Source organism: Acinetobacter sp. C32I, from assembly GCF_023702715.1.
GTDB lineage: Bacteria > Pseudomonadota > Gammaproteobacteria > Pseudomonadales > Moraxellaceae > Acinetobacter.
The window spans coordinates 1614804-1730146 of sequence record NZ_CP098480.1 but is presented as its reverse complement, the minus strand read 5'-3'; the positions used below and the strand labels follow the sequence as shown (position 1 = coordinate 1730146).

Below are 115343 nucleotides of genomic sequence, written 5' to 3'. Positions count from 1 at the left end.
GCTGAATGGCTGAATGGCTGAATGGCTGAATGGCTGAATGGCTGAATGGCTGAATGGCTGAATGGCTGAATGGCTGAATGGCTGAATGGCTGAATGGCTGAATGGCTGAATGGCTGAATGGCTGAATGGCTGAATGGCTGAATGGCTGAATGCGGTGTTAGCTTGGGATAAATGATCGCAATAAAATTGCTTTTATTCCCCAAAAGAGGAATGGTTTTCTCATAGCCTTATCCGTTAGTATCAATAGACTGATCGTGCTAGGTTGTGTTTTCACGGTAATAATAAGCATAACGTGTTGTTCTATTTACACTCCGCCATTCTCCGATATAGAGAGTGGCTTTTTTTATATGGACAAAAGGGCGGGCAATAAAAAAGAGCTGTCGAAACAGCTCTTTTAGAATTAAAGGATTAAATTAAGCTTGTTGAATACCTGCAACAACCCAATCTTGTTGTGAGCCAGCAGGCTTCACAAAATGCCAGATTTCAGCAAATGGTTGAGGCAAGCTATTTAAGTCTTCACTTACCGTACCAGTAAAACGTACGCTCACGATGTATTGACCATTTTCAGTAGAACTTTCCACAACCATTGCATTGAGATTGCTAAATTCAGCAACGTCTTGGTCTTGGTTCGACATAATGTCGCTGTACATCGAGCTATACAGCTCAGGTGTTAAGTAACGGCGAATTTCTTCGACATTACTTGCACTGTTCACTGACTGAATATGGTTAAAGCGTTGACGTGCAATACGCAAGAATGCAGCAGGTTCAGTGCCATCTGGTAATTGATTGCCACTGCTCATTGATGCGCCACCAAATGGTGCTTGCGCTGGTGTACCACCGCCGACAGACTGACCAAAGATATTGGTGTTATCACCTGTTTGGCGAGCAGTCGGTTGAGGTGGCGTCTGACGACCAAAGTTATTTTGACCGCCATTGTTTGGAGCGTATGGGTTATTGGCTGCTAATTTTTTTTTTGCGCCTAATTTGCGGAAAACAAAGAAGGCGATCGCAGCAGCAAGAAGTACCCAAAGCCAGCTAGGGATGCCACCTTTTTCTTCCTGTTGTTGCGCTTGTGGAGTTGCTTGTTGCTCAGTTGCAGTTGGGTTCTGTTGCTTATCATCTGCCAATGCATTCGCTGCAACAGCACCAACAGCAGCACCTGCGACACCCGCAGCAACCATCGTACCAACACCTGGACCAGATTTCTGTGGTGCAGTTTGTTGTTGAGGTGCTGGAGTTGCTTGGCGTGATGGTTGGTAAGATTGGCTAGATGAACTAGATCTGCTCATGCCGTGGCTTTTACCGCCACCTGCACGTTTTGCTTCCGCAAGCGGTGCAGCAACCAAAGTTGCCATTAAAAGAGCTGCCATCAAGCCACGCTGGTGTACTTGCATCGAAAATTCCTATTTAAATCCAATTTGTAAATGTATTTATGCATGTATTTCGATGCAATTTCAATAACAAAAGTATGTTTTTTTATGTCAAGCCATTAGCCCAACTCATCACTTAACTGCATGGCCTCGGTAAGGGCTTCATGTAAACGTGCTACTGCAATGATTTGTACGCCATCAATTGATTTCTGTGGTGCATTGCCTCGAGGCAAGATCACATACTTAAAGCCATGTTTTGCTGCTTCTTTCAGGCGTTCCTGACCATTTGGTACAGGACGAATTTCACCTGAAAGACCGACTTCACCAAAGACCGCCAATTGCTGTGGTAAGGCTTTGCCTCTTAAACTGGAAGCACAGGCCAGTAGTACCGCTAAGTCAGAGCCCGTCTCGGTAATTTTTAAACCACCGACCACATTGACATAGACATCTTGTCCTGAGGTTTGTACGCCACCATGCCTGTGCATCACTGCCAGTAGCATATTTAAACGGTTTTGTTCCAAGCCGAGAGCAACTCGACGAGGTTGTCCATGCGCATCATCAACCAGTGCTTGTACTTCGACCAAGAGGGGGCGTGTCCCTTCACGGCTAATCATTACGATAGAACCCGGAATAGCTTCATCATAACGACTTAGAAAAATCGCCGATGGATTGGCAACCTCACGCAAACCTTTATCGGTCATGCCAAACACACCGAGTTCATTGACTGCACCAAAACGGTTCTTTACCGCACGAATCATGCGATAACGTGAATCTGATTGACCTTCAAAATACAGTACACAATCGACCATATGTTCTAAAACACGAGGACCAGCAAGTGAACCTTCTTTGGTCACATGACCGACAATGAATAAAGCAGTACCGCTATTCTTGGCGAAACGGGTTAGCAAAGCTGCGGATTCACGGATCTGTGAAACACCCCCAGGGGCAGATTGTAATGTTTCGGTATAGAGGGTTTGAATCGAGTCGAGGATGGCTACTACAGGGCGTTCTTGCGCCAACACTTCACAAATACGTTCGACACAAGTTTCCGCCATCACCTTGAGTGAGTCCGTTGGTAAATCCAAACGCTGGGCACGTAAAGCCACTTGCGAAAGTGATTCTTCACCTGTGACATAAAGGGCTGTACTTTTTTTACTGGCCATATGGGTGGCGGTTTGCAACAGGATGGTGGATTTACCAATCCCTGGATCACCACCGATCAGCACCACCGAACCAATGACTAGACCGCCACCGAGCACGCGATCAAATTCGCTAATTCCTGTTGGAACACGGGTTTCATTGGATACGGTGACTTGATTGAGCGTAGTAATACTGGCTGCTTGCCCCGCATAGCCGCCTATTTTAGCTTGGCCGCGATGAGTTACTGCTGGCTCAATTCGAACCTCAAGCAGGCTGTTCCATTCGCCACATTCGGTACATTGACCTGTCCATTTAGGATGATCTGCACCACATTGTTCACATCGGTAAACGGTTTTAATTTTTGCCATAAGATAAAATTGAAAAGTTTCTTAAAATTAGATAAAAAAGAATCAGGACGAAAATTTCTAACAATGCTGATCGTTCTTTAAGGAATAACAAAACGAGACGGCATGATTTCGTCGTAGATTGGTTAAAGGGAACTGCTCAGAAAAATAACATGATATACAACTTTTACAAGTTATAGACAGTGTGTTTTTAGCAATCGCTTTTTTTGTTCAATTCACTTTTTCCATGGATGGTGTTGGTGTGTTCGCTTATTTATTGTCATGAGAATTTGATCGAATGGCATAGATATTGCTCATGCTCAGACGAATGGAAATTTAGCAGTGGCTATTTTTTCAAAATATATAATAAAGGTTGATGTCTATGAGTGCAGCAGAAATTGTAAATTGGGTAAATGGAATTATCTGGAGCCCAGCGCTGATCTATTTATGCCTTGGTGCTGGTTTATTTTTTTCTATTTTAACTCGGTTTGTGCAGGTTCGCCAAATTAAGGAAATGGCAAAGCTGTTAATTAATGGTTCATCCTCCGCGCAAGGAATTTCCTCATTCCAAGCACTGTCAGTCTCCTTATCTGGACGTGTCGGGGTGGGTAATATTGCGGGGGTGGCGGCAGCAATTGGGTTCGGTGGTCCAGGTGCTGTGTTTTGGATGTGGTTAGTGGCATTTTTGGGTGCAAGTACTGCATATGTCGAATCTACCCTTGGTCAAATTTACAAGGTTGAATATCAAGGTGAATATCGTGGTGGGCCTGCATTTTATTTTGATCGTGGTTTAGGTCAGCGTTGGTTAGGAATTCTCTTTGCAATTGCTGCGATTGTTTCTTGTGGTTTGTTCCTGCCTGGTATTCAAGCCAATGCGGTAGGTAATGCATTTACCCAAATTACAGGTCAGGGTGCCATCGTATTTGGCAATGTCGGTACTTATAAATTATTGGCCTTAATCGTGATTGTTTCTTTATTGGCAATCATTATTTTTGGTGGAATTAAGCGTATTGCCCGTTTCGCAGAGCTGGTTGTTCCATTTATGGCCTTGGGTTATATCTTGATGGCCGTGATTATTGTGGCGATGAATATCCAAGAATTACCTGGCGTGATCAAACTCATCTTTGAAGATGCATTTTCGCCAATGGCAGGAATTGGAGCTGCCATTGGTTGGGGGGTAAAACGTGGTGTTTACTCCAATGAGGCAGGACAAGGTACTGGACCGCATGCTGCTGCAGCTGCAGAAGTCCAACACCCAGCGCAACAAGGTTTTGTGCAAGCCTTCTCCATTTATGTTGATACGCTATTTGTATGTTCTGCAACAGCCTTTATGATTTTGATTACCGGCATGTATAACGTACAGGGTACCTTGGAAGCTGGGCAGTTTATCGTGCAGAATGTTGCACCAACAACTGAAATTGGCTCACCTGCATTTACGCAAATGGCAGTTAGCACCGTGTTTGGTGGTTTTGGTCAGATATTTGTCGCTTTGGCAGTATTCTTCTTTGCCTTTACTACGATTGTGGCCTATTACTATATTGCTGAAACAAACATCACTTATCTGAGCTATATCACCAAAACGCCATCTCTTTTATTTATCACCAAATGCTTCATTATGATTTCTGTGGCGTATGGCGTACTCAGCGCAACAGGTTATATTTGGGGGATCGGTGATATTGGGGTCGGCCTGATGGCATGGATTAATATCATCGGTATTATCGTGACTTATTTTGTATGGAAACCGACCATTAAAGCCCTTCGAGATTATGAAGAGCAGCAAAAGGCGGGTGTTAAGGAGTTTACATTTGATCCAATTAAATTGGGTATTCGTAATGCAACATTCTGGGAAGAACGTTTGAAGAAGAAACAGCAACAATCATCTAATGATTGAATTATAAATTAATATTTTCGGGATCAAGAAGTGAGGAGGAGTATTCCTCACTTCTTTTTTATGGGTTCAACGATCTTCTGTATTTGTGCTGTCCTCACAAGTTCATTGTATTGTTTTAGGCTTGTGCGTATGATCGAATTCGATTGTATTTCACTTGAAAAAAATACAGGTAAAACATTGCTTAGCTAAACCAAGCCAATTCATGAATAACGAGAAAAGATACTGAAAATGGTACGAATCGTTGTTAGGCGTTGTTTCAGCTAATGAACTAAAACACTGGAGAGTTTTTGTAAAATGTCGAATCAAAATCTGAGTGAGGCTGCTGAACAAAGCGGACTTCACCGTAGTCTATCTAATCGACATCTACAGTTGATTGCGATTGGCGGTGCCATTGGAACAGGGTTGTTCATGGGATCTGGTAAAACCATTAGTTTAGCTGGACCATCAATTCTATTTATTTACATGACCATTGGTTTGATGGTGTTCTTCGTAATGCGTGCATTAGGGGAGCTATTACTATCCAATCTTAACTACAAATCTTTTATCGATTTATCGACTGATTTAATCGGCCCGTGGGCAGGTTATTTTGTCGGCTGGACCTACTGGCTCTGTTGGGTCACCATTGGTATCGCAGATTTATCGGCCATTATTTACTATCTGGAATTCTTTAATGGTGGTGAGTCATTTACACCATTAGGTGGTTTACTGATCAGTACGGTGGCGATCCTGTTTGTACTGGGCTTGAACTTGGTCACCGTAAAACTATTCGGTGAAATGGAGTTCTGGTTTGCGATGGTGAAGATCACCGCGATTATTGTCTTGATTGCTGTTGGTTTATGGATGATCTTTACTGGATTTACCAATGCTTCTGGTACGGTTGCAAGTGTTTCCAACCTTTGGACACATGGTGGCATGTTCCCGAAAGGTCTTGATGGCTTCTTGGCAGGCTTCCAGATTGCGATTTTCGCCTTTGTCGGGGTAGAGTTGGTTGGGACCACGGCTGCTGAAACACAAGATCCGAAGCGCAACTTACCGAAAGCGATTAACTCGATTCCAATCCGTATCATTATTTTCTATGTATTGGCATTGTTCGTGGTGATGTGTGTAACACCGTGGGATCAGATCAATCCTAAAGTCAGCCCATTCGTTAACATCTTCTCACAAGCTGGTATTGCTTCTGCGGCAATTATCATGAACTTGGTGGTGTTATCGTCAGTGATGTCATCCATGAATAGTGGTGTATTCTCAACCAGCCGTATGTTATTTGGCTTATCAACAGATGAGCAAGCACCGAAGTTGTTTGGTAAATTATCGAAGTCTGCAGTTCCTGCAAAAGCTTTGATTTTCTCATCAATCTGTATCTTTATTGGCGCATTCGTTCAGTTTGTTTATAAATTACAAACGGGCACCAATGATGAAGTGACTGCATTTACTTTAGCAACAACGCTCTCTACGATTCTGTTCATCTGTGTATGGATGATTATTATGTGGAGTTATATCAACTACCGCAAAAATCGTCCTGAACTACATGCGCAATCAACATTTAAATTACCTGGCGGTGTGTTTACTTGTTGGGTGGTGATTATTTTCTTCCTTGCAACGATTTACTTCCTTGCCTTGGATGAAACCACGTTGGAATCACTCAAAGTCAGCCCGATCTGGTTTGTTATCTTGGCAATTGGTTATTTCTTCTATAAGAAAAAGTAATTCTTTAGCCGATTTAACACCAAACGCCGACCTCAAAGTCGGCGTTTTTTTATGGTTATTGTTTGATTCATTCAAGTTTAGACTTTAGCCGATCTAATGATCACGCTATACTGCTCCGAATTGTAAAAGTTAGGTGCACAGATGCTTAAAGTCATTTGTTCTATCAGTGTGTTGCTGAGCAGCGTTATTTTAACTGCATGTGGTCAGTCAGGTGCATTGCAATTACCGTCTGATCAAAATCAGGATAAGCGCGCAAAATATCTGCTTTATAAAAATGAAGCAGCTCAGGCTAAGGCTTCATCTGACGCAAAAGCAGATCAAGCAGAGGTAGAACGCCAAGCAACATCGTCAACGACTCAATCACAAACCATCTCACCTTAAGTTTGTAAATAAGGACATCTTCATGAGTTTCACTCGCATTAATGGAGTATTGCACGCTGAGCAATGTTCACTGGATCTGCTCGCACAGCAATATGGCACGCCTTTATATGTTTATTCAAAAGCAACTTTTGAAAAGCATTATTTGGATATGCACCGTGCTTTTGATTTTATTGATCATCAAATCTGTTTTGCGGTGAAGTCAAACTCAAATTTGGCTGTTCTGAGTGTATTGGCAAAGGTGGGTGCAGGTTTTGATATCGTAACCGGTGGGGAACTGGCTCGTGTACTTGCAGCAGGCGGTGAACCTTCGAAAATCGTATTTTCTGGTTTAGGTAAATCTGAAGCCGATATCGAAAAAGCCTTAAATGTTGGGATTGCTTGTTTTAATGTTGAATCACATGCCGAGCTAGATCGCATTCAAAAAGTCGCAGCAAAACTTGGGAAAAAAGCACCGATTTCGTTACGTGTAAATCCAGATGTAGATGCCAAAACCCATCCTTATATCTCTACGGGTTTGAAAGAAAACAAGTTTGGTATTCCAAGTGATACGGTTGATGAAACTTATCAATATGCAGCATCGTTACCGAATCTTGAGATTGTCGGGATTGATTGTCATATCGGTTCACAATTGACTGAAACTAAACCTTTTGTCGATGCACTTGATCGTGTCATTGTCATGATTGAGCAGTTGAAAAGCTTGGGCATCAACCTCAAACATATTGATATCGGTGGTGGTTTGGGTGTGCGTTATAAAGATGAAACCCCGCCAAGCGTTGAAGAATATGCCAATTCGATGCGTCCAGCTTTAGAAAAGTTGGGACTCAAAGTATATATGGAACCAGGGCGTAGTATTTCTGCCAATGCAGGTGCATTAGTCACCAAGGTAGATTTACTCAAACCAACCAATCATCGCAACTTTGCCATTATTGATGCCGCGATGAATGACCTTATTCGTCCTGCTCTATATGAAGCATGGATGGATATTCAGTCGGTCAATCCAAATCCTGGTGTTGAAGTGAAAACTTGGGACTTGGTCGGTGCCATCTGTGAAACTGGCGATTTCTTGGGGAAAGAGCGCGATTTAGCCCTTCAGGAAAATGATGTGTTGGCGGTATTGGGTGCAGGTGCTTATGGTTTTGTAATGAGCTCTAACTATAATAGCCGTGGTCGTGCTGCCGAAGTTATGGTCAGTGGTGATCAAGCCTATTTAATTCGTGAGCGTGAAACCATAGAATCACTCTGGGAAAAAGAGCATTTGTTGCCTGAGGAGTAAATTAAGATGTATTTAGAATTTACCAAAATGCATGGGTTGGGCAATGATTTTATGGTCGTTGACCTTGTGACCCAGCGTGCTTATTTAGATACAGTGACGATTCAGCGTTTAGCCGATCGTCATTTTGGCGTGGGTTTTGATCAACTATTGATTGTTGAACCACCTGATTTGCCAGATGTCGATTTTAAATATCGAATCTTTAATGCCGATGGTTCTGAAGTCGAGCAGTGTGGTAATGGGGTACGTTGTTTTGCGCGCTTTGTACATGAGCGTCAATTGACAACTAAAACCAAAATCCGTGTGCAAACCAAAGCAGGGATTGTTGAGCCTGAGTTGGGTGCCAATGGTTGGGTGCGTGTCAACATGGGACCACCGAAATTTCTTCCAGAAGAAATTCCGTTTGTGACCCAAGAGCATGAAGATATTGAAGGTTTATACGCACTGGAACTTGCAGATAATCAGAGCATTAATATTGATGTTGTGAATATGGGTAATCCGCATGCTGTCACGATTGTTCCTGATGTATTAACTGCTGATGTTGAGCGTATTGGTCCACAAGTGGAATCACATGCGCGTTTTCCTGCACGTGTGAATGCTGGATTTATGCAAATTCTGGATGAAAAGCATATTCGTTTACGTGTGTTTGAGCGTGGAGTAGGTGAGACTTTGGCCTGTGGTACAGGAGCTTGTGCAGCAGCAGTCAGTGGTATGCGCCGTGGCCTACTTGCCAATGAGGTTGAAGTTCAGCTTGCAGGTGGTAAGTTACATATCGCTTGGCGTGAAGGAGATGTAGTTTGGATGACCGGTCCAACCACACATGTTTATGATGCCCGTTTGGATCTTAGATATTTTCAAGGCTAAATTAGGCTGATTGTAGGTAAAAAGTCTGACATTAGGCTTTTTACCTTTTATTCTTACAATAATAAAATGAGAGAAAATGAAAAATAAGATTCGTGGTGCTATTTATGGTTTATTAATCGGTGATGCGGTTGGTGTGCCTTATGAGTTTAATCTACCTGAACAGCTACCACATATTGTTGATATTGATATGATTCCGCCTAAAGATTTTAGTCGAACCTATCCTGATATTCCAATTGGCACATGGTCAGATGATGGTGCACAAGCTTTGTGTTTATTGGCATCTTTACTTCATTGTCAAAAGTTAGACCCTGTTGATTTAATGAATCGCATCGCGAATTGGTATCAGTTTGGATATATGGCTCCTGATTATCATGTATTTGATGTAGGCGTGCAGACGGCCACAGCCATTCGGCAATATTTACAAGGCACGCCAATTATGCAAGTCGCCATTGATGATGAACATGCTAACGGCAATGGAGCATTGATGAGGGTTCTACCATTAGCGTTGTGGCATCAAGGGACAGATGAGGCATTAATTTTAGCTGCCTATTTACAATCTCATATTACCCATGCGCATCTACGCTCAAAAGTATGTTGTGCTTTATATTGTTTATGGGCGAGATATATTTTAAAAGGAATGACAATTAATACAGCGTGGTCACATGCTGTGACTATCTTAAGAGAATATTGTGGAAATCGACCTGATGAATTGGAGCAATTAGAATTTTTTATCCGCCCTGATGATTTAGAGAAAGGAACGGGAAGTGGTTATGTTGTGGATTGCCTCAAATCAGCTTATTTAGCCTTACAAGAGTCAAGCTACCAAGCTGTGATAAAAAAAGCAATTTCTTTGGGGCGTGATACGGATACAACAGCATGTGTGGCTGGTGGATTGGCAGGACTTGCTTTTGGGTATGAGGATATTCCTCCTGCATGGTTACAGCAGTTAAGAGCGAAGGAAATGGTTGAGCCTTTGCTTACACAATTGATAGATGACTGATGAGATGAACTTAGTCTTTCTTGCGGGCGCATCAGGCAATACACAATTTTGGAATCCTTTGATTGCACAGCTTCCTCCTCATTATACCAAGCAAGTGATTGCTTATCCCGGTTTTCATGGGGTGGCAACAGATTCTGATATTCACAGTTTTGATGATCTGAGTCATTATGTGCTTGCACAGATTCAACAACCTTCTATTCTGATTGCCCAATCCATGGGTGGGATTTTTGCTATCGCTGCGACGTTACAAAAAACAGATTTGGTGAAAGGTTTAGTCTTGATTGCAACTTCGGGTGGAATTAATTTAAACCGATTTCAAGTTCAAGATTGGCGGCAGTTTTATCAGCAAGAATATATTGAATATCCTGACTGGTTCGTAACAACGAAAGTCGACTATGAGCAAAATTTACCAGATATCGATGTGAACACTTTATTGATTTGGGGCAATCAAGATCCGATTAGTCCGATTGAGGTTGGACAATATTTAAATCAGATTTTGCAAAAATCCAAACTCTATATTGTTGACGGCGGTGATCATCAGTTGGCAGAACAATGCGCTGATGAAGTCGGCATACAGATAAACGATTATTTAAAAAATTTAGAGTGTGATTGAAATTGCTATTGAGCGTGCTGATCACAGCACGCTTTTTTATTGTTTATCGTTTGCTGAATGCGAGTTTGAGTGCAAATAAGATGAAAATACTGCCTGTGATGCGATCCATATAGCGAATAAATTTAGGTTGTTTTAAATAAGCAGAAATGAACTGCATTGCAGCGATCAGAAAAATTGACCAGATCAACCCGATGAGCACATGAATCATCACCAGTCCCATGGTCCACACAACTGGAGAAGAAGACTGAGGAATAAACTGAGGCAAGAAAGAAATATAAAAAATACCGACTTTGGGGTTGAGTAAATTGCCCCAAAAACCTTTGATAAACCAGTTTTGAGTCGTTGTAGAATCATTTAACCCCGCAAGTTGGCTACGAGGTTTTAGAATAAGATTAAGTCCTAACCACGTGAGATAAATTGCCCCCATCCATTTCAATGCATTGAAAGCCAAATCAGATGCCATCAATAATGCACCTAAACCACAGGCCACAATCATTCCCCATACAATACAGCCAAGATTAATCCCTAAAGCTGCTTGGAATGCTTTGGCTTTACCTTCCAAGGTCGCAGTGCGAATAATCAGTGTGGTATCTAGACCGGGAGTAATGGTCAAGAGGGTGATTGCGATGAGGTAGGGAATAAGCATTGTTGTCATCATGGTAGCGCCACTCAAAACTTGAAATTTATTGTATTACACAGGCATCAATTCTTCGATATCGCTTTAGCGATAAAGCGCAGTAAAGTTTGTTAGACTGTAGCTGTTGGTATAGGCATAACACTGGAGAGCAACTTGGAAAGCCCTGAAAAACTGCTATCCATGTGGTTAAAAGAACGGATGATTCAAAATCAATCTGAACATACCATCTCGGCTTATCAACGTGATTTAACCGATTTCTTTAAGTTCTGCGAATATAAACAACTGCAACTCCAAGATGTTGAAGCATCTGATTTAAGGGAATATCTGGCAGCCCGTGTCGAACGAGACCAATTAAGCTCCAGTAGTTTACAACGTCATTTAACGTCGATTCGCCAATTTATGAAATGGGCAGAACAAGGTCAATATCTGGAGCAAAATCCATCCGAGGATTTTAAATTAAAGCGTCAACCACGACCTTTACCAGGCATGATTGATATTGAAACGGTACATCAAATTTTAGATCAAGCAGCGCCAGAAAAGCCGATTGAACAACAATTATGGTTACGTGATAAAGCTATGCTCGAACTGCTTTATTCCAGTGGTTTACGTTTGGCTGAATTACAAGGACTGAGTGTTAAAGATGTAGACTTTAACCGACAGCTTTTACGTATTACGGGTAAGGGCAATAAAACCCGTATTGTTCCTTTTGGCTTGAAGGCCAAAGACAGTTTGGTTGAATGGTTGAAAATCTATCGAATTTGGCAAGGTGGCTTTAGTGCGGATTCATCGGTTTTTATTTCACAACGTGGTAATGCCTTAACGCCGCGGCAAATTGAAAATCGAGTCAAACTGCAAGCACAGCGCGCAGGTGTCAATGTCGATTTACATCCACATTTATTGCGGCATTGTTTTGCCAGTCATATGCTATCTGCCAGTGGCGATTTGCGTTCTGTGCAGGAGATGTTGGGGCACAGTAATTTGTCGACCACTCAAATTTATACCCATGTTGACTTTGAACAACTGGCAAAAGTGTATGATCAAACCCACCCAAGAGCGCAAAAAAGCTAAATCTTGATATATTATGTTGCAAAATTGAACATTTAATCATCGATGACTTTTCCACTTTATTTATGAGATTTGTTGAATTGATGTTCTTACTTAATTGACGCATTTTTTTGAAAGTGAAAAGACATGTAAATTTATCAGAAACGATCCGTTACAGATCATCCCTATTTAAATAAAGTACCTGTTTTAGATCATTGAATTTTATAAAATATTAAAAAAATCAAAGTTTAATATTCATCAAGTTTATAAACTAAATTTGTTGCATCAATAACTATTTTCAATATGTGAACTGAGCGTTTCATCTTTTTTATGGCTGTAGCGGAAATTGTGACTTGACCGAAATGCCAAATACATTGCAAGATAGGGCACCTAAAAAGTTTCAATCGAAGAGTTAGAATGCTCTTCATTACATTTACTTGCTTAGAACAGCCGAGGATTACATGAAGGCTCTTGTCGCTGTAAAACGTGTGGTTGATGCCAACGTTAAAGTTCGTGTTAAGCCGGACAATAGTGGGGTTGACCTTACCAACGTTAAGATGTCAATCAACCCATTCTGTGAAATCGCAGTGGAAGAAGCGGTTCGCTTAAAAGAAAAAGGAACAGTTTCTGAAATCGTTGTTGTTTCAGTGGGTTCTAAAGACGCTCAAGAACAAATTCGTTCTGCAATGGCTTTAGGTGCTGACCGCGGTATTTTAGTTGAAACTGCTGATGAAGTTGGCGCTCTAGAGGTTGCTAAAATCTTGAAAGGCGTTGTTGATGCTGAAAAACCAGAACTTATTCTTCTTGGTAAACAAGCAATTGATGACGACTCTAACCAAGTAGGTCAAATGCTTGGTGCTTTACTTGGTGCTGGTCAAGGTACTTTCGCATCTGAAGTTAAAGTTGACGGCGGTAAAGTTCAGGTTACTCGTGAAGTTGACGGCGGTTTGCAAACTGTTGAGCTTGCACTTCCAGCAATCATCACCACTGACTTACGTTTGAATGAGCCACGTTATGCTGCTCTTCCAAACATCATGAAAGCGCGTAAAAAACCGCTTGATACGAAGTCACCTGCTGATTATGGCGTTGCAACAGGCACTAAGCTTAAAACAATTAAAGTTGAAGCTCCTGCTGAACGTAAAGCTGGCGTACAAGTGAAGTCTGTAGACGAGCTTGTTGAAAAATTGAAAAACGAAGCGAAAGTGATCTAATACAGAAGGATAAAATCATGAGTATTTTAGTTATCGCTGATCACAACAACCAGACACTTAACGGTGCAACTTTAAACGTTGTTGCGGCAGCTCAAAAAATCGGTGGTGATATTACTGTATTAGTTGCTGGTTCTGGCGCTCAAGCAGTTGCTGACGCTGCTGCTAAAGTTGCTGGTGTGAGCAAAGTATTACTTGCTGACAATGCTGCTTATGCAAACCAATTGGCTGAAAACGTTGCTGGCTTAGTTGCTGACATCGCGAAAGGCGGTTACAAATACGTATTAGCTGCATCTACAACGACGGGTAAGAACATTCTTCCACGCGTTGCTGCGCTTCTTGACGTAAGCATGATTTCAGACATCATCGCTGTTGAATCTGCAAACACGTTCAAACGCCCAATCTATGCGGGTAACGCGATTGCAACTGTTCAATCTGACGAAGCAATCATCGTTGGTACAGTTCGTGGTACAGCATTTGATGCAGTTGCTGCTGAAGGTGGTTCTGCTGCGGTTGAAGCTGTTGCTGAGGCGAAAGACGCTGGTATTTCTACCTTTGTAAACGAAGAAATCGTGAAACTTGATCGTCCAGAGTTAACAGCTGCACGTATCGTTGTTTCTGGTGGTCGTGGTGTAGGTTCTGGTGAGAACTATCACAAAGTACTTGATCCATTAGCTGACAAGCTAGGTGCTGCTCAAGGTGCTTCACGTGCTGCGGTCGATGCTGGTTTCGTACCAAACGATTTCCAAGTGGGTCAAACGGGTAAAATCGTTGCGCCAGATCTTTATATGGCGATCGGTATCTCTGGTGCGATTCAGCACTTGGCAGGTATGAAAGATTCTAAAGTTATTGTTGCAATCAACAAAGACGAAGAAGCGCCAATCAACAGTGTTGCTGACTACTGGTTAGTGGGCGATTTGAACACTGTAGTACCTGAATTGGTATCTAAACTTTAATTCGCTCTGAATAAAAGTTGAAGAACGCTCCGAAAGGGGCGTTTTTTTATGCAAAATAAAAGTTGAATGATAACAAGAATAGAAAATTTTGCTTTTTATCAATATTAATTATTAACTTGTTTTATAAAGTGTACTTATTGGTACACTTTTGTTAAAATTGTTATTTATCCATTTTCTTGGATAGGTTGTCTCCCGATGAAATTTGATATGCGCTTTAATGCTGGGGCGTTTAGCTTGCTCAGTATGCTATTTGTTATCTGGTTCTTAGCCTTAGCTAAAGGGAGCTGGTTAACGATGTGGAATGTACATTTAATCGAAGATATTCAAGCACTGATACTGTTAGCAGGGGTACCTTTCACTTGGTTGTATATGAAGCCAAAAACGCTTACAGATCAAAAAAAATGGTTTTGGATGTGGGCGATAGCTTGGTGGTTCATGTTTTTTGGTCGAAGTATTAGTTGGGGGCGAGATTTTTTTCCTGAAGTTCCTCATATTTATTATCGGGTTATTTCTATTTTTGTAATTGCACCCGTCATATTGATGCTGTTCTCTTCAAAGTTGCGTGCTGAAATCCAATACATACTGTGGCATGTTAAGTTCCCGTTTTGGTATTTGTTGATTGCAATTACATCATTGTTTTTTGCTGATTGTGTTGAGCATCATCGCTTTATTTATACATGGCTATTCAGTGATATGTTAAATCAAGATATCGTAGAAGAGCTTTATGAGTCGCCTTTTATTATTGCTTTGTTTTGTATGGCTTTTTATTTTATGCAACATGATAAGATTCGTGAATTTGATCAACAATCGTTGCAAATAGAGAATAAAATATCTTAATAAATGTAGGCTTTGGCATTTAAGCAAGCATAAGCTTGAATAAATGCTGAGCCTTTTAGATTTCATTTAAATACGTTGTTTTGATTAATATTTTGCTGATCTTTTGTACAAAAAATATAACAATCAATTTTTCTTAATTGGGTCTGTATTTGATAATTTTAAGTTGTTAATTTATATAATTTTTTTATTGTAAAAAAATGCTATTTTTAGATGCTTAAACTCACAGTTGATTTGTGCTTTGTGCTATAATTTTTCGCTGTATTTTTTATTTTTAGTTCAAGCCTTTGAGCTAAATTTTTGCAAGATTGAAGACATAAAAACAGGTACAACTCTCTACCTGTAAACAAGGAGTATGCATGAGCGTATCGGAAATCAGACCGATTGCCATTGAGGACGAACTCAAGCATTCATATCTAGATTACGCGATGAGCGTAATTGTATCTCGTGCATTGCCAGATGTTAGAGACGGTCTAAAACCTGTTCATCGTCGCGTATTATATGCGATGCACGAATTGGGCAATGATTATAACAAAGCGTACAAAAAGTCTGCTCGTGTTGTCGGGGATGTGATCGGTAAATATCACCCTCATGGTGACAGTGCAGTATACGAAACAATTGTTCGTATGGCGCAGGACTTCAGCTTGCGTTACATGTTGGTTGATGGTCAGGGTAACTTCGGTTCGGTCGATGGGGATAGCGCAGCAGCAATGCGTTATACCGAAGTTCGTATGCAAAAACTTACCCATGAAATTTTGGCCGATCTAGAAAAAGATACGGTTGATTGGGAAGATAACTACGACGGTTCTGAGCGTATTCCTCAGGTGATGCCAACGCGTATTCCAAATCTACTGATTAATGGTACGACGGGTATTGCGGTGGGTATGGCGACCAATATGGCGCCACACAACATGACGGAAGTAGTGAACGCGTGTTTGGCTTATGCCAACAATCCGAATATCTCTGTAGAAGGTTTGATGGAGCACATTACTGGCCCAGATTTCCCTACAGGCGGTATTATTTACGGTAAATCGGGCATTGTAGATGCTTACCGTACTGGTAAAGGCCGTTTGCATATTCGTGGTAAGTATCACTTCGAAGAAGACCAAAAAACAGGTCGTACCACGATTGTCTTTACTGAAATTCCTTATCAAGTCAACAAGGCAAAAACCATTGAGCGTATTGCCGAGTTGGTTAAAGAAAAGAAACTTGAAGGTATTTCTGAGCTTCGTGACGAATCTGATAAAGACGGTATGCGTATTGCCATCGACTTGAAGCGTGGTGAAAACGCTGAAGTTGCGGTGAATAATTTATTCTTGCATACCCAATTACAAAATTCGTTCAGCATCAACATGGTCTGCCTCGACAATGGTCAGCCAAAGTTGATGAACCTGAAAGATATTATTGCGGCATTCATCCGTCACCGCCAAGAAGTGGTGACACGCCGTACCATGTACGAATTGCGTAAAGCACGTGAGCGTGGTCATATCTTGGAAGGTTTAACCGTTGCCTTAGCCAATATTGATGCCATTATTGAAACCATCAAATCTTCTGCCAATCCAGCTGAAGCGCGTGAGCGTTTACAAGCAGGTGAGTGGGCTGGCGGTGGTGTTGTTGCCTTATTGGAAAAAGCAGGTGCAATTTCTGTTCGTCCAGATGAGATCGAAGGTGAAGACCCAACACGTCCATTTGGCTTGTCTGGTGAGATCTATCGTTTGTCACCAACTCAGGTTGGCGCGATCTTAGAATTACGTTTACACCGTTTAACAGGTCTAGAACAAGACAAGTTACACGCAGAATATACTGAAATCTTAGGTCAAATTGCTGAATTAACTGCAATTCTGAATGACTTCAATTTGTTGATGAATGTGATTCGTGAAGAACTTGCGTTGATTTTGCAACAATATGGTGATGGTCGCCGTACTGAGATTGTCGAGTCTGGTGTTGATTTCTGTCGTGAGGATTTGATTCCTGAAGAGCAAGTTGTATTGACTGTGTCTCAAACAGGTTATGCAAAAACTCAGCCACTGTCAGATTATCAAGCGCAACGTCGTGGTGGTCGTGGTAAGTCTGCAACTGCAATGAAAGATGACGACATCATCCAGCATTTAATTGTGGCATCAAACCATGCAACGGTACTGTGCTTTACCAATGTGGGTAAAGTCTACCGCTTACGCGTATTCGAAGTACCTCAGGCTTCACGTGGTGCCAAAGGTCGTCCAATTATTAATTTGCTTCCATTAGATGCGAATGAAACTGTGACTGCGATCTTGCCATTGACTGAATTCCCTGAAAATCACTATGTGTTTATGGCAACTGCATCAGGTACCGTCAAACGTGTTGAACTGGAACAATTCAGTAATGTTCGTTCAAATGGTTTACGTGCGATTGAGCTGAATGAAGAAGATACCTTGATCGGTGTTGCGATTACCGATGGTAATCAGCAGATCATGCTGTTCTCGAATGAAGGTAAGGCAATTCGTTTTGCTGAAACTGATGTTCGTGCTATGGGTCGTACTGCCAAAGGTGTTCGTGGTATGCGCGTAAGTTTTGCAAGCAATACCATCGGAACAGAAGATACTGACATTGAAAATGATGACAGCGATGATAATGATGATTCATCAGATTCGAATGTTGTTAGCCGTATTGTCTCCTTGGTTGTTGTACCTGAAACGGGTGAAGTGCTGTGTGCATGCGCGAACGGTTATGGTAAGCGTACACCTGTCGATGACTTCCCAACCAAGAAACGTGGTGGTAAGGGTGTAATTGCCATTAAGACCAGTGAACGTAATGGTGAGCTTGTCGGTGCGGTATCAATTGATGAAGCTAAAGAACTGATGTTGATTTCTGATGGCGGCACATTGGTACGTACGCGTGCTGCGGAAGTTGCAACTACAGGTCGTAATGCACAAGGTGTTCGTTTGATCCGCTTGAGTGATGCTGAAACCTTAGTTGGTGTAGTATCTATTGAAGCAGTAGAGGATGACGAAGAGTTAGATGCGATTGATGATGTAGAAGTAGAGAATACTGAAGCTGAAGTAATCACTTCTGAAGAAGTGGCTGCTGAGCCGAAAGATGATACACCTGAAGCTTAATTGGTTTAGGTAATAAAAAAGGAAGCTAATCAGCTTCCTTTTTTATTGGTTTTATCATGACCAGACGATAATAAGAAATCGCCAATAATATTGCAGCGACTGTCGCAAGATAAATCAGTTTTGGCACAACAATAGATGTTGGCACACCCATCTGATTGAGTTGTACAAAGAGTTGTACCCCATGGGTTGAAGGCAGTGTCCATGCAAAGTATTGCATCCAATGTGGCATGGCTTCATGTGGCCATGCGGTACCAGTCAGCAAAAACAAGGGTACGGAAGTCACAACAATTAAATGACCAACCCGTTCTGGCATATCGACTAGTGAACCGACCAACATCCCTAATCCAATCACGCAGCTGACATAGATCGGCACGGCAAGTAGCATGCCCCAGAAATTACCACCATGTGGATATTCATATAACCAGAAGGTAAAGCCAAATAAATACAGGCAGCCTAAACAACCTGTGGTAAAGATGGCTGCAAAAGTGGCCCAGAACTCGATGGGTTTTGCCACCCAGCCTTGTTCACGGTAACTGGCAATCAGCATCGCCAGACCCAGCAGAATAGTCTGATGAATAATCAAACTGGCCACAGCAGGGAAGATATAACTGCCATAACCCGACATGGTATTAAACAAAGGAATCTGATGGATCGAAATTTCTGGTTCAAACGCAGAGGCACTGCCAAACTTCTCGAGATGCTCTTTCAGGGTATATTCGATCGAGCCAGCTAAACCGACTCCGACTTCTTTGGTTCGGATGAAATAGGCTGTACTCAAATACAAGCCAATACCGCCCATTTCACCGTGTTTTAAGCTATTGGTCAGGTTTTCAGGAAGTAGCAAAATACCTTCAGCTTGCTGGTTTTTCACCATGCGCTGGGCTTCGAGAAAGTTATCTGTCACCGTCATGATTTTGATATGTGGGCTGTTAGACGCTTGGCTAATGATTTTTGAGGTCAAAATGCTCTGTTCTTCATCCACAATCACAATCGGAATATCTTCTGCAGATTGTGCTTTATAGGCTGTTGGATAGAAAAAACTATAGAGCAAGATCGCGGCAATCAGGGTGGTAAACACCGAGCTATTGGCAAAAATATTTTTAAAGGTCTGTAGGTAATAGCCGAAAAATGATTTCATGAGCATAGCTCCTGAGTATTTTTCCTTAACAGACGCACGCTCAGTGCAAAGAATAGCCCTGCAAAGATCAGTAATATCCCAAATGGAACCAGTGAAACATATAGATCACTGCCAATAATCCATTGCTCGGTTTGTAGTTTGGCATAAGGTGTGTAGGGAATAATCATCGACCAAAATTGAGTAAATGCGGGTGCATTATTCAGTGGTAGTGTAATTCCAGAAAAGCTTGGTGATGAGCCACCATAAAGCGCGATAAAACCAAAGGTCTTGGGTAAATTCTGGGTGGCTAAAACCACAGTACTGCTGATCACGGCATAGGCAAAATACAGCAAAAACTGTGCAACAAGAATCAGTGTAAGTGAACCTGCGATAAAGTAACCACGAATATGTGCCAGCCAGAACATCCAGCACCAAGTCCAAGCGCAAAAAATAAAGACATAGAGCAGGACTTTACCAAATAGGCTAGAGATAATTTGTTTTGAGTTCACCCATTCACCGACAGTCTTGCGTTTAAACTCCTGACCGATGGCAAAAGCCACACAGCAACACAGCAATAAATGTAAGACTGCTGGCACCATAAAAGGTTCCAGAAACAACTCATAACTCATGCTTGGATTATACAGGGTTGAGATTTTGATATGCGGTGTGGGCATGTCTAAATAGGGAATGCTATTGGCTAAATAACTTTGACCCATATAATCTGCCATACCATTCAAGGTGCTAATCAACATGGCAGAGGAAATGGTATTCCCGATACTAAAAAAAGACTGGTTATAGGCAATACTGATCTGCGCATCTTGGGCTTTGACTAGACGTTGCTCAGCCTCCTCAGGGATCATCACGAATCCCCAAGCTTCGGTTTTATTGATGAGTCGTTCGGCTTCATCTTGGCTGGCGGTAATCGTTTTAACCTTCAAGGTGTGGTTAATACTGAGCGCGTGAATCACTTTACGACTCATTTCACTTTGATCTTGATCAATCACCACAATGGGTAAATGTTCTGCTTTACCCGCGGAAAACATGCTGCCAAATAACAGAATCACCAACAAAGGGGCAATGACCGCCATAAACAAATCAACTTTATGGCGTTTTAAATAGCGCAATTCCCGCAGCATCACTGCAAACATCGCTTATTTTGCCTCTTCAATTTTAAACAACACGCTCATACCGACTTTTAAATCTGGAATACTTTGCTCAGGGATTAAATGAAACTTAAAACTGCGAATATCATAACCGCCTGTTTGGCGTGTGGTTTTGATGGTCGCAAAGTCACCTTCTGCATCGATATTTTTGACTTTAAAAGTGGCTTTTTTGTTGAGGGCGGGTATAAAGCCTTCTAAAGTTTTGGTTTTATAGACTGAGCTATACATGTCTTCGCGGACATTTAAGCTGACCCACAAATCATGATCTTCGATAATGCTGACCACAGGAACAGCTGTCGCAACAAGCTCAGTCGGTTTGCCATAAGTCTTAGACACAGTTCCATCTGTTGGTGAATACAGTTTGGTTTCTTCAGTTAGAGCATTGGCTTCTTTTACTGCCGCCTGTGCCATCGCAACTTGCGCATCGGCAGTTGATTTTTGCTGTTCAGTACTGCCACGTTTGGCACGTGCATATTGTTGATAAGTTGCCTCGGCTGTTTCACGTGCAGAGGTTTGTGCTGCAAGCATTTCGTCACGGCGTTGACGAGAAATTACACCTTGTTGAAATAAGGTTTCACCACGTTTGTAAGTGGTTGCTGCTAACTCCGCTTGAGTTTTCATTGCTTGCCAATTGGCATATAGCGTCTCGATATTCTCTTGTTGTGCACCACGATACACGGTTGAATGGAAGGCAGTTGCACTCTGTAAAGCGGCTTGTGCCTGTTCCTTTTTCGCCTCTAATTCTGGGCTGACAAAACGAACTAAGGCCTGACCTTTTTTAACAGCTTGGCCTTCAGACACATAAAACTCTTCAATACGACTCGGGACTTTAGTGCTGATATGTACCGTTTCCGACTCAACCCGACCTTGCAATTCAATCGCTTGCGGCTGATAGGCTTTCCATAAACCAAATGCAATCAGACCTAACAGCAGAATTAAAATAATTAAGCCGATGATTTTCGCCTTGCCTTTTTTCGGTGGCTCGGTGGGCGGTTGCTGTGTATTTGAGTTTGAGCTCTCAGGTCTTGGCTGTTCTACCTTTTCTGTAGAGGTCACTTGTAGTTGAGATGGTTCAGACGCTTGAGTCTCAGTCTTATTTTCCACTTGATCTGTATCGCGTTCTGAATTGGATGATGATTGATTCTGGCTCATAAATTTCTCCAATTAACGGATATAGTCTGTACGTGGTTGATTAACATAAAGCTTGAACTCATCAATCGAACCATAACTTTGTAATAAAGTGGCTAAAGATAAGATGTATTTATATGAGTTGATCGCCATCTCACTTCTTAACGCGCTGAAGGCATTTTGTGCATCGATGACTTGAGTCGCCGTGCCCATACCTTCTTTAAATGAAAGCTGTTGGATGCGTAAGTTTTCTTGTGCGGCTTTGGTGTTTTGGGTTAATAGTTGATGGCTGGTCTGAGACGCATTTAATTCGCTATAAGATTTGTACAGCACGTTTTCGACTTCTTGCTTGGTGCGTTCGGTCATCAATTCTGCTGCATATTTTTTCAGTTCGGCAGCACGGATATTTTTATTATTATCAATGCCCGAGAATAGATTGTATTTGGCCATCACACCGACAATCCAATTCTCTTTATTGTCCAACCCATATTCACCAAAGGCAAACAGGCTTGGTTTTTTCGCAGACTGCTGTACTTTGATATTTTCATTGGCAAGCTGAGTATCCATTTGCAGCTTTTTAATCAAACTGGAGTTTTGATCGTAATTTGCCAGCAGTTTATCCAAAGAGTGATTTTGGCTGGTATTGACAAATAGGGGAGTGCTGAGATTTAAAGCTTCTTTAGTCTGTAATAAATTTTTTAGACTAAACTGACTTGCTTGCAGATTCGACTGGGCATTTTGATAGCTGCGTTCTGCATTATTGCGCGCTACCTCAAATTGCATGCGTTGCCCTTTATTAATAAAACCTTGTTTCTCTAATTTAAGTGCATTGTTATAGTGTTCTTGCATGGCATTTAAATTAAACAGGCTGGCATTGAGTAACTGTTGTTGTAATTGCACATTAAAATAGGATTGAATCATCTCAAAACGTTGAGAATCTTGTTGTTGTTTTTCGCTGATATTTGAACGTTGTGCTTGAATGGTGGCTATTTGCTTGGCACTGTTAATTTTACCGCCAGTATAGAGTGGCATTACCATCGAGATGGAGGTGCGGACATCATGGTCTTTGACTGTCACATCTAAGTTATTAGGGACCTGATTTAAGCCTTCATTGACCGTCTGATCGAAACCTTGGCTGACTTGATCAATCACTTCTGGCGGAAGCGTATCACCCCATTGTGAGAGTTTGTCGTCAAATCCGCGAGTAAGTGAATTTTCGAGTCGACGTTTACTTGATTCTAAGGGCACGCTGGTTTCGCTATGAAATGAATAGGCGCGAGCATTTAAATCAATACGGGGTAAACCGAGGTGTTTGACAGCTTCCATTTCAAGTTGGGAGGCCTGTTGTAAGGCCTGTTGGGCTTGTGTCGAATAGGCATTTTCCACAACATATTGTTCAGCTTGGCTATAACTCAATGTTTGTGCAAATAGGGCCGTAGGCAATAGGGCACAGCTGATTAAGCTTATACTGATGCTTAAAATTTTAGGAAAGCGCTGGACCTTAAAACTCGGTCGATCATGTCGTTTCAACATTTGGTTATGTCGCAATTTAATAATATCCTGAGTAAGTCTAAATTCTTTTTATAAAATTGAAATAATATGTTTTTAATTAAATAGTTATATCGACACTTTTGGTGTAGTGAAATTGTAAAAAGTAGAGTTTTTAATCTAAATAAATCTCCGAAAAAAACATGAAAATGTGCTGTTTAAAACGACTGTTGAGACTTGGCCTAAAATATCATTTATGAACCCAACAGGATTGAAAAATTAATATTATTTTCTCGGTTAAATTGAAATATTTAGGTGATAAGCTGCTGCAAGCTTCGCCAATCTATGGTTAAATTCCCATTCCAATTTGTTCCACTTTAACAAGGGAAAAACTCATGCGTGCTTATAATTTCTGCGCTGGTCCTGCTGCATTACCTACTGCCGTTTTAGAAAAAGCTCAACAAGAATTGTTGAATTGGCAGGGCAAAGGTCTGTCGATCATGGAAATGAGTCATCGTAGCAATGACTATGTTGCTGTGGCAGAGAAGGCTGAAGCTGATTTACGTAAGCTCATGAACATTCCTGAAAATTATAAAGTCTTGTTTTTACAAGGCGGTGCATCGCTGCAGTTTTCAGCGATCCCACTGAATTTATTGGGTAAAAACAACAAGGCTGATTACATCCATACAGGCATCTGGTCTGAGAAAGCACTTAAAGAAGCCAAGCGTTATGGCGATATTAATATCGTTGAAGCGGGGACTTTAATTGATGGTAAACATGCAATTACTGAACAAAGTACTTGGAACCTTTCAAACGATGCTGCTTATGTACATTATGCGGATAATGAGACCATTGGTGGTTTACAATTCGCGGCTATCCCAGATGTGAATGCACCGTTGGTTTGTGATTATTCATCTAGCATTTTGTCTGCACCGTTAGATGTTAGCAAATTTGGTTTGATCTATGCGGGTGCGCAAAAGAATATTGGCCCAGCCGGTTTAACTATTGTCATTATTCGTGACGATTTACTTGATCAAGCAAAACCTGAAATTCCAAGCATCTTAAAATATGCAGATCAAGCTAAAAATGGTTCAATGGTGAATACACCTGCAACCTACGCATGGTATTTATCTGGTCTTGTGTTTGAATGGTTGCTTGAGCAGGGTGGGGTAGATGCAATCTATAAAGTGAACCAAGAGAAAGCCAAACTCCTGTATGGTTATATTGATTCTAGTGACTTCTATAACAACCCAATTGCCATTGCAAATCGCTCAATGATGAACGTACCATTTACTTTGGCGGATGAAGCACTGGAAAAGACCTTCTTAAAAGAAGCAGAGCAAAATCATTTGTTAAACCTAGCTGGTCACCGCTCAGTGGGTGGTATGCGTGCAAGTATTTACAATGCAGTCCCATTGGCAGGTGTGCAAGCGCTTGTAGACTTTATGGATGAGTTTGCGAAGCGTCATGGTTAAATAGGGTCTGTTGATATTTCACAGATGCTTGTGACGGAGGATATTTTTAGGCGGTACAAGGCATGTTTTGCGAAATTTAGTCATTCTAAATAAGTAAGACATAACGCAGTAGCGACAAAAAATATCCCTGTCCCGAAGGGTTATGACTAAAACTGCCTCGCCGCGTTGTGAAACTTGACAAGGTGTAGTTATTGCCTACGTTTCACGCCTTGCTTGAGTGGTTTTAGCCTATAACGCAATGCATGGCTGAAATGTTAAAAGACCCTAATATAACGTATAGCTAAAATAAAAGCCCTCAACATTGAGGGCTTTTATATGTGAATAGGGTAGTGGTCAAAAAGTTAAAAAAAGCCAATTCGATGAAACATGAGTGCTGCTAAAAACATACCAAGTAAAAAAAAGCAAAAAGCACCAACATCAAGTTTAAGACCTTGATCACTCGAATGAATCAGACTGGTGGTCGTTTGTTCTGGTATAATTTTCATTAGAACGCCTAAAAATGCCATTTATGTGATTTTTTGTCACTTAACTGCAGTTTTAGCATAAATATTGGCCTGAATCCATAGGTTGCCACGAATATATTGGCCAATGTTAAAGTTTTTATACAATTCATTTTTGGTGGCAATACGAATTAAGATTGCAGGTAAATCATCTTCTAATACCAGCGTCACGTCATAAAGGGTATATTCATCCTGCATAAACTGCATTGATGTTTTACCAACGATATTACCTTGGAACCAAGCTTCATCTTCTTGACCAAGTGTTTCACCGAATAAATAAGCCACCATTTTAGAAAAGTCGACAGTGACAGGTTCTTGATCTTCTGGCGTTTTTGGTTGCCAGTCATTAATGAGTTCCTGTAAGTTTTCTGGCGCAATACCATTATGTTCTGCCAAAATTGCATTTAATGCACGGTGATGTTTAATTGAAGCAGGGTCATCAACAATGATTTTCTCATCGTCAGATACGGTTTCTAATTCATATGCCCAAGCATTAAATTGGACTTGATAGGTTTGATTTTTGTCATATTGACAGCTATTTACGCTGAATAAATTATCAAAGGCATAAATAATGGTATTTTTATTTAAGTTTAAACGTAATACCGCTTGAGTCGAAGAATTGCAGCTAATAATTCGTTCGATTTGTGCATCATATTTATAGGGACTTTCAAAACTCGGAAATGCTGTTTTTAATGCACGGGGCTTTTGATCTTCAACCGCAATAATCTGATTGATCGAAACAGCTTGACCACTTGGGCCTTGAATCAGCCAAAATGATTGATCCATCTCATGTTCATCTTGGCATAGTCCCATTGGCATTACCGGTGCATCAAGTGCCAATCCTAACCATTTGGGAACATCTGTTTCGGGTGTATCGGTCAATAAGTTCCAATGCTCGACATGATTACCGAAATTTTGATCTTGAATTTTAATGGTTTCTGGACTGTTTTGATTTTTCATAAAGCGTAATGCTAAAAAGATTGAACTTACTCTATTAAATCGAGGGTAACTGTCATATTTCAAGTCTGAATCTGTAATTCAGTACAAATTAATTTGTTTTTTAGTCTGAAATATCAATATGCTGTTCCAGTATAAGCGCAAGAGCAAAACAGTCGGCTCATCCACATGATCTTCACTGTACTTTTACTGTAATCTGTTACACTATATTTTTTCTTTCATGAGCTTTCGCTAACGTGCTGCCATTTAAATTGTGGGTAGATGCTGATGCTTTACCTAAAATTTTACGTGAAGTGATTTTACGTGCATCTGATCGCTATCAACTCGAAGTGATTTTTGTTGCCAATCAAAATGTTGGTATCACCCCATCGCTACGAATTAAATCCATTCAGGTGATGAGTGGGGCAGATCAGGCTGATCAAGAAATTGTTGATCGAATGCAAGAGAATGACATTGTCATTACGCAAGATATTCCGCTTGCAGCGCAAGTGATTGAGAAAGGCGGTATTGCGATTCATCCACGAGGTGAAATCTATACCACAGCCAATGTGAAAGCACGGCTGCATTTACGCGATTTTATGGATACTTTACGCGGTGCAGGTGTACAAACGGGCGGCCCACCGCCAATTTCAGAACGAGACAAGCGAGAGTTTTCTAGTTCACTGGATCAGACCATTTTAAAACAAAAACGTAAAACAGCACTTTGAGTGGATTATGCCATCACGTCTTAATTTAATGCTGACCTATGGATTGCTGGTTTTTATCTGGGCAACAACGCCTTTGGCGATTGTTTGGAGTGTGTCAGACCTGCATCCAATGTGGGCATTGGTGATCCGCTTTTTTATTGCCTTACCCTTGGCTGTCACCTTTGTTTTGCTTTTAAAGGTTGAGTTTCCGACGCATAAAACAGCTTGGTTGAGTTATAGTGCCGGGGCATTAAGTTTGATTGGTTCACAGATATTTACCTATGCCGCAACAGCATATTTAAGTTCAGGTTTGATTGCCTTGATGTTTGGTTTAGCACCGATTATGGCTGGATTGATTGGGCGTTTTGGTTTTCAACAGAAACTGGCGGGATTGCAGTGGCTGGGCATGGCAACGTCAATCGTGGGCTTAGCCATGATTTGCTTAAGTGGCAGTCAGCAGCATGTACAACCGATTGGCATTATTTTGATGCTAATCAGTGTTTTTTCTTATTCCTTATCCATTTTTTTAGTGAAAAAGATTAATGCCGACTTACCTGTTATGGCACAGGCGACGGGTTCAATTCTAGTCTCAACACTATTGGCGGTGATGTTATTACCATGGATTTGGCCATTTGCACCGACACATATTCCATCGGCTAAATCATTATTAGCGCTGACTTATACCGTGATCATGGCATCGCTGATTGCGATGTTCTGTTACTTTAAATTGGTACAGAATCTGAAAGCAACCACCTTGTCACTGACCACGGTGATGACCCCGATGCTGGCAATTCTGATCGGTGCTTACCTGAACCATGAGCAATTGACTGCTCAGGTCTTTATAGGGGCGAGCATTATTTTATTCGGTTTACTTCTCTATTTCTTTAAAGACCTACGCGCCTATCGCCGTTTAAAAATATAACTGATCTTTGTTATTTAACTGGCTTCTGCGGGTTGTGTTTGTCGAATACTGGCCGCCAATTTAGCCCGATCTTGCGGATTTAAAGTAATGAAATAAGCGCCAATACGGAATTTACCTTGCTCTTCTGCGGTGCTATGTGCCACTTGTGCTGTTGCCGCGATATGGAAAAAGTTTTCTGGATGACTCAGGGTAATATGGATATAGGTGCCTTCATGAATCTCTTGAGAACTAAAGAAACTTAAGCCATTCTCGGAAAAGTTGACTTGCTCAGGTACAGGCAACAGGGATTGCACGATATTGTCATAAAAAGAGCCTGTGATCAGATTCAATTTTTGGTTAAAAAGGGATAAGATGCGAGCAATTTGTTGATCTTTTTCATTTAATTGTTCTAATTCGTAGCGAAACGCGTGATCAAATTGATCTAATTCTGCAAGTAGTAGAAAATAGCGTGGCAATACGAAATGAGAATCATACGGGTCATTCAGCGCAACATCATCTGGAATGATTTGATAGTTGATTCTCAACACGGCATCAATACGAGACATCACTCGACGTTCAGTGTTGTCGTCAACAAGATGATGTTGTGAATTTTCCATAATAAATCACCTCGGACTAGATGGTATGTTTAAGCCAATTTCGCTGTATATAGGGTTGAGATACACTCGTGCTCAGCGGAGTAATCATTTTATTTCTTTTGTCGCTTTAGTTTCCATGATCGGCTTGACGCTTGGTGTCGCTGTCCTCATTACAGTACTATCTGTCATGAATGGTTTCGATCGCGAATTAAAAAATCGTGTCCTTGGAATGGTTCCACAAGCCACTGTTTCTTCTACTCAAATTCTAACAGATTGGCCTGAGCTTGTAAAAAAAGTTGAGAACCACCCGCATGTCACTGGTGTTGCGCCTTTTACTCAATTGCAAGGCATGTTGACTGGGCAAGGTCAAGTTGCAGGCATTATGGTGACGGGGATTGATCCTGAATATGAAAAGAAGGTTTCAATTATCCAGAATCATATGGTCTCAGGTGATTTAAATGCATTGAAAAAAGGCGAGTTTGGGATTGTCCTCGGCAAGGATATGACCGATGCGCTGGGTCTTGGCTTAAATGACAATGTGACTTTAGTGTTGCCTGAAGCGACACCGTCACCTGCAGGTGTGGTGCCACGTTTTAAACGTTTTAAAATCGTGGGGATCTTTAGTGTCGGTGCAGAAGTCGATTCAACGGTCGGTTATATCGCCTTGAACGATGCTTCTACCTTATTGCGTTTACCAGATGGTGCACAAGGTGTGCGTCTAAAAGTGGACGATGTTTTTGCTGCTCCGGAAGTGGTGAACCAGATTGTTAAACAATTACCTAATAATTTTTATGCAACAAGCTGGAAGGAAACGCATGGGAGCTTATTCAGCGCAGTAAAAATGGAAAAGAATCTGGTCGGTTTGCTGTTATTTCTGATTATTGTCGTGGCAGCATTTAATATCGTATCGTCATTGGTGATGGTGGTCACCGATAAAAAGGCGGATATCGCAATTCTGCGTACTTTAGGCGCCTCTCCAAGATTTATCACATCTGTTTTTATTGTACAGGGTACCATCATCGGTGTTGTGGGTACTGTGATCGGGGTGATTTTAGGTAGCAGTTTTGCATTAACCATCAGTGATTTGGTGAGCTGGTTAAATCATACCTTTGGACTGAATTTATTTAGTGGTTATGTGATTGGCTATTTGCCTTCCTATTTACGCTGGCAAGATGTACTGATTGTTGTGACAGCATCTTTATCTATCAGTTTTTTAGCAACAATTTACCCCGCTATTCGTGCAGCGAAAACGCAACCAGCTGAGGCATTACGTTATGAGTAAGATCGTTCTAGAATCAAAAAATATCTTTAAGCATTTCGATGATGGCAAAAGTAAAGTTGAAGTGATCAAAGGCTTATCTCTTCAAGTCAATGCGGGCGAGTTCGTTTCTATTGTAGGGTCAAGTGGTTCGGGTAAAAGTACCTTATTGCATGTATTAGGTGGCTTGGAGCAACCTTCACAAGGTCAGGTATTTCTACAAGGCCAACGCTTTGATAATTTAGGCGAGGCGGAACGTGGTTACAAGCGTAATCAATACCTTGGTTTTGTTTATCAGTTCCATCATTTACTCCCTGAGTTTTCAGCCTTAGAAAATGTGGCGATGCCGTTAATGTTACGCAGAGAAAGCAACTTTAAGGATGTGAAAAAGCAAGCTGAATATTTACTGGATCGTGTAGGTCTATCCCATCGTATGGATCATAAACCAGGCGAGTTATCGGGGGGTGAACGGCAACGTGTGGCTTTGGCCCGTGCGTTGGTAACCAAACCAGCTGTGGTGTTGGCAGATGAACCGACTGGAAATCTAGATCGAAAAACCGCGCTCAGTATTTTTGAATTGCTCACCGATTTGAAAAAAGAGCTCAACATGGCAATGTTGATCGTGACCCATGATGAGCAATTGGCACAGTCAGCAGATTCAATTTTGCATATGCAAGATGGTATATGGGTGGGTGAGCATGTTTAAACCCATTTCATTTTATATTGGGCTGAAATACACACAAGCGAGAAAAAAAAGCCGTCTGGTGTCATTTATTTCATTGATGACCATGATTGGTCTAACCTTGGGTGTGGCGGTACTGATTACAGTTTTATCTGTCATCAATGGTTTTGACCGAGAATTGAAAAACCGTATTTTAGGTATCGTGCCGCAAGCGACCATTGCTTCCAGTCAAATTATGACCAATTGGGAGGGGTTGGCGAAAGATATCTCTAAACAACCCCATGTGCTTGCGGTTGCACCCTATACCCAATTACAAGGGATGTTAACGGCGCATGGCCAAGTAACTGGGATTATGATCTCAGGGATTGAGCCAGAATATGAAAAACAAGTCTCTATTGTTCATGATTATATGAAAGCAGGCAGTCTAGATGCGCTGAAAAAAGGGAAATATGGAATCGTATTGGGGCAAGATTTAGCAGATAGTTTGGGACTTAAACTTAACGATCCTGTGACCCTGGTTTTACCAGAAGCGACCAGTTCATCGGCAGGGGTAGTGCCGCGATTTAAACGTTTCGAAGTGGTTGGAATATTTAAAATCGGGACTCAAGTCGATTCGATGGTGGGATATATCGCACTCAATGATGCATCAACTTTATTACGCTTACCTGATGGTGCGCAGGGCATACGTTTAAAGCTGGATGATATTTTTGCCGCACCAGAAATTTCTGAGAGTATTATCAAAAAATTACCAAGTAATTTTTATGCTTCTAATTGGACATATACCCAAGGTAATTTATTTAGCGCCATTCAAATGGCAAAAAATATGGTGGGATTATTGCTTTTACTGATTATTATCGTGGCGACTTTTAATATCATTTCATCTTTGATGATGTTGGTCACCGATAAAAAGTCAGATATCGCAATATTACGTACTTTAGGGGCGTCCCCCTTATTGATTACCCAAATTTTTATGGTGCAGGGTACAATTATTGGTGTGATTGGAACAGGTCTAGGGACTGTTTTAGGTATTATTTTATCTTTAAGCATTGGTAATATCGTATCTTGGATCAATGCCACCTTTGGTTTGAATCTACTCGATGCGTATTTTGTGCATTATCTGCCTTCCTATTTACGCTGGCAAGATGTCTTGCTTGTTGTGAGTGTCACACTCCTGTTAAGCCTACTCGCAACAATTTACCCGGCATTACGCGCAGCAAGAGTTCAGCCTGCAGAAGCTTTACGTTATGAATAGCGCATAAATATTGAATTAGACCTCTTGTTAAAGCCCTGAAAAAGGGCTTTAATTTTGTCTTTATAAAAACTAAATTTAATTTTAAGAAATGTTGAAAACTGTTTTAATCAGCTGGATTGCTGGTATTGCCCTGATGGGACATGATTTTAGCTTTGCCGCACAAACTTGGTGGATTTGGCTAACATTAGCAACCGTGATATTCGGCATTGGTTTATATACAAGAAAGTTATATTCTCAATCTGTTGCCTATAGGTTGTTACTCTTAGCCAGCGTCAGCTGGGCCTTGTTTTGTAGCAGCTTTTATTATGCCGATGCAGCTTTGCAGCAACGGCTTAAATTCAAAGAAATTGAAGTGCAGCCTTTTGAAGCGATTGTGTATATCAAAAAAATCAACGAGCTAAGTGAAGATGGGCAGAAACAAATCGCAGCAGTACTCAATCGGCACACGCAACCCGTTGATTGGTTACTTTATATAAAACAACAAAATAATCAAATTGTTCAGCAGCAAGAGTTGCAATTAGGTCATTATTATCGTTTATCTGGGAAGATTAAACCTGCACATAGTTATGCTGTCGCAGGTGCATTTGATCAGGAAAAATGGTTTTTACAACAAAATATCATGTCTGCTTATCAGGTCAAAGACATCCAGCCTTTAAGTCAAGATCAGATCTATCGTTTGGGTTACCACCAGCATCTTAAGCAACAACAAACCCTACAAGAAAAATTTCTGCTCAATGTTGAAATGCTGCGCTTGTCATTCCGTGAAATGTTGCAAGCGAGTACGCTACAGCACAAAGGGTTGTTATTGGCTTTGATGACTGGTGATGAAAGCTTGTTATCAAATCGTTTAAAGCAACAATTCCAACAATTGGGTATTTCACATTTATTGGCAATCTCTGGTCCACATGTTTTGGTTTTTGCGCTGATGTTGACTTGGGTATTGAAGTGCATGCTACAGCGTTATGCGCCAAAACTATATTTATGGCAACCACGACAGGTTTTAATGCTGTTGCCTTTTGGATTAAGTGTATTGTTGTATGTGGCTTTTGTCGGTTTTGAAATTCCTGCATTGAGAACATTATTAACGGTACTGCTTGCAAGTGTTTTTCTATGGTTTCGACAGTCGATTCAGCCATTCGCATTATTGATTTATAGTGCAAGCTTATTGCTGATCTTTGATCCATTCAGTATTTTGTCTGCCGCATTTTGGCTGTCCTATGGGGCGTGCTTTATTCTGCTACGCATCTATCAAACCATTAGGGATATACCTCAAGAACAAGTCATCACAAGCACTCAAAAACTACTTCTAGCGATGAAGCTTCTGATTGAGTCACAATGGAAAATCTTTATTGCATTACTGCCTTTGGTACTTATTTTCTTTCAGCAGATTTCATGGGTTGCGCCGATCAGTAATCTGATTGCCATCCCATTGCTTAGTGGCGTAGTTGTGCCTTTAGGGATTATCGCAGCATGTATTTGGTTGTTGATTCCTGCACTTGGACAACTGTTATTTCAGTTGAGTGATGGATTACTGGCTATTTTGTTATGGCTGCTCAATGGCCTGCAACATATTTCCCCTCAGTTATATGGCGTCAGTTATACACCGTTGATGATGCTGGGTTTTATGATTGGTATCATCATTCTATTTCTGCCAAGAGGCACTGTCCCCAAGGTCTGGTCGTTGGTGTGCTTTTTACCGATTTTTCTTGGGATAAAAGTCCAATCAACGGCATTCACTATTCTTGATGTCGGACAGGGACAGGCCGTATTTTTACAGCATCCAGAACTGAGCTTAATGATTGATACGGGTGGGTCATATGATGAAACTAAGTTTAGCTTGGGGGAGCGCGTCATCATTCCTTTTTTAAGGCAGCAAGGGATACAGGCATTGGATCATGTGATTTTGTCTCATCTGGATCAAGATCATAGTGGCGCATTTGCAGCAATCCAAAATGCTTTTGCAATTACTCAAGTACAGTCCAATCAACATAATGAAAAAATGCCATTTAAAAATAATTTCTCATTGTGCCAACAAGGTCAAACTTGGTCATATTCAAATCTAAAAATAAAGATTCTATCACCCGATCAGGAAGGTTTGGCTGTTGCAACACATCAGCAAAATGAACAGTCTTGTGTGGTATATCTGCAATTCTTAAATGCTCAACCGTATCAAAATTTTCTGATTATGGGAGATGCAGGTTGGGAAACTGAATATAAACTATTGCAGCAATATCCTGATTTAAAAGTAGATGTTCTAGTTTTAGGGCATCATGGCAGTAAACATAGCTCTGCCTATGATTTTTTAGCGACATTAACCCCTAAATTAACGATTACCTCTGCGGGTTTTGATAATCGATATGGCCATCCCAGTCAGGAGCTACAAAGCCGCTTGCATGCTTTGAGAATCCCATTATTGAATACTGCTCAGACAGGCAGTTTAAGTTTTGTATTTAATAATGGTGTTTCTGAATTAAAGCAACAAAGACAGCAATGGAAGTGGCTACAACGAGAATAGCCTAAGTAATTTCTCTTTATTGTGTTTGTTGACGCACTTCAGCCACTTTTAGCAACGCTTCATTTTCATCAATATCGTAGATTTTCTTTAAAGCGGGATTGGCGCGAAAACGTTTGTAGCTCCAGTGATAATGTTCTGGGTAACGTCGAATCAGTTGTTCTAAAGTTTGATGAATAATTAAAGTGCCATCTTCGGCATTACCTTCATAGATTTGAGGATTGATCGGTTCGACATACATATCAAAGCCATCTTGATCATTTCTTTTTGTATAGATGAGGAGGGCCTTTGCCTTGGTTTTTTGAATCAGTTTGGCACTGAGGCTACTGGAGGCAAGCGGAATACCAAAATAGTTGATCATGTCCCCACCGTGATCAGGGGTGTGGTCAGGTAAAATCGCTGTAGTTCCACCTTGTTTCAAGGCCTTAAAAATCTGTCGAACCCCACTTTCATCTGTAGGAACTAAATGGGCTTGTTCGCGACTACGTGCATCACGGACAAACTGGTCAGCATCTGGATTTTTAACTGGTTTATACAGGATTGTCATTTGAGTGTATTTTGATAACCATGAGTTCATGACTTCCCATGTACCAAAATGAGGGATGACTAAAACTAAGCCTTTCTTTTCTGCTACAGCTTCATGGAAATAATGTTCGCCCTGAATGCGATGGATGCTCTTGATATTTTTTTCATTTGTTGAGCCCCAAATACTTAAAAACTCGAAATAAGAAGTCAGTTCGTTTCGTATTGCTCGTTTGGTCAGTTGTTGTCTTTGTTGCTGTTCCATTTCTGGAAAAGCAATTTGTATATTCAAGCTGATAATCTTTGAAAGCTTAGATAGCGGGAATGTATTAACTAAGGCTGCAACCAAGCGTGCAAAGAACTGCCCTAATCGGAGTGGCTGACGACTAACAAGCTTGATAAGACGATAATTTGAACTGTTTGATTTGGGCTGAGTCATGTATTCAAAGTTAGAAAAATTACAAAGGGAAGTATAAAGCAAAAAATAATTATAAGTTAAAACAAGTTATTTAAACAGTTTTGCGTAAATCCGCGTATATAATAAACTCACTTTTTAAAATATATTGGATTGGAATCTTATGTCCGATTGGCCACCAAAACCACAAAATGAATCTACAAATAGTAATAATGTGACAGGCAAAGAATGGCAAATTTTAGAAAAAGCTGTTCTTGCTTCTGTGGAAGAGCAACGCCGTAGCCGCCGTTGGAGCATCTTTTTTAAATGTTTAGGTTTTGCCTATTTGCTGATTGTACTGTTGGCAATGACCAAGAGCTGTACCTCGTCATCAGATAAAGCAACCACCAGTATTAGTAGTAATCACTTGGCTGTTGTTGATATTGTGGGAACCATCGATTCATCTGCAGGTCAGTCTACAGTGAATAGTGAAGATACCAACAAAGCTTTAAAACGTGCATTTGAAGCCAGCGGTAGTAAAGCGGTTGCGTTGAATATCAATTCACCAGGCGGTTCACCAGTACAGTCGGATGAAATCTGGCAAGAAATTCGTTACCTGAAAAAACAGCACCCAGATAAAAAAGTCTATGCTGTCATTGGGGATATGGGTGCATCGGGTGCATATTATATTGCCTCAGCAGCAGATGAAATCATTGTCAATCCATCTAGCTTAGTGGGTTCGATCGGTGTGATTATGCCGAATTATGGCTTAAGTGGCTTGGCGCAGAAGTTAGGCATTGAAGACCGTACTCTGACTGCGGGTAGTAATAAAGATATTTTAAGTATGACCAAGCCACTTGATCCAGCACAGAAACAACATGTGCAGTCGGTGCTTGATAATGTGCATACTCACTTTATCAATGCGGTGAAAGAAGGCCGTGGTAAACGTTTGAAGTCAAATGACCCTGCTATTTTCTCTGGATTGTTCTGGACAGGTGAACAGGCTGTTGCTTTAGGTGTTGCTGACCGTAGTGGTAGTTTGACGACATTGATGCGTGATCTGAAGATTGAGCAAAAAGTGGATTATACCGTTCAACGTAATCCGTTAGAATCAATTCTAGGACGTATGGGGGCGCAGCTTGGTGCAGGTATTAGTAGTTCGCTTGCTGCACAGCTAGAAACTCAGCAGAACGCGAAAATACAATAATAGATAGGCTTTGATCAAAGCACTATGTTGATTTTAAGGAGGCTGTGTATATCACAGCCTTTTTTATGCTAAAAATAACTGGACAGTTATCCTTTTAATTTGCAATACATATGTAGAGCAGGATAATTGACCAATCAGTGAAAATAAAAGACAAGCTTATGAAACCTTTGATTCATTTTGCCCATGCCAATGGTGTTCCATCTAAAGTTTATCAAAAGCTGTTTGATCAATTAAAAGATCAATACGACATTATCTATGTTGCAGAAATTGGAAATGACAAGCGCTATCCAATTACCCATGGTTGGATGCACTTAGTCGATCAGATTATTGATAGCATTGTGCAGCAAGCACAAGGGCGTAAAGTGATTGGCTTGGGGCATTCATTGGGTTCAGTTTTGACACTGATGGCTGCTTATCGCCGTCCTGAACTATTTTCACAAGTCATCATGCTTGATCCACCACTCATTATTGGTAAGGCTTCTTTTGTTTTTCATCTTGCTAAAATCTTTAAACCTAAATTAGTGGATAAAATCACCCCAGCTGGTTTGTCTGTGCGTCGTCGTGATCATTGGGAGTCGCGTGAGCAAGCTGCTGAGCTGCTAGGTTCGAGAGGTTTTTATCAGCACTTTGATCCAGATTGCTTTCAAGCTTATATCGACTATGCCCTGACAGATGACCCACAAAATGGTGGTGTCACACTGACCATTGCGAAAGAGGATGAAGTGGCAATGTTTAGGACTACGCCATCCATGTGGTGGTTACCGATGCCAAAACCTCCTGTACCTGTACATTTGGTTGTGGGGCAAGACAGTATTTTCTTAAAAGAAAAATTCCCGCAAGTGGCGAAAAAGAAATTGGGTATTCCTTTTTCTGTAATGGATGGCGGACATATGTTCCCATTAGAGCATCCGATGGAAACAGTAGAGAAAATTAAAAGTTTAGTGGTTTAAATCAATAAAAAACGCATCCTAGGATGCGTTTTATTTTTTAGAATTGTGCAAACTGAATCGGCCGTTCTAAAGGTTTTTGATTGAAATAGGCTTGACCGTTTTGCCAGGTCAGTTGACCTGTACAGAACCATTGTGCAACTTGAGGATAGATAAAGTGTTCAAGTTCATGCACACGTTGCGCCAAGCTTGTTACCGAATCCTGCAAACCAACTTGAATTGCCGATTGCGCAATACTTTGTCCAGCATCAAGTTCTGCTGTGACAAAATGAACGGTACAGCCATGCAAGCGATCCCCGGTATTTAATACACGTTGATGTGTATTCACACCTTTGTAGAAAGGCAGCAGAGAAGGGTGGATATTTAACATTTTGCCTTGCCATTTGCTAACAAAACGTGGTGTTAAAATCCGCATGAAACCAGCAAGGATCACGAGGTCAACTTGCCATGCCAACAATTGCTGATGCATGGCGTCATCGAAGCTTTCGCGATTTGGATAATCTTTATGTGAAATAACAGCGGTCGCAATATTGGCATCTTTGGCACGTTGCAATGCATAAGCATCTGCTTTGTTGGATAAGACACCAATGATTTGCCCTGAAAGATTTGCATCGATCAGGGCCTGTAAGTTGCTACCGTTGCCAGAGACAAGGACAGCAATTCTCATTATGCAAAGATCACGCGAATTTTTTCGTCTGCGCCTTCAACTGATTCAGCATTTTCTTGGATATAACCAATTTTCCATGCTTTTTCGCCTTGAGTATTTAATAGATCAATCGCTTTGTCTGCTTCATTTGCATCAACTGCAATCACCATACCTACGCCACAGTTAAAGGTGCGGTACATTTCAAAGCGTTCTACGTTGCCTTCACGTTGTAACAACTGGAATAATTCAGACCATTCCCAGCTTGATTCATCAATGACAGCTTGAGCACCATTTGGAAGTACACGTGGTAAGTTACCCGGTAAGCCACCGCCAGTGATATGTGCCATAGCATGAACATCAACTTGTTTGCAAAGTTCAAGTACTGGTTTTACATAGATGCGTGTTGGTTCCATTGCCACGTCGGCAAGTGGACGACCATCGACGATTTGAGTTAAGTCTACATTCTTAACATCTAAAATTTTACGCAATAATGAGTAACCATTTGAGTGTGCACCACTAGATGCTACACCAAGAAGTACGTCACCAGACTTCACTTTAGTTCCATCGATAATTTTACTGTGTTCTACAACACCAACAGCAAAACCAGCAAGATCGTAATCTTCACCTTCATACATGCCAGGCATTTCAGCAGTTTCACCACCGACCAATGCACAACCAGCAAGTTCACAACCTTTACCAATCCCTGTTACGACATCTGCTGCAACATCAACATTCAAATGACCAGTTGCATAGTAGTCGAGGAAGAATAATGGCTCAGCACCACAAACAAGTAAGTCGTTTACACACATTGCAACGAGATCTTGACCAATCGTGTCATGACGGTTGAGGTTCAGTGCTAAACGTAATTTAGTTCCTACGCCGTCTGTTCCTGATACCAATACAGGTTCTTCATAACCTTTTGGAATTTTGCATAGGGCACCAAAGCCACCAAGACCGCCCATTACTTCAGGACGAGTGGTGCGTTTAGCGACAGATTTGATACGATCGACCAATGCGTCTCCCGCTTCAATGTCGACGCCAGCATCTTTATAGCTTAAACCAGTATTTGGGGTAGAAGTTGAGTTGCTCATAGTGAAGTCTCCGCAGTGGCGGCAGATTATAACCTGAATATACGAAACTCTTATGTTATTTATGCTCGAAAATGCTATCTTTAATTAAAATTTTTTTCCATTTATAACGATTACATGAAAAAAGGCTAGATTTTATGCAAGATCAGGTACTACGTCGTATCTTTATCCTCGCTGGGCTCGCATTATTTCTCTGGGTACTCTATTTATTAAAGCCCATAGTGATTCCTTTTGTCGGTGCTTTTTTCATTGCCTACTTATTTAGCCCACTGGTTGATGTTCTTGTAAAAATTAAGCTGCCGCGTTGGCTTGCAATCAGTATCGTGTTTATTGGGATCGGCGTGACTTTGACCATGGTTTTATGGTTCCTAGTACCACTGATTTGGAAACAATTGATGTATGCGCGGGATAGTATTCCTGCGGGAATTCATTGGATTAATGCAACCTTCTTACCGTGGGTATCACATACTTTTAATGTGGTGCCGATGGAAATCGATACTGAACAAATTACCAAAGCGTTCATGGATTATATTCAGACCAACTACAGTGCTGACAGTATTCAAACCATGGCTTTAAGAGTTGCCCAATCTGGATTGAACTTTATTCAGTTGGGTGGTGTGGTGATTTTAATTCCAATTATCTCTTTCTACTTTTTACTTGATTGGGAGAGAATGCTACAAAGCTTTAGACGTTTAATTCCACGTCCTTATGAAGCGTCAACGTTAACCATCGTTCGTGAATGTCATAGTGTATTAGGTGCTTTTGTAAAAGGTCAATTCCTCGTTATGCTTTTATTAGGCATTGTTTATGCTGTTGGCTTACAACTGATTGGTCTTGAGGTTGGCTTGATTATTGGAATGATTGCCGGTTTAGCCAGTATTATTCCTTATTTAGGCTTTGGTGTCGGCATTATCGCTGCTGTTATTGCAACCCTGTTTCAATTTGGCTTAGATTGGACACAGCTGCTTCTGGTTGGTGTTGTGTTTATGATTGGCCAGATGGTCGAAGGCTATATTCTTCAACCCTTCTTATTGGGTGATAAAATTGGTTTATCTCCTGTAGCTGTTGTTTTCGCAGTACTCGCTGGCGCACAATTAGGTGGTTTCCTTGGAATGCTGATCGCTTTACCTGTGGCTGCTGTGATTGTTGTGCTATTGAAACATGCACGGGATAATTATGAAAAAAGTCGCTTATATGGCTTGCCAACTGAAGTTGTGTTGGCAGAAGGGGAAACTCAACACATAAATGTTGAAACTGGCCATGTAGAGCTTGATATTCAAATTAAAAACTCTCAAGATACAGAGACTTCAAACTCGAATGACTTAAAGTAATTGAGGAACACATTAAATCTATGCGTCAACTACAACTGGATATAGAACCTCAACTCGATGCCCGAATCAGTGATTTTTCGGGGCCGGGATGGGGACCTGTGGTTGATGCAGTTCGGCAGTTACATGCAGGTTTAGTCAATCGTTTTTATGTTTATGGGGGAGCTGGCACAGGTAAAAGTCATTTGCTCTCAGCGATCTGTGATTCATATCTTGAGTTGGGTCGTCCAGCAATTAAAGTCTCATTATTAGAATTATTAGATGCGCCGATTGAAGCGATTACTTCCTTAGAGTTTTATGATTTAGTCGCGTTGGATGATATTGATGCAATTAGTGGTGTCCCGCACTGGCAAAAAGCCGTTTTTCATTTAATCAATAATCATGAAGGTCAATTGGTTTTTTCCTCTCGTGTTGCACCCATTGAATTAAAGTTAGAATTGCCAGATTTACAATCTAGACTGACTCAAGCCGTCAGTGTCAAAGTGCCGAATGGCAGTTCCTATATCGATCGACAAGCCTTATTACAATCGGTGATGACGCGTCGAGGTATCCATTTTGATCAACAGATTGTTGATTATTTATTAATGAATGGACCGCATCAGGCATCCATTTTATTACAGACACTGGCTCAACTTGAAAAAATGCTGAAAGGCGAAAAAACCAAACTCTCAAATACAACGCTTAAGCAAATTTACGCTTTAATTGATGAATATCGTCAATAGCATAAAATTTCTTGAGTAATTTCGAGAGCTATGACAAAGTACGCACAAAGGAATGTGGTTGCAAACACTAAGTTTGTAATACGAAGAAAAATGAAAAAATAGAAGGAGATTGGTATGCTCAAACGGACGCTTGCCTGCGCTTTATTTGCGATTACTGGACATGCATATTCTGCGGATATTCAAGTCACAACATTAGTTGATGAAGATAAAGATGATGGCGTTTGTTCATTACGAGAAGCCGTCGAGTTTTTAAATAAGAGAAGTCAAAAAGAATTTGAAAATGGTTACCACGGGTGCGGTAATAAAGATGCAACCAGTAATATTGTTTTGCAGCGTGACCAAACCTATCAAATCAATTCAGCATTAAACATCGAAGCGGCAGCTACAATTCGGACTGCAGCTAGTGATGGCTTTAATGATAATAAAAAAGGTTTAAACAATGCGACCATTAAGATGGTGGGTTCTGATCGTATTTTTGTGATTGATGATAATAACGTTGAAAGTGCACTACTTGCAGTCAGTTTAGTTGAGTTGAATTTGCAGGGTGCATCAAATAAAGTGAATGACGGTGGTTTAATTCTCAATCGTGAAAGCTTATCGATTCAATACTCAAGATTGACTGGTGGTTTAGCAAATCGAGGTGGTGCAATTTATAATGCTGGTGTCTCATCAGATGCGAAAAACACAGCAGGGTATGTCTATATTAACAATAGTATTATACAAAATAATAAGGCGGATCAGGGGGCAGTCATTTATAGCGAAATGCCAATGTACCTGATTGCACAATCGGTAATACGGGATAATGAAGGTATGGCAGGTGCCAATGGTGCTTTGCTTTATGTTCAAACTGGTTTTAATAATGACACTATTAGTGGGGCATTGGTGACTGGAATTTCAGGTATCCGCAGTAGCACTATTTTTCATAACAAAGGGGGCTATGTTGCGAATATTCGTGAAGGGATGGTTCTGAATAATAATACAATCATTAAAAATGCTGCTGGGCTATATCTACAGTCTTTAAATTTCAAAGTAACCACAGAAGAAGATGTCAATGGAGAGAAAAAAGAAACGGTCAAAGAATATCCTAGTTCTTATGTCTCTAATAGTATTTTGGTTTCGAATGGAAATACCAACTGTGCAAACACATCAGATGATACGACCATTGTTCAAAGCAATTTAACCACATCAGATTGTGATCGTAATGCAGAAAAACGTTTACCAAACTTTATGTGGAATCAGAATGATCCTGAACAAGCTTTGATTGCTGGTGGTACAAATGATGAAGGGATTTGTGCAGCGCCACCAGCGAAGGGGTTGCTGTGCCCTTACTCTATTCCGAAAGATCAAATGCTTGGTTTCTTTAAACCACGTTTATTGACCTCTTATAAGCTGTTGTCAGATTCACTCATTGTCAATAAAGGGCGTATTTATAGTGATGGTACAACTTTCAGTACAGCGAATTGTGAAGCTACAGATCAACGCGGGAAAAGCCGTACAGGTTTTAATGAATTATGTGATTTGGGCGCGGTTGAATTAATTGTTAATCGTGGTGAAATTCCAATTGTTGGTCAAGATATTTTGTACGGGCAAGTGGCTAAGTTTAGTATAGCGGATAGCTTGTTAGATGGTGAATTACTGGATCCTGCAACATGTGAAGCACAACTTGGTAAGCGTTCAGATGGTCAGCCTTGGAAAGTAGGTTGTTTAGAGGTTGTACAAACACAAACTCCATCTAAAGGCAAAACCAGCATTGATCAGGATGGCAATGTGACTTATGTACCTGATAGTGATTGGCATGGTGCTGATAAGTTTAATTTACGGGTAATGACAACTACGACTCGTTTTAATGATGTATCAAACTATTTTATTGATATTCCAGCAACAATTGTACAAGATCCACCGAATACCTTTAAAAGTAAAACAGTGAGTACGGGTAGCTTTGGAATGGGTGCGATCTTGATGTTACTTGGATTGGTAGGATTGCGCCGCTTTAAATCATAATCAGGGATGAGATGAGATGAGACATTATAAAAAAACAATTTTAGCAACCATGGTTATGGCGACAATGCCGTTGTTAGCGGCAACTAGTAGTACGCCAATTAAAGTCACTACGTTTGTAGATGAAGATGGTGAAAATCCTTCTGCTTGTTCATTACGTGAAGCCTTAAAAACAGCTGAAACACGCGTTGCTTATGGTGGCTGTGAAGTAACCGATACCTTATCGAGTACGCAGAAAGTTATTCAGCTTGAAAAAGGGGTATATACACTTAAAAGAGAGTTAACACCGAATGTCAACGTTGCAATTTGGGGAGCTACACCAGCTGATTGGCAGGAAAAAAATGTTCTATTAAATGATGTTGTAAATCAATATCCTGCACAGATTCCTTTGCAAACAACGATTAAAGCTGAGAATTCACGGATTTTTAATACAACATTAGGGACGAAAGCTCTTAGTCTCAGTAATGTAATTTTGACAGGTGGGCGAACGGCAGATCGGGGGGGAGCGATTTATGCAGGCGCTGATGTTGTCTTGCAAAGTAGTCAAATTTTAGACTCTCAGGCAAAAGAGGGTGGTGCGGTTTTTTTGGCTGGACCATCGACAACATTAACTTTAACGAAAAGCTTGATTCAGGGAAATCAGGCTGATAAAGGTAGTGTTTTGTCTATGAGCTGTTTTAATGATGTGACATATGCAAAACGTACCCTCAATTTAACCTCAAACAGTTTTATCGCAAATGGTTCTGGAAATTCAAATAGTATGATTGAGTTTTGCGGGGAATCAACTGCGACATTAACAACTAATACGATTGCAAAAAATATTGTCAATTCCTCATCTGGTAATTTAATTAAATTTACAGGTGATACTAAGCCAGGAACTGAAGAAAATAATAACTCCAGTATTTTAAGTAATGCAAGTAGTATAACTTTAACTAGTAATACTATTGTTGAGAACCAAGCTTTTACAACTCTGCTATATGATAAAATTGGTGGAAAAATATTAACCTATAATGTTCTTGCTTATAATGGTGGAACGAATAGTTATGCTTGTCGATATTTGTTTGGTGATGTTTCAAGTCAAGAAAATGTTGGTTTTGCTATTGCCTATAATGCACTTGCATTAAAAGAAGGAGGTTCTACATCTCCAGTTAATAATGTCTGTGATGTTCCTAAAGATTCGCTTAAAAATAATACAACCAATCTTAATGTAAGTAATATTAATATTGGAACATTGTTAAGTCCGTTACAAAAAGCTTCTGCTTATACCGCATTTCTACCAATCTATTACCCAAAGAAAAATGTGACTGAAATAGAAGTTAAGGTGGATGATAAGACCACTACAAAAATAGTTGGTTTATTAGATGTTGATGGAATAGGTTGTAGCACAACAGACCAACGTGGTTTGGCTCGTATTGTAGATGGGACTTTGTATTATAATCCTGAGGCAAGCAATCGTTGTGATATTGGTTCAATTGAATTAATGCGCTTTACAGCGGGTGATTTACAAGATTTGACTAATGCCTCTATTAGTAGTGCAATGTCAACTTATCAAACTCAATATGACTTCTTTGATAATTTAGTCAAAAATCCAAATAATCCTGATTTTTTAACTTACTATAAATCTCGTTTGGATCAATATCAAAACCTATTGCAATATACCAAAGCTAATTTGAAATATCGTGCAATTTATATTGATTTAAGTAACTATCAATTACCATTACCTCAAGATACTGAGCAAGCTGATGGTAGTTATAAATTAGAATTTTTTAATCCTGATTTATATAATGTCACGACAGAAGCTCTTGGCAAAGGTCAAATTAATGATACTGTTACAGATATTGATGCAAGTGACAAAGAAAATTTAGTATGTTCTTGGAATAAAGACCTTCAGCAAATTATTTTTTATCGTAAGGATGATAGTATTACCCAGGCTGGAGACAAGATTTTCTGTAAATATACGATCACCTCAAAGTCTAATCCAAGTATAAGTTCATCTGGTTTAATTCGTGCAGCTTTCGTAAATATTGCACCTGTTGCAACTGACACATCTTTAACTTTTAAATATCAGGAAAAGCAAAAGCTAAGCCTGAATTTATTAAATTTTGCCAATGATCATGGTGATACAGGAGAAGGTGGAACTGGCCCAGAAAAAAATCCAAATAAATCTCAATTTTGGAAGAATGCAGAAGGTATTGAGTTACCAATTCGTTTAACGAATGTCCCGACGAAAGATTTGAGTATTACAGCGGATCGTCAAGGCGCTTGTCCTGCACCAGATGAAAAAGAGACTTGTTATGGTGGAAATATTTATGTTCAGGAAGTAAATGCGTTTAACCCATTTAACTTTTCATTTAACTACCAAGTCTATGATGCTGACGGCGTATCATCGAATTCAGCTACAGTGCGAACCATTAGTACAGCAACTACAACTGATGATACCCGCTCTGCGAGCAGCGGTGGTGGTAGTTTCGGTTTCTATTCTATATTTGGGTTATTCGGATTGTTAGCTTATCGTCGCTTTAAAAAATAAGCAGACCCAACACAAAAATAGCGCCTTTAGGGCGCTATTTTTTATTCTAATAAACTAAAAATTAATGTTCAGCATATTTAGTAAGGTATTCTTCTCTAATATTGACACGTTCTTCGGTGCTGGCATTTTGCATACGCTTGCGTAAGGTGTTGCGTTCTTGCATGCTCATTTTTTGCCAAAGGTCACGCATTTTCTGTTTTTCTTCTTCAGGTAACTGGGTGAACCATTCCATCCGCTGTTGTAGTTGTGAACTCTGATTGGTCGGAATTTCCTTCAAGGTCTGGTAACGTTTGATTAAAACGCGTTGTTCTTCAGGTGATAAATCATCCCAGGCTTCTTCAGTTGCTGGTTTATTCGGTTTAGAGAATACCCAAAAGCGTTCTGAACCTGCAAAACTGGTTTGTAATAAGCCGAGTGTACACACAACAAGTGCTAATTTTTTAGCTGCCATGTGGAACTTTATCCTCACCTAAGACCAATAACATTTCCATATCTTCAACCATTTGCGGTGAAAGTTTTGGATTTACCACAACCTGATTTTGAGGTTGGTCCGCCAATTGCAGCGAGCTAGGCAGAACCACAATCCCCATGAGGGCAGCAGCAAACGCAAAACCAGTCATTTTCCAAACACTGTAATAAGAGGTTGGTTTCTTTTGGACAGTATCAAGAACATGATTCATCACCATCATTTTATTGTTGTGCTGTTCTTTCGCAAGTTGGTCGAGTCTGGATGTCACATGTTTAGTGAACTCATCTTTTTTCATCTGATGATCCTCCCGTATGCGGGTTTAAATGCTCTAAAGCAATCCGGAGTCCCTGAATTGCACGGTGGTAATGTGTTTTCACACTGCCTTCACTGCAATCCATAATCTGTGCTGTGGTCATGGTGTCGAAACCTTCCCATGCTCTTAGCATAAATGCTTGTTGTTGACGTACGGGTAATTGATTAATTGCAGACTGAATTTCCTCCATCGTGACTTCTTGATCAAGAAACTCAAACGGGTTAGGGGTTGATTCATCCACAACATCAATAATTTCTTCGTCATCATCTAAACTAATTTTTTTAAATAATGAGAAAGGGCTTGCACGACGAGCTTCTTTGCGTCGCCAGTCTTGGAGTTTGTTATTTAATATGGTATAGAACAGGGGATACCATTCTTCAGTACTTTTATCTGCATATGATTTGTGCAATGAAATGAAAGCTTCTTGCACTAAATCCATTGCAATGCCTTGTTGTCCCTGTGTTGCACTTTCCATCATAACCAAGGCACGACCTGTAACGTCTTGCATAAAAAAACGCAGACGTTGTTCAACAGTACTGCGATCAGTACTGTTTTCGGTTCGAGCCTGTTTCGGTGCTAAATCCATAGAGATGGAAAATCCTGTCATGGACCCACCATTAATTCCAATTCATTAATCATATAACGTTGAAAATGGTGGGCGCGTTGACAACTTAAGCAATTATTTTTAGTAGTGTAATTGATTTTCTCAGTAAAAAAATCGTATTTAAAATAATTTAACGTTTTTACTGACGTTGGCGAACCATTTCAAAGAAGCACACTGAACCTGCAATCGCAACATTGAGTGACTCTTGTCCACCAGGTTGAGGGATTGCCACTGCCTGGGCATGCTCAAGTGCATAGTCACTTGCACCTTGACCTTCATTGCCTAAAATCCAGACGCAGGCTTGAGTTAAATCTTGGCTATATAAACTGGTTGAGCGATGTGAACTGGTCACAAAAACTGGAATTTGAAATTTTGGAAGAATATCCGTGAGCTGGAAGTTTTCAAAACATTGAAGACTAAAATGAGCGCCCATACCTGCTCGAAGCACACGTGGAGACCAAAGTGCAGCTGAACCTTGTGTACAAATCACCTGTTTGATGTTTGCAGCGGCAGCAGAGCGAAGCAATGTACCAACATTTCCAGGATCTTGAACATTTTCGAGAATTAAAGTATCGGCTTTAAAATCAATGGTGGCAGCGGTTTTGGGTAGATCAACAATCGCGAGACAAGGCAGGGTTGTACCTAAAGTGCTTAAATCCTTATACAGGACTTCACTAATAACGAAGATGTGTCCTTGATGGAGTTCAATCACTTCTTGTAAATCTGGATGTTCTAGGGCTTGTTCGGTGGTAAATAAAGAAAAGATTTTTTTCTGCTGTTGCAACCAAGCCAAGCACAGATGTGTACCTTCTAGAACGGTTTGCTGATGTTTTTTTCGAGCACTGTTGAGCTCGATCAGACCACGCAAATGTTTGATTTTTGCATTGTCTTTAGATTCTAGGAAAATAACCGCCATAAGATAAACATCCCAAAGGGCATCATAACTTTATAATGCCCTGATTATAAAAGTAATTAGTGGTAGCTTGTTACGCGTTCCACTTCGTTTTTAGAACCAATAATGACAGGAACACGTTGGTGTAGTTCTGTCGGTTGGATGTCCATAATACGCGCACGACCTGTTGTAGAAGCACCGCCAGCTTGTTCGATCAACATACTCATTGGGTTCGCTTCATACATCAAACGTAAACGGCCTGCTTTTTTCGGATCTTTTAAATCATAAGGATAAAGGAAAATACCGCCACGGCATAAGATACGGTGAATATCACCCACCATACATGCAACCCAACGCATATTGAAATCTTTTTCACGAATGGATGTTTTACCCGCTAAAAGTTCATCAATATAACGTTTTACAGGGTTTTCCCAGTGACGTTGATTCGATGAGTTAATTGCAAACTCTTGTGTATCTGCAGCAACTTGCACTTGCTCAGTGGTTAACAAAAAGCTTTGTGTCGTTGGGTCAAAAGTAAAGAACACCACACCTGCACCTACAGTCAGTGCTAACATGGTTGATGGACCGTAAAGTACATAACCCGCAGCAACTTGTTCTGTACCCGCTTGCATAAAGTCTGCAGACTGAGTCACGGCATTCTTTGCTGGAAGAATAGAGAAAATCGTACCTACACACATATTAATGTCGATGTTACTTGAACCATCAAGTGGATCGAACAAAACCAGATATTTACCATTTTCTTGGGCAGGGGTGAAGTCGTCTAGTTCTTCTGAAGCTAAACCGCCGACTTGAGGATGAGCTTTTAATGCATCAATCAGGTAATCATTTGAAATAACATCGAGTTTCTTTTGTGTTTCGCCTTGAACATTTTCATTGCCTGCACTACCTAAAATACCTGCTAAAGCACCTTTTTGTAATGCTTGATCAATGGTTTGGCATGTAGCAGCAATGGTTTCGATTACTTGGGCCAACTCTGGAGTCAAATTCCCATTTTGTTGTTCTAGGTATTGGGTCAAAGTAAGGTTTGACATATTGAATAGCTCCGATTTAGCCGTGTCAAAAATTGATAAAAAGAATGTGGGTATTCTAGATGAGATCGTGCAAAAATAAAAATTATCTTACTTTATTTATGTTGCTTTTATGATTACAAGCACGTTATTACATGCTATGTTGCATAGATACTAAACAGGATGTTTGGAGGTTAACGATGACAACCAAGAATTTTGAGGCCACACCCACGCCGAGTGAACCGATTAGCTTAGATACGATTTCCAAAGAAAATGTGCAGGATGCATGGAAACAGTATGAGGCCAAGCCAGAATACAAAGAGTTTAACAAGCATGATTTGATTGAGTCGATGCAAAACAAGTCCGGCCCTCAATCTTCGTCTTGATGAATGAAATAAAAATGCTCACATGAAGTGAGCATTTTTATTTAAAGTGCAACCACGATTATTTTAATAGTGGTGGAACAGCTTCGTAGTTGATTTCTACGCGGCGGTTTTCTTTCCATGCAGCTTCATCATGACCTGCATTCACTGGTGATTCTTTACCGTAGCTGACTGCTTCAAGTTGTTGTGGGTTTACACCATTGGTAATTAAAAAGCTTTCAACTGCTTTTGCACGGCGTTCACCAAGTGCCATATTGTATTCACGTGTGCCACGCTCATCGGTGTGACCTGTAAGGGCAACACGAGAGTTAGCATTGGCAACTAAGAATTGAGCATGTGCTTGAAGGGTTTGGTAGTCTTCATTTGATAAATCACTGCTGTCATAGTTGAAGTGAACAACGCGTTTTGCCAAGAATGCTTTGTTTGCAGCAGTAACGCCTTTTGAAGAGGCACCCGCCAAGTTTTGTGCATTTAATGCCGCATCTTCACTTAAACCATCTGTGCTGACTGTGGTTGAGCCATTTGGATTCGTGCCAGTAGTAATTTCAGCAGCAGGCTTACGGCTTGCACAACCTGTAAATACAAGCGTTGCAGCAATCAGTGGAAGCGTTAGATATTTAATGTTCATATGATTCTCCAATCGATTAAACTTATTTTGGTGCCCAAGCGGGTTCACGAACTTCGCCTTGTTCGCTTGGTAAATTCATGCGGAAACGGCCGTCAGTAGACATGACTGATAATAAACCGCGGCTACCTTCACGCGTTGCATAAACCACCATCTGTCCATTTGGTGAGAAGCTTGGTGATTCGTCTAAACTGGTCGGTGTGAGAATATTGGTGATACCTGTATTGATATCTTGGATTGCAACTTTGTAGTTACTGCCACTTGGGCGGTGAACTAAAGCAATCTTTTTACCATCAGCACTTAAAGTACCACGTGCATTGAACGCACCTTTGAAGGTCAAACGTTTTACAGAGCTATCATCAAAGCTATAGCGATAGATCTGTGGTGAGCCACCACGATCAGAAGTAAAGATAAATGATTTACCATCTGGTGAGTAACGTGCTTCAGTATCAATCGCAGAGTCATTGGTCATGCGTTGTACTTGGCGGGTACTTAAATCCATTTGATAAACTTCAGGGTTGCCATGCATTGATGCCGTGAACAACATTGACTTACCGTCTGGAGAGAAGCTTGGTGCGCCATTCAATCCACGGAAGCTGGCTAAAACTTCACGTTGGCCTGTGGCTAGATCTTGTAGGTAAATTGCAGGACGTTTGGTCTCAAAAGATACATATGCAATTTTCTTGGCATCTGGTGTCCAAGCAGGGGAAAGAATAGGATCTCGTGAAGTCAGTACAGTTTTAGGTTGTTCACCATCTGTATCGGCAATTTGTAAAGTATAGCGTTGAGCTGGTGTGGCCTGATTACGCAATACATAAGCAATACGACCGCTAAAGTCACCTGCAATACCTGTCAACGCTTGATAGATGGTATCACTGATCATATGACCCGCTTGGCGAATACGTGAGCTAGGTACAGTCAGGACTTCATTCAGTAAATATTGCTGTTTTTGTACATCATAAAGCTGGTAATGAATTTCAAAAGTATTGGCATCCACCGCTTTCATTTGCCCAACGACAACATACGGCACACCGGCATTCTGCCAATCACCCGCTTGAACCTGATTAAGGCTTGCAGTGGCTGGTAAGTTTTGAGATGCGCTGGTAAAACGACCTGAACGATTTAAATCACGCTCGACAATCGGATAGATTGCGCTGTCATTAGCAAACGGTACGATTGCAATTTTTGGCGCTTGTTCAGGTGCTTTGGCAATTTCAAGCTGTAATTGCGCAAAAGTTGCTGTTGGAACAACTGCGCTAATTGCTGCGAAAACTGCTAAGGAGAGTAGGTGTTTACGAGTCTTATCCATAGTTACAATTACTTGCATTCGTATTTTTGTGGCTGTTGATTATTTAACATAGTTACAGGCTTTGTGCTATTAAAAGCCTGTAACGTTAACTATTCATTACTATTTTGCAGTAAAACTTGAAGTAAAGCTTCTTGCTTCACGGCGAGCAACTGGATCATCAGGCATTGGGTATGGTGCAGCAGCTCGAATTGCGGCTTCTACACTGGCTTTAACGTCTGGATCACTTGCTGTTACAACAACTGATAAGACTGAGCCGCTATCGCTTAATGTCACGCGTGCACTGGCACGTTGACCTGAAGAACCTGCTGGCATATTCCACGCACGATAGATTTTCTGTTCAAAATCTCGTTTTGCAGTTGATGCAACACGTTTCGCATCGGCCTTTTTCTGAGCTGCTTCTTGCTCAGCTTTTTTGGCAGCAGCAGCTTTGGCATCTGCCTCAGCATCTGCTTTACGTTTCGCGTCTGCCTCAGCTTTAGCCTTGGCATCAGCTTCGGCTTTACGTTTAGCATCTGAATCAGCTTTTGCTTTGGCATCAGCATTTGCTTTGCGTTTCGCGTCTGCCTCAGCTTTAGCCTTGGCATCAGCTTCGGCCTTACGCTTCGCATCTGCATCAGCTTTTGTTTTGGCATCAGCATTTGCTTTGCGTTTCGCGTCTGCCTCAGCTTTAGCCTTGGCATCAGCTTCGGCTTTACGCTTCGCATCTGCGTTGGCTTTTGCTTTCGCGTCTGCCTCAGCTTTACGTTTTGCATCTGCTTCAGCACGTGCCTTGGCATCAGCTTCGGCTTTACGCTTCGCATCTGCGTTGGCTTTTGCTCTCGCGTCTGCCTCAGCTTTACGTTTTGCATCGGCTTCAGTACGCGCTTTGGCATCAGCCTCAGCTTTGCGTTTTGCATCCTGTTGTGCTTGAAGTTTTGCGTTTTCGGCAGCTTTTTGCTGTCTTAATTTCGCATCTTGTTCCGCTTTTTGGCGCGCTTTGGCTTCAGCCTCGGCTTTGGCATTTTGTTCAGCTCTACGCTTCGCATCTGCTTCAGTCCTCGCTTTTGCCTCTGCTTGGCGTTTTGCTTCAGCGTCCGCACGTTGTTTCTGTGCTTGAGCGTCTGCAAGTTTACGTTGTTCTTCAACTTGCTGTGCACGAACAGCTTCATCTGCTTTGCGTTTTTGCTCAGCAAGTTTGGCTTGCTGTGCCTGTTCAGCTTTTTGCTTTTCAGCCGCAAGTTGTTGTGCAGTTGGTGGTGGAGGTGTTACAGGAATATTTTCAGGAAGTGTTGTATCCACGACAGGGCTTTGCACTTCTTCTGCCTGATGTTCAGCAGAGACTTGTTGTTCGGGTTGTTGTAATGACTGTGGTAAATCTTCTGGCTTCACCAAAATAGTGGTCAGTTTTTTAGGTTCTTCAGGGGGTTTACTCAAGCCTAAAAACAACAAGCCAACAATTGCGATTGCATGAACACCGAGGGTAAAACCCAGCGCAATCGCATTTTGTTTAAAAGGTGGCTCTTGAAATTTTTTCATAGCTTATTTTAACGGCTCTGTCAGTAAACCAACTTGAGTAAGACCAGCTTCTTGCAGACTTGCCATCAGTGAGACGACTTCACCATAAGGACGCGATTTATCACCATTCACCAATACGGTCAGTTGTTTATTATCTTGCTCGGCTTGGGTCTGAGCTTCACTTAATACAGCTTCAAGCTGCACTAGAGAAAGAGGATCACTGCCTTTGTGTTCTTGATATTGCAAAAAGATATTGCCATCTTTACCGATTGTGACCATCGCAGGCATATCTTTCGATTCAATCGGATGATTATTGGCTTGTGGTAAATCTACTTTAATACCGCTGGTAATCATGGGTGCAGTCACCATGAAAATGACCAATAACACCAACATGACATCAATATAGGGAACCACATTCATATCGCTTTTGAGCGGTTTTTTAATCCGCTCAAAACGTCCAGATCGTTGAATCGCCATTATGCATCTTCCTGTGTCGTTCCAATCGCTTGACGCTGTAAAAGGGCAACCATTTCTTCTGCAAATAAAGCACGATCTGAATAGATTGATTCACCTTTAGCGGTAAAGTGGTTAAATGCAAGTACCGCAGGAATTGCTGCAAATAAACCAATCGCAGTTGCAATGAGGGCTTCTGCAATACCTGGAGCAACTGTTGCCAAAGTCACTTGGTCAACGGCAGCAAGGCCGATAAAGGCATTCATAATCCCCCATACCGTACCAAATAAGCCGATATAAGGTGCAACTGAGCCAATACTGGCAAGTGCACCCAAGCCGACTTCTAAACCACCTTGGTCACGGCTTAAACCAACACGCAGGATACGTTCAGTTCCTTCGATGGTTTGATTGGTATCTGCTTTACGTTTTTGCAACTTAAAGAACTCACCTAGGCCTTGGTAGAAAACATCTTCTAGACCACGACGTTTAGAGTTCAGTTGCGCATTATTATAAAGTGTATTTAATTCGGCACCTGACCAGAACATTTTTTGAAAATGCTCATCCTCTTGTCCTGCTTTCTTAAAGCCCATATATAATTTGGCAATCAAATACCAACTATAAATTGATGAGAGCAGAAGGATTAGCATGACCAGTTGTACAACAGGACTTGCTTGTAAAATTAGGTCAGAAATATGCAGGGAAGATTCTAAGTTAGTTGCCATAAGATGCGGTGCCGAAAGTTTATTTTAGTCCTGTGCTAATTCTTTTTGAATCAGATCACGAATTTCATCAGGAAGTCTACGTGGCATTAACTCTTTGTTTAAACATGCCAACACAACCTCACCTGAAGCCAGCAAGATTTCACCACGATAAATATTTTGTTGCAACACAAAAGATGCGGCTTTACACGAAATAACACGTGCTGTAACGGTAATTAAATCATCCATTAATATTGGGCGTACATATTTAACCTGAATCTGGTGTACTACGAAGTTGTAATCTTTTTGGTGCCAGTAATGATCTACACCTGCTGCACGTAACCATTCAGTACGAGCACGCTCCATAAAACGGATATGATTGGCATGGTAAACGATACCGCCTGCATCTGTATCTTCGATATAAACGCGAATGTTGAACTCAAAATGATTTGCCATTTCTATTACCTATTTTTGCAGACTGTCAGCAATCAGGAATGATATTGCCTCAATGGAGCTAAGGAAATAGTAATAAATAACATATTGTTGATCTAGATAAAAAAGAGGCCCTATCTAAGGGCCTCTTTTTTTTAATAGTTGAGTTCTTCCCAAGCGACGACTTTAGGAAAGCCAGTAACGGTAGTCCCATTAGCATAGGCACGCATTAACGCTTTATAGTCAGCGGTTTTGGTGATATTAATTGAATTTTTATTGTTATTGGTGTCTTCAATAAAAATCTCGGCAAAGCTTGGATAAAAAGCCAAAGCATCTTCGACACTTCCAAATTTTATTTGATTGTCAAAATTTACAGAGAATTCTTTATTATTGTTTATCCCAACTAGGCGTCCTTTGGTAATTGATGCAGTTGACCAAGGTTCAAAGCTATAGTTTGTGAGTTTATAGACTTCTGTATATTTTTTATCAGCCCATGTGAATTCCATTTGAGCAATGTCATATTTGAAGGGACGAGTATCAGCATAATAAGATAGACTACTTTTGCTTCCATTAAAGGTTGTTATTTCATTATCAACTTCTACTTTAAATTGGTTCAGTGTCGTATCGATTTTAAAGTTATTCTGAGACCAGTATCCTTGTGTGCTAACACTTCCAGATAGAATCATTGGTCCTTCAGAAGTAGGCTGAAGAATGCCATCTTTTGTGTACTGTAGATCACATTTATTCAGTGTAACCATTTGGCTATTTCTGCTAAAGCTTCCTTCTTTATTTCGGCAGAAGGCTTTGTAGCCCATTTTTTCTCCACCTTGTATTAAATAAAAAACGGATTCAGCAAGTGTAATGGTATCAATGAGCTGATTTTCATTGATACTTGATAAATTGATAATCGGTGCATAAATCAATTCAAGATTTTCTGGCTTGCTATAATCTAATTTTTCTTTGCCTTGAAATGAATTGCCATTATTTGCATTATCACCTCCACCCCCGCAGGCTGTTAAAAATAAGCTACTCAAAAATACGGAAGTTAAAGTTTTATTTTTCATTGTTACCCTAAACATAATGAGACGATTAAAATCAGGTATATCCTATTCGAATCATCTCATTATAAGAAGCGTTAAGTTGAAAATATTTTTATGATTCAGGTGGCGTCATACCAAATTGTAAATACGCCATATTGGTTGCAATACGCCCGCGGGCAGTACGCATCACATAACCTTGCTGGATTAAATAGGGTTCAATCACATCTTCAAGTGTTCCACTATCTTCTGCCATTGCCGCAGCCAAAGCTTCCACACCTGTTGGTCGCCCTTCAAAACGTTCCAGTAACATACTGAGATAACGACGGTCGAGCGTATCTAAACCTGCTTTATCGACATTAAGCATGTCCAAAGCCCGTTGTGCCATGTCTTGAGTCACTTCACCTGTGCCTTTGACTTGTGCATAATCACGCACACGACGTAATAAACGGTTGGCAATACGTGGGGTGCCGCGGGCACGACGGGCAATCTCTGTTGAGCCTTCTTTGGTAATCGGGACATCCATTAAGTTAGCTGAACGCGTCACGATATGGGTCAGGTCTTCAACTGAATAGAACTCTAAACGCTGTACAATCCCAAAACGGTCACGTAACGGAGAGGTGAGCAAACCTGCACGTGTTGTGGCAGCGACTAAAGTGAAGGCGGGTAGATCAAGCTTGATTGAGCGAGCAGCAGGGCCTTCACCAATCATAATATCGAGTTGATAATCTTCCATGGCGGGATAGAGAATTTCTTCGATTACGGGTGAAAGACGGTGAATCTCGTCAATAAACAGCACATCACCTTCTTCCAAATTGGTCAGCATGGCCGCGAGGTCACCTGCACGTTCCAATACAGGGCCAGAAGTTGATTTTAAATTACCGCCCATTTCTCTTGCGATAATATTGGCCAATGTGGTTTTCCCTAAACCTGGAGGGCCAAAGATCAAGGTATGATCTAGGGCTTCACCACGACCACGCGCTGCACCAATGAAGATTTCCATTTGTTCACGAACCACAGGCTGACCAATATAGTCAGCCAATGAGGTTGGACGAATGGCACGATCAAAATGATCTTCAGGTTTTTCTGTTCCGCTAATAAGACGATCTTGCATATATCTATTACTTCATCATGGATTTAAGCGCAGCACGGATAATGTCAGCAGATTCAGTATAGTCTGCTTTAACTGCTGCCACAGCTTTTTGTGCTTCTGCTGGTTTATAACCTAAGGATTGCAAAGCAGCCTCAGCTTCGGCAACTGGTGAATTTGTCATAAATTGAATTTGAGCAGCAGCTGCATTTGTCGTACTGCCGGTTGAATGCGCTAACGCTTTGAAACGATCGCGTAATTCAATCATTAATCGTTCAGCAGTTTTTTTGCCCACACCCGGAACTTTAATCAGCGTATTAATATCATCATGTTCAATGGTATGGATGAGCAGTTCAACACTTAATGTCGATAGAATGCCCAAAGCCATTTTAGGGCCAACGCCATTCACTTTGAGTAGTGTACGGAAAATGGTTTTTTCTTGTGCATCGCTAAAGCCATACAATTGCTGAGCATCTTCACGAACAACCAAATGTGTCCATAAAGTGACTTTCTGTCCTTTTTGTAATTGGCAAAATGTCGAAAGTGGGGTGTCAATTTCATAGCCAACGCCATTTACGTTGAGTAATACGGTTGGGGCTTCTAGGGCAAACACTTCGCCAATTAAACATCCGATCATTGAGTCTTTCACTTATTTGTTAATGGTTGAATAGTAGATGCCATTTGTTCTAAACGCAAAATGGCTTTTAGAATTTCTTTACGATTTCGCGCGGATTTTATCCAAGAAGGTAAGCGGCTTAAGTAAGCTTTATTCTTATTGGTATAGGTTCTCTGTCTTAGCTCTGCAGAGATGTAAGCTTTCAAATCGTTTAACTGTTCTGTGTTATACACGAAAATAAGACCATGCCTTGTTTCTGTGGAGAGATATAGACGATAGCCAAAGAAGGGGTCTTTATTGATTTCAAACCCTGATTTTCTCGGAATTTTATAGGTGAGTAACGGATAAGGGGAAGTATACACTTGCTCTGTTTGGCAGAAAGTACAATTCAGTTTTATAAAAGGCGGAAGAACACTCGGCTGAGCATAAGATTGAGAAAAGAGATATTTTCCACGTTTACAAGAGCAGGTTTGATTAATTTCTACGTTGATCTCGTCAAAATAGCCTAAGTTGTTTTGTTGCTGCTGGTCTTGATCAAAAGTTTTACAACAGGATAAATAGCTAAAAACAATGCTTTTTTTCGGCTGATTAGGTAATTCTTGCTGAAAGACCTGAGCGTTGCTCTGACAAAATGGGCATACCACTAAAACAGGAGCATGTGTAAAACTATCCCAGGTCTTACCTTCATCAATAAATCGCTTCATTAAAAAAAGCCTATTTTATTGCCTTGCAGCTCTTGCGCCAAGCTATAAGCCTGATGATCTGAGAACTTACTAATAATATCGAGAACTTGCATAATATTATTATAGTGGTTGTTTTGCAGATTTACCCCTGAATGTTGCAAAATTGACATCAACCGCTGTTCTTTAAAGCTTAATGTTTTATGCGGTATGGTTAAAGGAATAAAAGCATCTAAGATGGTTTGCAAACTTTGATGGGCAATAATTTCTAAACCAGATTTTTGAGGATGCTCAAAAATACGGTCTCTGGCGAGATTTTTTGCCGTTTGAATGCCTGCTTCAATATCAGGTGAGCAATATTGTAATAGGCTGCCTTTAAGCTGACCGGTTAAAATCTCATAATGATGTTTGGCAAAAGCCGTGGTCACCTCATCGACTAAGCGCTTCATCACACGACCGCGTAAAGCTGCAATTTTTTGCTGCCAAGTGGTATGTGGTAAATGGAGTTCTTCTGGATAACCATAATCGGCAATCAGATTCAGAAAAATCGGTTCAACTTCGGCATAGTTGAGCATATTGAGAATGATGCCATCTTCTAAGTCAATTAGCGCATAACAAATATCATCGGCAGCTTCTAATAAATAGGTCAGTGGATGACGGCAATAGTGATAGTCACCAAGCTGAATGAGTCCGAGTTGTTCTGCCAGTTGTTTTAAAATTTCTTTTTCAGATTGATAACAACCAAACTTCGCCCGTTGATGCGATGGCATATCGCCTTGTTCTTCGATGGTTTTGGATAACCATGGATATTTTAAATAAGCACCGAGTGTTGCACAGGTAAGACGCATGCCACCATCATCGGGATGATAGTCAATACGGCTGAGTAGACGTAGTCCTTGCGCATTGCCTTCAAATTGACGAACATCGGCTGCTTCTTCTGGCGTGAGTTTAGTGAGGAAGTCTCGATGAGAAGCATCATCAAACCATTCTCGAATCGCATATTCACCTGCATGACCAAAAGGGGGATTACCAATATCATGCGCCAGACAGGCTGCTTGGATAATCGCACCGACATCTGCCGGGGAAATCCACATCGGTAATTCATCTTTGATTTTTTCTGCGGCTAACATGCCGAGTGAACGCCCAATACAAGACACTTCTAGCGAGTGCGTGAGGCGGGTATGGATACCATCATGTTGTGTAAGTGGATGAACCTGTGTTTTTCTATTCAGTTGGCGAAAGCTTTGCGAAAATATAATTCTGTCATAATCTTTGTGGAATGGGCTTCGAGCCAATTCAGTACTGCTTTTTTTACTACCTAAACGAATTGCAGATAGCAATTCTACCCAACGCATTTGTTCCATTCATCATTATTCACTATGAGTTCAGGATCATCATGCCAAAAAAAAGATTAAAGCACTAGGGTAGAGCGACACAAGTTGTCTTAGATAAGTGTGTCGTCGTTTATAGTTTTGTATTCAATGATAATTTAAGATCATTAATTTGAATATTAGGGGGAATAATGAAGAAGATGGCTCTTATGCTGGGTTTATTGCTTTCGGCGTGTCATCAAGCTAAGCCGCCTGAATCACTGGATATACAACACCAGCAGGCAGCATCTGATCAAATTAAGCAAAAGGTGGTAGATCGGTCAAATAAGACAAATGTTATTTTATCCGTATTCGCTTATCAAGAAACAGCAGATCAGCACTTGGATCAACAATGCATTTGGACCGATGATGCAAATGCAATGGCTAAGCGTTACTGGAGTATTCAACCCAATATCGAATTGAATGGGTATTCTCGTTTTACCAAAGACGATATTACTTTATCTGCTGTGCTATTGAGAAAACCTATTCAACATTGTTCAGCGTTTTATAAGACGGCACAAACCACGTTTGCTTATGCAGTTAATAATGAAAGAGATTGGGTAAATAGCATCCCGATTACATCAGATCAACTGATTCAAAATGCAGATGGAACAGTTTCTATTGATTTAGATCGTAATGGTCAAGCTGAGCAAACTTATGTCTGTTTAAACAGTGAAAGTATGGATGTGTTCTTTAAAGAAGCGATTCTGGATAAAAGTTTTATTCATGCACATGTGCAGCTTTCATATAGTATTGATGGTGGTGTAGATGACTCTATGGCTTGTACGGATCAATTCTTTTCTAAGCTCGGTATTTCAGTAAAAGAAGATCCACAAACAGGGAATATGGTTTATACCGCACGCTAAATGAATTGTTACGAATAAAGTAAAATGGATAAAGCTACAAGAAATTAAGCCATTTGCAGTAGAAAACTCTGATTTTTAAGATGGATATAGCTAGCTGAAATGAGCCTTTCACAGTAGAATATGCGCTCTTTCATAAGTCACATTGTGGTAGGTTCGTTAGACCCACCCGTGGAGCCAAAGTCAACATGTTTATCGTGGCCGGTGCATCAGCACATTCTTCTTTCAAGAAAGCTCAACTCTTAAACCGATTAACGTCAATGAGTTCTGTTCAATCTTTTGACAGCCAGTGGGTTTATTTGTTTGATCAAGCGCTCAACGAGCAGCAACATCAATCGGCATTACAACTTTTAAACGATGGTCAATCTTTCGAACTTCGCCAAGCTGCAAGTGATGAAATCCAGATTTTAGTGACACCGCGTGTGGGGACAATTTCTCCGTGGTCATCTAAAGCAACCGATATTTTTCAAAACTGTAATACACCTATTCACCGTTTAGAGCGTGGTCTGTTATTTACACTGAAAGGTGTGAAAGAGATTTCGAACGAAGTGAAATTGGCATTACATGATCGTATGACAGAGAGTGTTTTTGCTCAGATTGATGATGCAAAAGCTTTATTCTCAGAAACAGCACCGAAGCCATTGAACTCAATTGATATCTTGGGTCAAGGAAAGGAAGCGTTAGTTAAAGCCAACAATGAGTTTGGCTTTGCTTTATCTGAGCAAGAAATTGATTACTTAACCGAAGCATTTACCAAGCTGGGTCGTAATCCAAACGACATCGAATTGATGATGTTTGCACAAGCAAACTCTGAACACTGTCGTCATAAAATCTTTGGTTCTGAATGGACAATTGATGGTGAAAAACAACCATTATCATTGTTCCAAATGATTAAAAATACCTATAAAGAATCTCCAACAGATGTGTTATCAGCATATAAAGATAACGCGTCTGTGATTGTGGGTTATGACACCATGCGTTTTTATCCGAAAGCAGATGAAAATGGTCACTTCGTTTATAAATATAAGAGCCAAGCCGCTCATATTTTAATGAAGGTTGAAACACACAACCATCCAACTGCAATTGCTCCATTTGCAGGTGCTGCCACAGGTTCGGGCGGTGAAATCCGTGATGAAGGTGCAACAGGTCGTGGTGGTAAACCAAAAGCAGGTTTAACTGGCTTTACGGTTTCGAACCTAAATATTCCTGGTTTTGAACAGCCTTGGGAAGATAACTACGGTAAACCTTCACGTATGGCATCGCCATTACAAATCATGATTGAAGGTCCATTGGGTGGTGCTGCGTTTAACAACGAATTTGGTCGCCCAGCATTAAATGGTTATTTCCGTACTTTCGAACAGAATGTCAATGGTGAAGTGAAAGGCTTCCATAAGCCAATCATGATCGCTGGTGGTTACGGTAATATTCGTCCTGACCATGTTGAAAAAGATGCGATTCAACCGGGTGACTTGCTCATTGTATTAGGTGGCCCTGCAATGTTGATCGGTCTTGGCGGTGGCGCAGCGTCTTCTGTAGACAGCGGTACCATGGGCGAGAGCTTGGACTTTGCTTCTGTTCAACGTGAAAACCCAGAAATGGAACGCCGTTGCCAAGAAGTCATTGATACCTGCTGGCGCTTAGAAGATTTTAACCCAATCGTGTCTGTACATGATGTGGGTGCGGGTGGTGTATCTAATGCTATGCCAGAACTTGTGAATGATCACGAGTTGGGTGCAGTGCTTAACCTGCGTAAAATTCCATCATTAGAGCCAGGTATGAGCCCGATGGAGATCTGGTCAAATGAAGCGCAAGAACGTTATGTACTTGCAATTCGCCCAGAGTCTTTAGAACAGTTTGAAGAAATTTGTGCACGTGAGCGTTGTCCGTTTGCGGTATTGGGTGAGGCGACTGAAGCGCGTCACTTAACGGTTGAAGATCCGTTGTTTGAGAACAAGCCTGTTGATATTCCAATGCAGGTGATCTTAGGCGGCACACCGCGTATGCAACGTTCGTATGAAACGATTGAGCGTACGGGTAACGACTTTGATGCTACGAAAGTTGATTTAAAAGATGCGATTTTCCGTGTATTGAAAAATCCAACAGTTGCGTCTAAATCATTCTTGATCACCATCGGTGACCGTTCGATTACCGGTATGGTTGCACGTGATCAGATGGTGGGTCGCTGGCAGGTTCCTGTTGCAGATGCAGCAGTAACCACTACCAGTTTGCAAGGCTTCACAGGTGAAGCAATGGCAATGGGTGAACGTCCACCAGTAGCTTTATTGAATCCTGCTGCATCTGCGCGTCTAGCGGTTGCAGAGGCAATCACCAATATTGCTTGTGCCAACATCGAACAAATCAGTGATATCAAACTTTCTGCAAACTGGATGGCAGCGGCAGGTCAAAAAGGTGAAGACCAAGCCTTGTTTGAAGGTGTAAAAGCGATTGGTATGGAAATGTGTCCTGCATTAGGCATCGCAATTCCAGTTGGTAAAGATTCACTTTCAATGCGTACCACTTGGAATGATGGTGAAGATAAAGCAGTGACTTCGCCAATGACCGGTGTGATCACAGCATTCGCACCAGTTCTAGATGTTCGTAAAACATTGACACCTGAATTGAAAAACTTAGCCGATTCAGTACTGCTACGTATTGACCTATCTAAAGGCCAGTTCCGCCTAGGTGGTTCGATCCTTGCGCAGGTGTATAAAGCCATTGGTTCAGTGACACCTGATGTCGATAGTTTTGATGACTTCAAAGCATTCTTTGCCTTGATTCAAGATTGGAACAATCGTGGTGTGATTAAGGCTTACCATGATATCGGTGATGGCGGTTTATTGGCGACTGTTGCTGAAATGATGTTTGCTTCACGCTTGGGTGTTGCTTTAGAAAATCAAAGCACTGAAAGCTTATTTGCTGAAGAAATTGGTGCTGTAGTACAAATCGCAGCGGCGGATTGGGCTCAGTTAGAAGTTGAAGTTGCAGCATCAAGCCTGAAAGATGCAATTACAGTTGTGGGTCGTGTCAATACAACCGATCAATTGGCTGTGAATGGTTTGACTTTAGAACGTGCTGAATTACAACAAGCATGGGCTGAAGTATCACATCAGATTCAACGTTTACGTGACAACGTTGAAACTGCTGATCAAGAGTTTGCTTTAATCGCAGATACAAACCACAAAGGTTTAATTGCACAAGCAACCTATGATTTAAATGAGCCAGTCGAAGCGCCGTTTATCAATACACGTCGTCCAAACATGGCGATCTTGCGCGAGCAGGGTGTTAACGGTCATGTTGAAATGGCAGCTGCTTTTGACAAAGTTGGCTTCAATACCATCGACGTACATATGAGTGACTTACTTGCAGGTCGTGTCAGCTTGAGCGACTTCGAAGGTTTAGTGGCGTGTGGTGGTTTCTCATACGGTGACGTGATGGGTGCTGGTGGTGGCTGGGCGAAATCAGTATTGTTTAATGCAAAATTACGTGACCAGTTTGAACAGTTCTTCCATCGTCAAAATACATTCAGCTTAGGCGTATGTAATGGCTGTCAAATGATGTCTCAACTTGCACCATTGATTCCAGGTGCAGAGCATTGGGGCCGTTTCCACCGCAATACTTCAGAAGTATTTGAAGCGCGTGCCGTGAACGTTCGTGTAGAAAAATCAGTTTCTGTCTTACTTGAAGATATGCAAGGTTCGATTTTACCAATCGCTGTTGCGCATGGTGAAGGTCGTCTGGTTGCAACTGAACAGCAAATTGCTGCTTTAAATGCTGAGAACCAAGTGATCTTGCGTTATGTAGATAGTTTGGGTAATCCAACTCAACACTATCCATTGAACCCGAATGGTTCACCGGAAGCGATTACAGGTTTAACCTCTAAAGATGGCCGTGCAACCGTGATGATGCCGCATCCAGAGCGTAACTTCCGTGCCTTACAGCATTCTTGGAAGCCAGAAGATTGGGCTGAAGATGGTGCTTGGTTACGTATGTTCCGTAATGCACGTAAATTTATTGGTTAATTAAACCCATGCAATAAGCCACCGTCAGGTGGCTTATTTAATTCAGTATAAAATAATCATCGATGGACAAGAAAAATGAAATCAAAAATCCATTTCCACGAATTTGCACTGCTGATGGCATTACTGATGTCCATCGTCTCATTTTCAATTGATGCTGTTTTACCTGCACTCGGTGAAATTGGTCGTGTTTTTAATTTGCAAAATAATAATCAGGCACAATGGGTCATCATCAGTATTTTCTCAGGCATGACCATTGGACAATTGATTGCAGGACCATTGTCCGATGCGATTGGACGGAAACGGATTTTATTCACTGGCATCGTGATCTACTTTTTAGGTAGTTTGTTATGCTATTCCACCCAAAGTTTTGAATGGTTCTTGCTAGGGCGTTTTATTCAGGGTGTTGGTGTTTCAGGGCCCTATGTGGCTTCGATTTCGATTGTTCGGGATAAATACAGTGGCGCCCAAATGGCGCGGATCATGTCACTAATTATGATGGTGTTTATGGTCGCACCTGCAGTTGCACCGAGCTTAGGTCAGCTGATCATCCATTTCTTTGGCTGGCGCGATATTTTTGTGTTGTATATGGTCTATGCCATCGCAGTGGGAGCATGGGTCGCTTTGCGCTTGGAAGAGACCTTAGTGTCTGAAAATCGTCTGCCAATGCGGGTACAAGCATTTAAGGATGGTTTTAAGGAAGTGGTGAGTAATAAAACTACCATGAGCTATTTGTTGTGTGCAGGTTTTTGTTTTGGTGGGTTTATTGGCTATCTTGGAACGTCACAACAAATTTTTATGCAACAATTTGGCAAAACAGGGCAGGAGTTTAGTGCCTATTTTGCGCTATTAGCAGGTGTGATGGGGATTGCGTCTTTTACCAATTCTAGAATTGTCATGAAGTTTGGCATGCGTCCCATCTGTATTTATGGCTTTCTTGGTTTAAGTCTAATTTCGTTGCTGTTCCTCATCATCCAGCTTTCTGGCGTATCCATCTCATTCTGGATGTTTATGCTGTATGCCTGCATTCTATTTTTATTGTTTGGAACACTATTTGGCAATCTAAATGCGATTGCAATGGAACCGATGGGGCATGTGGCTGGTATGGCTTCTGCGATTATTGGTGCATCGTCTTCGGTATTATCGCTTATTCTCGCCTCTATTATTGGTCAGTTATATAACGGAACTTTAATTCCAATGACCTGTGGTTTTGTGATTTTATGTGGTTTGGCTTTTGTGCTGACCTTATATGAAAAACGACAATTAACTAAATTAGCAAGTTAAATCTTATAGTTTGATTTTTGGACTGAAATACATTTAAAAGCCATCTGATGATGGCTTTTTTATATTTAGCTTTTGATGCAACTCATTAATGCATCGCGAGCTCTAAATCCACCACTAATGGATGATGCGTAGATTGTTTTTCCTTGCAGTAAAATTTCCATTGCACCGACATCATCCAGTTTGGGGGCTGTCTGTACCATACTTACAGGAACGAGCAGCATACCTTTCTTTGGGCTAGGAAGTAGGGTAGCCTCCGTTGGCATGACTGAATGATCAGTCCGTATCACAATGTCGAGTTGTTGATTACTGGCCGTTGTTGGTATATGAGGACCTGTAAACATCAATGCTCCAGTACTTCTTTCTGAAGGACCGAACAGGGTAAGTTGATTCAAACCTGAATTATAAGAGACGGCACATCCTCCTTTTCTGCCACGATGTTTAGAAAGAAACCATATTCCATGTTCACCTTGATAAATTTGTTTCATGTTTTTAGAGCTTGTTAATGGATAATGTGAATTTGAGTTAGCTTGAATAAGCTCATTTGCATAGAGAAATGTTGATTTTGTTAAAGCACTAAAAGCGAAAATTAAGGTCATTAGAGGTTTATGGGGCATATAAATACTCTTTGCTTTGGATTCTAGTTTTAAAATTCTATTTGCTCGCTTTAAAATCTAATTGAGCGAATTATGGGATATTTGACTGAGCGTTATATATCCTGATTGATCTTTTATATATTTTTTTAACATTGGTTAAAAGATCATAAGATGATCAATAGCTAAAATTGTCCTATGATGTTTATAATTAAAGAATAAGGTGTTTGATAATATGACCTTTTATTTTCTAAGTGATGTTTTTTTAAATAATAAAATAAAGATCTGATTACACTTTGTTTATAAATATTTAACTTATTGGGATAATTTTTCTGTTTGACTTTCAATTTTGTTTTCATCTTCTCAGAATTTAGTAATCTTGAAGATAATTCACTTTTTAACAAAGAGAGATAAGGGATGAAAGCAAATTATGGTTTATTGATTGGATTGGTTTTTGCTGGCTTAACTCCATTCTCTGTAGCACAGGTTCCGATTGCTCCTGGCGTTTATGCTTGCGATGGTGCAGCACAGGCAGGGCCATGTAATGGTGGGAATGCAAGTGGTGGTTCATCAAGTTCATCTTATGGTGTCGTAGGATATGCTCATGCTGCGCCCAAATGGGCAGATCGATGGGGGGCGGTTGCTGATGATGGTGCTGGCATTGCTGGGATTGTCGAGAACAAGATCAGTCGGAGTGATGCTGAGCGAGGGGCGGTGGAGGCATGCAAGAAGAGAGGAGGGAGAGCATGCAACCTCGTATTTGCCTACCACAACCAGTGCGCCGCAATTGCTGCAGGGCAAGGAGGTACAACATGGGCCCGTGCGGCAACTAGAGAATTAGCGGTTCAGAACAGTATGAATGGATGCGAGAAGGAGCGGAGTAACTGTCGTGTCTACTATTCTGGCTGTAGCCTTCCAGAGCAGATCCAATAGTTTAAAAATAAATCATTTTGAATAAAGAGAGATAAGGGATGAAAGCAAATTATGGTTTATTGATTGGATTGGTTTTTGCTGGCTTAACTCCATTCTCTGTAGCACAGGTTCCGATTGCTCCTGGCGTTTATGCTTGCGATGGTGTAGCACAGGCAGGGCCATGTAATGGTGGGAATGCAAGTGGTGGTTCATCAAGTTCATCTTATGGTGTCGTAGGATATGCTCATGCTGCGCCCAAATGGGCAGATCGTTGGGGGGCGATTGCTGATGATGGCAAAGGTATTTTTGGTATTGTTTCGAATATGAGCAGTAAGCGAATAGCAGAGAATAGTGCACTTGACGAGTGCAAGAATAGAAACGGTGGGGATTGCAAATTACAACTGACGTATCATAATCAATGTGCTGCTGTCGCAGCTAGTACTTCAGCGACTTTTTCATCTGGTTCACCGACTTTAGAAGAAGCAAAAAGCCGAGCTATGAAACGCTGTATTGCAACTGGAAATCAATGTTGGGTTTATTATTCAGGCTGTAGCCTTCCAGAGCAGATTCAGTAAAAGGCTTTTGTAAATAGAGTATCTGGAAATCAGCAATATAAAAGTGTATTTGAACTCATTAATTTAAAAACGCATGCTAGATGATTCTTTTATATAATGATCAACATAATTAAAGAATTAGAGATTTTTCTATATGGTTGATTTTGTTTCTGAGTTGATAAGCTGTCGACATGAAGATACGCATTTGCCTTTTTATCCAGAACATATTCAAGGCTATACAGAGCAAGAAATTGATCAAATTGCTGAAATTTATAATCTAGAGATTCATGGGCAGTTCCGAGAGTTTTTATCACAAATGGGAAGATGCTCAGGCGGTTTGTTGTGGGGCTCTGTATCTATGTTCAGATATTCATGGAATAAAGAGGCTTATACAGACTATCAAAAAGTTTTAGATGGTGAAGATGAAATAAATAAACCTAATGGGTGGATTAGTGCAGTTGAAAATAAACTCTTCCCATTAACAAATGAAAATGAAGGCAATCAGTTTGCATATCTAGCGACTGCTTTAAAAAATGATTATGTTTGGTTATGGGATGATGGACAACCAGAATCTGAATTTAGTCGTACTGGATCTACACTTTTAGAATATTTAAAATGGTTAGTAGAATATGAGACTAAACAAGCACGGTTTGGAGATAAATTGGTCAACTTTGAACAGGATAAACAATATATTACGGGAAAATTATTAGACTAAATCATTGGTTTGAAAATAAAAGTTTTATTTATATAACTTTGAGTGACTAAAAGTGCAGTGCTATGGAAAAGTTGTCCCTGTAGTTTTAAGACATAAAAACCAAGGTATAGATATATTGGCTTTTCATCATCCACTTGCTGGGACCCAATTGGTTAAGGGCACAATTGAACAGGGTGAGCAATATGAACAGGCTGCAATTCGTGAGTTGTTTGAAGAGTCGGGATTGAGTGCTCAGCCTAATCCCAAGTTTCTGGGTAATCTCATACTTAAATTCAATCTGCAAAACTGGTATTTTTATTTATGTGAGGTGAAGGGTGAGTTGGCTGAAACGTGGCAACATCATTGTCAGGATGGCGGTGGTTTAGACTTTAGATTCTTTTGGTATTGTTTAGATCAACAACCAGATGATCATTGGTATGAAACCTTTAGAGAAGCGTTAAGCTTTTTAAGGAATAGCTTAACGTCGTCATAATCCATCTGCTCTTGGTGAAAGCCAGTCTTGATATTTGTTTCTTAAATCATTTCTTTTCGCTTTATCAAAGATAATAAAATCAATGCCGCCATCATAAGGTGCAACAATTATATTTTGCTCAAAGGAAATCATAAAAGCCCTTAACTCATCATCAGCGATTTTTTTCAACAAGTCATTGTGTTGATTCGTTTGCCAAGTTACTTCTACTGTACAAGGTCTAAAGAAATGATCTTCATCCTCTCCTTCATAATATTCAGGATTGGCTTGAGTTAAGTTAATTTCCTGCTCTAAATGGAATTGGTAATTAAGCCTAAAAATAGGGTCATAAGCTTTATTGTTCCTGCTCGCTGTGAAGTAATGACCTGAAACAATAAAAATAGAAGTACCGATACCGAGGCAATCTGTAATGATTTTGTTTTGCCGATTTAGCAATAACTCATATTCTTCAGGGGTGTTAGCATATCTTTTTGACTCGGGAAGGCTGTGGATTCTGAACCAAAATTGTGGAAAATTTTGGACTAAATAATGAGAAATTGGAAGTTTGTCGGGATAAAAAAAATCCCATCGAGTTTGAAAAGAATGAGCCATATCAATTTATAAAAATTCTATAGAAATTTATTTTATTTTAATTAGATAGAAAGATAAATCTAGAGCTTAGGATCGTTTGTTTGAATCATTTATAAAAAAATTGCTTTTCAGAGTTGGTTCAATTCTTGCTTATTATATTTTGAAAATGAACAAAATATGAGAAATCGGATAATGAAACACGAAAATTATTTAAGAACATTGCATACAAAAGATCAAGGCTGGTTTTGGTTTGGCTTGACCGTTGTTATTCAAATCGTACTGATAAGCGTGAGCTATCTTATGATGAATATTTCACTTTGATTTTTAGACTTTTTTAGCGTTATGATTCATGAATTGATTATCCATGATTTGAGTCATTTCGATAATGCTAAAATTGATTTATTACGTGCCAGAGTCTCACCTTGAATCTACAAAATCTGCCATTTTCAAAGCAGGGGCAGGTGGTATTGGTAATTATGAGCACTGTGCTTGGCAAGTCAAAGGCATTGGACAATTTAAGCCTGTAAAAGGTGCAAATCCTTTTTTAGGGCAATTAGATGAATTGGAGCAGCTCGAAGAATGGCGAGTTGAAACCATTGTCTCTAAGGAAAAGGCTAGTGCTGTGGCAAAAGCTTTAAAGGCAAGCCATCCCTATGAAGAACCTGCTTTTGAGTTTATCCAGATTTTAGAGATTCAATAAGCTTTATTCTTTTCTAATAATATTGCTTTGAATCAATCGAGCAATATCCGTTGTTCGCGCACTCACCAGTTCTGCTGCATTAGTACAAGCTTCTTCTAAGCTAGTTGGGCCTGAGGTTAAAGAAAAGGCAGCCGTAATGCCATGTTCATATAAAGCTTGATAGTTTTGCCCAAGCGTTCCTGCTATCACAATCACAGGGATATTGGCGGCTTGTGCAATTTTGGCAACGCCAAACGGTGTTTTGCCATTTAAAGTCTGCTCATCAAACTTTCCCTCACCTGTAATCACCCAATCAGCGCCTTGGATTTTGGCAGCAAGTTGATTCAGTTCTGCAATGACTTCAACTCCAGATCGAAACTCAGCCTTTAAGAATGTTTTAGCAGCAAAACCAAGTCCACCAGCGGCTCCTGCACCAGCCTCATTACGCTGATCAATGCCAAGTAATTGTGCGGTGACATCGGCAAAATGGGAGAGGGCTTGATCTAACTCCAATACTTGTTGAGGAGAAGCACCTTTTTGCGGTCCGAAAATATGAGAAGCGCCATTTGGCCCACATAAAGGATTGGTCACATCGGCAGCTAATAGGAATTGGGTTTGTTTAATCCGTGGATCAAACTGATCTAAATTGATTTCAGCCAAATTCTGTAGTGCTACGCCGCCAGCAGGTAAGGGATTATGGTCTGTATCCAAAAATTTGGCACCTAATGCATTGAGTAAACCTGTACCTGCATCATTGGTCGCGCTGCCGCCAATTGTCAGGATAATTTGCTTAGCACCTGCATCTAATGCTGCGAGAATCAGTTGTCCAGTACCGTATGTACTGCTATGACATGCATCACGATCAGCAGGTTGCACCAACTGGATACCACTGGCTTGTGCCATTTCAATAATGGCGATCTTTTTAGCATCTAACCAGCCCCATTTTGCCAGTACAGCTTCACCAAGTGGGCCTTGAACCCTTTGCTCACGCCATTGCCCTGAACAAACCTCTAAGACGGCCTCGATAGAGCCTTCACCACCATCCGCCATAGGGCATTGAATGATTTCTGCATCAGGAAAGACTTGTTGCCAACCTAAAGCAATTGCTTGAGCAATACCGTGTGCAGATAGGCTGTCCTTAAATGAATCTGGGGCAATCACAACTTTCATAAATTCTTTGCAATCAAATTTTAATCTAGCTTGAGCTTAGTCTGTCCGATGTTGAATATCTAGATGAATGACAAAAATAAAAAAAGCCACTAAGTAGCAACTCAGTGGCTTGGTTTAATCAACGACTATTGCATTAATTAAACTGAGAAAAATCAGGCTTACGTTTTTGCATAAAGGCTTGTACTGCTTCCATCATTTCAGGAGAACGCACACGTTGCATAAAGATTTCAGCTTCATCATCAACACACTGAATGATTTCAGCCAAGTCTTGCTTCATTAGTGCCTTACTTTGTTTGATCGACGCCAATGGTAATGCAGCTAAATGTTGAGCTGTTTGTTGTGCCGTAGCATAGACATCTTCAACCATGTCGTTCACCAGATTGGCTTTCACCGCAGTTGCTGCATCAAACTTCTTCGCAGTAAATAACAATTCAGCGGCTTTTTGATAGCCCGCTTGTTTGACTAATAAACGACTTGCAGCACCTTCAGGAGACAGGCCAAGGCTGACAAATGGAATTTGGAACAGGGCGGTGTTATCTGCGAAAACGAGGTCAGCATGTAATAGCAGCGTTACACCAATACCAATTGCTACACCTTTGACCGCAATGATCAATGGCTTAGAAAAACGTGCAGCAGCTTTTAACAATACAAATGGAGGTTGATCGCCAGCTTTACCTTCATGTGGCTTTTGGATAAAGCCCATAAAGTCTTTCATGTCATTACCCGCAGTAAAGTCTTGTTCTGCACCACGGAAGATCACCACACGAACGTCTTTATCCGCATCTGCTTCATCCAAAGCTTTTGCGATCCAAAGATAAAGTTCGCCATAGAGTGCATTTTTTGCTTCTGAACGGTTAATGGCTAAGGTGAGTACGCCATCTTCTAAATTTGCTTGCAAATGTTGATGAGGTTGTTGAATACAGCTAAGTGTCATCGTACTATCCTTGCTTTAATCCAGATTGATTTTTAAGTGCCCTCATTATGTCGCATATTTATCTGAATGACACAACTGATGAGTTCACAAAAAGTGAAATTACGCCTATGTACACATTTGACTATCTTGTTTTTATTGGACGTTTTCAGCCTTTTCATTTGGCGCATATGCAAACCATTGAAATTGCGTTACAGCAAAGTCAGAACGTGATCTTGGCTTTGGGCTCGGCTCAATCTGAACGGAATATCAAAAATCCCTTTTTAGCCACTGAACGTGAACAGATGATTTTGTCGAATTTTTCTGCACAAGATCAAAAACGGATTCATTTTGTGCATGTTGTCGATGTGTATAATGATGAAAAATGGGTTAAACAAGTTAAAGATTTGGTCAATGCTATCATTCAGCCCAATGCAAAAGTCGGGTTGATTGGCCATTTCAAGGATGAGTCTTCGTATTATTTACGTTTATTCCCCGAGTGGCAGATGGTTGAATTAGATAGTTTGAAAGATTCAATTTCAGCTACGCCAATGCGTGAAGCTTATTATCGGGGGGAGATTCAAACTGAATTTTTTCCTGAAGGGACGATCCAGTTTCTGAATGAGTTTCAAAAATCATCCATCTACGCTGAATTACAGAAAAAATATTTGACGGATGATCGCAGCAATATTGAATAATTTAATTGACGTTTGTTAACTCGTTGATCAGGAAATCAATCAAAACACGGAGATGAAAAGATTCGTGTTTTTTCGATGGATAAACCAAAGAAAAAGGGCGGGATGCACCAGACAATTCAGTTAATACTTCAACAAGCGTATGATTTTCGATTTCTTTTTCAACAATAAAACGATAGGTCTGTAATAAACCTGCACCGTGCTTGGCGAGGGTAACTGTGCCTAAGATATCATCCAAACAACGTATTTTTGCAGTCGTTACATATTCTACAATTTGGCGATTTAGATTGAATAGCCAAGGAACATTTTTTCCTGTGCTAGGTAATACAAACTGAATGCATTGATGATGCTGTAAATCCTCAAGGTATTGTGGGATACCAAATTGCTTTAGATATTCTGGCGATGCAACTACGATCAACTCAGCTTGTTCAAGTTGACGTGCAATCAGATTCGAATCAGCGAATTGCCGGCCACGGATCGCTAAATCATACCCTTCTGCTATAAAGTCCACATTTTTATTGGTGAGTTGTACATCAATTTCAATCTTTGGATATTGTTGTGAGAATTTTGCCAGTAAAGGCAATATTCGATAATGCCCATAAGGGGTAGGAACACTGAGTCTGATGAGACCTGTCGGTTGCTGATTTTGATTCTTTAATTGCTGTTCTGCCTCAAGAATTTGATTTAATGCTTGTTTACATTCATCAAAATAGATTTTTCCTTGTGGGGTTAAACGGACTTGGCGAGTCGTTCGGATAAACAATGGAAGGGTTAAATGCTTTTCAAGGCGTGCGATTGAACGACTCACAGCCGCAGGACTAACACCTGCATGTAATGCCGCTTTAGTAAAGCTTTCGTATTCAGCAACTAAACAAAACAGTTCGACGCTGCTAAACATCATTCGTCTAAGTTGCTGCGACATTCATTACACCATGTAAAAAATGATTTGAGTTGTATGCTATTTAAGCACATAAATGTAAATAATAAGATAGCTTCATCCCTTGTGATGGAGTGATTGTATGAAACTATTTTATTCACCAAATGCTTGTTCTTTAGCCCCGCATATTGTTTTAAGAGAGCTTGGAATTCCATTTGAATTGATCAAAGTCGATTTACAGCAGCATTTGACCGTATTAGGCGACGATTTTTATCAGCTTAATTCCAAAGGACAAGTGCCTTTACTCCAGTTGAATGATGGATCATTTTTATCGGAAGGCAGTGTGATTAGCCAGTTTTTAGTGGATCAGGTTGGACGAAAAGATCTATTACCAGAAATCAATACACCTCAACGTTATCAGGTACTGGCGTGGATGAATTTTATTGCCTCGGAAATTCATAAGGCATATTCGCCATTTTTTCATGACAGCTATGCTGATCAGCGTAAAGCAGTATTTAGCTCAATATTAAATAAGCATTATAGATGGGTAGATCAGCAATTAGCTGAGCAGCATTACTTAACTGGGCAAGATTTTACGATTGCAGATATTTATCTGTTTGTGGTGACACGCTGGGCAGCGTTTATTGAGTTGGATCTAACAGATTGCATACATTTGACCAGATTTATGCAGCGAGTTGCCAATCGTGAGACCGTCAAAAATGCGATTGCAGTCGAAGCCGCTTAGCGGATTAATCTTAAGAAAATCATTTTAGAAGAGAAAAATCATGCCTTATATTTTGATTCAAATTACCAAAGAGAATGTTTCAGTACAGCAAAAGCAGCAATTGATTAAGGAGGCGACGGAGCTTGTAGTTCGGGTACTAGATAAGGACCCTGCAACCACATTTGTGGTGATTGATGAAGTGAATACAGATAATTGGGGGGTGGCGGGAGAGACAGTATCCACGCGACGACTGAAGCAACCCGTCCATAATGATGAGGCGATAGGGTAATCCATATGGTTAATAATGCTATTTTAGCGATTCATTCGCAATTGCAGCAATATTTTGATGCTTTATATTTTTGTGATGTGAACCGCTTGCAACAAGTCTTCCATCCTGATGCCATGTATATCAACGCCACGGATCATCCTTTGTTAAAACTGGAGATGGCAAGCTATTTTTCTATTGTGGAAAAGCGTATTTCACCCGCTTCTCAAAATGCGCTAAGACAAGATAAAGTGGTTTCCATCAACTTGATTCATAAGCGATTGGCAATTGCGCATGTTGAATGTGCCATTCAGCCAAAATATTTTTATGACGCATTAACACTGATATATGAACATCAACAATGGAAAATTATAAGCAAAGTTTTTCAATATGAAATTTTATAGCCCTAAATCCTTTAAGTCTAAAGGGAAAGTTGCTTAAGTTTATATGCTTAAGCATCTTCCCAAAAGATAATTCGATTTGAAAATGGATCGGTGATACTCAGTTCCAATGTTTCCCAGTCGGTTTTCTCTACTTGAGGTTTGGCAAATTTATAGTCTTTTGCATCTAATTCTGCGTGAAGCAAACTGAGATTTTCCCAATAAATACGAATGGCGCTATGCGGGCTGGCATCACCAAAATGTTCCGATAAGTGGATAATGCAATCGCCTTTGGAAATCTGTAGATAAATAGGGAAGTTATCCCCAAAAGTATGTTGCCAGTCCAATTGGAAGCCCAAATATTCAAGATAGAATGCTTGAGCAAGTTCAATATCAAAAATACGAAAAATCGGGGTAATTGATCCAGATTGCATGGTTCTTCCTCTTAGCGAACACCAAACTGTTGAGTCCAATAACTCTTTTGCTTGGCTGATGCGTCGACTGTACAGGCTAGCGCATAATCTGTAAATTTTGGATGCATTAAATTATGACAATGCACAGGGCTGGCAAGCCATGTAGCCATCACATCATTTAAATTTTTTTGTCCACGTGCTACGTTTTCACCGCCGCCTCGACCTTTAAATTGTGTTTGTTTTAGACGGGTTCTAAAATCTTGCCCTGTACTACTGACATGTCCAAGCACGCTGTACTGCGCCATATCTTCGGCATGGGCAAAAGCACTTTGATATAAATGATTGTTCCATTTGAGTGGTGCAACTGCTGGAAAATGCTGTGCTCCACATTGACGAGGGTGTTGCCGAATTTCATTGATCGCATTCAGAATGACCTGCTGATAAGCCGGATTTTGTATATCTTGGCAGCGTATTTCAATCACTGGTTTTTGAATTTGTGTGACTAAGGGGGTAGAATCTTGAGAAGTCGTCGGTGCATTGGAGTTACATGCCGCTAGAAAAAATAACAAGGATAGAGGCAAAAAAGCATTGAGATGAGTCATTTTAAATGTCTTTAATTTAATTCTTTTAATCTATTTATCATACGTCAATCGCAAAGCTGAGGGCAATTTGCTTGAATCAAAAAAGCGAGTCTTTAACTCGCTTTTTTGTTACTTAACATGATTATGCTGATTGCAATGCTTTTAAGTATTCAAGCACTTGTTCTGCATGTCCAGCAGCCTTGACCTTACGATAGCTTTTGACCAATTGCTGGTTATGGAAAATAAACGTTGAGCGTTCGATGCCCATCACTTGTTTGCCATACATATTCTTTTCTTTGATCACATCGAAATGTTTGCATAACACTTCTTCTTTATCGCTGATTAAATCAATTGTGAGCGCTTGTTTCTCAGTGAAGTTCTGATGTGCTTTAACTGAGTCACGTGAGACGCCAATAATTTGACAGTTTAACGCATCAAATTGGTCTTTTAAGCAAGAAAAGCCAACGGCTTGAGTAGTACAACCTGGGGTTGAATCCTTTGGATAGAAATAAAGCACCAGCCATTCACTACTCAGTTCTGCAAGATTCACTTCACCCTGTGTGGTTGGGAAGCTGTGATTCGGTAATTGAATATTCTCAGACATTGTTCATCCTTCGATAAAATTAATGTTGTTCAAGCTCAAGTGGCAAAAAAGCATATTCCTCATGATAAACAATATCACCTTGGCGTACAGGAATAGCTTTGTTAAAAATTGGTCCATCAATCACGGTGGTGTGGAATTCTCCACCTTCACCACATGGATCAATGCCACGATTTTCTAATTCTTGGATGTATTCCAGCGTGAGCATTTTGCCTAAATCTTCGACTTTCATGCCGAGTTTAAGATTAACTGTTACGAGAACACTGCGAAAACCAAGATTGATAAATTCTTCTACCACTTCTTTATGTGGGCGTAACCACAGCGGCATGCCTAATTTCAATCCCACTTGTTGGGTAACACGATCATGCCAGCAGCCATGCTGGGGCATATCCAAATCACCTGTTACCAGAACTTCAGCACCGTGTTGTTTGGCTTGATCAAGTAGGGAAATAAACTTGCTTTCATAATCAGCCCAACTGGATGATGCCATATATACTGGTAAACCAATGGCCTCTGCTTGGGCGCGAATAATATCCAGTGGCATTGCATGTGAACGAGAGCGTTGCCCTTGTTCTTCTAACATCATAATTAACCCGATCACTGTGCCTGTTTGCATGGTGTGATATAGGGCGAGGGAACTGTCTTTGCCACCACTAAAAGAGACGATAGACTGCCTTTGATCAGCATTGGTTTTCCATTGGTCTTGCATGGTGTTGTTCAACTTATTCACGATAGGAGAGATTTTAACAAAGCCTAATAAAAAAGCCCGCATAAATGCAGGCTTTGTTCTAAGCAAGACAAGCTTATTTTTTCGGCGCTTGTTGCTGCTGTTGCTGAGCAGCTTTCATTGCTTCTTCAGTGAGCTTTTCTAACTTGCTGACAAGCGGTGCACCTAAGCACGCTTGTAAATCTTTATTTTGCTGTTGTACAAAACCTAAAGAACTTGGGCTTTTCTTCGCATTGATCGCGCTTTGGATTTCCCATTTCTGAGCTTCAGTTACTTTACCTTGTGCGTCAATTTGACAACCACAGAATTTACTCACTTCTGCCGCTGTTAATTTGCCGCCTTTTGCAGTTTGGTCTTTACATACATTGACCAATGCTGATTTTACATTGGTACTTTTATACGCAGTTTGTAATGGATTATCAGCTGCGTGAGTTGCCGTTGCAAATAATGCAGCAGCTGACATCATTGTAGAAAGAATAAGATTTGGTTTAGAAAACTTCATATAATGTACCTAATTTTTTACCCTATATCGGTTATTCAGCGTAACGCGTTGGATCCGCAATACCTGCTTCGATAAAACCTTGTTGACGTAAACGACAGCTGTCGCATTTGCCACATGCACGTCCTTGAGCATCTGCCTGATAGCAGGATACCGTTTGACTATAGTCTACGCCATGTTCAATGCCTAAGCGTATAATATTCGCTTTGGATAAATGTAACAAAGGTGTTTCAATTTTAAGAGGTTTTCCTTCAACACCAGCTTTTGTTGCAAGACGAGCTAAATTGGCAAAAGCATCAATAAATTCGGGGCGACAGTCTGGATACCCTGAATAATCAACAGCATTGATTCCAATCACGATGGCAGCGGCGTCAAAAACTTCGGCTGCTGCGAGGGCATAAGACAAGAAAATTGTGTTACGCGCTGGAACATAAGTTACAGGAATGCCTTCTTGTAATTGTTCTGGGACTTCAATGTTATGATCTGTAAGCGCAGAGCCACCTAAATTACCCAAATCGATATTAATGATACGGTGTTCTACGCCTGCACGTTGTGCAAGTGCCTTGGCTGCATCAAGTTCAGTCGTTGAACGTTGGCCATACATAAAGCTTAGGGCGATACATTCATAATTGGCCTGTGCCCAAGCAAGACACGTTGTTGAGTCTAAGCCGCCAGACAATAATACGATGGCACGAGAACGCATATTATTTTCCATGATTCAACCTAAAAATAAATTTGATAAAAGCCGATCTATTTTGCAGAACGGAGATGGTAAGTATTTTAACGACCAGATTCATCATTCCATAACAGCTTATGTAACTGTAATTGGAAACGAACAGGGAGATGGTCTTCTAAAATCCATTGGGCTAAGTCACGTGCCAAAGCAGGCAGGGCAACAGCACCTTTTTCAATTGCAAAAGCAGGCGAGAACCATACTGTACTCACTTTATCTTGCAACTGGAATTGTTCAAGTTGTTGTCTAGACCACTCATAGTCCTCACGATTACAGATCACAAATTTAATCTGATCATGGGACGTTAAATAGTCAAGATTACTGTATAGATTTCGATGATCTTCTTTAGAGGTCGGTGTTTTTAAATCTAGTACTTTAGAAACACGTGGATCAACTTTAGACACATCTAAGGCACCACTGGTTTCTAGAGAAACGTCAAACCCGAGGTCACACAGACGCTGTAGTAAAATCAGGCAATTCGGCTGAGCAAGCGGCTCGCCGCCTGTGACGCAAATATAAGGGGTTTTATGTTGGCTTGCAGTTTCAATGATGTGTTCAAGCGATAAACGTTCACCACCTTCAAAAGAGTAGGTGGTATCGCAATAACTACAACGTAAAGGACAACCTGTTAAACGAATAAAAACGGTCGGTAGACCAAACGTATTCGCTTCGCCTTGCAAAGAGTAAAAGATCTCTGTGATGCGTAAACCAGCCGCAGGATCAGAGACAGGGATTGCAGAAGAACGTAAGGAAGCCATAAACAGTTACCACAAACAGGTGCTACATAAGCAGCATGCTACATAAAAAACAAAATCTCTACGACCATGACTGATCGTAGAGACAGGGAACGATCAAGTTCCGCAATAAATATTACAAATTAATCTGCGCGTAATAAGTCGTTCAAGCTGGTTTTAGCACGAGTTTTCGCATCTACTTTTTTTACGATGATTGCAGCATAAAGGCTGTAAGTACCGCATTTAGATGGAAGGCTACCCGCTACAACAACAGAACCTGCTGGTACGCGACCATAGTGAACTTCACCAGTTTCACGATCGAAGATCTTGGTTGATTGACCGATGAAAACGCCCATTGAGATGACAGAACCTTCTTCAACAATTACGCCTTCAACGATTTCAGAACGTGCACCGATGAAACAGTTGTCTTCAATAATGGTTGGGTTTGCTTGTAATGGCTCTAAAACACCACCGATACCCACGCCACCTGACAAGTGAACATTTTTACCGATTTGTGCACATGAACCAACAGTAGCCCATGTATCAACCATCGTACCTTCGTCTACATAGGCACCGATGTTGACATATGAAGGCATCAAAATCACATTTTTCGCTTGGAAACTACCACGGCGAGCTACAGCAGGTGGTACAACGCGTACACCTGCAGCTTTGAACTGTTCTTCAGTCCAACCAGAGTATTTAGTATCTACTTTGTCATAGAAACGAAGATCACAAGCTTCAATTGGCTTGTTGTCATTGAGTTTGAATGAAAGTAAAACTGCTTTTTTTAACCATTGGTGAACAACCCATTCACCATCAATTTTTTCCGCTACACGAAGTGTACCGTTGTCTAAAGCAGTCAATGCTTCTTCTACAGCTTGACGGATTTCTGTTGGGCAGTCCGTTGCGCTATAGTTGGCACGGTCTTCAAATGCTTGCTCAATAATTGTAGAAAGCTGAGACATGATCTTCCTTCTTCCAAAAAAATTTTGAAGATTTTACACTAATTTTCGGCAAGAATCTTTGAAAAAAGTAGTTACAATATATTGTTTTAAATTTGAGCAACAAAAATGTCATAAAATGGAGACCATTGTTTTTTATCTATAATTTAGAAATACATAATTCATTCGAATTTGTATCAAAAAATAACAAAAAGTAATCAGTTTCTGTATAAAAAGTTAGCGATCATTCTTTTATGCTTATTCTACAAGCAACAATTATACATTTATTTAAATAAAAGCGTTTTTTGAGGAGACTTCAATGAAAGCTTTGCGTGTTATGTTAGCAGCAGGTGCATTAACAGCGATTGCAGGTACTGCATTTGCAGCAGATGAACAAGTAGTGAAGGAATCAGTTTATGCATTCCCTTCATATTTAGATCCAGTTTCTGTTCGTGCTGAGGTAGGTACTACAGGCTACGGTGGTGCAATTTCATATAAAGTCAACCCATACGTTAGCTTAAGCCTTGGTTATAATGGTGGCGATATTTCTTGGTCAGACAGTTTGAAAATTGATGGCACGAAATATGATATGGACATGGACAATAAAACAGCGTATTTAAATGCTGAAATTTATCCATGGGGTACTAACCAAAATGCATTTGCTCGTGCACTTTATGTAGCAGCTGGTGTTGGTTATCTTGATAATAGTTATGATTTGAAAAAATCTGTTTCAAATACAAACGATACAATCAAAATTGATGGTTCAAACTACTACGCTCCTGGCGGTAGTGGTTCTGTGAAAGGCCATTTAAATTATGATAACCAAATTGCTCCATACGTAGGTTTAGGTTTAAATAGCCCAGTTTATAAGAACTTTGGTGTATTTGGTGAGGTCGGTGCGTACTATACTGGTAATCCTGAAGTTGACTTGAAATCTGAAGGCTTAGTCAAAGTAGGTGGCACAGAGTCAGGTCAAGCAGCAGCTGATCGTGATGCAGATAAAATTGCGAATAAGAGCCGATATGAATGGATGCCAGTTGCGAAAGTAGGCGTGAGCTTTAAGTTCTAATCCATACATTCAGCATAAAAAACGAGCAACATGCTCGTTTTTTATGCCTGCGAATAGTCAAAATAAAAGGCTCATATGAGCCTTTTATTTTTTTGATCATTTATTCTTCTGGATAAGCCACTTTTTTCAGTGCCTTAATATCCGTTTCTGGTGAGCAGAGCGAAATAAACTCATAACCATAGCCGCGGAGCAGGTGTCCTTTGCGCACTGCAATCCAAGTGGTATTCACACCAAAGACATCGGTTTTAATCTGTTGCAAGCGGTAGTCACGTTCTGCATCATAAGCGACATCGTTGACAATCCCAACGCCCATATTCAGTTCAACATAGGTCTTGATGACATCGGCATCGAGGGCAGACATGACGATATCCGCATGTAATTGCGCATCTTCAAAAGCTTTGTCGATTTTAGAACGTCCTGTGAAACCGCCGTGGTAGGTAATCAGAGGATATTCAGCTAAGACATCTAGGCTGATTTTATCGAGCTTTGCCAATGGATGATCTTTCGGTGTAATGATACTGTGATGCCATTCATAATAAGGCACGCTGGCTAAGTTTTCTTCTGTAGTTAAAGATTCAGTTGCAATCCCAATATCTGCTTCGCCTTGCAGCAACATTTCTGCAATTTCCACAGGGCTGGCTTGTTGTAATACCAAATGTACTTTTGGAAATAACTTTTTAAACTGATTCACAATCGGTGGCAGCACATAACGTGCCTGAGTATGCGTAGTCGCGATAGTCAGTGTGCCTTCATCCACTTTATTAAAATCATCGGCTAGACGTTTAATATTGTCAGCATCGACCAACATCCGTTCTACAATGCTTAATAAGGATTGACCTGGTTCGGTGAGGCCTAATAAGCGTTTACCTTTACGTACAAAGAGTTGTACACCTAATTCATCTTCTAAATCTTTAATGTGTTTACTGACACCAGATTGGGAGGTATAAAGTGCCGCAGATGCTTCAGTTAAATTAAAGTTTTGGCGAACAGTTTCTCGAATAATTCTGAGTTGTTGGAAGTTCATAAAAGTTTTTCCTCATAAGAGGATGGGGCGTGTTTTACCCCATCAATATTATTTTAAGCAACTTGCGTTGTTTGATCTGCGAATAAATGAAGTTGAGCTGCACTGATCCAAACGGTTTGATTTGGTTTGAATTGATGTAAGTTCGCTTCTTCTACACTTAATAAAATTTCGATAGTACGTCCACTACGATCTTGTAATTCCGCCACAACTCGACCTGCAATCCACACTTCACGTAAGAAGGTTGCCTCAATGGTGTTGGCTTGAGGTTGGGTATGAATATGTAATTCATTTGGTCGTGCAAATGCAATGACTTTCCCTTGTGGCGCATCTAATAGAGTCGGTAGCTGAATACGGTCATCGCCGATACGGATAATACCGCCAGTATGCTCACCTTCAAAACGATTTGCTTGACCAAGGAAATCAAAAACAAATGGGGTTGCAGGTTTTTCATACACTTCACGTGGCGAGCCAATCTGTTCGACATCACCTTTGTTCATCACGATGATCTGATCAGCTACTTCTAGTGCTTCTTCTTGATCGTGAGTCACGAAGATTGAGGTGATATGCAGCTCATCATGTAAGGTACGTAACCAGCGGCGTAATTCTTTACGCACTTTGGCATCAAGTGCACCAAAGGGTTCATCAAGTAACAAAACACGTGGTTCAACTGCGAGTGCACGGGCTAATGCAATACGTTGACGCTGACCACCAGAAAGTTGGGCTGGGTAACGATCTGCCAAGAAGCCCAGTTGTACCAAATCCAGTAAGCGCGTTACACGTTTTTTGATTTCAGCTTCTGAAGGACGTGTTGCACGTGGGCGAACGCGTAAACCAAAGGCAATATTGTCAAAAACAGTCATGTGGCGGAATAGGGCATAATGTTGAAACACGAAACCAACCTGACGCTCACGTACATGGATGTCCGTTGCATCTTCACCTTCAAGTAAAACCTGACCGCCATCTGCAGATTCTAAGCCCGCAATGATGCGTAATAAGGTTGTTTTTCCGCAGCCTGAAGGGCCAAGTAGGGCAACCAATTCACCTTCAGGAAAGTCTAACGAAATATTTTTCAGCGCATGGAATGCACCAAAGTGTTTTTCAATATTTTTAACTTGAATACTCATGTGTTTATTCCTTAGTGATTCGGCTGATGTTTATTTGCTTGCTCTTGACGTATTTCTAGCCATGTTTTCAAAATCAAAGTGATGATCGCTAAAAATGCCAGTAATGAAGACACAGCAAATGCAGCACTAAAGGTATATTCGTTATAAAGAATCTCGACGTGTAAGGGTAAGGTATTGGTTTGACCGCGAATATGACCAGAAACCACAGATACCGCACCGAACTCACCCATTGCACGGGCATTACACAGAATCACGCCGTAAATCAGACCCCATTTGATATTCGGTAAAGTCACTCTCCAGAAGGTTTGCCAACCTGAAGCACCAAGTACAATCGCAGCTTCTTCCTCCTCAGTCCCTTGTGCTTCCATTAAAGGAATTAACTCACGAGCAACGAATGGAACAGTAATGAAAATGGTGGCGAGTACAATCGCAGGTACGGCATACAAGATTTTGATGTCATGATCCATTAACCAACTGCCCATCCAACCTTGCGTACCAAAAATCAGAACCAACATTAAACCTGCAATGACTGGCGATACCGAAAAAGGCATATCAATAATGGTGGTTAAGATGGCTTTGCCTCGGAACTGGAACTTTGCAACCGCCCATGCTGCTGCAACACCAAACACCACATTAATGGGTACTGCAATCGCGGCAGTGAGTAAGGTCAGTTTGACCGCCGATAAAGTATCTGAATCGGTTAAGGCATTGATATAAACAGTCAGACCTTGTTTAAATGCTTCAACAAAAACCAAAATCAGCGGTAGGATTAAGCAGCTCAGGAAAAAGATCAGTGCAACACCAATCAAGGTATAGCGAACCCAAGTTGGTTCTCGGGTTGCATCTCGGGCTTGTAATTTGATTGCTAAAGCGTTGCTATTGGTATTTAAGCTCATTGTGCAACTCTCCCTGTGCGACGGCTAGCCCATGCTTGCACCAAGTTAATTAAAAATAAGATGCCGAAAGAGAGGATGAGCATAACCACAGCGATGGTGGTTGCGCCTGCATAATCATATTCCTCTAAGCGAGAGATGATCATCAACGGTGCAATTTCTGTTTTATAAGGTTGGTTGCCTGCAATGAAGATAACAGAGCCATATTCGCCAACACCACGTGCAAAAGCTAAGGCAAAACCTGTTAGTAAGGCCGGAAACAAAATCGGCAAAATAATTTTGGTAATGGTTTGCCAACGATTTGCTCCTAATGCTGAAGCGGCTTCTTCCAATTCAGTTTCAATATCACTGAGTACAGGTTGTACGGTACGAACCACGAAGGGAAGACCAATAAAGATTAAAGCAAGTGTGATCCCAATCGGTGTATAAGCCACTTCAATCCCAAGTGGAGAAAGGTATTGTCCAATCCAGCCTGTTGGGGCATATAAGGAGGTTAAGGCAATACCTGCAACAGCCGTCGGTAGGGCGAACGGCAAGTCCACCAAAGCATCGACAATGCGTTTGCCTGGGAAGGTATAACGCACCAGACACCAAGCCAATAACAAACCAAAAATAACGTTAACCAAAGCGGCAATCAAAGCGGCACTAAAGCTAAGCTGTAAGGATTTTAAAATTCGTTCTGAGGTTAAGATTTCCCATAAGCCATCCCATCCAATCCCTAAAGATTTAATAAAGACAGCAGATAAAGGAATAAGCACAATCAAAGACACGTAAGCGAGGGTGAAGCCTAATGAGAGACCAAACCCAGGCAGCACTCGGGAACGCTGCGACATGATATTTCCTCAAAGAGAAATGTTTGCTAAAACAAGCAAATAAATAATGCGAATACTACAATTACGGAAAGCTGGGGTTAGGCAAATTTCAGATTAAAATTTGCCTGACTCATTCGGACGATAGGCTGCATCTTTTTTTCAGGCAGCAGGTAGTTCAGGATCTCTGGGAAAGGACCAAATCCAGAAGCAACATTGATATGACCAACTGGACCTAAATTGATTGGTGTTAATTTCCATGCTTGTGCGAGTTGCAGTGCATCGACATAACCTAACCAAGGGTCATTTTCACTAATCAATAATGTGGTCGGCACGTCAATTTTCAGTTGCTGAAAATACTGCTTATAGTCAGTCAAGCTATGACGAGCGAAGCCTGCTTCACCAAAACGTGCTGGGTTCGCTGGTGCAACCAAGATCAGATTTTTAACCTTTGCTCTGAGTTCTGGGTGTTCAGCCAGCGCAGCAACACTGGTTAAGCAGCCAAAGCTATGTGCCACAATTTGAACAGGGGCTGGAGCTGCAACAACAGTTTTAACAAATTGCGCAACCCATTCACTGAGCACAGGACGATCCCAATGTTGCTGTTGAACGCGAGAGCTAGACACGAGTTGCTGTTGTAACCAAGATTGCCAATGCTGCGCTTCGCTACCACCTACACCTGGAACAATTACGGTATGAATCATGTCCGCTCTCCCTATTTACCCGTTGAGTAAATTATTTCGTTGTGTTGTTGAGCTTGACGATTTGGTCAAACACACCGCCATTATCAAAGTGAGTTTTTTGTACTTTGGTCCAGCCACCAAACTCTTGGTCAATCGTTACCAATTTAAGTGGTTTAAATACGTTGCTGTATTTCTTTAAAACGGCTGCATTACGAGGACGGTAGAAGTTGCGTGCAGCGATTTCTTGTCCTGCTGGTGAATATAGGTAGTTCAAATAACCACGAGCGATTTGTAGATTGCCTTTTTTCTCAGCATTCTTTTCAACGACAGCAACTGGTGGTTCTGCAAGAATCGAAAGAGAAGGGGTGACGATTTCGAATTTACCTGGTTGTTCACGTACCGCAAGATAAGCTTCATTTTCCCAAGCCAGTAATACGTCACCGATACCGCGTTCAGCAAAGGTTGTGGTTGCACCACGTGCGCCTGAATCTAGCACTTTGGTTTGTTTATAAATTTGACGAACAAATTCTTGAGCTTTAGCATCGTTACCACCTTTTTGATGTTTTGCCCAAGCCCAAGCACCTAAGTAGTTCCAACGTGCACCACCTGAAGTTTTCGGATTTGGTGTAATGATTTCTACACCTGGCTTAACCAGATCACCCCAATCTTTGATTTGTTTTGGGTTGCCTTTACGAACAAGAAATACAATTGTTGAGGTATATGGCGTAGAGTTGTTCGGTAATTTCTTTTGCCAGTCTGCTGGAAGTAATTTTGCATTTTCAGCAATTTCATCGATATCTGCTGCAAGTGCAAGAGTGACTACATCGGCATTTAAGCCATCAATCACGGCACGGGCTTGTTTACCTGAACCGCCGTGTGATTGTTTAAAGTCGATGTCCTGACCCGTACGTTGTTTCCAGAACGTACCGAATTGTTTATTGAAATCTGTATACAGTTCACGCGTTGGGTCATAAGAAACGTTTAAGAATTCTTGTGCCGCGAATGAAGAAACTGAGAGTAATGCGGCAATTACGCCGACTTTAACTTGAGAAAAACGCATGGAAAACCCCTTAAAATCTAAATCACTGTTTGGAATATGTACGCAGCATAACGCCAGTTTTTTTGCAAAAAAAATAATTAAAATCGAATTTGTTATGAAAAAAATAGAAATAGATAAAACAGATAAGCTTTGCTGAATTATTGATATATAAGCGATTTTTAATTTTAGGTTTTAATTGTTATACTTATTTAAAATCAATAGCTTATTGGTTTTAGTGGTGCTGACTTATAAAGTGGAAAGGTATCTAGATTATGCAGTGTTATAAAAATGGACAATTCATTGATTCCATCCCTTTATTAGACCGAGCTTTTCATTATGGCGATGGCTGCTTTACCACAGCACGTATTTTTCACGGAGTTTTTGAACTAAAAGAACTACACTTTGCACGTTTAAAATTGGCATGTCAGTCCTTGCAGCTGGATGCAGATTTATCTTGTGTAGAAAAGTCACTGGTGCAATTACAGCAGCAATATTCAAAGCTCAATGGCACATTAAAAGTTGTGATTAGCCGTGGTGAAGGCGATCGTGGTTATAGTCTTCCTTTACATGCGGCTGATGTATATGTCTGGTATTACCCAAGAGTGACACAGGCTTTTCAGCCTGAGTGGATTGAAAGTGGCATGTTAAATCATGCTTTGGGTTTGAATATGCCTCATTTAGTGGGGTTGAAAACGTTGAACAGATTAGAACAAGTCTTACTCAAGCAAGAAGCTGATCAGCGTGGTTGGTTAGAAGCCCTTGTTAGTGATGTACAAGGCTATATTGTTGAAGGGGTGAGCAGTAATTGTTTTATTCGTATAAATGATCGGTGGATTACGCCCGAACTTCGTTATAATGGCGTCCACGGTGTGATGAGAGCCAAAATCTTGTCGAGAATGCAGCAATATCAGATTGAATGTGAGCAGCGATGTATCGATATGAATGAGATTGGCCATATCCAAAGTTTATTTTTTTGCAATGCGTTACATCCAATGAAAGCGGTTGTTCGATTTAATGATCGAGCCTTAGCACAACAACCCTATCTTGATTTATTTGAAACTTTAAAACTTAGCCAGATTGATTAATATGCCAAAGCCGCCAAATTCCAGCAAAAGTAAGAAAAAGCCCAAAGCGAAACCGAAATCCAGATTTTCTTTTTTTAAAGCCGTGTTCATCGCCGCACTGATTTTGATCTTGGTGATTTTTGGCATTGTATGGTCGAGTTTATTTAAAAATTACCCTGTAGACAGTAAAAAACAGCTTTTGGTGATTTCTTCTGGTGATACCTATTCACGCTTTATTGATCGTTTAGCCAAAGAAAATAAAGTGAATTTTCCAATAGTTTTAAAGCTGTATCAGAAGTTTATGATTCATGACACCATGAAAGCGGGTGTGTATGAAATTACAGAAGGCATGAGTATTCGTCAGGTGATGGATATGTTGTCTGATGCAGATAATGCGCAGATGAACCGTATTTTAGTGATTGAAGGAACCACTTTTTCACAGTTGATTCAGAGTTTAAGAAAAGATCCGAATGTCACCAATACTTTGCTTGATCTTCCGCAGATTGAATTATTAAAGCAATTAAATATTCCGTATACGCACCCAGAAGGTCTATTTGCACCTGATACTTATTTCTTTGCCAAAGGTGAGACCGATAAAAAAATCTTAACCGATTTGTATCGCCGTCAAATGAAATCTTTGGATGAGGCTTGGGCCAAGAAAGCACCCAACTTACCGTATAAAGATAAGTATGAAGCCTTGATCATGGCTTCGATTATCGAAAAAGAAACCAGTTTAGACAGTGAACTAGAACAGGTTTCAGGTGTATTTGTCCGTCGTTTGAAAATGGGGATGCGCTTACAGACTGATCCAACCGTGATTTACGGCATGGGTGACAACTATAAAGGCAATATCACCCGTAATGACCTGCGTACGCCAACGGCTTATAACACCTATACCATTAATGGTTTGCCACCAACGCCAATTGCTTTGCCAAGTAAGAAAGCAATTGAAGCAGCGATGCATCCTGATGATGCCAAAAATATTTACTTCGTTGCCACGGGCAATGGTGGGCATAAATTTACCGCGTCTTTAGAAGACCATAATCGTGCAGTGCAAGAATATTTAACTGTGCTACGTTCAAAGAAAAAGCAGGGCGAATAATGTTTATTAGTTTTGAAGGGACGGAAGGTGTAGGAAAAACCACGCTGATTCGTAAAATTCATCAGTACTTTGAACAGCAAGGTAAAGAGGTGGTGTTGACCCGTGAACCAGGTGGAACACCATTGGCTGAGCAGATTCGCTCTTTATTATTAGCAGTAAATCATGAAGAGCAAATGAGTCATGATACCGAGCTGTTATTGATTTATGCAGCACGGGCGCAGCATTTACAGCAAGTGATTTTACCCGCATTAGAGGCGGGCAAGATTGTATTGAGTGATCGTTTTACCGATGCCAGCTTTGCTTATCAATGTTCTGGACGTGGTCTAAGTCAGGAAAAGTTGCAACTGTTAAATCAAACTTTTGTGGCGAAAATGCCGAATATCACCTTTTGGCTGGATGCCCCAATTGAATTGGGCATGACTCGTGCGCGAGAGCGTGGTGCATTGGATCGTTTTGAGCAAGAAAAATTAAGTTTCTTTGCTAAGGTGCGTGCAGGTTATGAGACCTTGTGGCAAGCAGAACCTGAACGGATCAAGCGTTTGGATGCAACACAGAATGCGGATGTTGTGTTTGAAGATGCTTTGCAATATTTGAAATAAAGATTTTTATTCTAAATTTGCATTGCCACATAGTTTTTTGGGGCAGTGCATTAGGTCATATTGTTCTTGTCTTTTTTCTAAGGTGAGAGGTAATAAGTGAATATGTGCTGTCATAAATAAGATTTAAACCCAATAGTAGTTCACAGATTTGTATATATTTAAATTGGAATTTTTATAAGAAGATTTTTAATTTAAATGAATGTTGCGAAGTATTTGACTCTTTGTTAATTTACAGCGACAAATAGTAAGGGGTCAATATTCATGAAAAAAATATTTTTTTTAAGTTTTGCTGTTGCTTTAGTTGGCTGTTCAACGGTACCTGTAACGACTGATTCAGCTAAAATCTTCCAATGGATCGAATTTATAATTCTGAATACTTTTCAAAACAATCACAAGATCAAGCAAAAGTAACCTTTTTAAGAGATAAGGGGTTTACTGGAGGTGGTTGTTCGCATGATATTTATGTAAATAATACTAAGGTATTCTCCATTCGACCTAATGAAAAGGGCGTTATTTATCTAAAGCCAGATTATTACATTTTTAGATTGGAAACAGGTGGTGGCTTATGTCCAAACATTGCTACTTCACAAGAGACAACATTAAAGCCAAATGCGGAGGCAGAATATCGAATTTTATTACCGTCTGATATGAACTTGAGACTAACTAGAATTAAATAATAAAAAGCCACTCTTTAAAAGAGTTAGATGCAACACCGAATGCAGATGTTGTATTCGAAGAGGCATTAAATTATTGTGAACTAATAAATTATCCGTGGCTTACTTCTTTTTTGTTGGTTTTTTATGAAGCAATTAGCTGATAGTGTTTATCAAGATGTTATGGTTTTATGTAAACAAGGTGATAAGCAGGTAGCAGAAGGGCAGTTTGAGGGGGCAAAGGATTCATATTTGGATGCTTTACTTTTGTTGCCTTCTAATCATCAAGAGTGGGAGGCAGCAACATGGATATATGTTGCTGTAGGTGATGCACATTTACACCTTAATAATAATGAGAAAGCTTTTAAAGCTTATTATAATGCTCTGCAATGTCCAAATGGTTTGGGTAATCCATATATACACTTTCGTTTAGGGCAGTATTATTTTGAGCAAGAACACTGGGAAAAAGCACAAGATGAATTTGTTCGAGCTTATATGGGAGGGGGCATCGATATTTTCATGGAAGATGATCCCAAATATTTAGAATTTTTAGAACAAAGGGTTAATATTTAATCAGATGGTTTATGTTGTATTAGGTGACGAGTGATGCAGAAAAATGGCTATGTCTCTATTTGGGGGGGGAGTATTAGGTTCTCATGATTTGTTAAATAGTTATACATTTAATGATTATTCATGGGATGGTGAGTTTGTAGGATCTATTTTTTCAAAAGAATTTGAAATAGATTTTGTAGATGACGATTTTATTGAAAAGGATTTCTATAATTTAACTAGTAACTTCGAGATGATTTTAGATGGTTTTTCTTATTCAGATAAGATAAAAGAGGAAATAACTTTAAAGGGCTTTAGGTTGCCATTTCCTATTAATTCAATAATATTGATATATAATTATTCATATGAATTAGACAAGACAACAGAAAACTTTACTTTTTTGTGTGCAGTTCCTTATAAATAATCAAGATTTGGCTAGGCCAACATTACATATATTTAGTAATGCAGCCCAATAAAAATATTTATCTCAATTAGTTTATCACTCATTCACCAACGGCTGTTCCACTTTAAAATTTGGTGGTGTTAACACTGTCTTGCGAATTTCATTTGAGAGTTCTGGATAATCCAGTGTGTAATGCAAACCACGTGATTCCTTACGTTCCATTGCACAACGCACAATCATTTCTGAAACTAAAACCAAATTACGCAATTCAATCAGATTTTTGCTGACGCGGTAATCCTGATAATACTCAGTGATTTCACGTTTCAACATTTCAATACGGTGTAAGGCACGTTGTAAGCGTTTGGTGGTACGAACAATACCAACATAGTTCCACATGGTGGAACGAAGCTCATCCCAGTTTTGTAGGATCACCACATCTTCATCGGCATCGGTGACTTGTGTTTCATCCCATGTTGGAACATCTGGGAATTGAAACTCAGCATCAAACTTCTGTTCAATATCTTCTGCTGCACTCATTCCATAAACGAAGCATTCAAGCAATGAGTTGCTTGCCATACGATTAGCACCATGCAAACCTGTATATGAGGTTTCACCAATCGCATATAAGCCATCTAAATCAGTTTGGCTATGTTCATCCACCACCACACCGCCACAGGTGTAATGTGCTGCTGGAACAACAGGAATCATATCTTTGGTGATATCAATGCCGAGTTCAAGTAAGCGCGCATAGAGTGTCGGGAAGTGTTCGGTAATAAATTCAGGCGATTTATGGGTGATGTCTAACCAGACATGACGAATACCTAAGCGCTTGATTTCATGATCGATGGTACGTGCCACAATATCACGTGGAGCAAGTTCAGCGCGTTCATCAAAACGCAGCATAAAGCGTTCGCCATCTGGTAAGCGCAAATAAGCACCTTCACCACGCATCGCTTCGGTGATCAAGAACGAACGCGCTTTCGGATGATATAAACAGGTCGGATGGAATTGGTTAAATTCCATATTCGCTACTCGACAACCTGCACGATAGGCCATGGCAATTCCATCACCTGTCGCAATATCAGGATTAGATGTGTAGAGATAAGCTTTCATTGCACCACCGCAGGCAAGTGCAGTGAATGGCGCGAGGAAAGTATGCACCTGTTCACTAGCTTCATCTAAAGCATATAGACCGATTGAACGATTGGCTTGGTTTTGATGCCCAAGTTTGTGTAGGGTAATCAGATCAATCGCAACATAATTTTCAAAAATCGTAATGTTATTTCGTTCTTTCGCACGTTCAACCAATGTAGTTGAAATAGCTTTGCCTGTCGCATCGGCAGAGTGAATGATACGACGTTGTGAATGACCACCTTCGCGGGTGAGATGAAGTTGTTCATCATCATCTAGCGTAAATTGCACGCCTTGCTTGAGTAGAAAATCAACGGAAGGTTTACCACCTTCGACGGTGTGTTTGACGGCATCTAATTCACAAAGATGACCGCCTGCAATCATAGTGTCATTAATATGTTGTTGAATAGAATCTGTTTCGTCTAATACTGCAGCAACACCGCCTTGCGCATAGAAGGTACTGGCTTCTGTCAGCGCCGCCTTGGCTAAAATTGCAATGTTGTAATGACTTGGTAAAGAGAGTGCAAGACTTAAACCTGCACCGCCACTGCCCACAATAATCACATCAAAATGGTGAATTGTTTTTAAATCAGGCATGTCAATCTGCTTCAGTTTTAAACGTTCGCTAATGACACCGCTTTTTTATCAAAAAGGCAAGGGCTAATCTGCCTAGAATTGAGCGAATTTTTAGCGAATGCGACTTATTTGCCGATTATTTTTTGCCTCATCTGTATGAATGAGAAAATGATTACGTTTCAGTACATTGTTTTAATCTATTGTTAAGCTCTCCAAGATAAAACCATTGCTATAGGATGGATTATGGTGAATCTCTCCATAATTTATTCATATTTCATCATTCTAGATCGTTGTATGCATTGAAAATATAAACATATTTTTACGAAAAGAATGGTGGGGTTATGCTAAAAACATAAACCTAAATCTTATTTTAATCATCAGTATGTAGGTTCTTGCTTCATGAAAAGTCGCTATTTACAACAAGGAATGTATGCTGCGGTATTTACGATAGCAGCATCTCAAGTCAATGCTGCTGCGCCAGTAGATTTTTCAAACCTCGTTGAGCAGGTCAGTCCTGCTGTTGTGAGTGTCAACGTTGTAAAGAAAATGACTCAGGAAGAGTTATTGCAACAACAAGTCCCTGAAATTTTAAGACGTTTTTTTGGTAATCAAGTGATTATCCCGCAACAGCAGGGGCCACAAGAAAAAACTGCATTCGGAAGTGCATTCTTTATCGGGAAAGATGGTTATTTGCTGACGAATCGACATGTGATTGCCGATGCATCTCGTATCAGTATTACGCTGAATGACCGTCGTGAACTTGATGCGACACTTGTAGGCAGTGATGAGCGTACCGATATCGCCTTACTCAAAGTCAATGGAAATAATTTCCCTGAGTTGAAAGTGGGTGATGTGAATCAGCTTCGAGTAGGTGAACCTGTACTCGCGATTGGTTCGCCATTTGGGTTTGACTATTCAGCGTCGGCGGGTATTGTCAGCGCGAAATCACGTAATATGAGTGGTGAGACGTCAGTTCCGTTTATTCAAACTGATGCAGCGCTTAACCCTGGTAACTCGGGTGGTCCATTATTCAACCAGCGTGGTGAAGTTGTTGGTGTGAACTCACGTATCTTCAGTGGTACGGGGGGGTATATGGGCTTATCATTCTCAATCCCAATTGATGTGGCGATGGATGTCGTACAACAATTGAAAACGACTGGTAAAGTCACCCGCTCTTATCTTGGTATTATGATGCAAGATATTGATCGTAACTTGGCGGAAGCTTATAAGTTGCCGAAACCAGAAGGTTCGTTGATTACTCAAGTCGCACCAAAGTCTCCAGCTGAAAAAGCAGGCTTGAAATCAGGTGATGTGATTTTAAAAGCCAATGGTGCACCAATCTCTCGTACCAGTGATTTGCTTTATTCACTTAACCGTATTGCGCCGAACCAAACGGTTCAACTGGAAATTCTACGTGATGATAAAACACGTACAATTTCTGCAACATTGGGTACTGCACCAGATGACACTGCTGCTGATGCTGATAAAAATAACCCAACCAGTGGTTTAGGCATGAGTATCCGTGATTTAAGCGCAGCTGAACAAGCGCGTTTGGAAGTGCGCGGTGGTATCTTGATTCAAGATGTGAAGCGTGGTGGTACTGCATCTTTATCAAATCTGGTTGCGGGGGACGTGATTGTACAAGTGAATGGTACGGCGATTACCAATAGCCAACAGTTTGCAAAAACAGTTTCTGCCTTGCCAAAAAATAGCGTTGCGCGGGTAACGATTATTCGTCAAGGTCAACGTGCAATTCTTGGATTGCGTTTACCTTAATGCTGGCGTGAAGGTTATGTTGCTAAAACCACTCTAGAATTAGGGTGGTTTTTATTTTGAAATCCTGTTGTGTTTAGACTAGTGTAGCTAGCGAAATATTGGCCGTGATGAAATACGCAAAATTATGAGTACAATTTTTGATTTAAAAATACAGGTTCAACCTAAACATATTGATGTATTGGGTCATGTCAATAACGTCATGTATATCCAATGGATGCAAGATGTTGCTTCAGCACATATCGAGACATTGGGTTTAGGCCTAGCCCAATATTTAGAGCTGAAACATGCCATGGTCGCGGTTGAACATCATGTGCAATATCGTAAAGCCGCACTGGAAGGTGAGGAAGTCATTTTACGGACATGGTTAGATGATATTAATGCACTCTATTCATTTCGCCAGTATGCTTTCTATCGTCCTAAAGATCAGAGCATCTTATTTGTTGGTAATACCAAATGGGCATGTATTGAAATTGAGACGGGTCGTCCAAAGCGAATGTCGCCGAGTTTTACCCAAGCTTATCAACCGATTGCTGCGGACTTAGATCCAATGGACTTTAGTGTGAATTATTTTGAATAGAAAACATTAAGTTTTGGCCAGATGAGAGGGGATTTGATGCAAGCATTAAAGACCTTAGAAACAGAGCGTTTGAGCTTAAATAGTCTACATTTAGAAGATGCTGCATTTATTTTTGATATGTTTTCAAATGCTCAGGTGCTCGAATTTTATGATTTAGATGCTTTTTCTGAGATTGAACAGGCGGAAGCACTGATTCATCGCATGCATCATCGCTATCATTCAGCATCGGGTTTTCGTTATGCGATACGTTTAAAGACAGGTGAAATGATAGGTGGTTGCGGTGTTAATCGTATTCTAGAAGAATGCGGTGATCATCGTGCGATTATCGGTTATGACCTGCATCCGGATTATTGGGGAAATGGTTATATGCTTGAGGCGATTACAGCGATGTTAAACCTGATTCGGACAGAGTTGTTGTTTGGTCAGAGAATTCGTCATGTAGATGCACAAGTCATGCAGCAGAACCTTAAATCACAGCGGCTTTTACAGAAATTAGAATTTCATCAAATTCAACCTGTGGTGGAAATGGGACAGATGTTCTTGCAGTTTAGATTGTCATTATTTTGATATTGGGCTATTGGGGTCTCATGCTATGCAGTATAAAACGTCTAGGCATAAATTTCTTTCGTCTTCATACCGACCTTCTGTTATAATCGCGGGCAATTTTATTAAACCATTTGGCTCCCTACTTTTTGAAAGTATAGAGCGTTCTATTTTGTTAAGGTAACCCATGGCGCAAGCTAAAAAATCCGTAGATATCAAAAATATACGCAATTTCTCGATTATTGCTCATATTGACCATGGTAAGTCGACTTTGGCTGACCGTTTCATTCAAATGTGTGGCGGTTTACAAGATCGTGAGATGCAAGCTCAAGTATTAGACTCTATGGAGCTTGAGCGTGAGCGTGGGATTACCATTAAAGCTGCATCAGTAACCTTGTATTACACGCATCCAAATGGTCAAGAATACCAATTAAACTTCATTGATACCCCAGGACACGTTGACTTCTCTTATGAAGTTTCTCGTTCTTTGGCGGCGTGTGAAGGTGCGTTGTTGGTGGTTGATGCGGCACAAGGTGTAGAAGCTCAGTCAGTTGCAAACTGCTATACCGCCATTGAGCAGGGTTTGGAAGTTTTACCAATTCTGAACAAGATTGATTTACCTCAAGCTGAGCCTGAACGCGTCATTCACGAAATTGAAGAAATTATCGGGATTGAAGCGACTGATGCACCGACCTGTTCTGCCAAAACTGGTTTAGGTGTTGAAGGTGTATTAGAGCGTTTGGTGGATGTCATTCCAGCGCCTGAAGGTGATCGTGATGCACCTTTACAAGCATTGATTATCGACTCATGGTTCGATAACTATCTTGGTGTTGTATCGCTTGTTCGTATTAAACAAGGTCGTATCCGCAAGGGCGACAAGATGTTGGTGAAGTCAACAGGTCAAACCCATCCAGTCACTTCAGTAGGTGTATTTAATCCGAAGCATACCGAAACTGACATGCTTGAAGCGGGCGAAGTAGGCTTTGTGATTGCAGGGATTAAGGATATTTTTGGTGCGCCAGTCGGTGATACCATCACACTTGCAGCAACCCCAGAGGTTGCGACTTTACCTGGTTTTAAAAAGGTCAAGCCACAGGTCTATGCGGGTCTGTTCCCGATTGATTCAAGTGATTTCGAACCGTTCCGTGAAGCACTACAAAAATTACAGATCAATGACTCGGCTTTATTCTTTGAACCTGAAAGTTCTGATGCATTGGGCTTTGGCTTCCGTTGTGGCTTCTTGGGCATGCTGCACATGGAAATTGTTCAAGAGCGTTTAGAACGTGAATACGATCTTGATCTGATCAGCTCTGCACCGACGGTAATTTATGAAGCGCTCACCAAAAAAGGTGACATTATTTATATCGACAGCCCGTCAAAAATGCCAGATGGTTCGACAGTTGAAGATTTACGTGAACCGATTGCGGAATGTCATATCCTTGTGCCACAAGAATACTTGGGTAATGTCATGACCTTATGTATCGAGCGTCGTGGTATTCAAAAAGACATGAAGTTTTTGGGTAACCAAGTGTCAATCACATTTGAGATTCCAATGGCAGAAGTGGTCATGGATTTCTTTGATAAATTAAAATCATGTTCACGTGGTTTCGCTTCGCTGGATTATAACTTCGTCCGTTTCGAGAGTTCAGCTTTGGTTAAGGTTGATGTTCTAATTAATAGCGAGAAGGTTGATGCTTTGGCAATGATCTGTCACCGTCAAGATGCGCGCCATCGTGGTATCGCATTGGTTGAGAAGATGAAAGATCTGATCCCTCGCCAAATGTATGATGTTGCGATTCAGGCCGCAATTGGTGCACAAATCATTGCCCGTTCTACTGTAAAAGCAATGCGTAAAAACGTATTGGCAAAATGTTATGGTGGTGACGTTTCACGTAAGAAGAAACTTCTTGCGAAGCAGAAAGAAGGTAAGAAACGCATGAAGCAAGTGGGAAGTGTCGAAATCCCACAAGAAGCATTCTTAGCTGTATTAAAAGTTGATCGATAAAGAAAGATGAGGCTGGGGAAACGTTGGTTTTACCCAGTCGAACGAAGAGCAGTGAAACTGCAAGAGAGGGTTTGTGGATTTTGATTTTAACTTGATTCTGGTACCAGCAACACTGATTTTCTTTTTGGTGTGGTTACTAGATAAGTTGGTATTGAAACAGCGTGCAACACGTGGACGTAATCAGGAGAATTTTGTCATTACATGGGCATATGACTTCTGGCCTGTGTTGGCAGTTGTACTGGTGCTCCGTTCTTTCTTGTATGAGCCATTTAATATTCCATCCGATTCTATGGTTCCGACCTTAGAAACCGGTGATTTTATTCTGGTAAATAAGTTTGATTATGGCGTGCGTTTACCGATCGTAAATTCTAAAATCATTGATGTCGGTGAACCAAAGCGCGGTGAAGTGATTGTATTCCGTTATCCGCCACAACCAACCATTAGCTATATTAAACGTGTGGTGGGTGTCCCAGGTGATCATATCCAATTTAAAGATGGTCAATTGATTATCAATGGGAAGCAGATTGCGAAGGTGGCAACACAATACGCACGTGAGAAAGACCAGCAAGATACGCCGACAGCACTCTACTTCAAAGAAACCTTGGGTGAGCATCAGCATTTAATTCGTTATTTGGAAGGGCGTAATCCTTTGGTTGAGCAATTCCAGTTTGCGCAATTGAGAGGTGCTGAAGCATTGATCCCATTTGTTGCCAAAGAAAATGATGTATTTATCCAAAGCAACGGCCAAAATTGGGAAGTGACTGTACCAGAAGGCCAGTACTTTGCGATGGGTGATAACCGTGATCAAAGTGCAGATAGTCGTTTTTGGGGCTTTGTACCTGAAGCGAACTTAACTGGGCGAGCTTTTTATGTATGGATGCATAAAGAACCTGGTTTAAATCTTCCAAGTTTCAACCGAAATGGTAAGATTGACTAATAAAAACACATAGGAAATAGACAGATGCGTAAATCTCAGCAAGGGACTTCGTATATTGCAATTTTATTTGGGGTGGTTTTGTTTGCAATTGCTGTAAAAGCGGCAATTGCGATCTGGCCAGCATACTGGGATGACAAACTAATTAATACTCAGATTGAGGGCTTGTTGAAAGATAGTCCTCCGAATATTTCGCCGAGTAAGTTTAATTCTCAGATGGATCAACGTTTTGATATGAACGGGATTCGCGATTTACATTTTAAAGATATCGCGCAGGTGACTTATAAAGATGATCTTGTGGTGATGAAGAAGTATGAAATCCGTAAGCCTTTCATGCTGAATATCAGTTTAGTTATGACCTTTGAGAAGACTTTTGACCAAAAATCTGCAAAACAAGCTCAATGATACACGGCTGCAAGGGCGCATAGGTCACCAGTTTAAACAGTTTGATTTGTTAAAGCTGGCTTTGACCCATCGCTCGGTCAGCCATAAACATAATTATGAACGCCTAGAGTTTCTAGGCGATTCATTATTAGGGATGATCGTCGCAAATTATTTGTACAATGCTTATCCACTGGAAAATGAAGGTCGTTTAACGCGAATGCGTGCGACCTTGGTTCGACAGGAAGCGTTAGGAAAAATCGCAAATGATTTGCAACTAAGTCGGTCATTAATTTTAAGCACAGGCGAGTTAAAATCTGGTGGGCATCATCGAGAATCAATTTTAGCGGATACGGTTGAAGCGATTATTGGTGCTATTTATTTAGACAGTAATGATCTCAACTTGCTCGAACGCATTGTGCTAAAATGGTATGAACCATATCTTGATCATATCGAACCGACAGATCAACTGAAAGACCCTAAATCACGTTTGCAAGAGTATTTACAAGCACGTAAAAAACCTCTCCCAGTTTACGAGGTTGTAGATATTCAGGGTGATGCCCCGAATCAACATTTCAAAGTGGAATGTGATGTAGCGGGATTGCCAAAAATTATAGGCGAGGGCTCAAGTCGTCGTTTTGCCGAACAAACGGCAGCGGCAGAGATTTTAAAATTATTGGAGCAATAACCTGATGTCTCATTCAGAAGAAAATAAGCCAGAAGCAACTGAACAGCAAGATGGCAATAATGTCGTTGATCAATTTTTTAGTTCTCAAGGAAGTACAATTCCTTCAGATTTCAAAAGCGGTTTTGTTGCCATTGTTGGCCGCCCAAACGTAGGCAAGTCAACTTTGATGAACCATATCTTGGGTCAGAAGCTATCCATTACCTCACGTAAGCCACAAACCACACGTCATAAGATCGTAGGGATTGATTCGCGTGAGAAATCACAGGCGGTTTTTGTCGATACCCCTGGGATGCATAAAAAAGAAGTACGTGCCATCAATAAGATGATGAACCGTGCTGCACACTCTGCATTGCGTGATGTGAACTTGGTTTTATTTGTGGTTGATGCGCAAAAGTGGACTCAAAATGATGAATTGGTTTTGGAAAAACTAAAAAATGCAGATATGCCTGTGATCCTTGTGATCAATAAGCTAGATACCTTTGAAAATAAAAACGAAGCTTTACCTCTGATTCGAGAGCGTGCCAAGCTAATGAATTTTGCTGAAATTGTTCCAGTTTCAGCATTGCGTGGTGCAAACTTAGATCATTTGCGCGATACCATTGAAAAATATTTGCCGTATCAACCACCTCTGTATTCATTAGATCAGATTACCGATCGTTCTGAACGTTTCCTTGCGAGTGAAATCATTCGTGAGAAAATTATGCGTCAGTTAGGTGAAGAGCTTCCGTACGATTTAACGGTTCAGATTGAATCATTTAAAACTGAAGAAGCGGCCGTAAATGAAAAAACAGGTCGTTTAAAGCCACCTTGTACCTATATTGATGCGACTATTTTTGTCGAGCGTCAAGGTCAAAAAGCCATTGTAATTGGTGATAAGGGTGCGAAACTAAAAAGCATTGGTATGGATGCACGTGCGGACATGGAAAAAATGTTTGAACAGAAAATCATGCTGACACTTTGGGTGAAAGTCAAAGGTGGTTGGTCGGATGATGAGCGTGCCTTAAAAAGCTTGGGTTATAGCGATATTTAACTGTCTTGCTGGCAATGGAAATAGGTATGAAAACAACAATCCGTGTACTCGCAATCGTAACATGTGTGTTCATGTTGCAGGGCTGTATTCATAAGCTTGTGACTGTACCTGTTAAAGTTGCTTATAAGACCACCAAAGGTGTTGTTAAAGGGACGGCTGCTGTGGTTGGTGCAGTCATTCCTGATGGCGATGATGAAGAAAAGGAAGAGAAAAAGAAGGATTAATTACATCTTATGATGCGTAATGAAGTCCTGCATGGCTATTTAATCCATCATCGTAAATATCGTGAAAAAAGCCATATTGTGCATTTATATACACAAGAATATGGTCGAGTAGATGGGATTTTAAGACAAATCCCACCCCCTCAATATCAGCCAATTCGTCTACAAGCGACAGGCAAATCAGAACTTAAAAATTTCACTAAACTCGAAATTTTAAATCAACCCGTGTTTTTTCACGGGGATGCTTTTTTTGCTGGTTTTTATTTAAATGAAATTTTGCTGCGTTTATGTCCTTTAGAAGAGGCGATGCCGCAAACTTTTGAACAATATCAATTGATATTACTACAATTACAACAACTCGCTACACATGAGCAATCAGCTTTATTTTTGCGACAGATTTTACGACAATTTGAGCATGCCTTATTGCAAGAACTAGGCTATGCGATTGATTTTTCAGTTGATGCAAATCAACAAGTGGTACAGGCTGCTCAGCATTATCTTTTTCAGCTGAATGATGGTTTCTTACCTGTTGCACAAGCCTCACGTTCTACACTCTCAGGCACATTGATTGGCTCAATGCAATGTTATGAAGATGGGCGGGATTTTTCTCCCGAACAATTGCAATTATTGGGTAAACTATACCGTCAAATGATTAGTTCGTTACTGGGTGATCGGCCACTGAAAAGCCGTCAACTTTGGATTCAAAATACACAAACTTGACCTTCTTGATGATGCAAAAGAAGGATAACCGATAGGATATTTTTATGGCTGTAATCTTAGGTGTAAATATTGATCATGTTGCGACATTAAGACAGGCACGTGGTACAACTTACCCGGACCCAGTTCAGGCGGCTTTGATTTGTGAAGAAGCGGGTGCTGAAGGGATTACATTGCATTTACGTGAAGATCGCCGCCATATACAAGATGATGATGTGCGTCGTATGCGCCCGTTATTAAAAACACGTATGAATCTTGAGTTGGCGGTGACTGATGAAATGGTTGCATTTGCTAAAGAGATTCAACCTCAACACGTGTGTTTTGTCCCTGAACGTCGCCAAGAAGTCACTACAGAAGGTGGTCTGGATGTGGTGGGTCATTTTGAAAAGGTCAAAGCTGCAACTGAAGCACTGAAAGCGATAGGCAGTGATGTTTCTTTATTTATCGATGCAGATTTGGCACAGATTGATGCCGCTGTGGCATGTGGTGCGCCGACCATTGAAATCCATACGGGTGCTTATGCTGATGCCGAGACAGATGAGCAGCAACAAGCTGAATTAGCTCGTATTATCAAAGGTGCTGAATATGCAGCGGCAAAAGGTTTGGTCGTGAATGCTGGGCATGGTCTGAATTTGGATAATGTTGCAGTGATTGCAGCAATTCCGCACATTCATGAATTAAACATCGGGCATTCAATTATTTCCGATAGCGTGTTCGTTGGTTTGGCTCAAGCAGTAACAGATATGAAAGCAGCAATTCAGGCTGCTGCGAGATAAGTTGATGAGTAGTGTAAATTATGATGAGTTGATGCAACCTGTCATCGAGTTTTTAGGTTGTGTGACTCCTCAAGCATGGTTGGATGAAGCCATTAATAATCTGGACATCTTAATGCAAGACCATGCTAACTGTGAGAAAAAAGCGGCGAGTACAGCAATGAACTTGATGTTCCGCTATAGTTTCTTTACGGACCTGCAAGTGAAATTGGCGCAATTGGTGCGTGAAGAAATGCTGCATTATGAGCAGGTTTTGGAATTCATGAATAAACGCGGCCAAGAGTGGAAGGGTTTGAGTGCAGGGCGCTATGCAGGTGGATTACGTAAAGAAATCCGTACTTATGAGCCTGAGGCTCTAATTGATGTCATGATTATTGGTGCATTTGTCGAAGCACGCTCGTGTGAGCGTTTTTATGCGTTGGCACCGATTGTGGACGATGAGCTGGGACGTTACTACCGCTACTTACTTAAGTCTGAATCTCGTCATTTTGAGGACTATCTGGCTTTAGCTTTAGATGTTGCACAAACCGCGAAACTTAAGGATCCAGAAGAGACGATCCAGCTACGTATTGAGCATATTCGTGAAGTGGAAAAAAATCTGATTTTAAGTCCAGATGATACCTTCCGTTTCCATAGTGGTGTGCCAGCAAAAGTTGCTGCTTAATTTAGATTATTTTTCATAAAAAGACTTCTATATTTTAGAGGTCTTTTTTATTAGGTTCAGTTTTGGCAACAATAAAAAAAGCCCTGATCAATGATCAGGGCTTTTTAGAATCTTGGCTCTCCCACCTGGGCTCGAACCAGGGACCTGCGGATTAACAGTCCGTCGCTCTACCGACTGAGCTATGGGAGAATAGTAGATTGGCTCTCCAACCTGGGCTCGAACCAGGGACCTGCGGATTAACAGTCCGTCGCTCTACCGACTGAGCTATTGGAGAATCTGATGCGCATTTTAGGCATGAAAACCGAATGCGTCAACAACAATAGTAAATAAAATTAATCGTTTGCTTGATTAATAATCTTTTTGCTCTTCAGATAAGGAAATTTGTACAAAAAAGATTTAATTTACTTAAAAATTAATCAGTTATTGTGTATTTCCTTAAACTTCGCCAATGCATCAATTCGGTACTGAATCAGCATTTCACCAATCTCTGGGCCTGTGATATGTTCAGGCAAATCTTGTGCACGTATATTGCGTACGATTTCCATTGCATCTAAAACATATTGTGCTTGTGGATAAGGGCGATGTTCCAAACCTAGGCGACCTTTAGCATCACATTCACAGGCTTGTACAAATGCAATGACTTTCTCAGGGCGACGTAGCACATCTAAACGTTGCAATAAGCGCCACAGTGTTCCTGGTTTCAGGTTCATGATCTGATGGCATTTTAAATGCTCTTTGCAGACGATTAGCGCCAAATTTTTTAAATGCGTCGGTACTTTTAAACGATCACAAATATCAGTTACTGGCTGTATACCACGTTCTTCATGCATGATATGGCGCGGCAGTTCGTCTACAGGGGTGAGTGCCTTGCCAAGATCATGCACAAGCACCGCAAAACGCACATCAATTGCATATTCTGCTAAGCAGGCTTGTTTAAGTGCCATCAGTGTATGAATACCACAGTCGATTTCAGGATGGTATTCAGGGCGTTGTGGCACACCAAAAAGGGCATCGATTTCTGGAAATAGAATCTTTAAGGCCTTGCAATCTCTTAAGGTTTGGAAATAGACATCAGCATGATCTTCAAGCAACGCACGTGAGGTTTCTTTCCAGACCCGTTCTGGTGTTAAGGCATTTAATTCACCAGATTGGGCAATATCCTGCATTAACTGCAGCGTTTCGTCTGCAATTTTAAAGCCATAGGCTGCATAACGGGCAGCAAAACGTGCCACTCGAAGCACACGTAATGGATCTTCGGTAAATGCATCGGACACATGGCGCAGGATTCTCTGCTCTAAATCATTTTGACCGCCATAAGGATCATATACGGTGCCTGCATCATCCATGGCCATGGCATTAATGGTGAGATCACGACGAATCAGATCTTCTTCTAATTTAACCGTAGTGTCTGTGAAAAACTGGAAACCATGATAACCCACGCCAGATTTACGTTCAGTGCGTGCAAGTGCATATTCTTCTTTTGTTGTTGGATGTAGAAATACCGGGAAATCTTTTCCCACAGGTTGATAGCCTTCGGCGAGTAATTGCTCGGGCGTTGCTCCAACCACCACATAATCTTTTTCGTGATAGGGGTGGCCAAGTAAATGATCTCGGACAGCACCGCCTACTAAATAAACTTGCATGAAAAAACCTCTATTCTTCACACAATCATGCTACAGAATAGAGGTTTTCTCAAGAGTTAAGCGAAGCTTTTCAAGAAAAGCAGGGCTTAAGTGAATTTAGTTTTGACTTTGTTGAATTTCGGCAACCGTTAATGCGGTCATATTCACCAAACGACGAGTCGTTGCTGTAGGTGTCAGAATATGAACAGGTTTTGCAGCACCCAATAAAATAGGGCCAATGGTCACATTATTACCTGAAGTCGCTTTTAACAAGTTGAATGAAATGTTCGCTGAATCTAGGTTAGGCATAATCAACAAGTTTGCTGAACCTTTGAAACGTGAATTTGGGAATGCAAAATGACGAATATTTTCATCTAATGCAGCATCACCATGCATTTCACCTTCAACTTCTAACTCAGGTGCTTGCTCTGAAAGTAAGCGATAGACTTCGCGCATTTTCTGTGCACTTGCATCTGTTTGGTCACTACCGAAGCTTGAATGAGAAAGCAGGGCAACACGTGGTGTAATACCGAAACGACGAACTTCTTCTGCAGCCAAAATGGTCATTTCAGCAAGTTGAGCCGCTGTTGGATTGGTATTTACATAGGTGTCTGCAATAAATAAATTGCGATCTTCAAGCATCAACGCATTCAAAGTAAAGAATGTGCTGCGACCTTCTTTAAGACCAATGACATTTTTCACGAAATCTAAATGGATATCGTAGCTTGAATAGGTACCACACAACATACCATCTGCTTTGCCAAATTTAACCAACATCGCTGCGATTAAAGTAGAACGACGGCGTGCTTCGCGTTGCGCATATTCGACCGTTACACCCTTACGTTGCATGATTTGATGATATTCTTTAGAGAAATCTTCGTATTGAGGATTCTTTTCCTGATCGACGATTTCAATATTCACGCCATGCTGTAAGCGTAAACCCAACTTTTTGATGTTGTCTTCAATAACCGAAGTACGACCAACAAGAATTGGTTTCGCTAAGCCTTCATCAACCACGATTTGCACAGCACGTAATACTCGCTGATCTTCACCTTCAGCATAAGCAATACGTTTTGGATCTGTTTTCGCTTGCGAGAAAATCGGTTTCATCAAGAATGCTGAGTTATAAACAAACTCAGAAAGTCGTTGACGATATGCAGAGAAATCTTCGATTGGGCGTGTCGCAACACCAGAGTCCATTGCCGCTTTCGCAACAGCAGGAGCGATTTCTAAAATCAAGCGTTGATCAAGTGGGCGAGGGATCAAGTAATCACGACCAAATGATGCAGATTTTTCACCATAAGTTGCAGCATCTGCTTCAACGTGTGCCATGCGTGCAATTGCATGTACACAGGCAATCTTCATTTCTTCGTTAATGGTAGTTGCACCTACATCCAATGCACCACGGAAGATATAAGGGAAGCAAAGTGCGTTGTTCACTTGGTTTGGATAGTCTGAACGACCCGTTGCCATGATTGCATCTGGACGTACTTCGTGCGCATGTTCAGGTAGAATTTCAGGATCTGGGTTTGCCAGTGCAAAAATAATTGGATTTTCAGCCATTTCCTTCACCATTTCTTTGGTGAGGATACCTGCTGCTGAAAGACCGAGGAACATATCTGCGCCAGCCATCACTTCATGCAATTGTGTTGCTTGAATGTCTTGTACATAACGCTTTTTCGATTCATCTAAACCTTCACGTGATGTAGTGAGCAGACCGCGAGAGTCGGCAACCACGATATTGGCTTTATTCACGCCTAAAGCGCAAAGCAAGTCTAGGCACGAAAGTGCTGCTGCACCGGCGCCTGATGCAACGATTTTAATTTCGTCAATTTTTTTATTTACCAGTTGCAAAGCATTGAGCAATGCTGAACCGACAATAATACTGGTTCCATGTTGGTCATCATGGAATACAGGAATTTTCATGCGTTCGCGAAGTTTCTTCTCGATGTAGAAACATTCTGGTGCTTTGATATCTTCTAAGTTGATACCACCAAAAGTTGGTTCCAATGCAGCAACGATATCTACGATCTTGTCTGGATCATTTTCATCAATCTCGATATCAAAGACATCAACACCAGCGAACTTTTTGAACAGAACGCCTTTACCTTCCATGACAGGTTTAGACGCGAGCGGACCAATATTTCCTAAACCAAGCACGGCTGTACCATTACTCACGACGGCAACCAGATTACCACGTGCTGTATATTTGGCAGCGGCAGAAGGGTCACGTTCGATTTCCAAACATGGCGCAGCAACACCAGGTGAGTAGGCAAGCGCTAAATCTCGTTGGTTAACGAGCTGCTTGCTAGGTGTCACACTGATTTTTCCTGGGGTTGGAAATTCATGGTAATACAAAGCGGCTTGTTTTAAAGATTGATCGTCCATCTGAGTCTCGTTTGTTCCGATAATAATCAGACATCTAGCTGTCTAATTACGATATTAAGATAAGTGCACAAGAATATAGCACTAGTTCATGCTTTCGCACAGTCAAAAAAGCTTATTTTCACTGAACTACATACCTATTGACAGTTGCTATTCCGTGAAAAATAAACAGCAAAAAAGGTTAAAATTCACGTTTAAATGGAATATCTTGCAGTTGACTGCTGCTTTTGTTTTTGCAGATATTCTGTCGCATGGGCGGCAGTAAGCGGTTGTGAAAATAAGTAACCCTGTAATATGTCGCAATTTTGTCGTTTTAAATACTCATATTGCTGTTCGGTTTCAACGCCTTCAGCCACAACTTTTAGGCCAATGGTCTTGCCCATGGCGATCATGGCATTAACGATCGCATCTTGTTTGGCATTGCCAATTTTCGAGATAAAAGCACGATCAATTTTCAAAATGTCAATTGGATATTCGGTGAGGTAGGCGAGTGATGAATAGCCTGTGCCGAAGTCATCCAGCGCAATTGAAATTTGACGTTCTTTGATGGCATGCAATACCGTTTTGACGCTGTCAGTGTTCTCAATAAAGGCAGATTCAGTAATTTCCAATTCAAGATTTTTGCCAGAAATCGCATAGCTATTTAATACCGCATCAATATCATGCAGCAACTGACCACGTAAAATTTGCTGTGCCACAATATTGACTGCAATATTGATATTGCTAAAACCAAGTTGTTGCCAGGTTTGCAGTTGTTTGGCTGCTTCATGCAAAACAAATTGTCCAATATCCGAAATCAAACTGGTGCTTTCCGCCAAAGGAATGAAAATGCTTGGCATGATCAGGCCCTTGGTTGGATGCTTCCAACGGATCAATGCTTCAAAGCCATTAATTTGATGGTTATGCGCATTGATCTTAGGCTGGTAATACACCACCAACTCGTTATTCTGAATGGCTTTTCTCAGGTCAAGTTCTAGATCTGTATATTTGGCGACAAAATTGGCTCTTTCATTGGAGTAGTAGCGAATGGTATTGCCACCTAAGCGCTTGGCTTCGGTCAATGCCTGTTCTGCATGGGTATTTAAATTATCGACTTGACGGCCATGTTCTGGATAAATCGCGACCCCGATTGAAATGCTAACAAAGTACTCTTGATCAGCAAGATAAAAAGGTTTGCTAAAGGCTTCAACGATGTTGTTACAGAGTTGATGAAGTGGTGGATGTAAGGGCGAAATTTCATAAATAATCGCAAAATCATCTGCACTTAAATGAGCGACCAGTAGCGCATCAATATTACTGATGCGTAAGCGTTGTGCTACCTGTTTAAGGAGTTCGTTACCAGCTTGATTGCTAATGATCTCATTCAAGGCACGGAAGCGGTCGATATTTAAACGGATGACAGCCAGATGCTGAATCGATGCTTCATTGACCAAATACTGATGCAACTGCTGTTGGTAATAAAAACGGTTCGGTAGATCGGTGAGCGTATCGTAATTGGTCAGATAGGATAAGCGTTGCTCTTGATGCTTACGTTCAGTCTGATCTGAAACAATACCGATATAGTTGATGACACGCTCTTGTTCATCTTTCACTGCATTGATATGAATCCACAAAAAACAAGATTTTTCAGAAATATAGGTTTCTTGAAACTCACCTTCATATTCTTGTTCTTCACGCAGTGTATCAAGAATTGATAAATGAAAATTATGATGATGCTGCTTATTTTGCTTGGTAATTTCAAATAACTGTTTATCGATGATGGCCTGTTTATCCATTCCTGTCAGCTGTTCGTATTTAGGATTGACTTCAACATAGTTAAAGTGTTCATCTAAAATGAAAATACCTTCTGAGGCTTGCTCAAAGACGCTGGCAGCAAGTTTTAAGCGTTCCTGATCTTTCTTTTCTTGATTAATATCGCGGTGAATACCCACCATTCGCAAAGGCGTATCATCTTCTGGATCTCTTAAAATCACCTGTCCAACATCGTGAATCCAAGTCCATTCGCCATTCGGACGCTTGATCCTGAAGGTTTCTTCATAGCGCTTGGTTTGACCACATAAATGATTATATAAGGTGTTTTTCACCCGCTCGATATCATCTGGATGAATGATTTTATGCAGCAGGGTGTAATGGTTTTCAGAATGACGGGTAACGGCCTGACTATGTGCATTGGTCACACCAACGGTATGATTTTCTAAGTTCCAGTCCCAAGGACGAATGCCAGCAGTTTCATGGGCAAAGCTTAAATTTTGACGATGCTCTTCTAGGCTTTCATTCATTTGTGTCAGATCAAATGTACGTTCACGAACCTTTTGTTCTAACAGGTGATTATTGAATTGTAGTTGCGCTTCAATATCTTTGGACTTATTCACCTCACGCTGTAATTGTTGGCACAGCTCTTCAGTCCATTGATTGTGCTGCTCAGCCACGTCAATCAACTGTTTATTTTTATCCAGTACCAAGGCCAAGCGTTTATGAATTTTATAGGTGACTTGAGCACAAAGTACGGTGGCAAAAAAGGAGGAATAATACGCCAGATAGAACAAGGTGTGATCATGATCTCGATGTAAAAGCTGAGATGCGATTAAAGGTGCAATACTTGGAATAAAAAATAAGAAGAAATAGCGAATATGTTGGGTTAAAAAGGTCAGTGCAATGATATGAGATGCAGTGAGTAGTAACGCAGTTAGGGTCAAAATATGTGACCCAATCAAATGAGGAATATCGACAGCCAAGTAGTGATTAATGACAATCGTATTGACACCAATCAGTAAACCAGTAAAAAAACAGATCACTTGAAAAATGATGTTGGTCTGGTTGCTATAACGAACTGAAGAGTAGCGTTTGAGTAAAAAATGACAGATACAGGTAAAGCTAAATAAAAGGATGAGGGTAATGCTCATCCAAGTCGTGAAAATGTTAGATTCAAAAGAGTAAAAAATCCCAAATAGAGCATAATCTAACAGACAAATGCAAAATACGCTTAACACAAATAAGCGCACATGATTTGGATAATCAATTTGGTCCGTATAGATAAACTGTGGCAATTTTTTGTCCTGAACCCCTAACATACAAAGAATAATCCTTTTAATTTTTTATCTATATTCACAGTCTTTGTCTTTTTGTAAACATATGGAGCTTATTTTAAATTAGCGCTAAACATTGCAGAAAGCAATGCCAAGTACTTAGCTCAATGAGAAGTGATGATTTAAAATCGACAAGGCAACCACAGGAGCGGTTTCGGTTCTTAATACCCGATCGCCAATGCACCAGTTTTTAAATTGATGTTGATTAGCCAAGTGAATCTCAGCTTCACTCAAACCACCTTCTGGGCCAATTAATAAAGCGAGCTCAGGGCTACTGTTGAGCAATACATTGGCTTGGTCTTTATTGGGTGCAAGTACAAAACGTGATGCCGGTAAGTCAGTGCTGAGCCAGTCAGCCAAAGCAATCGGGGCTAAAACTTGAGGAACACGGTTCATGCCACATTGCTCACAAGCGGCGATTGCCACAGATTGCCAATGCTCTATTTTTTTCTGATCACGATCGTACTTTAAACGCATTTCGCAACGTTCACTGGTGAGCAGTTGAATACTTGTCACTCCCAATTCAGTTGCTTTCTGAATCGCATAATCCATGCGATCACCTTTACTCATCACCTGACCCAATACCACACTGAATGGTGCGGTACGATCTGCTGGATTAAACTGGTCTACTGAAACAAAGGCATTTTTCTTGTTGATTTCTGTCAGGCTAACAACATATTCACCACCTTTTCCATTGAAAAAGATGGCTTGTTCTTGCTCTTTTGCACGCAGTACACGGACCCAATGGTGAAATACCGATTCAGTTAATTCAATGGTATTGCCAGTGTTTAATTCAGTTTCGATATAAAAACGATTCATGCTTGGGTCGTGCTCGTACAAATTAGTTTAAACCAAGATCGACAACCAGTTGTCGAGTCGGTTCTGTTTGGTTCATTGAGTAAAAATGCAGTGTTGGTGCGCCACCGGCAATCAAGCGTTCGCAAAGTTTTACAATCACTTCATGACCGAATGCTTTGATGCTTGCACTGTCGTCGCCATACGCTGCGAGTTGCTTACGGATCCAACGTGGAATTTCCGCACCAGTACCATCTGCAAAGCGGATCAGATTGCTTGCATTGGTGATCGGCATAATACCTGGTGCAACTGGAATATTCACGCCAGCTTTGCCAATACGCTCAATAAAATAGAAATAGGCATCTGGATTGAAGAAGAATTGAGTAATGCCTGCATTTGCGCCTGCATTTACTTTTTCAACAAAACGTTGAATGTCACCATCAAAAGTCTCCGCTTGAGGATGCATTTCCGGATAGGCGGCCACTTCAATGTGGAAGTGATCACCTGAATGCTCACGAATAAAGCGGACTAAGTCCTGTGCATAAGGTAGTTCACCTAGGCCAACTTGACCTGATGGTAAATCACCACGTAAAGCGACAATACGATCAATGCCTTGAGATTTATATAAATCTAAAAGTTCGGCGATACGGACTTTGTCATCGCCAATACAAGATAAGTGAGGCGCAACAGGCGTACCTTTGCCATTAAAGTCATGAATCGCTGCAAGTGTGCGTTCACGCGTTGAACCACCCGCACCATAGGTAATCGAGAAAAATTCTGGATTTAAGAGTTGTAATTCTTGATGAACAAGTTTTAATTTTTCCGCGCCCGCATCTGTTTTAGGTGGGAAAAATTCAAAAGAAATAGGAACACGCTTTGTCATTTCAAATCCTTTTTAAAATCGCTTGGGAATTTTAGAAAAAAGGGCAGTCCGTAAAACGTCTGCCCTGATTTTCTTAGTATTTATAAGCGTCAGATTTGAACGGACCTTCTACAGGAACGCCAAGGTAGTCTGCTTGTACTTGCGTTAACTGGGTTAACACGCCGCCAAAGCCAAGAACCATTGCAGCAGCCACTTCTTCATCTAATTTCTTCGGAAGGACTTCGACACGAATCGCAGCTTGTTTTTGCTCAGCAGGTAAGTCAGCAAATTTCTCAGCAAATAAATGCATTTGACCTAAAACTTGGTTTGCAAATGAACCGTCCATCACGCGTGATGGGTGACCTGTTGCATTACCAAGATTCACTAAACGACCTTCAGAAAGAAGGATAAGGTAGTTGTTTTCGTCTTCTGAACGATACACTTGGTGGACTTGTGGCTTCACTTCAACCCACTTGTAACCACGTAAGTATGCAGTGTCGATCTCTGTATCAAAGTGACCGATGTTACATACTACAGCACCCGCTTTTAAGCTATCTAACATTGCAGAATCACATACGTGGTAGTTACCAGTTGTTGTTACAACAAGATCAGTATTGCCCAATAAGTCTTGGTTAATATCTTCTTTTTTGCCAGTTTGTACGCCATTTTTATATGGAGATACAACTTCGTATCCATCCATACATGCTTGCATTGCACAGATTGGATCAACTTCAGTGACACGAACGATCATGCCTTCTTGACGTAAAGATTGTGCAGAACCTTTACCAACATCACCGTAACCGATCACAAGTGCACGACGACCAGAAAGTAACATGTCAGTTGCACGTTTGATGGCATCGTTTAATGAATGGCGGCAACCGTATTTGTTGTCATTCTTCGATTTAGTGATCGAATCATTCACGTTGATCGCTGGTACTTTAAGCGAACCGTCTTTCCACATTTCCAACAGACGTTGTACGCCTGTAGTGGTTTCTTCAGTAATGCCGTGAATACGCTCTAAAAGTGCAGGGTATTTGTCATGAACAAGTGCAGTTAGGTCACCGCCATCGTCCAAGATCATGTTGGCATCCCAAGGCTGACCGTTGACATTGATCTGCTGCTCTAAGCACCATACATATTCTTCTTCTGTTTCGCCTTTCCAAGCGAATACAGGAACACCGCTTGCAGCAATGGCAGCAGCAGCATGGTCTTGAGTAGAGAAGATGTTGCAAGAAGTCCAACGTACTTCTGCGCCAAGCTCAACCAATGTTTCAATAAGAACAGCTGTTTGGATTGTCATGTGAATACAACCCAAAATTTTTGCGCCAGCAAGTGGTTTAGCTGCTGAATAACGCTTACGTAAGCCGATCAAAGCTGGCATTTCTGCTTCAGCAAGTTTGATCTCTTTACGACCATAGTCAGCAAGGGAAATATCAGCAACTTTATAATCTGTAAATGAAGCATTCACCGCGTTCATCAGGATCTCCTAGAAAAAATAGTATGGATCATTCTGTTCGCGGATGCCGTTGTTGGTTAAAACGAGTGTCTAACCGATCGTCGAGCCTGGCAAATTGATCTTTAGTGCTGATCAATTGTCGCAGCATCCCTCGACTGGGCATAATGATACTTGGAAATTGCGTTGGTTCCAATAAAATTTTGTATGAAATGGTTAGAAAATGAGGGATTAAATAGAAGGAAAAATATTTAAATTTGTTGATTCTTAGCAATCAGGATTCCAAATCCCTTTGAAACCCTGAACGATCAGAAAATTTGTCATTATGCTTTTAAATGATCTTCGAATTCTTCGCCAAGCTGCATTGCTAAAGCATTACCAGATAAGTCACATGTGACCAGACCATATTCTTTTTTAAAGCTGAATGTAAAACCACGGTTATCTGTCAGATTTTTAACTGAATATCCTAATTTTTCTAACCAAATACGGAAAGCCAATACGTTTTTTGCTTTAACAACTCTGTTTTTCATGACAGATCTCCTTGTGAACATGTAAATATTAATAAGGGTCGGTTAAATTTTTTTAAAGGGGGATTGCATAGATTTATTTTTCCACGTGTAACTAATGTAAATTTAGCGTAATTTTTATAGAGAGAAACTTATCTGTTGTTTGTTTATATTTTTGATTTTATTTGATTATTTAATTTTATTTTTTTAAAAAATAAATGCTTCCTTTTTATAAATGACTGGGGGTAAATGTAAAAAATAATTTCATTTTCCACTTTTAGCAAAAAGTGAAAAATGAATCGTTTAAATTTAGTGCATTTATTTAGAACTGATCTTTCAAACTACGGATACGTGCAAAATCTTCAGTACTTTCGGTACGTAAAAAGGGATTGGTTGCAAGTTCTAATTCAATGCTACTTGGCAAGGTAATCTGATCTGCTGCTCTTAAGGTTTTGACCTGCTCCAGCCGCTGTTGTAATGCCACATTGTCTGGTTCAACAGTAAGGGCGAATTCTGCGTTGGCAAGGGTATATTCATGCGTACAATAGACTTTAGTTTGAATGGGTAGGGCGGCCAACCGATTCAATGAGTGATACATTTGCTCGGCAGTGCCTTCAAATAAGCGGCCACAGCCCATTGCAAACAAGGTATCACCACTAAACAGTGTCTCAAGTTTTTCAATAAAATAAGTAATATGACCAAGCGTATGCCCAGGAGTTGCAATAATTTCAACTTTTAATTCATTAAAATGAAAGTGATCGTCATTTTGCAAAGGGTTGGAAATGAACGAAATCTTACTCAATTCATCGCGTGGACCGTAGACCATAATATTTTGATCGGCGAGTAAGCCTTCAACTCCACCTGTATGATCTTTATGCCAATGCGTCAACCAAATTTGCTTCAGTTGAAGCTGATGCTGTTGGCAAAACTCGATCACTAAGTTGGCCTCAGTTGGATCGATCGCAACAACTTCTTGTGTATGAGTATCTTCCAATAACCAAATATAGTTTTTTAAGGCATTTTTTACGTCAATGGCATGAATCTTATAATGCATAGCCGAATCCTAAAGCTTTGTTTGATGTGGTTATTGCGAGTTGGGTACTCAGTTGAGTGCCTATTTCTAGTGTAAGTGTAAATGCGATTTAGTGCAAAAGTCGTGTTGATTAGGAGCGTGACCTGATGACTTTTTAGGGCATATTTTGACAGCAAAGTTCAGTCGATATTTTTATCGTTGACAAGTGTTATATTTTCAATAAAGATGAGATAAAAGTTTTATAAGTTAATGATTTATCTTTAGTCGTATAAAAATATTGAAGTAAAGCTAAATAATTTCAATGATTAAATTTAAAAAGAGAAATACAGTTTTTTACGATGAGCGAAAAGTGATAAATCAGTATAACAAGAGAGGGAATTATGTCTGAGCCGATCGACCATGAAGTGGTCATTATCTTTAAAAAGTATTTATATCCGCTCTCTGCCAAACTTACAGAAATGCTGAACGAGCATTTTAGCCATCAAACAGAACGTCGGGGTTGTGGCTATACGCAGGCGACACGTGTCATTGCTGAGTTTGTTTCTCAAGTACGTGATCCAATCGGGTTTCAGGATTTGCGTATTTTTGAAGAATATGAGACCAAAGCTTTACGTAATATTCTTAATCAAAGCTCATCTTATGGCTTAGAGTTAGAAACATGGCGTAACTTGGATACAAATTTAAACGTCCAACAAAGCTTGCAGCGTATAAACCCACAAGAAAGTTTT

At 40.7% G+C, this 115343-nt stretch carries 116 protein-coding genes, 2 tRNA genes and 1 pseudogene (2 of these 119 cut by a window edge); 59 read left to right on the top strand and 60 right to left on the bottom strand.

Annotation, left to right across the window (positions count from 1 at the left end; all coding sequences use genetic code 11):
- The 3 genes from NDN13_RS08455 to radA all read right to left on the bottom strand — a co-directional run.
- On the bottom strand, nt 1-203 hold the 5' portion of the coding sequence (locus NDN13_RS08455; protein ID WP_251117913.1) for a hypothetical protein. 124 nt of this gene lie to the left of the window's left edge; the window shows 203 of its 327 coding nt (coding positions 1-203); the start codon lies at nt 201-203; its stop codon lies off the left edge, out of view.
- A gap of 210 nt (nt 204-413) precedes the next feature.
- Nucleotides 414-1394, bottom strand: a complete 981-nt coding sequence (locus NDN13_RS08450; RefSeq protein WP_251117912.1) for a Tim44 domain-containing protein — start codon at nt 1392-1394, stop codon at nt 414-416.
- A 95-nt stretch (nt 1395-1489) separates the two neighbouring features.
- A complete protein-coding gene (gene radA / locus NDN13_RS08445) occupies nt 1490-2878 on the bottom strand; it encodes a DNA repair protein RadA (RefSeq protein WP_004654686.1) in 1389 nt (462 codons plus the stop codon).
- A 358-nt stretch (nt 2879-3236) separates the two neighbouring features.
- On the opposite strand from radA, the gene NDN13_RS08440 reads away from it, so the two are divergent.
- From NDN13_RS08440 to NDN13_RS08410, 7 genes are all read left to right on the top strand, one after another.
- Nucleotides 3237-4745, top strand: coding sequence for an alanine/glycine:cation symporter family protein (locus NDN13_RS08440; RefSeq protein WP_070074665.1), 1509 nt, complete (start codon nt 3237-3239; stop codon nt 4743-4745).
- Nucleotides 4746-5039: 294 nt separating this feature from the next.
- On the top strand, nt 5040-6452 hold the full coding sequence (locus NDN13_RS08435) for an amino acid permease (protein ID WP_159413501.1): 1413 nt from the start codon (nt 5040-5042) through the stop codon (nt 6450-6452).
- Nucleotides 6453-6593: 141 nt separating this feature from the next.
- Nucleotides 6594-6833 (top strand): LPS translocon maturation chaperone LptM, encoded by a 240-nt coding sequence (gene lptM / locus NDN13_RS08430; protein WP_005321941.1) that lies wholly within the window; start codon nt 6594-6596, stop codon nt 6831-6833.
- Nucleotides 6834-6855: 22 nt separating this feature from the next.
- Nucleotides 6856-8106 (top strand): diaminopimelate decarboxylase, encoded by a 1251-nt coding sequence (lysA, locus tag NDN13_RS08425; protein WP_251117911.1) that lies wholly within the window; start codon nt 6856-6858, stop codon nt 8104-8106.
- Between the two features lie 6 nt (nt 8107-8112).
- A complete protein-coding gene (gene dapF, locus NDN13_RS08420; protein ID WP_004805579.1) occupies nt 8113-8967 on the top strand; it encodes a diaminopimelate epimerase in 855 nt (284 codons plus the stop codon).
- Between the two features lie 76 nt (nt 8968-9043).
- Nucleotides 9044-9967 carry an ADP-ribosylglycohydrolase family protein gene (locus tag NDN13_RS08415; protein ID WP_251117910.1) on the top strand — a complete coding sequence of 308 codons (924 nt, stop codon included), beginning with the start codon at nt 9044-9046 and terminating at the stop codon, nt 9965-9967.
- Between the two features lie 4 nt (nt 9968-9971).
- Nucleotides 9972-10580, top strand: a complete 609-nt coding sequence (locus NDN13_RS08410; RefSeq protein ID WP_251117909.1) for an alpha/beta fold hydrolase — start codon at nt 9972-9974, stop codon at nt 10578-10580.
- Between the two features lie 43 nt (nt 10581-10623).
- Here NDN13_RS08410 and NDN13_RS08405 read toward each other — a convergent pair whose 3' ends face one another.
- On the bottom strand, nt 10624-11235 hold the full coding sequence (locus NDN13_RS08405) for a LysE family translocator (protein WP_251118200.1): 612 nt from the start codon (nt 11233-11235) through the stop codon (nt 10624-10626).
- Between the two features lie 162 nt (nt 11236-11397).
- Between NDN13_RS08405 and xerA the strand changes: the two genes are divergently transcribed.
- From xerA to gyrA, 5 genes are all read left to right on the top strand, one after another.
- Nucleotides 11398-12285 carry a site-specific tyrosine recombinase/integron integrase gene (gene xerA, locus NDN13_RS08400; protein WP_251118199.1) on the top strand — a complete coding sequence of 296 codons (888 nt, stop codon included), beginning with the start codon at nt 11398-11400 and terminating at the stop codon, nt 12283-12285.
- Nucleotides 12286-12722: 437 nt separating this feature from the next.
- Nucleotides 12723-13472: an electron transfer flavoprotein subunit beta/FixA family protein gene (locus tag NDN13_RS08395; protein WP_004654672.1), complete on the top strand. Its 750-nt coding sequence runs from the start codon at nt 12723-12725 to the stop codon at nt 13470-13472.
- 17 nt (nt 13473-13489) lie between these two features.
- Nucleotides 13490-14425, top strand: coding sequence for an FAD-binding protein (locus NDN13_RS08390; protein ID WP_004771288.1), 936 nt, complete (start codon nt 13490-13492; stop codon nt 14423-14425).
- A 195-nt stretch (nt 14426-14620) separates the two neighbouring features.
- A complete protein-coding gene (locus tag NDN13_RS08385) occupies nt 14621-15262 on the top strand; it encodes a hypothetical protein (protein WP_251117908.1) in 642 nt (213 codons plus the stop codon).
- Between the two features lie 356 nt (nt 15263-15618).
- On the top strand, nt 15619-18354 hold the full coding sequence (gene gyrA, locus NDN13_RS08380) for a DNA gyrase subunit A (RefSeq protein ID WP_251117907.1): 2736 nt from the start codon (nt 15619-15621) through the stop codon (nt 18352-18354).
- Between the two features lie 25 nt (nt 18355-18379).
- Here gyrA and NDN13_RS08375 read toward each other — a convergent pair whose 3' ends face one another.
- Genes NDN13_RS08375 through NDN13_RS08360 form a run of 4 tightly spaced genes read right to left on the bottom strand, consistent with a single transcriptional unit; the run spans nt 18380 to nt 23295 of the window.
- Entirely contained in the window at nt 18380-19492 is a 1113-nt protein-coding gene (locus NDN13_RS08375) for an ABC transporter permease (protein WP_251117906.1), read from the bottom strand.
- Entirely contained in the window at nt 19489-20619 is a 1131-nt protein-coding gene (locus NDN13_RS08370; RefSeq protein ID WP_251117905.1) for an ABC transporter permease, read from the bottom strand. Before NDN13_RS08370 ends, NDN13_RS08375 begins: the two co-directional genes overlap by 4 nt.
- A gap of 3 nt (nt 20620-20622) precedes the next feature.
- Nucleotides 20623-21786: an HlyD family secretion protein gene (locus tag NDN13_RS08365; protein ID WP_251117904.1), complete on the bottom strand. Its 1164-nt coding sequence runs from the start codon at nt 21784-21786 to the stop codon at nt 20623-20625.
- A 12-nt stretch (nt 21787-21798) separates the two neighbouring features.
- Nucleotides 21799-23295 carry a TolC family protein gene (locus NDN13_RS08360; RefSeq protein ID WP_251117903.1) on the bottom strand — a complete coding sequence of 499 codons (1497 nt, stop codon included), beginning with the start codon at nt 23293-23295 and terminating at the stop codon, nt 21799-21801.
- A 350-nt stretch (nt 23296-23645) separates the two neighbouring features.
- On the opposite strand from NDN13_RS08360, the gene serC reads away from it, so the two are divergent.
- Complete coding sequence (gene serC / locus NDN13_RS08355; protein WP_251117902.1) at nt 23646-24725, top strand: 3-phosphoserine/phosphohydroxythreonine transaminase; 1080 nt, start codon at nt 23646-23648, stop codon at nt 24723-24725.
- Between the two features lie 341 nt (nt 24726-25066).
- Here serC and NDN13_RS08350 read toward each other — a convergent pair whose 3' ends face one another.
- Entirely contained in the window at nt 25067-25210 is a 144-nt protein-coding gene (locus tag NDN13_RS08350; RefSeq protein ID WP_004654651.1) for a hypothetical protein, read from the bottom strand.
- A 36-nt stretch (nt 25211-25246) separates the two neighbouring features.
- The gene (locus NDN13_RS08345) at nt 25247-26185 is read right to left on the bottom strand and encodes a hypothetical protein (RefSeq protein ID WP_016540856.1); all 939 of its coding nucleotides are present in this window, start codon (nt 26183-26185) and stop codon (nt 25247-25249) included.
- Nucleotides 26186-26418: 233 nt separating this feature from the next.
- Between NDN13_RS08345 and NDN13_RS08340 the strand changes: the two genes are divergently transcribed.
- Both NDN13_RS08340 and NDN13_RS08335 read left to right on the top strand, forming a co-directional pair.
- Nucleotides 26419-26889 (top strand): YaiI/YqxD family protein, encoded by a 471-nt coding sequence (locus NDN13_RS08340; protein WP_004654648.1) that lies wholly within the window; start codon nt 26419-26421, stop codon nt 26887-26889.
- Between the two features lie 7 nt (nt 26890-26896).
- Nucleotides 26897-27790 (top strand): DMT family transporter, encoded by an 894-nt coding sequence (locus NDN13_RS08335; RefSeq protein WP_251117901.1) that lies wholly within the window; start codon nt 26897-26899, stop codon nt 27788-27790.
- 14 nt (nt 27791-27804) lie between these two features.
- Here NDN13_RS08335 and NDN13_RS08330 read toward each other — a convergent pair whose 3' ends face one another.
- Nucleotides 27805-28386 carry a PilZ domain-containing protein gene (locus NDN13_RS08330; RefSeq protein WP_251117900.1) on the bottom strand — a complete coding sequence of 194 codons (582 nt, stop codon included), beginning with the start codon at nt 28384-28386 and terminating at the stop codon, nt 27805-27807.
- 25 nt (nt 28387-28411) lie between these two features.
- Between NDN13_RS08330 and NDN13_RS08325 the strand changes: the two genes are divergently transcribed.
- From NDN13_RS08325 to NDN13_RS08310, 4 genes are all read left to right on the top strand, one after another.
- Nucleotides 28412-29647: a lipoprotein-releasing ABC transporter permease subunit gene (locus tag NDN13_RS08325; protein ID WP_251117899.1), complete on the top strand. Its 1236-nt coding sequence runs from the start codon at nt 28412-28414 to the stop codon at nt 29645-29647.
- Nucleotides 29640-30329 (top strand): lipoprotein-releasing ABC transporter ATP-binding protein LolD, encoded by a 690-nt coding sequence (gene lolD / locus NDN13_RS08320; RefSeq protein WP_016540861.1) that lies wholly within the window; start codon nt 29640-29642, stop codon nt 30327-30329. Before NDN13_RS08325 ends, lolD begins: the two co-directional genes overlap by 8 nt.
- Entirely contained in the window at nt 30322-31557 is a 1236-nt protein-coding gene (locus NDN13_RS08315; RefSeq protein ID WP_251117898.1) for a lipoprotein-releasing ABC transporter permease subunit, read from the top strand. The genes lolD and NDN13_RS08315 overlap by 8 nt, the downstream gene beginning before the upstream one ends.
- A gap of 88 nt (nt 31558-31645) precedes the next feature.
- Nucleotides 31646-34072: a DNA internalization-related competence protein ComEC/Rec2 gene (locus tag NDN13_RS08310; protein WP_251117897.1), complete on the top strand. Its 2427-nt coding sequence runs from the start codon at nt 31646-31648 to the stop codon at nt 34070-34072.
- Between the two features lie 16 nt (nt 34073-34088).
- On the opposite strand, the gene NDN13_RS08305 is transcribed toward NDN13_RS08310, so the two are convergent.
- Nucleotides 34089-35030, bottom strand: coding sequence for a lysophospholipid acyltransferase family protein (locus tag NDN13_RS08305; RefSeq protein WP_251117896.1), 942 nt, complete (start codon nt 35028-35030; stop codon nt 34089-34091).
- 139 nt (nt 35031-35169) lie between these two features.
- Between NDN13_RS08305 and sppA the strand changes: the two genes are divergently transcribed.
- Both sppA and NDN13_RS08295 read left to right on the top strand, forming a co-directional pair.
- On the top strand, nt 35170-36192 hold the full coding sequence (gene sppA, locus NDN13_RS08300) for a signal peptide peptidase SppA (RefSeq protein WP_033134568.1): 1023 nt from the start codon (nt 35170-35172) through the stop codon (nt 36190-36192).
- 158 nt (nt 36193-36350) lie between these two features.
- Nucleotides 36351-37142 carry an alpha/beta fold hydrolase gene (locus NDN13_RS08295; protein WP_251117895.1) on the top strand — a complete coding sequence of 264 codons (792 nt, stop codon included), beginning with the start codon at nt 36351-36353 and terminating at the stop codon, nt 37140-37142.
- Between the two features lie 37 nt (nt 37143-37179).
- Here NDN13_RS08295 and purN read toward each other — a convergent pair whose 3' ends face one another.
- Nucleotides 37180-37809: a phosphoribosylglycinamide formyltransferase gene (purN, locus tag NDN13_RS08290; protein WP_251118198.1), complete on the bottom strand. Its 630-nt coding sequence runs from the start codon at nt 37807-37809 to the stop codon at nt 37180-37182.
- Nucleotides 37806-38876, bottom strand: coding sequence for a phosphoribosylformylglycinamidine cyclo-ligase (purM, locus tag NDN13_RS08285; protein WP_251117894.1), 1071 nt, complete (start codon nt 38874-38876; stop codon nt 37806-37808). The genes purN and purM overlap by 4 nt, the downstream gene beginning before the upstream one ends.
- Nucleotides 38877-39010: 134 nt before the next feature.
- Here purM and cxpE point away from each other — a divergent pair, with 134 nt between their 5' ends.
- From cxpE to NDN13_RS08265, 4 genes are all read left to right on the top strand, one after another.
- Nucleotides 39011-40204, top strand: coding sequence for a chloramphenicol efflux transporter CxpE (cxpE, locus tag NDN13_RS08280; RefSeq protein WP_251117893.1), 1194 nt, complete (start codon nt 39011-39013; stop codon nt 40202-40204).
- Between the two features lie 20 nt (nt 40205-40224).
- Nucleotides 40225-40923 carry a DnaA regulatory inactivator Hda gene (locus NDN13_RS08275; RefSeq protein WP_251117892.1) on the top strand — a complete coding sequence of 233 codons (699 nt, stop codon included), beginning with the start codon at nt 40225-40227 and terminating at the stop codon, nt 40921-40923.
- A gap of 114 nt (nt 40924-41037) precedes the next feature.
- Nucleotides 41038-42924: a rhombotarget A gene (rbtA, locus tag NDN13_RS08270; protein ID WP_251117891.1), complete on the top strand. Its 1887-nt coding sequence runs from the start codon at nt 41038-41040 to the stop codon at nt 42922-42924.
- 16 nt (nt 42925-42940) lie between these two features.
- Nucleotides 42941-45451, top strand: a complete 2511-nt coding sequence (locus tag NDN13_RS08265; RefSeq protein ID WP_251117890.1) for a CSLREA domain-containing protein — start codon at nt 42941-42943, stop codon at nt 45449-45451.
- Nucleotides 45452-45512: 61 nt separating this feature from the next.
- Here the strand turns inward: NDN13_RS08265 and NDN13_RS08260 are convergent, their stop codons facing one another.
- The 5 genes from NDN13_RS08260 to NDN13_RS08240 form a co-directional block, all read right to left on the bottom strand.
- Entirely contained in the window at nt 45513-45902 is a 390-nt protein-coding gene (locus NDN13_RS08260; protein ID WP_251117889.1) for a DUF3106 domain-containing protein, read from the bottom strand.
- Nucleotides 45892-46215 (bottom strand): hypothetical protein, encoded by a 324-nt coding sequence (locus NDN13_RS08255; RefSeq protein WP_251117888.1) that lies wholly within the window; start codon nt 46213-46215, stop codon nt 45892-45894. Before NDN13_RS08255 ends, NDN13_RS08260 begins: the two co-directional genes overlap by 11 nt.
- A complete protein-coding gene (locus tag NDN13_RS08250; protein WP_251118197.1) occupies nt 46202-46819 on the bottom strand; it encodes an RNA polymerase sigma factor in 618 nt (205 codons plus the stop codon). Before NDN13_RS08250 ends, NDN13_RS08255 begins: the two co-directional genes overlap by 14 nt.
- 157 nt (nt 46820-46976) lie before the next feature.
- Nucleotides 46977-47753 carry a TrmH family RNA methyltransferase gene (locus NDN13_RS08245; RefSeq protein ID WP_251117887.1) on the bottom strand — a complete coding sequence of 259 codons (777 nt, stop codon included), beginning with the start codon at nt 47751-47753 and terminating at the stop codon, nt 46977-46979.
- Nucleotides 47754-47809: 56 nt separating this feature from the next.
- Entirely contained in the window at nt 47810-48781 is a 972-nt protein-coding gene (locus tag NDN13_RS08240; RefSeq protein ID WP_251117886.1) for a class 1 fructose-bisphosphatase, read from the bottom strand.
- Nucleotides 48782-48957: 176 nt separating this feature from the next.
- Between NDN13_RS08240 and NDN13_RS08235 the strand changes: the two genes are divergently transcribed.
- Entirely contained in the window at nt 48958-49143 is a 186-nt protein-coding gene (locus NDN13_RS08235; RefSeq protein ID WP_251117885.1) for an NF038105 family protein, read from the top strand.
- A gap of 58 nt (nt 49144-49201) precedes the next feature.
- Here the strand turns inward: NDN13_RS08235 and pal are convergent, their stop codons facing one another.
- The 11 genes from pal to NDN13_RS08180 all read right to left on the bottom strand — a co-directional run bounded on the left by pal (nt 49202) and on the right by NDN13_RS08180 (nt 58938).
- A complete protein-coding gene (gene pal / locus NDN13_RS08230; RefSeq protein ID WP_070074686.1) occupies nt 49202-49768 on the bottom strand; it encodes a peptidoglycan-associated lipoprotein Pal in 567 nt (188 codons plus the stop codon).
- A gap of 22 nt (nt 49769-49790) precedes the next feature.
- Complete coding sequence (gene tolB, locus NDN13_RS08225; RefSeq protein WP_251117884.1) at nt 49791-51074, bottom strand: Tol-Pal system beta propeller repeat protein TolB; 1284 nt, start codon at nt 51072-51074, stop codon at nt 49791-49793.
- 99 nt (nt 51075-51173) lie between these two features.
- Nucleotides 51174-52589, bottom strand: coding sequence for a cell envelope integrity protein TolA (gene tolA / locus NDN13_RS08220; RefSeq protein WP_251117883.1), 1416 nt, complete (start codon nt 52587-52589; stop codon nt 51174-51176).
- A 3-nt stretch (nt 52590-52592) separates the two neighbouring features.
- Complete coding sequence (gene tolR / locus NDN13_RS08215) at nt 52593-53045, bottom strand: protein TolR (RefSeq protein WP_016164262.1); 453 nt, start codon at nt 53043-53045, stop codon at nt 52593-52595.
- The gene (tolQ, locus tag NDN13_RS08210; protein ID WP_251117882.1) at nt 53045-53743 is read right to left on the bottom strand and encodes a protein TolQ; all 699 of its coding nucleotides are present in this window, start codon (nt 53741-53743) and stop codon (nt 53045-53047) included. The genes tolR and tolQ overlap by 1 nt, the downstream gene beginning before the upstream one ends.
- A gap of 24 nt (nt 53744-53767) precedes the next feature.
- A complete protein-coding gene (gene ybgC / locus NDN13_RS08205; RefSeq protein ID WP_251111080.1) occupies nt 53768-54175 on the bottom strand; it encodes a tol-pal system-associated acyl-CoA thioesterase in 408 nt (135 codons plus the stop codon).
- A gap of 131 nt (nt 54176-54306) precedes the next feature.
- Complete coding sequence (locus NDN13_RS08200; protein WP_251117881.1) at nt 54307-55215, bottom strand: hypothetical protein; 909 nt, start codon at nt 55213-55215, stop codon at nt 54307-54309.
- Between the two features lie 88 nt (nt 55216-55303).
- Complete coding sequence (gene ruvB / locus NDN13_RS08195; RefSeq protein ID WP_005204887.1) at nt 55304-56302, bottom strand: Holliday junction branch migration DNA helicase RuvB; 999 nt, start codon at nt 56300-56302, stop codon at nt 55304-55306.
- A gap of 7 nt (nt 56303-56309) precedes the next feature.
- Complete coding sequence (gene ruvA / locus NDN13_RS08190) at nt 56310-56915, bottom strand: Holliday junction branch migration protein RuvA (RefSeq protein WP_251117880.1); 606 nt, start codon at nt 56913-56915, stop codon at nt 56310-56312.
- 8 nt (nt 56916-56923) lie between these two features.
- Entirely contained in the window at nt 56924-57598 is a 675-nt protein-coding gene (locus NDN13_RS08185; protein ID WP_251117879.1) for a hypothetical protein, read from the bottom strand.
- Entirely contained in the window at nt 57598-58938 is a 1341-nt protein-coding gene (locus NDN13_RS08180; RefSeq protein WP_251117878.1) for a deoxyguanosinetriphosphate triphosphohydrolase, read from the bottom strand. The genes NDN13_RS08185 and NDN13_RS08180 overlap by 1 nt, the downstream gene beginning before the upstream one ends.
- Nucleotides 58939-59096: 158 nt before the next feature.
- Here NDN13_RS08180 and NDN13_RS08175 point away from each other — a divergent pair, with 158 nt between their 5' ends.
- The 3 genes from NDN13_RS08175 (at nt 59097) to NDN13_RS08165 (ending at nt 65107) form a co-directional block, all read left to right on the top strand.
- Nucleotides 59097-59810: a hypothetical protein gene (locus NDN13_RS08175; protein WP_251117877.1), complete on the top strand. Its 714-nt coding sequence runs from the start codon at nt 59097-59099 to the stop codon at nt 59808-59810.
- Nucleotides 59811-59995: 185 nt separating this feature from the next.
- Nucleotides 59996-63826, top strand: a complete 3831-nt coding sequence (gene purL / locus NDN13_RS08170) for a phosphoribosylformylglycinamidine synthase (RefSeq protein ID WP_251117876.1) — start codon at nt 59996-59998, stop codon at nt 63824-63826.
- Between the two features lie 75 nt (nt 63827-63901).
- On the top strand, nt 63902-65107 hold the full coding sequence (locus NDN13_RS08165) for a multidrug effflux MFS transporter (RefSeq protein ID WP_251117875.1): 1206 nt from the start codon (nt 63902-63904) through the stop codon (nt 65105-65107).
- Between the two features lie 65 nt (nt 65108-65172).
- On the opposite strand, the gene NDN13_RS08160 is transcribed toward NDN13_RS08165, so the two are convergent.
- On the bottom strand, nt 65173-65721 hold the full coding sequence (locus NDN13_RS08160; RefSeq protein ID WP_005322037.1) for a hypothetical protein: 549 nt from the start codon (nt 65719-65721) through the stop codon (nt 65173-65175).
- A 393-nt stretch (nt 65722-66114) separates the two neighbouring features.
- On the opposite strand from NDN13_RS08160, the gene NDN13_RS08155 reads away from it, so the two are divergent.
- The 4 genes from NDN13_RS08155 to NDN13_RS08140 all read left to right on the top strand — a co-directional run bounded on the left by NDN13_RS08155 (nt 66115) and on the right by NDN13_RS08140 (nt 68350).
- Nucleotides 66115-66630, top strand: coding sequence for a DUF4189 domain-containing protein (locus tag NDN13_RS08155; RefSeq protein ID WP_159413478.1), 516 nt, complete (start codon nt 66115-66117; stop codon nt 66628-66630).
- 38 nt (nt 66631-66668) lie between these two features.
- Nucleotides 66669-67184 carry a DUF4189 domain-containing protein gene (locus NDN13_RS08150; protein ID WP_159413477.1) on the top strand — a complete coding sequence of 172 codons (516 nt, stop codon included), beginning with the start codon at nt 66669-66671 and terminating at the stop codon, nt 67182-67184.
- A 133-nt stretch (nt 67185-67317) separates the two neighbouring features.
- Complete coding sequence (locus NDN13_RS08145; RefSeq protein ID WP_005322048.1) at nt 67318-67878, top strand: SMI1/KNR4 family protein; 561 nt, start codon at nt 67318-67320, stop codon at nt 67876-67878.
- A 52-nt stretch (nt 67879-67930) separates the two neighbouring features.
- Entirely contained in the window at nt 67931-68350 is a 420-nt protein-coding gene (locus tag NDN13_RS08140; RefSeq protein ID WP_251117874.1) for an NUDIX hydrolase, read from the top strand.
- Here the strand turns inward: NDN13_RS08140 and NDN13_RS08135 are convergent.
- Nucleotides 68345-68938, bottom strand: a complete 594-nt coding sequence (locus NDN13_RS08135; RefSeq protein WP_251117873.1) for a DUF3885 domain-containing protein — start codon at nt 68936-68938, stop codon at nt 68345-68347. The genes NDN13_RS08140 and NDN13_RS08135 overlap by 6 nt on opposite strands.
- A gap of 168 nt (nt 68939-69106) precedes the next feature.
- On the opposite strand from NDN13_RS08135, the gene NDN13_RS08130 reads away from it, so the two are divergent.
- Both NDN13_RS08130 and NDN13_RS08125 read left to right on the top strand, forming a co-directional pair.
- The gene (locus NDN13_RS08130) at nt 69107-69238 is read left to right on the top strand and encodes a KGW motif small protein (RefSeq protein ID WP_251118196.1); all 132 of its coding nucleotides are present in this window, start codon (nt 69107-69109) and stop codon (nt 69236-69238) included.
- Between the two features lie 64 nt (nt 69239-69302).
- The gene (locus NDN13_RS08125) at nt 69303-69617 is read left to right on the top strand and encodes a YqfO family protein (protein ID WP_251117872.1); all 315 of its coding nucleotides are present in this window, start codon (nt 69303-69305) and stop codon (nt 69615-69617) included.
- A 3-nt stretch (nt 69618-69620) separates the two neighbouring features.
- On the opposite strand, the gene NDN13_RS08120 is transcribed toward NDN13_RS08125, so the two are convergent.
- Together NDN13_RS08120 and NDN13_RS08115 are read right to left on the bottom strand one after the other, a co-directional pair.
- Entirely contained in the window at nt 69621-70766 is a 1146-nt protein-coding gene (locus NDN13_RS08120) for a glycerate kinase (RefSeq protein ID WP_251117871.1), read from the bottom strand.
- Between the two features lie 133 nt (nt 70767-70899).
- Nucleotides 70900-71700 (bottom strand): enoyl-CoA hydratase-related protein, encoded by an 801-nt coding sequence (locus NDN13_RS08115; RefSeq protein ID WP_251117870.1) that lies wholly within the window; start codon nt 71698-71700, stop codon nt 70900-70902.
- A 107-nt stretch (nt 71701-71807) separates the two neighbouring features.
- Between NDN13_RS08115 and NDN13_RS08110 the strand changes: the two genes are divergently transcribed.
- Nucleotides 71808-72374 carry a nicotinate-nicotinamide nucleotide adenylyltransferase gene (locus NDN13_RS08110; RefSeq protein ID WP_251118195.1) on the top strand — a complete coding sequence of 189 codons (567 nt, stop codon included), beginning with the start codon at nt 71808-71810 and terminating at the stop codon, nt 72372-72374.
- A gap of 1 nt (nt 72375) precedes the next feature.
- Here the strand turns inward: NDN13_RS08110 and NDN13_RS08105 are convergent, their stop codons facing one another.
- On the bottom strand, nt 72376-73293 hold the full coding sequence (locus tag NDN13_RS08105; RefSeq protein WP_251117869.1) for a LysR family transcriptional regulator: 918 nt from the start codon (nt 73291-73293) through the stop codon (nt 72376-72378).
- 97 nt (nt 73294-73390) lie between these two features.
- Between NDN13_RS08105 and gstA the strand changes: the two genes are divergently transcribed.
- From gstA to NDN13_RS08090, 3 genes are read left to right on the top strand one after another with little or no spacing between them, the layout of a single operon-like run.
- Entirely contained in the window at nt 73391-73993 is a 603-nt protein-coding gene (gene gstA / locus NDN13_RS08100; RefSeq protein WP_251117868.1) for a glutathione transferase GstA, read from the top strand.
- A gap of 40 nt (nt 73994-74033) precedes the next feature.
- Nucleotides 74034-74261 (top strand): tautomerase family protein, encoded by a 228-nt coding sequence (locus tag NDN13_RS08095; protein ID WP_251117867.1) that lies wholly within the window; start codon nt 74034-74036, stop codon nt 74259-74261.
- A gap of 5 nt (nt 74262-74266) precedes the next feature.
- Complete coding sequence (locus NDN13_RS08090) at nt 74267-74641, top strand: nuclear transport factor 2 family protein (protein ID WP_251117866.1); 375 nt, start codon at nt 74267-74269, stop codon at nt 74639-74641.
- 47 nt (nt 74642-74688) lie between these two features.
- On the opposite strand, the gene NDN13_RS08085 is transcribed toward NDN13_RS08090, so the two are convergent.
- The 8 genes from NDN13_RS08085 to dapD all read right to left on the bottom strand — a co-directional run bounded on the left by NDN13_RS08085 (nt 74689) and on the right by dapD (nt 79870).
- Nucleotides 74689-75051: a glyoxalase superfamily protein gene (locus tag NDN13_RS08085; RefSeq protein ID WP_251117865.1), complete on the bottom strand. Its 363-nt coding sequence runs from the start codon at nt 75049-75051 to the stop codon at nt 74689-74691.
- A gap of 11 nt (nt 75052-75062) precedes the next feature.
- Nucleotides 75063-75632 carry a CAP domain-containing protein gene (locus tag NDN13_RS08080; RefSeq protein ID WP_251117864.1) on the bottom strand — a complete coding sequence of 190 codons (570 nt, stop codon included), beginning with the start codon at nt 75630-75632 and terminating at the stop codon, nt 75063-75065.
- Nucleotides 75633-75753: 121 nt separating this feature from the next.
- Entirely contained in the window at nt 75754-76215 is a 462-nt protein-coding gene (locus NDN13_RS08075; RefSeq protein ID WP_251117863.1) for a peroxiredoxin, read from the bottom strand.
- 19 nt (nt 76216-76234) lie between these two features.
- Nucleotides 76235-76921: a Dph6-related ATP pyrophosphatase gene (locus NDN13_RS08070; RefSeq protein WP_251118194.1), complete on the bottom strand. Its 687-nt coding sequence runs from the start codon at nt 76919-76921 to the stop codon at nt 76235-76237.
- Nucleotides 76922-77015: 94 nt separating this feature from the next.
- The gene (locus NDN13_RS08065) at nt 77016-77441 is read right to left on the bottom strand and encodes a hypothetical protein (protein ID WP_251117862.1); all 426 of its coding nucleotides are present in this window, start codon (nt 77439-77441) and stop codon (nt 77016-77018) included.
- Nucleotides 77442-77472: 31 nt separating this feature from the next.
- Nucleotides 77473-78141: a 7-cyano-7-deazaguanine synthase QueC gene (gene queC / locus NDN13_RS08060; RefSeq protein WP_212749791.1), complete on the bottom strand. Its 669-nt coding sequence runs from the start codon at nt 78139-78141 to the stop codon at nt 77473-77475.
- Between the two features lie 77 nt (nt 78142-78218).
- The gene (gene queE / locus NDN13_RS08055) at nt 78219-78929 is read right to left on the bottom strand and encodes a 7-carboxy-7-deazaguanine synthase QueE (protein WP_251117861.1); all 711 of its coding nucleotides are present in this window, start codon (nt 78927-78929) and stop codon (nt 78219-78221) included.
- A 119-nt stretch (nt 78930-79048) separates the two neighbouring features.
- Nucleotides 79049-79870, bottom strand: coding sequence for a 2,3,4,5-tetrahydropyridine-2,6-dicarboxylate N-succinyltransferase (gene dapD / locus NDN13_RS08050; protein ID WP_171553539.1), 822 nt, complete (start codon nt 79868-79870; stop codon nt 79049-79051).
- 295 nt (nt 79871-80165) lie between these two features.
- Here dapD and carO point away from each other — a divergent pair, with 295 nt between their 5' ends.
- Nucleotides 80166-80915: an ornithine uptake porin CarO gene (gene carO, locus NDN13_RS08045; protein ID WP_251117860.1), complete on the top strand. Its 750-nt coding sequence runs from the start codon at nt 80166-80168 to the stop codon at nt 80913-80915.
- 100 nt (nt 80916-81015) lie between these two features.
- Here carO and NDN13_RS08040 read toward each other — a convergent pair whose 3' ends face one another.
- The 6 genes from NDN13_RS08040 to NDN13_RS08015 all read right to left on the bottom strand — a co-directional run bounded on the left by NDN13_RS08040 (nt 81016) and on the right by NDN13_RS08015 (nt 86508).
- Nucleotides 81016-81939, bottom strand: coding sequence for a CysB family HTH-type transcriptional regulator (locus NDN13_RS08040; RefSeq protein WP_123775118.1), 924 nt, complete (start codon nt 81937-81939; stop codon nt 81016-81018).
- Nucleotides 81940-81992: 53 nt separating this feature from the next.
- Nucleotides 81993-83063, bottom strand: a complete 1071-nt coding sequence (locus NDN13_RS08035; RefSeq protein ID WP_005189934.1) for a sulfate/molybdate ABC transporter ATP-binding protein — start codon at nt 83061-83063, stop codon at nt 81993-81995.
- An 11-nt stretch (nt 83064-83074) separates the two neighbouring features.
- Nucleotides 83075-83959 carry a sulfate ABC transporter permease subunit CysW gene (gene cysW, locus NDN13_RS08030; protein WP_005189931.1) on the bottom strand — a complete coding sequence of 295 codons (885 nt, stop codon included), beginning with the start codon at nt 83957-83959 and terminating at the stop codon, nt 83075-83077.
- Complete coding sequence (cysT, locus tag NDN13_RS08025) at nt 83956-84789, bottom strand: sulfate ABC transporter permease subunit CysT (RefSeq protein WP_004805734.1); 834 nt, start codon at nt 84787-84789, stop codon at nt 83956-83958. Before cysT ends, cysW begins: the two co-directional genes overlap by 4 nt.
- A gap of 77 nt (nt 84790-84866) precedes the next feature.
- Nucleotides 84867-85469: an RBBP9/YdeN family alpha/beta hydrolase gene (locus tag NDN13_RS08020; protein ID WP_251117859.1), complete on the bottom strand. Its 603-nt coding sequence runs from the start codon at nt 85467-85469 to the stop codon at nt 84867-84869.
- Nucleotides 85470-85500: 31 nt separating this feature from the next.
- Nucleotides 85501-86508 carry a sulfate ABC transporter substrate-binding protein gene (locus tag NDN13_RS08015; RefSeq protein ID WP_251117858.1) on the bottom strand — a complete coding sequence of 336 codons (1008 nt, stop codon included), beginning with the start codon at nt 86506-86508 and terminating at the stop codon, nt 85501-85503.
- Between the two features lie 251 nt (nt 86509-86759).
- Between NDN13_RS08015 and pabC the strand changes: the two genes are divergently transcribed.
- The 6 genes and pseudogenes from pabC to NDN13_RS07985 all read left to right on the top strand — a co-directional run bounded on the left by pabC (nt 86760) and on the right by NDN13_RS07985 (nt 90878).
- Nucleotides 86760-87572 carry an aminodeoxychorismate lyase gene (gene pabC, locus NDN13_RS08010; RefSeq protein ID WP_251117857.1) on the top strand — a complete coding sequence of 271 codons (813 nt, stop codon included), beginning with the start codon at nt 86760-86762 and terminating at the stop codon, nt 87570-87572.
- 1 nt (nt 87573) lies between these two features.
- Nucleotides 87574-88653, top strand: coding sequence for an endolytic transglycosylase MltG (gene mltG, locus NDN13_RS08005; protein ID WP_251117856.1), 1080 nt, complete (start codon nt 87574-87576; stop codon nt 88651-88653).
- Nucleotides 88653-89252, top strand: a complete 600-nt coding sequence (tmk, locus tag NDN13_RS08000; protein WP_251117855.1) for a dTMP kinase — start codon at nt 88653-88655, stop codon at nt 89250-89252. The genes mltG and tmk overlap by 1 nt, the downstream gene beginning before the upstream one ends.
- A gap of 261 nt (nt 89253-89513) precedes the next feature.
- Nucleotides 89514-89929 (top strand): annotated as a pseudogene (locus tag NDN13_RS07995) (hypothetical protein).
- A gap of 123 nt (nt 89930-90052) precedes the next feature.
- Nucleotides 90053-90478 carry a tetratricopeptide repeat protein gene (locus NDN13_RS07990; protein ID WP_251117853.1) on the top strand — a complete coding sequence of 142 codons (426 nt, stop codon included), beginning with the start codon at nt 90053-90055 and terminating at the stop codon, nt 90476-90478.
- Nucleotides 90479-90521: 43 nt separating this feature from the next.
- Nucleotides 90522-90878 carry an immunity 22 family protein gene (locus NDN13_RS07985; RefSeq protein ID WP_251117852.1) on the top strand — a complete coding sequence of 119 codons (357 nt, stop codon included), beginning with the start codon at nt 90522-90524 and terminating at the stop codon, nt 90876-90878.
- 75 nt (nt 90879-90953) lie between these two features.
- Here the strand turns inward: NDN13_RS07985 and nadB are convergent, their stop codons facing one another.
- On the bottom strand, nt 90954-92591 hold the full coding sequence (gene nadB / locus NDN13_RS07980) for an L-aspartate oxidase (protein WP_251118193.1): 1638 nt from the start codon (nt 92589-92591) through the stop codon (nt 90954-90956).
- Between the two features lie 372 nt (nt 92592-92963).
- Here nadB and NDN13_RS07975 point away from each other — a divergent pair, with 372 nt between their 5' ends.
- The 12 genes from NDN13_RS07975 (at nt 92964) to NDN13_RS07920 (ending at nt 102873) form a co-directional block, all read left to right on the top strand.
- A complete protein-coding gene (locus NDN13_RS07975) occupies nt 92964-94340 on the top strand; it encodes a Do family serine endopeptidase (protein ID WP_251117851.1) in 1377 nt (458 codons plus the stop codon).
- Nucleotides 94341-94464: 124 nt separating this feature from the next.
- Nucleotides 94465-94917: an acyl-CoA thioesterase gene (locus NDN13_RS07970; protein ID WP_251117850.1), complete on the top strand. Its 453-nt coding sequence runs from the start codon at nt 94465-94467 to the stop codon at nt 94915-94917.
- A gap of 36 nt (nt 94918-94953) precedes the next feature.
- Nucleotides 94954-95484, top strand: a complete 531-nt coding sequence (locus tag NDN13_RS07965; protein ID WP_251117849.1) for a GNAT family N-acetyltransferase — start codon at nt 94954-94956, stop codon at nt 95482-95484.
- 163 nt (nt 95485-95647) lie between these two features.
- Nucleotides 95648-97465 (top strand): translation elongation factor 4, encoded by a 1818-nt coding sequence (gene lepA, locus NDN13_RS07960; protein ID WP_004654523.1) that lies wholly within the window; start codon nt 95648-95650, stop codon nt 97463-97465.
- Between the two features lie 73 nt (nt 97466-97538).
- Nucleotides 97539-98402, top strand: a complete 864-nt coding sequence (gene lepB / locus NDN13_RS07955; protein WP_251117848.1) for a signal peptidase I — start codon at nt 97539-97541, stop codon at nt 98400-98402.
- A gap of 24 nt (nt 98403-98426) precedes the next feature.
- Nucleotides 98427-98804 (top strand): DUF4845 domain-containing protein, encoded by a 378-nt coding sequence (locus tag NDN13_RS07950; RefSeq protein WP_070074711.1) that lies wholly within the window; start codon nt 98427-98429, stop codon nt 98802-98804.
- Nucleotides 98773-99468, top strand: coding sequence for a ribonuclease III (gene rnc, locus NDN13_RS07945; RefSeq protein WP_251117847.1), 696 nt, complete (start codon nt 98773-98775; stop codon nt 99466-99468). Before NDN13_RS07950 ends, rnc begins: the two co-directional genes overlap by 32 nt.
- Nucleotides 99469-99472: 4 nt before the next feature.
- Nucleotides 99473-100498 carry a GTPase Era gene (gene era / locus NDN13_RS07940; RefSeq protein ID WP_005189893.1) on the top strand — a complete coding sequence of 342 codons (1026 nt, stop codon included), beginning with the start codon at nt 99473-99475 and terminating at the stop codon, nt 100496-100498.
- Nucleotides 100499-100524: 26 nt separating this feature from the next.
- Nucleotides 100525-100722 carry an NF038104 family lipoprotein gene (locus NDN13_RS07935; RefSeq protein ID WP_251117846.1) on the top strand — a complete coding sequence of 66 codons (198 nt, stop codon included), beginning with the start codon at nt 100525-100527 and terminating at the stop codon, nt 100720-100722.
- Nucleotides 100723-100731: 9 nt separating this feature from the next.
- A complete protein-coding gene (gene recO / locus NDN13_RS07930) occupies nt 100732-101439 on the top strand; it encodes a DNA repair protein RecO (protein ID WP_251117845.1) in 708 nt (235 codons plus the stop codon).
- A 44-nt stretch (nt 101440-101483) separates the two neighbouring features.
- Complete coding sequence (gene pdxJ, locus NDN13_RS07925; protein ID WP_251117844.1) at nt 101484-102212, top strand: pyridoxine 5'-phosphate synthase; 729 nt, start codon at nt 101484-101486, stop codon at nt 102210-102212.
- Nucleotides 102213-102216: 4 nt separating this feature from the next.
- On the top strand, nt 102217-102873 hold the full coding sequence (locus NDN13_RS07920; protein WP_251117843.1) for a MiaE family protein: 657 nt from the start codon (nt 102217-102219) through the stop codon (nt 102871-102873).
- A gap of 113 nt (nt 102874-102986) precedes the next feature.
- On the opposite strand, the gene NDN13_RS07915 is transcribed toward NDN13_RS07920, so the two are convergent.
- The 10 genes from NDN13_RS07915 to gloB form a co-directional block, all read right to left on the bottom strand.
- Nucleotides 102987-103062: transfer RNA gene (locus tag NDN13_RS07915), tRNA-Asn, on the bottom strand.
- Nucleotides 103063-103071: 9 nt separating this feature from the next.
- Nucleotides 103072-103147: transfer RNA gene (locus tag NDN13_RS07910), tRNA-Asn, on the bottom strand.
- Nucleotides 103148-103289: 142 nt separating this feature from the next.
- Nucleotides 103290-104516 (bottom strand): multifunctional CCA addition/repair protein, encoded by a 1227-nt coding sequence (locus tag NDN13_RS07905; protein WP_251117842.1) that lies wholly within the window; start codon nt 104514-104516, stop codon nt 103290-103292.
- A gap of 96 nt (nt 104517-104612) precedes the next feature.
- The gene (locus tag NDN13_RS07900) at nt 104613-106883 is read right to left on the bottom strand and encodes an NADP-dependent malic enzyme (protein ID WP_251117841.1); all 2271 of its coding nucleotides are present in this window, start codon (nt 106881-106883) and stop codon (nt 104613-104615) included.
- 191 nt (nt 106884-107074) lie between these two features.
- Entirely contained in the window at nt 107075-109951 is a 2877-nt protein-coding gene (locus NDN13_RS07895; RefSeq protein ID WP_251117840.1) for a bifunctional diguanylate cyclase/phosphodiesterase, read from the bottom strand.
- A gap of 114 nt (nt 109952-110065) precedes the next feature.
- Nucleotides 110066-110785, bottom strand: coding sequence for a 16S rRNA (uracil(1498)-N(3))-methyltransferase (locus tag NDN13_RS07890; protein WP_251117839.1), 720 nt, complete (start codon nt 110783-110785; stop codon nt 110066-110068).
- A 22-nt stretch (nt 110786-110807) separates the two neighbouring features.
- Entirely contained in the window at nt 110808-111644 is an 837-nt protein-coding gene (gene metF, locus NDN13_RS07885) for a methylenetetrahydrofolate reductase [NAD(P)H] (RefSeq protein ID WP_251117838.1), read from the bottom strand.
- 73 nt (nt 111645-111717) lie between these two features.
- A complete protein-coding gene (gene ahcY, locus NDN13_RS07880) occupies nt 111718-113100 on the bottom strand; it encodes an adenosylhomocysteinase (protein ID WP_005189859.1) in 1383 nt (460 codons plus the stop codon).
- Between the two features lie 299 nt (nt 113101-113399).
- On the bottom strand, nt 113400-113606 hold the full coding sequence (locus tag NDN13_RS07875) for a hypothetical protein (protein ID WP_004654498.1): 207 nt from the start codon (nt 113604-113606) through the stop codon (nt 113400-113402).
- A 298-nt stretch (nt 113607-113904) separates the two neighbouring features.
- Nucleotides 113905-114636: a hydroxyacylglutathione hydrolase gene (gene gloB / locus NDN13_RS07870; RefSeq protein WP_251117837.1), complete on the bottom strand. Its 732-nt coding sequence runs from the start codon at nt 114634-114636 to the stop codon at nt 113905-113907.
- A 359-nt stretch (nt 114637-114995) separates the two neighbouring features.
- Between gloB and NDN13_RS07865 the strand changes: the two genes are divergently transcribed.
- Nucleotides 114996-115343: the start of a hypothetical protein gene (locus NDN13_RS07865; RefSeq protein ID WP_251117836.1), read on the top strand. The gene runs 639 nt beyond the window's last position; the window shows 348 of its 987 coding nt (coding positions 1-348); it begins with the start codon at nt 114996-114998; the stop codon falls past the right edge of the window.

Excerpts from the sequence above, each read along its gene's own strand:
- NDN13_RS08450 (WP_251117912.1), bottom strand. The coding sequence starts at position 1,394 with ATGCAAGTACACCAGCGTGGCTTGATGGCAGCTCTTTTAATGGCAACT.
- radA (WP_004654686.1), bottom strand. The coding sequence starts at position 2,878 with ATGGCAAAAATTAAAACCGTTTACCGATGTGAACAATGTGGTGCAGAT.
- NDN13_RS08440 (WP_070074665.1), top strand. The coding sequence starts at position 3,237 with ATGAGTGCAGCAGAAATTGTAAATTGGGTAAATGGAATTATCTGGAGC.
- NDN13_RS08435 (WP_159413501.1), top strand. The coding sequence starts at position 5,040 with ATGTCGAATCAAAATCTGAGTGAGGCTGCTGAACAAAGCGGACTTCAC.
- lptM (WP_005321941.1), top strand. The coding sequence starts at position 6,594 with ATGCTTAAAGTCATTTGTTCTATCAGTGTGTTGCTGAGCAGCGTTATT.
- lysA (WP_251117911.1), top strand. The coding sequence starts at position 6,856 with ATGAGTTTCACTCGCATTAATGGAGTATTGCACGCTGAGCAATGTTCA.
- dapF (WP_004805579.1), top strand. The coding sequence starts at position 8,113 with ATGTATTTAGAATTTACCAAAATGCATGGGTTGGGCAATGATTTTATG.
- NDN13_RS08415 (WP_251117910.1), top strand. The coding sequence starts at position 9,044 with ATGAAAAATAAGATTCGTGGTGCTATTTATGGTTTATTAATCGGTGAT.
- NDN13_RS08410 (WP_251117909.1), top strand. The coding sequence starts at position 9,972 with ATGAACTTAGTCTTTCTTGCGGGCGCATCAGGCAATACACAATTTTGG.
- NDN13_RS08405 (WP_251118200.1), bottom strand. The coding sequence starts at position 11,235 with ATGACAACAATGCTTATTCCCTACCTCATCGCAATCACCCTCTTGACC.
- xerA (WP_251118199.1), top strand. The coding sequence starts at position 11,398 with ATGTGGTTAAAAGAACGGATGATTCAAAATCAATCTGAACATACCATC.
- NDN13_RS08395 (WP_004654672.1), top strand. The coding sequence starts at position 12,723 with ATGAAGGCTCTTGTCGCTGTAAAACGTGTGGTTGATGCCAACGTTAAA.
- NDN13_RS08390 (WP_004771288.1), top strand. The coding sequence starts at position 13,490 with ATGAGTATTTTAGTTATCGCTGATCACAACAACCAGACACTTAACGGT.
- NDN13_RS08385 (WP_251117908.1), top strand. The coding sequence starts at position 14,621 with ATGAAATTTGATATGCGCTTTAATGCTGGGGCGTTTAGCTTGCTCAGT.
- gyrA (WP_251117907.1), top strand. The coding sequence starts at position 15,619 with ATGAGCGTATCGGAAATCAGACCGATTGCCATTGAGGACGAACTCAAG.
- NDN13_RS08375 (WP_251117906.1), bottom strand. The coding sequence starts at position 19,492 with ATGAAATCATTTTTCGGCTATTACCTACAGACCTTTAAAAATATTTTT.
- NDN13_RS08370 (WP_251117905.1), bottom strand. The coding sequence starts at position 20,619 with ATGTTTGCAGTGATGCTGCGGGAATTGCGCTATTTAAAACGCCATAAA.
- NDN13_RS08365 (WP_251117904.1), bottom strand. The coding sequence starts at position 21,786 with ATGAGCCAGAATCAATCATCATCCAATTCAGAACGCGATACAGATCAA.
- NDN13_RS08360 (WP_251117903.1), bottom strand. The coding sequence starts at position 23,295 with ATGTTGAAACGACATGATCGACCGAGTTTTAAGGTCCAGCGCTTTCCT.
- serC (WP_251117902.1), top strand. The coding sequence starts at position 23,646 with ATGCGTGCTTATAATTTCTGCGCTGGTCCTGCTGCATTACCTACTGCC.
- NDN13_RS08350 (WP_004654651.1), bottom strand. The coding sequence starts at position 25,210 with ATGAAAATTATACCAGAACAAACGACCACCAGTCTGATTCATTCGAGT.
- NDN13_RS08345 (WP_016540856.1), bottom strand. The coding sequence starts at position 26,185 with ATGAAAAATCAAAACAGTCCAGAAACCATTAAAATTCAAGATCAAAAT.
- NDN13_RS08335 (WP_251117901.1), top strand. The coding sequence starts at position 26,897 with ATGCCATCACGTCTTAATTTAATGCTGACCTATGGATTGCTGGTTTTT.
- NDN13_RS08330 (WP_251117900.1), bottom strand. The coding sequence starts at position 28,386 with ATGGAAAATTCACAACATCATCTTGTTGACGACAACACTGAACGTCGA.
- NDN13_RS08325 (WP_251117899.1), top strand. The coding sequence starts at position 28,412 with ATGTTTAAGCCAATTTCGCTGTATATAGGGTTGAGATACACTCGTGCT.
- lolD (WP_016540861.1), top strand. The coding sequence starts at position 29,640 with ATGAGTAAGATCGTTCTAGAATCAAAAAATATCTTTAAGCATTTCGAT.
- NDN13_RS08315 (WP_251117898.1), top strand. The coding sequence starts at position 30,322 with ATGTTTAAACCCATTTCATTTTATATTGGGCTGAAATACACACAAGCG.
- NDN13_RS08310 (WP_251117897.1), top strand. The coding sequence starts at position 31,646 with ATGTTGAAAACTGTTTTAATCAGCTGGATTGCTGGTATTGCCCTGATG.
- NDN13_RS08305 (WP_251117896.1), bottom strand. The coding sequence starts at position 35,030 with ATGACTCAGCCCAAATCAAACAGTTCAAATTATCGTCTTATCAAGCTT.
- sppA (WP_033134568.1), top strand. The coding sequence starts at position 35,170 with ATGTCCGATTGGCCACCAAAACCACAAAATGAATCTACAAATAGTAAT.
- NDN13_RS08295 (WP_251117895.1), top strand. The coding sequence starts at position 36,351 with ATGAAACCTTTGATTCATTTTGCCCATGCCAATGGTGTTCCATCTAAA.
- purM (WP_251117894.1), bottom strand. The coding sequence starts at position 38,876 with ATGAGCAACTCAACTTCTACCCCAAATACTGGTTTAAGCTATAAAGAT.
- cxpE (WP_251117893.1), top strand. The coding sequence starts at position 39,011 with ATGCAAGATCAGGTACTACGTCGTATCTTTATCCTCGCTGGGCTCGCA.
- NDN13_RS08275 (WP_251117892.1), top strand. The coding sequence starts at position 40,225 with ATGCGTCAACTACAACTGGATATAGAACCTCAACTCGATGCCCGAATC.
- rbtA (WP_251117891.1), top strand. The coding sequence starts at position 41,038 with ATGCTCAAACGGACGCTTGCCTGCGCTTTATTTGCGATTACTGGACAT.
- NDN13_RS08265 (WP_251117890.1), top strand. The coding sequence starts at position 42,941 with ATGAGACATTATAAAAAAACAATTTTAGCAACCATGGTTATGGCGACA.
- NDN13_RS08260 (WP_251117889.1), bottom strand. The coding sequence starts at position 45,902 with ATGGCAGCTAAAAAATTAGCACTTGTTGTGTGTACACTCGGCTTATTA.
- NDN13_RS08255 (WP_251117888.1), bottom strand. The coding sequence starts at position 46,215 with ATGAAAAAAGATGAGTTCACTAAACATGTGACATCCAGACTCGACCAA.
- NDN13_RS08250 (WP_251118197.1), bottom strand. The coding sequence starts at position 46,819 with ATGGATTTAGCACCGAAACAGGCTCGAACCGAAAACAGTACTGATCGC.
- NDN13_RS08245 (WP_251117887.1), bottom strand. The coding sequence starts at position 47,753 with ATGGCGGTTATTTTCCTAGAATCTAAAGACAATGCAAAAATCAAACAT.
- NDN13_RS08240 (WP_251117886.1), bottom strand. The coding sequence starts at position 48,781 with ATGTCAAACCTTACTTTGACCCAATACCTAGAACAACAAAATGGGAAT.
- NDN13_RS08235 (WP_251117885.1), top strand. The coding sequence starts at position 48,958 with ATGACAACCAAGAATTTTGAGGCCACACCCACGCCGAGTGAACCGATT.
- pal (WP_070074686.1), bottom strand. The coding sequence starts at position 49,768 with ATGAACATTAAATATCTAACGCTTCCACTGATTGCTGCAACGCTTGTA.
- tolB (WP_251117884.1), bottom strand. The coding sequence starts at position 51,074 with ATGGATAAGACTCGTAAACACCTACTCTCCTTAGCAGTTTTCGCAGCA.
- tolA (WP_251117883.1), bottom strand. The coding sequence starts at position 52,589 with ATGAAAAAATTTCAAGAGCCACCTTTTAAACAAAATGCGATTGCGCTG.
- tolR (WP_016164262.1), bottom strand. The coding sequence starts at position 53,045 with ATGGCGATTCAACGATCTGGACGTTTTGAGCGGATTAAAAAACCGCTC.
- tolQ (WP_251117882.1), bottom strand. The coding sequence starts at position 53,743 with ATGGCAACTAACTTAGAATCTTCCCTGCATATTTCTGACCTAATTTTA.
- ybgC (WP_251111080.1), bottom strand. The coding sequence starts at position 54,175 with ATGGCAAATCATTTTGAGTTCAACATTCGCGTTTATATCGAAGATACA.
- NDN13_RS08200 (WP_251117881.1), bottom strand. The coding sequence starts at position 55,215 with ATGAAAAATAAAACTTTAACTTCCGTATTTTTGAGTAGCTTATTTTTA.
- ruvB (WP_005204887.1), bottom strand. The coding sequence starts at position 56,302 with ATGCAAGATCGTCTTATTAGCGGAACAGAAAAACCTGAAGATCATTTT.
- ruvA (WP_251117880.1), bottom strand. The coding sequence starts at position 56,915 with ATGATCGGATGTTTAATTGGCGAAGTGTTTGCCCTAGAAGCCCCAACC.
- NDN13_RS08185 (WP_251117879.1), bottom strand. The coding sequence starts at position 57,598 with ATGAAGCGATTTATTGATGAAGGTAAGACCTGGGATAGTTTTACACAT.
- NDN13_RS08180 (WP_251117878.1), bottom strand. The coding sequence starts at position 58,938 with ATGGAACAAATGCGTTGGGTAGAATTGCTATCTGCAATTCGTTTAGGT.
- NDN13_RS08175 (WP_251117877.1), top strand. The coding sequence starts at position 59,097 with ATGAAGAAGATGGCTCTTATGCTGGGTTTATTGCTTTCGGCGTGTCAT.
- purL (WP_251117876.1), top strand. The coding sequence starts at position 59,996 with ATGTTTATCGTGGCCGGTGCATCAGCACATTCTTCTTTCAAGAAAGCT.
- NDN13_RS08165 (WP_251117875.1), top strand. The coding sequence starts at position 63,902 with ATGAAATCAAAAATCCATTTCCACGAATTTGCACTGCTGATGGCATTA.
- NDN13_RS08160 (WP_005322037.1), bottom strand. The coding sequence starts at position 65,721 with ATGCCCCATAAACCTCTAATGACCTTAATTTTCGCTTTTAGTGCTTTA.
- NDN13_RS08155 (WP_159413478.1), top strand. The coding sequence starts at position 66,115 with ATGAAAGCAAATTATGGTTTATTGATTGGATTGGTTTTTGCTGGCTTA.
- NDN13_RS08150 (WP_159413477.1), top strand. The coding sequence starts at position 66,669 with ATGAAAGCAAATTATGGTTTATTGATTGGATTGGTTTTTGCTGGCTTA.
- NDN13_RS08145 (WP_005322048.1), top strand. The coding sequence starts at position 67,318 with ATGGTTGATTTTGTTTCTGAGTTGATAAGCTGTCGACATGAAGATACG.
- NDN13_RS08135 (WP_251117873.1), bottom strand. The coding sequence starts at position 68,938 with ATGGCTCATTCTTTTCAAACTCGATGGGATTTTTTTTATCCCGACAAA.
- NDN13_RS08125 (WP_251117872.1), top strand. The coding sequence starts at position 69,303 with ATGCTAAAATTGATTTATTACGTGCCAGAGTCTCACCTTGAATCTACA.
- NDN13_RS08120 (WP_251117871.1), bottom strand. The coding sequence starts at position 70,766 with ATGAAAGTTGTGATTGCCCCAGATTCATTTAAGGACAGCCTATCTGCA.
- NDN13_RS08115 (WP_251117870.1), bottom strand. The coding sequence starts at position 71,700 with ATGACACTTAGCTGTATTCAACAACCTCATCAACATTTGCAAGCAAAT.
- NDN13_RS08110 (WP_251118195.1), top strand. The coding sequence starts at position 71,808 with ATGTACACATTTGACTATCTTGTTTTTATTGGACGTTTTCAGCCTTTT.
- NDN13_RS08105 (WP_251117869.1), bottom strand. The coding sequence starts at position 73,293 with ATGTCGCAGCAACTTAGACGAATGATGTTTAGCAGCGTCGAACTGTTT.
- gstA (WP_251117868.1), top strand. The coding sequence starts at position 73,391 with ATGAAACTATTTTATTCACCAAATGCTTGTTCTTTAGCCCCGCATATT.
- NDN13_RS08095 (WP_251117867.1), top strand. The coding sequence starts at position 74,034 with ATGCCTTATATTTTGATTCAAATTACCAAAGAGAATGTTTCAGTACAG.
- NDN13_RS08090 (WP_251117866.1), top strand. The coding sequence starts at position 74,267 with ATGGTTAATAATGCTATTTTAGCGATTCATTCGCAATTGCAGCAATAT.
- NDN13_RS08085 (WP_251117865.1), bottom strand. The coding sequence starts at position 75,051 with ATGCAATCTGGATCAATTACCCCGATTTTTCGTATTTTTGATATTGAA.
- NDN13_RS08080 (WP_251117864.1), bottom strand. The coding sequence starts at position 75,632 with ATGACTCATCTCAATGCTTTTTTGCCTCTATCCTTGTTATTTTTTCTA.
- NDN13_RS08075 (WP_251117863.1), bottom strand. The coding sequence starts at position 76,215 with ATGTCTGAGAATATTCAATTACCGAATCACAGCTTCCCAACCACACAG.
- NDN13_RS08070 (WP_251118194.1), bottom strand. The coding sequence starts at position 76,921 with ATGCAAGACCAATGGAAAACCAATGCTGATCAAAGGCAGTCTATCGTC.
- NDN13_RS08065 (WP_251117862.1), bottom strand. The coding sequence starts at position 77,441 with ATGAAGTTTTCTAAACCAAATCTTATTCTTTCTACAATGATGTCAGCT.
- queC (WP_212749791.1), bottom strand. The coding sequence starts at position 78,141 with ATGCGTTCTCGTGCCATCGTATTATTGTCTGGCGGCTTAGACTCAACA.
- queE (WP_251117861.1), bottom strand. The coding sequence starts at position 78,929 with ATGGCTTCCTTACGTTCTTCTGCAATCCCTGTCTCTGATCCTGCGGCT.
- dapD (WP_171553539.1), bottom strand. The coding sequence starts at position 79,870 with ATGTCTCAGCTTTCTACAATTATTGAGCAAGCATTTGAAGACCGTGCC.
- carO (WP_251117860.1), top strand. The coding sequence starts at position 80,166 with ATGAAAGCTTTGCGTGTTATGTTAGCAGCAGGTGCATTAACAGCGATT.
- NDN13_RS08040 (WP_123775118.1), bottom strand. The coding sequence starts at position 81,939 with ATGAACTTCCAACAACTCAGAATTATTCGAGAAACTGTTCGCCAAAAC.
- NDN13_RS08035 (WP_005189934.1), bottom strand. The coding sequence starts at position 83,063 with ATGAGTATTCAAGTTAAAAATATTGAAAAACACTTTGGTGCATTCCAT.
- cysW (WP_005189931.1), bottom strand. The coding sequence starts at position 83,959 with ATGAGCTTAAATACCAATAGCAACGCTTTAGCAATCAAATTACAAGCC.
- cysT (WP_004805734.1), bottom strand. The coding sequence starts at position 84,789 with ATGTCGCAGCGTTCCCGAGTGCTGCCTGGGTTTGGTCTCTCATTAGGC.
- NDN13_RS08020 (WP_251117859.1), bottom strand. The coding sequence starts at position 85,469 with ATGATTCATACCGTAATTGTTCCAGGTGTAGGTGGTAGCGAAGCGCAG.
- NDN13_RS08015 (WP_251117858.1), bottom strand. The coding sequence starts at position 86,508 with ATGCGTTTTTCTCAAGTTAAAGTCGGCGTAATTGCCGCATTACTCTCA.
- pabC (WP_251117857.1), top strand. The coding sequence starts at position 86,760 with ATGCAGTGTTATAAAAATGGACAATTCATTGATTCCATCCCTTTATTA.
- mltG (WP_251117856.1), top strand. The coding sequence starts at position 87,574 with ATGCCAAAGCCGCCAAATTCCAGCAAAAGTAAGAAAAAGCCCAAAGCG.
- tmk (WP_251117855.1), top strand. The coding sequence starts at position 88,653 with ATGTTTATTAGTTTTGAAGGGACGGAAGGTGTAGGAAAAACCACGCTG.
- NDN13_RS07990 (WP_251117853.1), top strand. The coding sequence starts at position 90,053 with ATGAAGCAATTAGCTGATAGTGTTTATCAAGATGTTATGGTTTTATGT.
- NDN13_RS07985 (WP_251117852.1), top strand. The coding sequence starts at position 90,522 with ATGGCTATGTCTCTATTTGGGGGGGGAGTATTAGGTTCTCATGATTTG.
- NDN13_RS07975 (WP_251117851.1), top strand. The coding sequence starts at position 92,964 with ATGAAAAGTCGCTATTTACAACAAGGAATGTATGCTGCGGTATTTACG.
- NDN13_RS07970 (WP_251117850.1), top strand. The coding sequence starts at position 94,465 with ATGAGTACAATTTTTGATTTAAAAATACAGGTTCAACCTAAACATATT.
- NDN13_RS07965 (WP_251117849.1), top strand. The coding sequence starts at position 94,954 with ATGCAAGCATTAAAGACCTTAGAAACAGAGCGTTTGAGCTTAAATAGT.
- lepA (WP_004654523.1), top strand. The coding sequence starts at position 95,648 with ATGGCGCAAGCTAAAAAATCCGTAGATATCAAAAATATACGCAATTTC.
- NDN13_RS07950 (WP_070074711.1), top strand. The coding sequence starts at position 98,427 with ATGCGTAAATCTCAGCAAGGGACTTCGTATATTGCAATTTTATTTGGG.
- era (WP_005189893.1), top strand. The coding sequence starts at position 99,473 with ATGTCTCATTCAGAAGAAAATAAGCCAGAAGCAACTGAACAGCAAGAT.
- NDN13_RS07935 (WP_251117846.1), top strand. The coding sequence starts at position 100,525 with ATGAAAACAACAATCCGTGTACTCGCAATCGTAACATGTGTGTTCATG.
- recO (WP_251117845.1), top strand. The coding sequence starts at position 100,732 with ATGATGCGTAATGAAGTCCTGCATGGCTATTTAATCCATCATCGTAAA.
- pdxJ (WP_251117844.1), top strand. The coding sequence starts at position 101,484 with ATGGCTGTAATCTTAGGTGTAAATATTGATCATGTTGCGACATTAAGA.
- NDN13_RS07920 (WP_251117843.1), top strand. The coding sequence starts at position 102,217 with ATGAGTAGTGTAAATTATGATGAGTTGATGCAACCTGTCATCGAGTTT.
- NDN13_RS07905 (WP_251117842.1), bottom strand. The coding sequence starts at position 104,516 with ATGCAAGTTTATTTAGTAGGCGGTGCTGTCCGAGATCATTTACTTGGC.
- NDN13_RS07900 (WP_251117841.1), bottom strand. The coding sequence starts at position 106,883 with ATGGACGATCAATCTTTAAAACAAGCCGCTTTGTATTACCATGAATTT.
- NDN13_RS07895 (WP_251117840.1), bottom strand. The coding sequence starts at position 109,951 with ATGTTAGGGGTTCAGGACAAAAAATTGCCACAGTTTATCTATACGGAC.
- NDN13_RS07890 (WP_251117839.1), bottom strand. The coding sequence starts at position 110,785 with ATGAATCGTTTTTATATCGAAACTGAATTAAACACTGGCAATACCATT.
- metF (WP_251117838.1), bottom strand. The coding sequence starts at position 111,644 with ATGACAAAGCGTGTTCCTATTTCTTTTGAATTTTTCCCACCTAAAACA.
- ahcY (WP_005189859.1), bottom strand. The coding sequence starts at position 113,100 with ATGAACGCGGTGAATGCTTCATTTACAGATTATAAAGTTGCTGATATT.
- NDN13_RS07875 (WP_004654498.1), bottom strand. The coding sequence starts at position 113,606 with ATGAAAAACAGAGTTGTTAAAGCAAAAAACGTATTGGCTTTCCGTATT.
- gloB (WP_251117837.1), bottom strand. The coding sequence starts at position 114,636 with ATGCATTATAAGATTCATGCCATTGACGTAAAAAATGCCTTAAAAAAC.